We start from the raw sequence: 112552 nt of genomic DNA, 5'->3' as shown, positions 1-112552 counted from the left end.
GCCGGCATCGGTCTGGGTCGCGGCGGGACGCTCGACCGCCGTGGCGCTGGGATCCGCGCTGCTGTGCCTGGGCCTGGGCCTTGCCATCGCCGTCGCGGCCCAGCGCATGGGGGGGCGCAGGGCCCGGGGGGTCGAACTGGCCGGGATGCTGGGATTGGCCGCCTCGCCGCTGGTGCTGGGCACCGGCCTCTTCATCATGCTCTACCCTTTCGTGCGGCCCGACCGGCTGGCGCTGCCCGTTACCGCGCTGGTCAATGCGACCATGGCGCTGCCCTTCGCGCTCCGCGCCCTGGTCCCGGCCGTCGCCCGGATCGAAAGAGACTATGGCCGCCTTGCCGATTCCCTGGGCCTCCGCGGTCTTGCCCGTCTCCGGCGTCTGCTGCTGCCGCGCCTTGCCCGGCCGCTGGGATTCGCCGGTGGGTTGGCGGCTGCACTCTCCATGGGCGATCTGGGGGTCATCGCGCTCTTTGCCGATGCGCAGTCCGCGACCCTGCCGCTCCAACTCTACCGGCTCATGGGGGCATACCGGATGGACGAGGCGGCGGGGGCGGCGGTCCTGCTGCTGGGACTCAGCCTGCTGGCGTTCTGGATCTTCGACAGGGGAGGGCGCGTCGATGCTGACGCTTGAGCGCGTGGCGATCCTCCTTGAGGATTTCGCCCTGGCCGCAGACCTGTCGGTGGCGGAGGGCGCGCGTGTGGCGGTCATCGGTCCGTCCGGGGCGGGGAAATCCACGCTGCTTGCCGCGATCGGGGGGTTCGCGCCGATCTCGGACGGGCGGCTCCTCTGGCGGGGCGCGGCGATCGGCCACCTGCCCCCCGCGCGCCGTCCGGTGGCGACGATCTTTCAGGACAACAACCTCTTTCCCCATCTCACCGTTGCCGCGAACGTCGGCCTGGGGCTTGCGCCCAATGCCCGCCTGGGCGCGGAGGACCGCGCCCGGGTCGCGGAGACGCTTGCCTCCGTCGGGCTGGGAGGGCTCGGCGCGCGCAAGCCCGGCAGCCTGTCCGGGGGACAGCAGAGCCGGGTCGCCCTGGCCCGCGCCGCCCTTCAGGACCGGCCGGTGATGCTTTTGGACGAACCGTTCGCCGCGCTTGGCCCGGCGCTCAAGGTCGAGATGATCGACCTGGTGATCCGGCTGGCCGACGACCGCGGCGCCACGCTTCTGATGGTCACGCACGATCCCGGGGACGCCCGCCAACTAGGCGGCGAGACGATCCTGGTGGCCGAGGGCCGCGCCCGGCCGCCGGTGCCGACGACGCAGTTGTTGGAGAATCCGCCCGACGTACTTCGGAATTATCTGGGCTGAAACGCAGACGGCCCGGACATTGGGTCCGGGCCGCCGGGTCGCATGTCGCGACCGGGTCACTCCGCCGGGACGCGGTCCTTGGCCTTGCGCTTGTAGGGCGCCCAGATGCGCTTGTTCGTGAAGTAGAGCAGCACCGCCAGCACCGACAGCATCAGCACACCCGCAAAACCGGCCCGCTTGCGCGCGGCGAGCTTGGGCTCCGCCGTCCACATCAGGAACGCGGCGACATCAACCGATGCCTGTTCGATGGTCGCTTCGGTCCCGTCCTCATAGGTCACGTCATCGCCGTAGAGTGGCGGCGGCATGGCGATCCACCGGCTTGGAAAGGCGGTGTTCTCATAGAGGACCACGCCGGCCTCTTCCTTCTGCTCGCCGGTATAGTCGGTCAGCAGCGACGCGATGTATTCGGGACCGCCGCTCCCCTTCAGCAACTGGTTGATGCCGAGGCCGTAGGGGCCGTGAAACCCCGCCCGGGCCTTCGCCATCAGGCTGAGGTCGGGCGCGTTGGCAAGCGACGACTCGGGAAAGTTGTCGGTGGGCTTGGCAGGGCGAAAGTCGCCCTCACCGTCCAGAAGCTTTTCGTCGAAGACCTCGTAGAGTTCGGCGTAGGCGCGGACCTGCGGCTCCGGCAGACCCGGACCGCTCTCTGCGCCCAGGGTGCGGAGCGGCACGTAGCGCAGCCCGTGGCAGGCCGAGCAGACCTCGGTATAGACCTGCAACCCGCGCTGGAGCTGGAACTGGTCGTAGGTTCCAAACGGACCCTCGAACGGGAAGGCGTAGTCGGTGATCGTCGTCTCCTCTTCCACGGCCGCGTGGGCGGCGCCTCCAAGCCCGAGGGCAACGGCGGCGCCGAGCGCGAGATATCTGAGCATGGGCATGTGTCCTCTCACTCTGCCGGGTTGACGACGGTCTTGGTGCCGCCGGTCGCGGGGGCATAGTGCCTTGCGTAGTCTTCCTCGATGGTTCCCGGCTGTGGAAGCGGCTTCTCGATCACTCCGAGAAGCGGCAGCATCACCAGAAAATACACGAACCAGTAGCCCGTCGCGATGAGCGAGATCGTGGCATAGGGTTCGGCGGCGGGCCGCGCGCCGGCCCACATCAGGACGAAGAAATCCACGATGAACAGCGCGAACCACCATTTGAACATCGGCCGGTACCGGCCCGATCGCACCGAGGAGGTGTCGAGCCAGGGCGCCAGAGCCATCACCGCAATGGCGCCGAACATGGCCAGGACGCCGAAGAACTTGGCGTCGATCACACCGCCGGTCACGAAGCTGGCGATCTGGACGACCCAGACATCGGAGGTGAAGGCCCGCAGGATCGCGTAGAACGGCAGGAAGTACCATTCCGGCACGATTTCCGCAGGCGTCTTGAGGGGGTTCGCCTCAACGTAGTTGTCGGGATGGCCGAGGTAGTTCGGCATGAAGCCGACGATGGCGAAGAACACCGCCAGGATCACCGCCAGTGCGAAGAGGTCCTTGAGGACGAAGTAGGGCCAGAAGGGCAGGGTGTCCTTGGCCGCCTCTTCCTTGGAGGCGCGTCGCACCTCGACCCCGGTCGGGTTGTTGTTGCCGGTGGTGTGGAAGGCCCAGATATGCACCACCGTGAGGCCGGCAAGAATCATCGGAAACAGGTAATGGAGCGAGAAGAAGCGCGTCAGGGTGTATTCGCCCACCGCCGGTCCGCCCAGCAGCCAGGTTTGCAGGCTTTCGCCGATGAACGGGATCGCACCGAACAGGCCGGTGATGACCGTGGCGCCCCAGAACGACATCTGACCCCAGGGCAGGACGTACCCCATGAAGGCCGTGCCCATCATCAACAGGTACATCAGGATTCCGATGATCCAGGTCACCTCACGCGGCTCCTTGTAGGAGCCGTAGTAGAGCGACCGGAAGATGTGCAGGTAGACCGCCACGAAGAACAGCGACGCGCCGTTGGCGTGGAGATACCGCAGCATGAAGCCGCCGTTGACGTTCCGCATGATGTGCTCGACCGACGCGAAGGCCCGGTCGGTGGAGGGGATGTAGTGCATCACCAGAACCACGCCGGTGGCGATCTGCAGCACCAGCGTAAAGGTCAGCACGATCCCCCAGATCCACATCCAGTTGAGGTTCTTGGGGGTGGGGATCATGATCGTGTCGTACAGAAGGCCGACGATCGGCAGGCGCCTGTGGAGCCACCGTTCGCCCCCGGAAGTCGGTTCGTAATGGTCGTGCGGGATCCCGGCCATGTCAGTCTCTCCTTATCCCAGAACGATGGTGGATTCGTCGGCGAAGGACGCGACGGGAATGTAAAGGTTCTCGGGCGCCGGACCTTTGCGGATGCGGCCGGCCGTATCGTAGTGGCTGCCGTGGCAGGGGCAGAACCAGCCCCCGAAATCGCCGGCGCCGTCGCCGATGGGCACGCAGCCCAGGTGGGTGCAGACGCCGATCATCACGAGCCATTCCTCGGAGGTCTCGCCGTCGACGCCCTGCGACAGCGCGCGGTTCGGGTCGGTGGCCGGGGCGCCGTCCTCGATGTTGGGGTTGCGCGCGATGGGGTCCGGCAGGGAGGACGGATCGACGGCGTTCGCCTCGTCGATCTCTTCCTGGGTGCGGCGACGGATGAACACCGGCTTGCCCAGATACTCGACCGTGAGCTGCGTGCCGGGCTCGATCCCGGCGATGTCGACGCGGATCGAAGACAGCGCCTGGACGTTCGCGGCGGGATTCATCTGGTTGACCAGCGGCCAGACGGCGGCGCCGGCGGTGACAGCGGCGGCGCCGCCGGTGGCGTAGAACAGGAAGTCGCGGCGGGTGCCGCCTTGGTCGTCAGCATGTGACAAAGGGTTTCTCCTTCTTGCGAGCCGGTCGGGCGGTCGGCCAAGGGCCCCGCGCGGACGGCATCCGGCGCGTTTCTACAGGGTCTAGCGGGAGAGTCGCACAGCGTCCAGCGGACAAACTGGCGCAATCGCCAAAGGGCGGAGTGTATTCTTGAAGCCCCCGCGGGAATGCCGCGAAAGCACCTCTGCGCGGCCGCATCGCCGCCGGGTGCGAATCGCCTGGCCGTTCCGGCGCGCCTTGGGACGCACCCGGGCCGCGGATCAGGACGGGCGGCTTGCGATCATCGACGGACGTGCGGCGAACGTCGCTTCCCACGCGGCCAGGGCGCTCCGGCCCATGCGCCAGTCGCGGCCGGGATGACGAAAGTCCAGATAGGCCAGGGCGCAGGCCACGGCGATATTTCCCATGTCGAGCGGGCCGGACAGGTGACTGATCCAGCGATCTTCCAACGCGTCGAGCGCGGCGGCGACCTTGCCCCACTGCGCCTCCACGAAATCGGGAAACTGCTTGCCCTCGGGACGGATGCGGCCCTCGTAGACCATCAGCACGGCCGCATCCATGATCCCGTCCGCGGTCGCCTCCAGGGTCAGGGTCTCCCACAGGCGCCGCTCTGGGTAGAGCCCGGCGCCGGCCCGGTGGTCGAGATAGCGGCAGATCACCCGGCTGTCGTAGAGCGCGGGTCCGTCGGGACGGGTCAGGCAGGGGATCTTGGCAAGGGGGTTGAGGTTGGCGGGATTGGGCGTCAGCGGCGTCTGTACCGACTGGACAAGGGTCACATCGCCGGTCTGGTCGGTCTCGTGCAGGACGACCATGACCTTGCGGACGAAGGGCGAGGCGGCGGCGAAGAAAAGCTCCATCATGCGCCCGACATTAGCGACCCGGGCGGGAATGTCCCGCGCTTTCGTCACCCGGGCGGATCGCGCGTGAGCGTGGCGAGTGCCGTCACCTCCTGGCTCGGCAGATTTGTTAGATGCCGCTCTCCGCTGACGGCAGCGTGACAGTCGGCGACTGCTGGTCGTCGGGGCTGCGGCGGCGATCCGCCGGGCGTCACGGCGTGGCGCGCCAAAAGGGTCCTGGCTGGCGCGCCGGAGGGTAACCCGATCCCGGTCGCTGCGGTCGCCCTTGCGAACAAGATGGCGCGCGGAATCCGGGCGATGCCGACGCGCGGTGAAAGCTATCGCGGCCCGGTGCTGATCGGCGCCTGATCGGGCGCCGAACGGGCAATCGGGTCCCTTAGTTTTAAGGAAGGCACGATCAGCATGGACACATGATCGAACCGATCCGGTTCAGGCAAACCAGACACCGTCCCTGAGCCCCGATCCCGGTCCCGGAGATCCGACCCCGATCCGCGCATCACCACCCCGGCCAGCGGCGCCAGTCGAGCGGCCTCCACAGGCCTGACAAAAATACGCACGCGATCACGTCTCCGGACGATCGGAAATCCCTTGCAAAGCGAGCGGCATTCACGAACGCGGGTCGCGGGTCGCGGGTCGCGGGTCGCGGGTCGCAGGTCGCAGGTCGGCGCGATCCGCGCCGCGTCGGGTTTGTTCTACCCCAGGTTCACGGTGCTTTCGCCCGCCTCGATCCACAGCCTGAAGAGGGCGATGGCAGAGCATCCGGTCCCGCGCTTCCGCCGTCATCTTGTCGCTGCGCCAGGACGGCTTCGCCGCGAGCCGCGCTTCGAACGCGGCGGAGAGGCGGTCCGCCATCGTCCGGATCTCCACTTGCAGGCGGCGCTCCGGCCGTCCGGACAGGTGGATCGCCACATCGTTTCACGTCGGCACCTGGTCCGGCAGGCCGTACCGGTCCCGCAAAACATGGCCGTCCGGTCCCGACACCACGATCACGCCCGGCCCGTCCACCCTGCGCGCGATCGGGTTCGAGCGCACCAGATGCAGCTCTGCGTGGTCGCTTTCCATCGGGAAAGGCACATGCGCCAGCAGCGGCACAGGGTCGGCCCGGACCGACAGGACGCCGGACCCCCGCGCCGCCGCCATCCGCAGGGTCAGCGCCTGCGTGGTTGCGCGAACGACGGGGTTCGCGTGTATCTCAGGCCAGCAGCCGCGCGCCGGAGATGCCGGTCACCGTCAGCGGGACGATCTGTCCTTCGGGCTGCGGTGCGGTCACGGCGACCTCGGCGAACTGCTCGGTCCGGCCCAGATGCGGGCTCTCCATCAGCACCCTGTGGGTGCGGCCGACCTGTGCCGCCAGATGCGCGGCCACCGCCCGGTCTCCCGCTGCCCTGAGCCGCGCCGCGCGCGCCTTGACCACGCCGCCGTCAAGCTGCGGCATCCGCGCCGCGGGCGTGCCCTGCCGGGCCGAATAGGGGAACACGTGCAGCCAGGTCAGCCCGCAGTCATCGACCAGCGCCAGGGAGTCGGCGAACTGCGCCTCCGTCTCGGTCGGGAAGCCGGCGATGATGTCGGCGCCGAAGGTCATGTCGGGGCGCAGGCGCAGCGCCTCCCGGCAGAAGGCGATCGCGTCGGCGCGCAGGTGACGCCGCTTCATCCGCTTCAGGATCAGGTCCGCGCCGTGCTGGAGCGACAGGTGCAGATGCGGCATCAGCCGCTCTTCGTCAGCGATGGCGCGCATCAGCGCCGGGTCCACCTCGATCGAGTCGATCGAGCTGATCCGCAGGCGCGGCAGATCCGGCACCAGCCGCAGGATCCGCATCACCAGATCGCCCAGCCGCGGCACGCCCGGCAGATCCGCCCCCCAGGAGGTCAGATCCACCCCGGTCAACACGACCTCTTCGTAGCCGCGCGCCGACAGGCGCCGGATCTGCTCGACCACCACACCCGCGGGAACGGACCGCGAGTTGCCGCGACCGTAGGGGATGATGCAGAAGGTGCAGCGGTGGTCGCAGCCGTTCTGGACCTGGACATAGGCGCGGGAGCGGGTGCCGAACCCGTCGATCAGATGGCCGGCGGTCTCTTCGACCGACATGATGTCGTCCACCTGCACACGTTCGGTCGTACCGGTGAAATCGGGGGCGAGGGCCGCCCATGTCTCGGGGCGCATCTTTTCTGCGTTGCCGACGACGCGGGTGACCTCGGGCATCGCGGCGAAGGTCTGGGGCTCGGTCTGGGCGGCGCAGCCGGTGACGATCACCGCGGCGCCGGGGTTCTCGCGCGCCAGCCGGCGGATGTCCTTGCGGGCCTTGCGCACGGCCTCTGCCGTGACGGCGCAGGTGTTGACCACCACGGCGTCGCTGAGTCCTGCCTCGCGCGCCAGTTCGCGCATCGCCTCGGTCTCGTACATGTTGAGCCGGCAGCCGTGGTTGGAAAAGACCGGCGCGTTCATGCCATCGCCTCCAGCCAGGCGGGCGCGAGCATTCCATCGGCCACATGCGCCGTCGGCCCGGTCATCCACACGCCGTCCTCCGCCCAGTCGATCGACAGGGTGCCGCCGTCCAGATCCATCCTGACCGCACGCCCCGCCAGACCGCGCCGCGCCGCCGCCACCGCGACCGCGCAGGAGGAGGACCCCGAAGCCAGGGTGACCCCCACGCCCCGCTCCCACACCCGCATCCGCAAATGGTCCGGCCCGACCAGATGCGCGACCTGGACGTTGGTGCGCTGCGGAAATAGCGGATGATGCTCATGCGCCGCGCCGAAGGCGGGCAGGTCCACAGCGTCGGCGTCGTCCACGAAGAAGGTGCAATGCGGGTTGCCCATGCCGGTCGCCACCGGATCGCCCGGGATGGGCAGGCGCTCGGGGTCGACGGGACCGGCCAGGGGAATGGCCCGCCAGTCGAGGACCGGCGCCCCCATGTTGACAGCTGTCAACCCACCGCCGGCGTCCCGCGCGGCAAGCACGCCGCGTCCGGTGGACAGGGTGATGGCGGGCGCGCCGGTCTCATCCATCAGGTGCCGTGCGATGCAGCGGGTGGCGTTGCCGCAAGCGTCCGACTGTGTCCCGTCCGCGTTCCAGAACACCAGCCGCGCGTCGGCCCGGCCGTCCGGCAGGATCTCGGCCAGCTGGTCGAAGCCGATGCCGCGGTGCCGGTCCCCAATGGCCCTGACCAGCGCGGCAGAAAGCGGCAAACCGCCCGGCCGGCGGTCGATGACGACGAAATCGTTGCCCAATCCATGCATCTTCATGAACGGCAGGGGAGTGCGGGCGATAGCCATGGGACCGGCATATAGAGACCGGCGGGGTCCGAGAAAAGCGCCCGCTTTGCGCTTGACGCCTTCGGGCGGCGCGGCTACCTCCCCGGCCAGTGAGCCTGTAGCTCAGTTGGTAGAGCAACTGACTTTTAATCAGTAGGTCCAGGGTTCGAGCCCCTGCGGGCTCACCATGTAATCAATAAGTTATAGCGCGTTTGGATGATGTGCCGGTAGAGTGGGGGCCGGGGGTAACGATTGGGGTAACGCGGAGATTTTTCCCACTTCGGTTGGGCGAAGTGGCGCGCAGAGTAAGGCATATACTTCTGTCTGGTTGCGGATAACCGGCGAACCCCATATCGAAGAGGGGAACAGCCACCGTGCGCACGAGTTAAGAACACGATAAGGTGGATATGCCACAAGGGTTCACAAGATCGTCCCTCGGGTAGCGAATCATTCAGCCGATCCCTACGTGATAGGCATGTTGAAAACGGAGAGTTTAATGGCACAGAAGCTTCGGAAAGCCGGTGGCCGGCATCTGAACCGCTTCCCCCCAGAAGCTGACGGGGAGTTCGATGTCGTACCGCAAGAGCAGATCGTAGAGTGGCGTCAGAAGCTGAACGAAGAGTTTGGGCTCGGAAGAGGTCGCCTTACTGTGGTTGAGGAACCGGCCTGAAGTCTTGGCCAACTGGGAGACATCCGCCCCCGCGATTTACAGCGTTGTAACTGGCTTCTTTCCAGAAGCATCTCCGAAGAGCACGTGGGCGACTAATCCTCGCCCACTTCTGGTTTGTGGAGTAGCGAGGGACGAGGCCGGCACTATTTTTTGCCGTATCGCCTACGGTACAACTCAGAAGTTGCACTTAGCCAAGCCCGACGATTTAGTCGTGGGCAATCTATCAATCCTCGACAGCTTGAAGCTGAAGAATCCAACTCGGTTCGTTATCTATTCGGGCGAGCAGATGGCTATAATGCCTTGGACCGACAGGTTTTTTCGACCTTGGTCTCAGTTCAGTTCTCCTGTTCTGTCCATACTTCCTGAGGATGTGCAGAGGTACGTCGGACAAGTTCTGGTTACGCGGCCGGACCTTCCGCAGTTCTGATTGAACGTTACGGCGGCTTCGGCCTCGTCCCATACCTATGGCCTAGAGCGGGATGAAATCAGCCTGAATCGATAGAGGATTCACAGGCCTGCATTTTGGTGATTCACTGTTGCCGACCACAAGATGGAGGGCGAGTAGTGGGTAGAGCACTTTCAATGGACCTTCGAGAGAGGGCAATGGCGCGGCTGTTGGGGGGCGAGAGCGTGCGTCAGGTCGCAGCGGCCCTGGATGTGGCTCCGTCCAGTGTTGTGAAGTGGTCGCAGCGTTTGCGTGCGACCGGGAGTTGCGCTCCGGCAGGGACAGGCGGCCACCCGCCACGCAAGATTGCAGGCGGGCATGAGGCGTGGCTTCTGGAGCGGATAACGGAGCCGTTCACACTGCGCGGACTGGTGGTGGAACTGGCCGAGCGCGGGCTCAAGGTCGACTACCGCACCGTCTGGGCCTTCGTGCGCCGCACGGGCTACTCGTTCAAAAAAAGACCCAACTCGCCGAGGAGCAGAACCGCCCCGACGTGAGCCGCCGCCGTGTGCGCTGGAAGCGGCACCAGGGCCGGATCGACCCCCGTCGTCTCGTGTTCATTGATGAAACCTGGGCCAAGACCAACATGGCCCCGCTGCGCGGCTGGGCTCCCAGAGGTGAACGCCTGATCGGGCGGGCCCCGCATGGTCACTGGCGCACCATGACCTTTATCGCAGCGCTGCGTCATGATCGGATCGACGCGCCCTTTGTTTTGGACGGTCCCGTCAACGGCGAAGCGTTCCGGGCTTATGTCGCGCACGTGCTCGTCCCAACCCTGCGCCCGGGCGATGTGGTGGTTATGGACAATCTGGGCAGCCACAAAGGGCAAGCCGTGCGGCAGGCGATCCGTAACGCGAAAGCGCATCTACTTTTTCTGCCGCCCTACAGCCCCGACCTGAACCCGATTGAACAGGTCTTCTCGAAGCTCAAACACATGCTCCGCAACGCAGCCGAGCGCACAATGGAGGCAACGTGGCGCAGGATCGGGACACTGCTCGACCGCTTCAGCCCACAGGAGTGCGCGAACTACCTCGCCAATACTGGATACGCTTCAAGCTAATCTCATCATGCTCTAGAGCAGGCTTACTCAAAGCTGAAAGCCCACCTTCGAAAAATCGGGGCCAGAACCTTCACCGAGGTCTTTCAAGCCATCGGTGCAATCTGCGATCTCCACGACCCAGCAGAGTGCTGGAACTACTTCAAGGCTGCCGGATATGTTGCAGGTTAAAACCGAAATCTTTTAATAGAGCAATCGCCGTGACTGGCAGCTTTGTCCCGCATCTGCGCTGCTGAGACGGCGCGCAGCGAATGGTCGGTATGGCTTCGATCCCTCAGCGCGCATCTTAACGTCCAGTTCGGCGAGTTGCGCTGCGGCGCCGAATCTCGAACGCTGCGACCGCGAGCATCTTCCTTGTCATGCTGCAGTTGCATCACTTGATTGCCGAACGGCAGGAAAGTCCGCGAAGCTATCGGACGCAAGTTCGGCGCGCCTCCTGCCTTTTCTCGTGGATAATAGGGAAAACAATTCCCGCGGTGGGTCGGCGCTGCTCTGCCAGGGCCGAGAGAAGCGCCATGACGGCCAGACCGAAGCACAGCAAAGCCAGACCGATGACAAGATCCGGCTGAAGCCGGTCCGACAACGGACCCGGACGCGGTCTATTCGGAATCCTGCGGGAAGATCAGCCGCTCGTCGCAGGGTGCCACGCGCAGGATGTTGGTGGTGCCGGACTGGCCGAACGGAACGCCCGCGGTCACCACGATCTGGTCCGTCTCGACGGCGAAACCTTCGGTCCGCGCGGCGCGGGCGGCGTTGATGACCGCCTCCTTGAACCGGCTGACCTCACCGGTGCGGACGCAGTGCATTCCCCAGGTCAGGCTGAGCCTGCGCGCCGTGCCCATCATCGGCGTCAGCGCGATGATGGGCACCTGCGGACGTTCGCGCGCGACCAGCGCCGCCGTCGTGCCGGACTGGGAGAAGCAGCAGATCGCGGTGATGTCCGTGGTCTCCGCGATCTCGCGCGCCGCAGAGACGATGGCGTCCGCCACCGTCTGCTTGGACCCGCCGCGGCTGGCGTTGATGACCTCACGGTAGATGGGATCGCCTTCCACCTCTATGGCGACGTTGTTCATGGTGGCGACAGCCTCCACGGGATACTGCCCGGCGGCGGACTCGGCAGAGAGCATCACCGCGTCCGCCCCCTCATAGATGGCGTTGGCGACATCCGACACTTCGGCGCGGGTGGGCATCGGGCTCTCGATCATCGATTCCAGCATCTGGGTCGCGACGATCACCGGCTTGGCGGCGGCGCGGCACTGGCGGATCAGGCGTTTCTGGATCGGCGGCACGTTCTGGACCGGGAGTTCGACACCCAGATCGCCGCGCGCCACCATGATCCCGTCCGACGCCGCAAGGATCGCGTCGAAGTTGCGAACGGCCATGGGTTTCTCGATCTTCGACAGGATCGCCGCGCGGCCCCGGCAGAGGTCCCGCGCCTCTTCCACATCGCGCGGGCGCTGGACGAAACTCAGCGCAAGCCAGTCAACGCCCAGCTGGCAGACGAAATCCAGGTCCTTGCGGTCCTTGTCGCTGAGCGCCGCCAGGGGCAGTTCCACATCCGGGACGTTCACCCCCTTGCGGTTCGAGATCGTGCCGCCGACCAGGACCTGACACTCCGCGAAGTCGTCGCCGCACTCCTTGACCTTCAGGCGGATCTTGCCGTCATTGACCAACAGCGTCGCGTTCGCCTCCAGGGCTTCGAATATCTCCCGGTGGGGCAGTTGCACGCGGGTCGCGTCGCCTTCGGCCGGGTCCAGATCCAGCCGGAAGCTCTGGCCCTCCTCGATCTCTTCCTCGCCGTTCTGGAACACGCCCAGCCGCAGCTTGGGGCCCTGCAGGTCGGCCAGGATGGCGATGGGCCGACCGGTGTCCTCTTCGATCTGGCGGATGATGCGATGGCGCTCGGCGATCTCGTCGTGGCTGCCATGGCTCATGTTGAGGCGGAACACGTCCGCGCCGGCGTCGAACAGCGACCGGATGGTGTCGGTATCCGATGAGGCGGGGCCAAGGGTGGCCACGATCTTGATCTTGCGCAGGCGTCTCATGGAATGCTCCTGTTAGCGTCGGTCAGTTTATTGACCGAAAGCCGGTCCCTGACAACCGGGACCGCGGGGATGCGGCGTCAATGCTTGATCTTGTCCGGACGTCTGCCCACTTCTGCGGCACCGAACCGACGGGAGAGACGAACATGGACGACACCACGCGTACGGAACTCGAGGCCGCGGCATTCCGCAGGCTTGTGGCGCATCTGGCCGAGCGCACCGACGTGCAGAACATCGACCTGATGAACATGGCGGGGTTCTGCCGCAATTGCCTGAGCCGATGGTATCAGGAAGCCGCCGCGGAGGCGGGCGTGGAGATGTCCAAGGACGAGGCCCGAGAGGACATCTACGGAATGCCCTACGACGAATGGCGCGCCACACACCAGCGGGACGCGTCCGACGCGCAGCGGCAAGCCTTCGACGCGGCTAACAAGGGGCACTGATGTCGGCACGGCTGGAGCTGGTCCAGTTCGTCCGCGACGCCCTGGCCGCCGGACGCTCCCGGGCCGAGATCCGCGGGGCCCTGTCAACGGCGGGCTGGCGCGACCGCGACGTGGACCGCGCCCTGTCGGCCTATGCCGACGTGGGCTTCACGCCGCCGGTGCCGCGTCCGCGTCCCTTCGCCTCGGCCCGCGATGCGGTGATGTACGGGCTGGGCTTCTTTGCGCTGGCGGTCGTGCTGGTCAACGGCGTCGCCGCGCTTTTCGACCTGGTCGAGAGCGCCGCAGGCGAAGGTCGCCCCTGGTCGGCGAGCGCCCAGGCCTGGCGCATCGCTGCCATTGCGGTTTTCGCGCCGCTTTTCGCCTATATCGACCTGCGCGCCGATCTCGAAAACCCGGTGCGGAAGGTCCTGGCCTATGCCGCGCTCTTCTTCGCAGCGCTGGTGCTGCTTTTCACCCTGGTGGGTGTGATCGCACTCGGCCTGACCGGCGGGTTGGGAACAGAGGTGACGTTAAAGGCGCTGATCCTGGCCGTCGCGGCCTGCGCCGTACTCGTCTACTATCGCCGGGACCTGAGGGCCGATACGGAGCGTTAGGCCGCAGATAGGGAAACGCCGCTTGTTCCGTCTTGTCCTGGGTTCCGTCCTGGCCGCCGCGATCTTGGCCCCGGCGCTGGCGGATCCTTCGCCGCAACTCACCAATTCCGTCGCGCAGAAGCTGTCGGTCTATGGTATCCGCGTGAAGCCGGAGGATCTGACCACCGCGCAGGCCGCGGCGTTGCACCTGCTGCTGGTCTCAGAGAACGGCTATCTGAACATCCGGCGCAAGGCCCGCGCGATCTTGCGCGACCCGGACGACCGCGACTGAGCGCTCAGGCCGCCAGTCCCTTGGCGCCCATGGCAACGAATTTCTGCCGCCGCTCCGCGCGGATCGCCGCTGGGTCCATCCCGGCGAATCCGCCCAGAAGGTCGGTCAGCGCCTCACCCACCGCCGCGACTGCGGCGCGGCCATCGCGCTGGGCGCCGCCCACCGGTTCGGCGATGATCCGGTCGATCACTCCCAGCCGCTTGAGATCCTGCGCGGTGAGGCGCAGCGCCTCCGCCGCCTCGCGCATCTTCTCGGCGTCCTTCCACAGGATCGACGCGCAGCCCTCGGGAGAGATCACCGAATAGACGGAGTGTTCCAGCATGGCGACCCGGTTCGCGGTGGCAAAGGCCACGGCGCCGCCGGACCCGCCCTCCCCCACGATCACCGACACCATGGGCACGCCAAGCCGCAGGCACCGTTGGGTCGAACGGGCGATGGCCTCCGACTGGCCGCGTTCCTCGGCGCCCTTTCCCGGATAGGCACCGGGCGTATCGATGAGGGTAATCACCGGCAGGCCGAACCGATCGGCCAGATCCATCAGCCTGATCGCCTTGCGGTAGCCTTCGGGACGGGCCATGCCGAAGTTATGCTCAAGCCGGGACTTGGTATCGTTGCCCTTCTCATGGCCGATAATGACGACCGCGCGCCCGTCGAGCCGCGCGAGCCCGCCCATCACCGCATGGTCGTCGGCGAAATTCCGGTCGCCGGCCAAGGGCGTGTATTCGGTGAAAAGATCCCGGACATAGTCGCGGCAATGGGGCCGGTCGGGATGACGCGCCACCTGGCACTTCTGCCAGGGCGTGAGGTTCTTGTAGAGCGTCTGGAGCCGCTGCTTGGCCTTCTGGTCCAGCGCGCGGGCCTGCTCGTCCACGTCGTCGTCCCGCTCGGCCATGGCGCGAAGCTCTTCGGCCTTGCCTTCCAGATCGGCAAGCTGCTTTTCGAAATCGAGGTACTGGGTCATGGGGCTGTCCGTCTTCTGAATTCGGGCTTGGCACGTCGACGCCCTGTTCCTAACCTGTTTGCGGCGCCGACGTAAGGCACCGTCGCGGCAAGCGCGCTCCCCGGCCATGATCTTGACAACATATGATGACAGAGTTATATTCAGGCTATCGGAACAGGCCCGTCGTCCTGCCGGAGGGAAGCCCGCGTGAATCACGGATCGATACCGACCTTGCCCGCCTCGGCGAGGCGCTGGAGGTCGAGGTCTGGGCCGAACTCGACGCGCTGGCCCGGAACGACATGCCCGACAGGTACTGCGCCTTCGCGCTCTGTCGCCCGCGAACCGACCCGGTCGAAGTGTATCTGCGCCCAGTCGGCAAGGCGATGATGGTCGTGTCGGTGGATCGCGGCAGGCCGGATCATCGGGCGATGTTCCACGGCATGGGTCCCGGTCGCGATGCCATCGTGGCGGCCGAGGCTCTCGTCAGGCAGGATCTCGGGCTGGTGAACGAAACTCTGGAGGAACGACCATGGATGCGAAGAACCTGATCGAGCGTCGCAAGACGGCGCGTCCGGATGCCGCCGCGCGGTTCGCGTCCGCGGAGCAGGTGCGCGCCCGGCGCACGGTCGAGATGCTGCGCCGTGCCCGGCAGGTATCCGGACTGACCCAGAAGGCGCTGGGCGAGGCGACGGGGTGGGACCAGTCCTTCATCTCCCGGACAGAGCGTCTGGACGGCCACAAGCCCAGCGACGAGACCGTTGTGCGGTGGATCAAGGCCTGCGGCTTCGACCTCCAGTCCCGCGTGATCGACCCCGCCGCGGATGACGGCGACGGCGTCATCGCGGAGATGGTGGCCTGAACCTCGACGCGGTCTGGGACTGGGCGGCCTTTCTGGGGATCGTGATCCTTTCGGTCCCGGTGCTGTCGCTGGACCGGCGCAAGGCCCGCGCCGCCCGCATCAGCGGACGACCTGCGCCTTCGGGACCGCTTTCCGCCCTGCGCGCCCGGTCGGTGGCCCGGATAGAGCGCTGGGTGTCGCGGTGGCGCGCGCTCGACCGGGTGTGCCTGTGGACCGGATACCTGCTGCTTCTGGGATCGGGGCTCGGGCGCATCGCGACCTAGCGCCCGGCGATCATCTCCGACTGCTTCACGATCACCTCGGCCTGCCGGATCGAGGCCAGGTCGACCAGCCGCCCCTTGTAGACCGCCGCCCCCTGCCCCGTGCGCCTGGCCTCTTCCATGGCGTCCAGGATCTCGCGCGCCTCGGTCACGGCGGCGTCGGACGGGGTGAACACCTCATTGGCCAGCGCCACCTGCTTGGGGTGAATTGCCCATTTGCCGACCATGCCGAGGGTGGCCGAGCGCAGCGCCTGGGCGCGGAACCCCTCGTCGTCCGAGAAATCGCCGAACGGCCCGTCCACCGGCAGGATGCCATGGGTGCGGCAGGCGGCGACGATGGCGGTCTGCACCCAGTGCCACGGATCGCCCCAGTATTTCTGACCCTCGCGGGTCATGTAGTAGGTCTCCTGCGTCCCGCCGATGCCGGTGGTGGCCATGCCCATGGACGCGGCATAGTCCGCTGCCCCCAGGCTCATGGCTTGAAGGCGCGGGGTCGCGGCGGCGATCTCGTCGACATGGGTCAGGCCGGCGGCGGTCTCGATGATGACCTCGAAGGCGATGGGCTTGCTGCGGCCTTTCGCGGACTCCACCGCCGTCACCAGCGCATCGACGGCATAAAGATCGGCCGCGTTGCCGACCTTGGGAATCATGATCTGGTCGAGCCGGTCGCCCGCCTGTTCCAGCAGATCGACCACATCGCGGTACCAATATGGCGTATCCAGCCCGTTGATCCGCACGCTCAGGTGCTTGTCGCCCCAATCGATGTCGCCGATGGCCTGGACGATGTTCCTGCGCGCCTCCGGCTTGTCGTCGGGGCTGACCGAGTCCTCCAGGTCCAGATTGATGACGTCCGCATCGCTCGCCGCCATCTTCTCGAAGATGGCCGGACGGGAGCCGGGTCCGAAAAGCTGGCAGCGGTTTGGCCGGGCGACGGGCGTTGGCTGGATCTTGAACGACATGCGACCTCGCAACATTGTTTCTTCTGCGTCGCGGCGAGAGCTAGGATATTGCCGGCGGCTTCGCAAGCGGGTCGGTCTTTCCCGGCTCGACCGGCCTTGACCGAACCGCGGGCTTGGAGGACACCGGACGCCATCAGCGCAAGAGGAGTCCGTGACATGTCCCGCACCGTCTACGTGAACGGCGACTACCTGCCCGAGGAGGAGGCGAAGATCTCGGTCTTCGACCGCGGGTTCCTGTTCGCCGACGCGGTCTATGAGGTCACGAGCGTCCTGGGCGGCAAGCTCATCGACTTCGATGGCCATGCCAAGCGTCTGGAACGCTCCCTGGGTGAGCTGGGGATGCCCATGCCGATGTCACGCGACGCGCTTTTGCAGATCCACAGGCGCCTGGCCCAGGAAAACGATCTGGAGGACGGGTTGATCTATCTGCAAGTCACCCGCGGCGCGGCGGATCGTGACTTTGCCTATCCGGCGCCCGATACGCCGCAGAGCGTGGTGCTGTTCACCCAGTCCAAACCGGGCCTGGCGGACGCCCCCCAGTCGCGGACCGGCATCAAGGTGGTGACCGTCCCCGACGAACGCTGGGGACGGCGCGACATCAAGACGGTCCAGCTTCTCTATCCGTCCATGGGCAAGATGGCCGCCAAGGCGCGGGGCGCTGACGACGCCTGGATGGTCGAGGACGGCGCGGTGACCGAGGGGACGTCGAACAACGCCTATATCGTCAGGGACGGGGTGATCGTGACCCGCCACCTGGGGACGGAGATCCTGCACGGCATCACCCGCGCCGCGGTCCTGCGCTTTGCGCGTGAGGCGCAGATGCGCGTCGAAGAGCGCGCCTTCACCGTCGAAGAGGCGCTGTCGGCGGACGAGGCTTTCGTGACCTCGGCCTCCGCCTTCGTCATGCCGGTGGTCGAGATCGACGGCCAGCGGATCGGCACCGGCGCGCCCGGCAGGGTCGCCACCCGCCTGCGCGAGATCTACCTGGAGGAAAGCCGCAAGGTCGCGGTGTAGGGGCGGCGGTACCGGCCCCGTCACGGGCCAGTGCGGTCCGGTCACTCGCTCTCGATCCGTTCTTGCCAGTGGGCGGCGTCTTCGGGCGTCAGGCGGATCCGGACGCGTGGGGCGGTGACATCGTCGAAGCGGATGATGAGTCCGTCCGCGTCGCTTTCGGTTACCGCATGGTCGAGCCGGCCCGCGAAATCGCCACCGCGGCAGATCACTCCGGCGCCCCAGCCCGTCATCACCAGCGCGGATCGCCCGTCGAGGGACACGATGCTGTCTTGCACCTGATCGCCCGGATAGGCCTGGTGCCAGAACCGGGCCGGAGCGTCGCGATCCGAAAGATCGGACCGGACGAGGAACCGGCGGGCTAGGCCCAGCCCGCCCAGGGCGGCGGCGACGAACAACGGTACGGCTGGACCCATCGGGGCCTCCTGCGACAGTGACCGCCGCGATATGGGCGCGCGCCGGCCCACGTCAAGAGCCTGCCGGACCGTCGGCGCTCCCCCGGGACCGGCGGTGCGGCCGGCCCGGTCTCCTGTGCGTTTGCAGGCGTGGCCGCCGACAGATAAAGAGCGGCGGCGAGATACCCGATCGCGTTCTGCAGAAAGGCCATCATGTCCCAGTCCTCCGACAGTTCGAATGCCATGTGGGGCGGCCGGTTCGCCGGGGGCCCCGATGCCATCATGGAGGCGATCAACGCCTCGATCGGGTACGACCGGCGGTTGGCGCCCCAGGACATCGAAGGCTCCCGCGCCCATGCGGCGATGCTGGCCGCCCAGGGCATCCTCAGCGATGCGGATGCACAGGCGATCCGGGACGGGCTGCTGACCGTCCTGGCAGAGATCGAAGCCGGCAGTTTCGACTTTTCCACGGCGCTGGAGGACATCCACATGAACGTGGAGTCGCGTCTGATCGATCTGATCGGCGATGCCGGACGCCGTCTGCACACGGGACGGTCGCGCAACGACCAGGTGGCGACGGATTTCCGGCTGTGGGTGCGCGACCAGTGCGACGCCGCCATCGCCGGGCTGACCGCGCTGCAACAGGTGCTGCTGACCCAGGCCGAGGACGGGGTCGACCGGGTGATGCCGGGGTTCACCCATCTGCAAACCGCGCAGCCGGTGACCTGGGGCCATCACATGCTGGCCTATGTAGAGATGCTGGGCCGCGACGTGTCGCGCTTTTCCGACGCCCGCGCGCGGATGAACGAATGTCCGCTGGGGGCCGCCGCGCTGGCGGGCACGTCCTTTCCGATCGACCGGCACATGACGGCCACGGCGCTGGGATTCGACCGGCCTTCGGCCAATTCGCTCGATGCGGTGTCGGACCGGGATTTCGCGCTGGATTTCCTGTCGGCCGCGTCGATCTGCGCGATGCACCTGTCGCGCCTTTCCGAGGAGCTGGTGATCTGGTCGTCGGCCCAGTTCCGATTCGTCACCATGTCCGACAGGTTCTCCACCGGCTCGTCGATCATGCCGCAGAAGAAGAACCCCGACGCGGCCGAGCTGATCCGGGCCAAGATCGGGCGGATCTTCGGCGCACAATCGGCGCTGCTGATGGTGATGAAGGGGCTGCCGCTGGCCTATTCCAAGGACATGCAGGAGGACAAGGAACAGGTGTTCGACGCCGCCGACACGCTGATGTTGAGCCTCGCCGCCATGGCCGGGATGATCGACGGCATGACGGCGAATGCGCCGGCGATGCGCGCCGCCGCCGGGCAGGGGTTCTCGACCGCGACGGACCTGGCCGACTGGCTGGTGCGAGAGGCCGGCCTGCCGTTCCGCGACGCTCACCACGCGACCGGCACGCTGGTCGCAAGGGCCGAAGCGAAAGGCTGCGACCTGCCCGACCTGACCCTGGCGGAGATGCGACAGGTGCATCCCGCGATCACGGAAGCCGTGTTCGACGTCCTTGGCGTGGACAATTCGGTGGCGTCGCGCACATCCTATGGCGGGACCGCACCGGCGAACGTGCGCTCGGAGATCGCGAAATGGAGAGAACGGCTGGCATGAGGCGGATGATCCTGACCGCGGGGCTTCTGAGCCTTGCCGGATGCGGCGCGGTCGGCGCCGGGATCGGCGTCGGTCCGGGAGGTCCGCGCGCCGGTGTGGCGGTGTTCGGCGGTCCCGGAACGGCGCTGCGGGTCAACAGCGACGGGCGGGCCGAAGCCTCCGTCGTTCGCGGGCCGGTCCACGTCTCGACCGGGGTCCGGCGATGATGCGGTTCGCCCTTGTGGGCGGGCTCTTGCTGCTCGCCGCCTGCGGCGCTGCCGGGGCGCCCGAGCCAGTGCGGGAGGGCATCACGGCGGAACCCGTGCGTATCGACATCTCCGGCACCGCGACCATCGGCGTGACAGGCGGACGGTGATGCGCCATGTCTTCCTGGTCCTGGCCGTCTGGGGGGCGATCCACCCGATGTGGTGGTTCCTGACCTACATGGCAGAGGGCAACACCCTGGGTCAGCTGATCGACGCGTGGTACGTCAACGCCTCGACCACCGGCCTGGTGTGGGATCTGACCATCGCCGCGATCACGCTGACGGTCTGGATTCTCTGGGAAACGTTCCAGAGCCGCGACTGGCTGCGCCTTCTGGCCATTCCCGCCATATTCGGCGTCGGTGTGAGCTTCGGTCTGCCGCTCTATCTTTGGCTGCGCTTGCGCTGATGGCCCCCCGGTGATCCCTGGCTGCGGTTGGGCCAGGGGAACCCCCGGCGCCGATCGCGCCTTGGTGGGCGAAGCAAGGACCGCCCCATGATTGACCGCCCCACAACCCGCGATGAGCTTGAGCATCGCATCCGCAACTCATCCATCGAAGGTTCGCCGGAAGAGATGCGCGCCGCGTTCCGCAGCCTCTTTGCCCCCCGCCCGGAGATCCGGACGCACCTGCTGGGCGGTGTTCCCTGCGCACGGTTCGGTGAGGGGCCACCGCTGTTGTGGCTTCACGGCGGAGGCCTGGTGCTGGGCGGTCCGGACACCCATGCGCGCGCGGCCGGATACGTCGCCCGCACGACCGGGCACCAGATCGTGCTGCCCGACTACCCGCTTGCACCCGAGGCACCCTGGCCGGCCCAGCGCGATGCCTGTCAGGCGGTGCTCGACGCCCTGGACGGGCCGGTGCCGGTGGTGGGCGATTCGGTCGGCGGGCAACTTGCGCTGATCCTTGCCCTCCGGCGTCCCGGTGCCGTAACGTCGCTTGCGCTGATTTCCCCCAACTCCGACCGCAGCGGACAGTCCACGACCCGTGACCGCGACACCGATCTGATGAACGACGGTGCCGGAGATACCGCGTTCGCGCGCACGGCCATGGGGGACCTCGACCCGACCGACCCGGAGGTTTCGCCTCTGCTGGCCGATCTTTCGGGTCTTCCGCCGACCCTGATCCTGGCCGCGGGGGCGGAGATGCTTCTGGACGATTCGCTGCTGCTGGCCCGCGCCCTGGCGCTGCGGGACGTGGCCGTGACGCTCCGCATCTGGCCGGGTCTCTTTCATCTGTGGCCGCTCTGGCCCGACATCCTGCCCGAGGCGCGCAGCGCCCTGGACGCCGTTGCCGTTCACATCACAATGGGATCTCCGTCGTCTCGCGCACCCGTTTGAGCGCGAAGCTCGACTGCATTCCCTGCACCCCGGGCAGCCGCGCCAGATGCCGGCGGTGGAGCCGCGCGAAATCGTCGCTGTCCTCCACCGCCACCTTCAGCAGATAGTCGGCCGTTCCCGCCATCAGGTGACATTCCAGCACTTCCGGTATCCGCGCCACGCCGGCCTCGAACGCGTCGAGCACCTCATCGGACTGGGCGGTGAGCGTGATTTCGACGAAAACGGTGACGCTGCGCCGCAAGATGCGCCGGTTTACCAGCGCAACGTAGCCGGCGATCACGCCGGCGGCCTCCAGCTGCGCGACCCGCCGGTGACAGGCGGACGGGCTCAGGGCGACCCGCTCGGCAAGGTCCGCGTTCGACAGACGCGCCTCTCTTTGCAGGATCCGCAGGATTCGGAGATCCGTTTCGTCTAGGCGCGCCATAGAGACAATTCTTCGACTATCAAACGAAAAATCGCAAGATCCTTCTGATCAGACGTCGCGACGCGCGCAAAACGCACGCACCTTGCCCGGCAATACGCCTATAGAAAATTCACACCCATCCGCATCCCAGGAGCGCATCATGAAGATCGGCTGCCCTACCGAGATCAAAGCCCAGGAATATCGCGTCGGCCTGACCCCCACCGCCGCGGCGGAAGCCATCGCCCACGGTCATGAGGTCATCGTTCAGGCCGGCGCCGGCGACGGGGCGGGCTATACCGATACGGACTATACCGGTGCCGGCGCGCGGATCGCCGCGGATGCGGCAGAGGTCTTCGCTGATGCCGACATGATCGTGAAGGTCAAGGAACCCCAGACCGCAGAGCGCAAGATGCTGCGTGAGGGGCAGATCCTGTTCACGTATCTCCACCTTGCCCCCGACCGGCCGCAGACGGACGAGTTGCTGACCTCCGGCGCGACCTGCATCGCCTATGAGACTGTGACCGACGGCAAGGGCGGCCTGCCGCTGCTGGCCCCGATGTCCGAGGTCGCTGGGCGTCTGGCCCCGCAGATGGGCGCCTATACGCTGCAGAAGGCCAACGGCGGCCGCGGCGTGCTGCTGGGCGGCGTGCCGGGCGTTTTTCCGGCCCATGTGGTCGTCATCGGCGGCGGGGTCGTCGGCACCCATGCGGCACGGATCGCCGCCGGCATGGGCGCGGAGGTCACCGTACTGGACCGGTCGCTGCCCCGGCTGCGCTATCTCGACGACGTGTTCGGGCGGACCTTCAAGACCGGCTACGCGTCGAAGACCTACACAGCGCAACTGGTGGCAGAGGCCGACATGGTGATCGGTGCGGTCCTTGTCCCCGGTGCCGCCGCGCCGAAGCTGATCAGCCGCGCCCAGCTGTCGGACATGCAGACCGGCGCCGTGCTGGTGGATGTGGCCATCGACCAGGGCGGCTGTTTCGAGACATCCCGCGCCACCACGCATGAGGATCCCAGCTTCGAGATCGACGGCATCATGCATTACTGCGTGGCCAACATGCCCGGCGCGGTGCCGCGCACGTCGACCCAGGCGCTGTCCAATGCCACCATGCCGTTCATGCTGCGCATCGCCGACAGGGGCTGGGCCGATGCCTGCCGCGCCGACCCGAACCTGGCCGAAGGACTGAACATCCATGCCGGGCAACTCACCAACCGCGCCGTGGGCGAGGCCCAGGACCGCGAGGCGGTGGACCCGTCCGCGGTGCTCTAGCGATACCGTCGGGCATCGCAGGGGCCGCGGACGCATCCGGCCCCCGGACGGCGCATGGGTTGCGGCGGAGGCGATCCCGGACCCGGATGCCCTCGGCCGGTCGGTACGCGCAGCGGCGTTTCGGGCGGGATCACCGGCGGCAGAGGGTAAGGCGGGGCGTCCGGCCGCAGACGTCCGGGAGGTCGCAGCCGGCCGGGCAGCGCCGCCCCGAACGCAGAAAAGCCGCCCCGATGCCGGAGCGGCTCACACACCTCAGGGCGTTGTCCTTCAGCCCTGGCGGGCCTTGAACCGGCGCTGCGTCTTGTTGATGACGTAGACGCGGCCCTTGCGGCGCACCACGCGGCAATCGCGGTGGCGGCTCTTCAGCGAACGAAGCGAGTTGCGCACCTTCATGTCGCTCTCTCCCATCTGTCGCGGCGCGGGGCTCGCGCCTTGTTGCAGTTCGGCCCCGGAGCGATCCGGGGCGGTGAGTTCGGCGGCGGTGGTGGGCGATACTGGGATCGAACCAGTGACCCCTTCGATGTCAACGAAGTGCTCTACCGCTGAGCTAATCGCCCGTCCGCCAATGTCCCGATCCGGCGCGGACACCGCCACGACGGACGGCGCGCGAAGCCGGAGCCTCGCGTCGGTGGGCGGTCTATAAAAGGTCGCGCCCACCTGTTCAAGGGCTTTCCGAGCGCCAGTTCCGGGGCTAGGAGAGACCGATGACCGACCCCGACGATCCCATGCGCGCCTACGATCTGCTGTTGCCGGACGGCCCGCACACGACCCCGTTCGTCTTCGCATCGCCCCATTCCGGGCGGGTCTATCCCCAGGCCCTGCTGACCCAATCGATGCTCTCCGCACATGACCTGCGCTCGTCCGAGGACGCCTATGTGGACCGGCTCTTCGCGTCCGCCCCGTCCCACGGCGCACCGCTTCTGGCCGCGCGCCTGCCGCGCGCCTGGCTCGACGTGAACCGCGCGGCGGATGAGCTTGACCCCGCGCTGATCGACGGCCAGCGCCGCGGGGCGCATAATCCCCGGGTGAGTTCCGGGCTGGGGGTCGTGCCGCGGGTCGTGTCCGCCGGGCGCACGATCTACGCGGGCAAGATCACGCAGGCCGATGCGCGGGCGCGGATCCGCGACGTGTGGCACCCATACCATGCCCGCCTGCAACAGCTTCTGGTGGATAGCCGCGTCCGGTTCGGTCAGGCGATCCTGCTCGACTGCCACTCGATGCCGCATGAGGCGCTGGACCAGGTGCGCGTCGCCGGCCGGCGTCCCGACATCGTCCTGGGCGATCGCTTCGGCGCCTCGGCGGAAACCGGCATCGTCGATCTGATCGAACAGGAGTTCACCCTCGCGGGCTTTACCGTGTCGCGCAACACGCCCTTCGCCGGTGCCTTCATCGCCCAGCACTACGGACGTCCCCGGTCGCATCAGCATGTGGTGCAGGTCGAACTCGACCGCTCGCTCTACATGGATGAGGCGACCGTGACGCCGCATTCCGATTTCGCGAACCTGCAGGCGCGGCTGACGGGGCTTGTGTCGCGGCTCTGCGCCTTCGGGCGGCCCGAAGAGTCCCTGGCCGCCGAATAGGCTAGGGCCGCAGCCAGTGCCACAGGCGCGCCTGCAAGGCCGCGATGGCGTCGGGCCGCGACAGGAACTTGGCCACCGGCATGAGCACCAGCGCCTGCCCTTCGGCCCCCAGCCTCAGGTCCGCCTGCGCGAGACCCTCCCACCGTGCCCCGAAGAACGCGACGCGGCGGCCGGCCGGCCCGTAGTCGCGCCGGTGGATCAGCCGCGCGGGATCCAGGGTCAACCCGGTCTCTTCCCGCGTTTCCCGGAGCACGGCGGCCACCGCGTCCTCATCGCCCTCGCGCCCGCCGCCGGGCAGGTCCCACAGGCCGGGAAAGGCGATGCCGGGGTCGTCGTCGCGCAGCAGCGCCACGATACGCGCGCCCGACAGAATCGCGACCTTGGCGCCCGTGATCGTCATCGCCTTTCCCCTGTCGGAGCACGCCTCACCCGCCTATCATGGCCCCATGCCGTCGCTTTGCCGAGACTGTCTGACCACATTCCAGGACGCGCCCCGCTGCCCGTCCTGCCGCAGCCCGCGCGTCGCCGCCCACCCGGAACTTCTGGACCTCAGCATCGCCCATATGGATTGCGATGCCTTCTACGCCAGCGTCGAAAAGCGCGACAATCCCGCCCTGCGCGACAAGCCGGTGATCGTCGGCGGCGGCACCCGCGGCGTGGTGACCACGGCGTGCTACATCGCGCGCATCAAGGGCGTGCGCTCGGCCATGCCGATGTTCCAGGCGCTCAGGCTCTGCCCCGAGGCAACGGTGGTGAAGCCCCGGTTCGAGGTCTATTCGGCCGTCTCGCGGCAGATCAGGGCGATGATGGACGACCTGACACCGGTGGTCGAGCCGCTGTCGCTCGACGAGGCGTTCATGGATCTCACCGGCACGGCACGGCTCCACGGCGCGCCGCCGGCGGTGATGCTGGCCCGTCTCACGGCGCGGATGCAGGCTGAGCTGGGGATCACCGGGTCCATCGGCCTCAGCCACAACAAGTTCCTGGCAAAGATCGCGTCGGATCTGGAGAAGCCGCGCGGCTTTTCGGTGATCGGCGCGGCGGAGACGATGGATTTCCTGGGGCCGCGGCCCGTGTCGCTGATCTGGGGCGTCGGCGCGGTCACCCGCGCGGCGCTGGAGCGCGCCGGGATCCGCACCTTCAACGACCTGCGCCGCTGGGACAGGCGTGACCTGGAGGACCGCTTCGGCGGCATGGGCGTCCGGCTCTGGCACCTGGCGCGGGGCGAGGATATGCGCCGCGTCACCGCCAATGCCCCCGTGAAGGGCGTGTCGAACGAAACCACGTTCCGCGCGGATACGGCCGACGCGGATGTGCTGGACGGTCATATCTGGCGCCTGTCGGAAAAAGTGTCCGGCCGGCTCAAGGCCAAGGGGATCGCCGGGCGGATCGTGACGCTCAAGCTCAAGCGGTCGAACCACAGTATCCTAACGCGGCGCGTATCGCTCCATGAGCCGACGCAGATCGCCGACCGGATCTACCGCACCGCGCGCGGGCTGTTCGAGCAGGTGGCGCGCGAGGGGCCGTTCCGCCTGCTGGGCGTCGGCGTGTCGGAGTTGGTCGGGGATACGGCCGCCGATCAGTCGGGCGATCTGCTGGACCCCCAGGCCGCAAGCCGGGCGGCCGCCGAACGCGCCGCCGACAGGATCCGCCAGCGCTGGGGCGACGCCGCGATCCTCAAGGGCCGGTCGCTGCGTTGAGGCGACGGCCGGGCGGGACGCGGGACGTGAACCCCCGGCGGCGGGGGGCGATGACGCGGCCCGGGTTCCAGGGCGATACGCACACCGGGGCGTCAGCGCTCCAGCCGCATGGACGGGGGGATGCGATCGACCCCGTCCAGCACCAGATCGGCCACCATCCGGGCGGCGGCGAAGTGGGTGCCGAAGCCGATCTTGAATCCGCCGTTGGCCACGAAATGTCCCGCGCGCCCCGGCCAGGCCCCCAACAGCGGCTGGCGCGACCGCGCACGGGGCCGCACCCCCGCCCAGCGCCGCAACACCGCGGCCTCCCGCAAAGCCGGAACCGCCGCGCGGGCGGCCGCGATGACGGCCTCAAGGCCCGCGTCGGTGGTGTCGGGACTATCGAACTCACGCTCGGTCGTGGACCCGATGCCAACCGTCCCGTCGGCATGGGGCACCATATGCACGCCACCGGTGTAGATCTGCGGCATGTCCGGCGCATGGTGTGAGAGCACCGCGCCCTGGCCTTTGATGCCGCGCCCGACCTCACGCCCCAGCGCGCGGGAAAGTGCCTCCAGCCCTGCCGCACCCGTGGCCCAGACCGTCGGCCCGCGATCCGGGGCGTCGTCCAGGACCGCCACGCCCCGCGCCCGGACTGCCGCGGCCAGGGCCAGCGTGGCCCGCGCGGGATGCAGCCGGGCGGACAGCGTGTCGTGGACCACCAGTCCGGTGGGCGACTCCGGCCCCCAGCCGGACGGCGCCGCGACCACCTCCCAGCGGAACGCGTCGCCCCAGTGCCGGTGGGCATCCGCCGCCCGGGCGCGCGCCCGGACGACGGCAGCATCGTCGGGCAGGGACTGGAGCCGCCCGGTCCGCGCGTAGCCGGAATCGCCGCCGCCGGCCTCTGCCACCTCGGCCCAGTACTCCGGCGCGGCCAGCAGCGTGTCGAGTTGCAGCGCCTTGATGTCGGACCAGTCGCCCGGGGTGTGGGGGGCAAGCGCACCGACCACGCCGCCGGAGGCACCGCCGGCCGGTCCCGCAGGATCGACGAGCCTCACCCGCGCGCCACGCGCCAGGCATTCCCAGGCGACCGACAGTCCGTAGATGCCCGCGCCCCGGATCGTCACGTCGCTTGCCATCACCCTGCCCCGCGCCTATCGCCCGCACGTCAACGGAGGTAGACCCCATGCCCGGCGATGACCAGAGCCACGACATCGACTGGCGGCACGGCGCCCCCGTCTCGCGGCTCTATGACGATCCGTTCCACTCGCTCCAGGACGGGCTGGCCGAGACGCGGCACACCTTCCTGTCCGGCAACGACCTGCCGGGACGGTTCCGGGACGGGTTCCACATCGCCGAGACGGGCTTCGGGACCGGGCTGAACCTGCTGGCCGCCTGGCACGCTTTCCGCGCCTCCGGCACATCGGGGCGGCTGCGCTTCACCAGCTTCGAGGCGCATCCCCTGTCTTTCGCGGACCTGCGCCGCGCCCAGCGGCAGTTTCCGGAACTGGCCACCCTATCGGCGGATTTTCTGGCCGCCTTCGACGGCCATGGCGCGGAACTGGCGGACCTTACGCTGACCGTTATCCCGGGGGACGCCGGCCGCACCCTGCCGGACTGGACCGAGAGGGCGGACGCATGGTACCTCGACGGGTTCGCGCCGGCCCGCAATCCCGCGCTCTGGTCGCCCGCCCTCATGGAGGAGGTCGCGCGCCACACTCGTCCGCGTGGCAGCTTCGCGACCTATACCGCCGCGGGTCACGTCCGCCGCGCGCTGCAGGCGGCGGGCTTCGACGTGACCCGTGCCCCGGGATACGGGCGCAAGCGCCACATGAGCCGGGGCCGCCTCAGATGACCGAGCAGGACACCGGGAAAGGCATCCGGCTCATGGTGCTGACGACGATGGTGTTCGCGTCGATGGACGCAATCTCTCGGCTTCTGGCGACGGAATACAACACCGTCATGGTGGTGATGATCCGCTACTGGTTCTTTGCACTGTTCGTGGTCGCCATGGCGTCCCGCGCGCCAGGTGGGCTGTCCGCCGCTGTACGAACGGAGCGGTTGGGGCTGCAGATCTTCCGGGGCGTTTTGCTGGCGGCAGAGGTCTGCATCATGGTGCTGGGTTTCGTGCTGCTGGGGCTGGTAGAGGCCCATGCCGTTCTGGCCTCTTACCCGCTGCTGATCGCCGCCCTCTCCGGCCCGGTCCTGGGCGAAAAGGTGGGTTGGCGGCGCTGGGCCGCCATTGCGGTGGGCTTCGTCGGCATCCTGGTGATCCTGCGCCCGGGCATCGCCGTCTTCTCGCCGGCCGCACTGGTGCCCCTTGCCGCCGCCTTAGCCTTCGCGCTCTACGGGCTGCTGACGCGCTACGTGGGCCGGACCGACAGCGCGGCGACGTCGTTCTTCTGGACCGGCGTGGCGGGAGCGGCGGTGCTGACGCCGCCCGGCCTTTGGCTCTGGGAGCCGATGGCCGGCCAGGACTGGCTGTGGATGGCCGCGCTCTGCGTGCTGGCAGCCGCGGGGCACTTCTTTCTCATCAAGGTCTACGAGATCGCGGAAGCCAGCGCGGTCCAGCCCTTCGCCTACCTGCAGCTGGTCTTTGCCAGCATGATCGGCGTGTTCCTTCTGGGTGAGACGCTGGAGCCCCTGACCGCGCTCGGAGCCGCCATCACCGTGTCGGCGGGCGTTTTCACGCTGGCCCGGAACCGGACCCGGGCCGGCCCGCCCTAGCCACGCCTTTCCGGTCGGCTCGGGCTTTCAGAGCCGCGGACGATCAGGGCTTGTAGCGCCTGAGCGTATCGCCGAACTCGATCTTGGGCTCGATCTCGAGACGCCTGGGCTCGGTCAGGGAGCCGTCGGCTCGGGCGGCGATGATCTTGGCCGCTTCCCGGCCCGTTGCCAGGCGACCCGCATCCATGGTCGCAAGCTTGCGCGGCAGACCGTCCAGCAACTCGGTGCCGTTGAAGCCGGCAAGACCCAGCCGCTGGGGGATCTCGATCCCCTGTTCCAGGCACCACAGCAGACCGCCCGCACCGATCATGTCGTTGGAGTAATAGAGAAAGTCCAGATCGGGGCTGCGCTCAAGGATGGTTCTCGTCATCTCCCGGCCCTTCTTCAGGGCCGAACCGCCGGAATAGAACTCCTGGTCGACGACCTCCCGGCCCGCCTTGGCCAGCGTGTCGGTGAACCCCTCGAACCGCTTTCTCGCCCGGTGGTCGAGCGGCATCTGCGTGCCCAGGAACCCGATCTGCTCGAACCCCTGCTTCAGGATCGCCTCGGCCATCAGCCGACCTGCGCGGCGCTGAGATATCCCGACCACCGAATCCACCGGTTCGCCATCCACGTCCATGATCTCGACCACCGGGACATCGGCGGCGCGGAGCATCCGGCGGCAGGTGTCGTTGTGCTCGATCCCGGCGATGATGACACCCGAGGGGCGCCAGGACAGCATCTCGTAGATCACCTTTTCCTCGCGCTCCGGACGGTAGTTCGTCACGCCGACAACGGGTTGCAGGTGGGTCTGGTCCAGCACGTCCGTTATGCCCGACAGGACCTCCGGAAACACCATGTTGGACAGGCTGGGGATGATGACGGCGACCAGGTTCACGCGGCTGGAGGCCAAGGCCCCCGCGATCTTGTTGGGCACGTAGCCCAGCTCCTTGGCCGCGGTCAGGACGCGCTCCCGCGTGGCCGCGCTGACGTCGCCCCGGTTGCGCAACACACGGCTCACGGTCATCTCGCTGACCCCCGAGGCTTCGGATACATCCCTGAGCGTCATCGGACGGCGGGGGGGTATCGGGTGATCGTTCATCGCGCGCTCCTTGGGGGGTCAGATAGGGATTAGCGCAAACATCCCCTTGTGGAAAGTGACTGTCCGACGCGGATCACTGCAGCACGTCGCGCAGGCTGTCGGCCAGCAGGCGGACGGCGGTGATCTGATTCACGTAGCCGGTATCGGGAATCCCCGCCGATTGCTGATAGCGGCGCAGGGCGGCCCGGGTCGCCTGGTCGAACTCTCCGTCCACGGCACCGGGGTCCAGCCTGAGGGCGGCCAGACGCTGCTCGACCGCGCGCCGGACCGCCGGGCTGAGGCCCAGCGCGTTTTCCGCGGCCTCCGCCTCTCTGTTCTGCGGGCGGGCGCGGTCAAGCTCCGCGATGGCGGCGCGGGCTTCTTCCGCGAAACGGCCGTTCGGGTATTCCCGCAGATAGGCACGGTAGCCTTGGGCGGTATTCTCGCGGCGGGTCAATTGCCAGCGGCGGCGTTCGCCTTGCGCGGTGCCGCCCCGCGCGGCGCGGGCATCGTCAAGGGCGGACAGTTCGGCGCGGGCGGTCTGTGCATGGGCGCCGTCCGGAAAACGGTCGAGGTAGCGCCGCAACTGCGCCTCGCTCCGGCTGTCGCCGAGCGAGGACCACAGCCGTTCGTCCTCTGCGCGCGTCTCCTCCCGGCGACGGGTTTCCTCTGCCTCCAGTTCGGCGGCGCGGGCGGCGCCCTGCTGGTCGAGACGGGCCAGCTGGTCGGCGGTGAGGTAACCGGTGGCGTCCAGCCCCTCACGGGACTGCCAGCCGCGGATCGCCGACCGCGTGCCAGAGCCGAAGATCCCGTCGATCCCGCGGGTGTCGTAGCCCAGAACCGACAGATCGCGCTGGACGTCCTGCCGGCCGGCCGGGTTGAGTCCAAGGGCGCTTTCGGCCCGCGCGGCGCGGGTTTCCGGCGTTTCGGTCAGACGGTCGATCCGGGCCTGCGCTTCGGTCGCGAAGCGGCCGCCGGGGTAGCGGTCAAGGTAGTTGCGATAGGCGGCCACGTCGTCCCGGTTCCGGGTGAGTTGCCAGTAATCCTCTTCGATATCGACCGGCTGTGCGGTTGCCTGTACCGGTTGCGGGGCGGCGGGTGCGTCCGGCAGGAACGAAAGCCCGGCCGGGGCGAAACCCGCAATCCGCAGGTCGTCCCCGGCGGCAGAGGCCAGCGCGGCCCCGGGCCGGGCCAGCACCTCGCGGGCGGCGCGGACCGCACCCCCGGCATCGGTGAGCATCAGCGTGACGCCCTGGGGCAGGTCCACGTCCGGGAACGCGCCTTCTTCCGGCGCGCCCAGGATCAGGACGGCGCGGCCCGGTCTGCGCGCGAGAAGTTCGGCCACGGCCGAGACCGGGATCCCCGCTGCGATACCGTCCACGGGACCGGTGCCCGGGGCCTCGACGGGCAGAAAGAAGGACTCGTTGCCGAAGTTCGCGAACCGGCCGACCAGAACAACGGCCTGCGCCTCAGCCGTACCGTCCGACAGGCCGCGCAGGCTGTCCAGAAGCGCCGCGCGCCCCGCGTTCCGCGCCACAGTGACGTCCACCCCCGCATCCGACAGCGCGTCGGCGGCATCGCCGATGCCGCCCGCCGCCGCCACCGGGTCGAGCGTGTCGTAGCTGTCGTTGCCGACCAGCAGCGCCGCCTCCCGCCCCAGGGCAGGCGCGGCCGATGCGGCCAGAAGAAATGCGGTAAGCAAGTGTCGCATGGGATGTCCTTTGGATGGAAAACGGCGCGGCAACGCCCCGTCAGGTATCGTAGCTGCGCCGGTCGTCGATGACCGTGCCGTCGCGCGGCAGGGTGCCGGGTTCGACAAGCTCGACGGTGCCGCGCAGTTTCAGCAGGTCGCGTACGCTGGCCTCGTACGCGGCGGGTGCGCCCGGCGCATCGGTCTCCAGCGCCACATGCATCGCGTCGGCTTCCGCCTCCCGGGTGACGGTCACCCGGGCGCGGGCAACCTCAGGGTGGTGGGCCACAAGCTCCGCCACCTGTTCCGGCCGCACGAACATGCCCTTGATCTTCGCGGTCTGGTCGGCACGGCCCATCCATCCCTTGATCCGCATGTTGGTCCGCCCGCAGGGGCTGGTCCCCTCCAGCACCGCCGACAGATCGCCGGTGGCGAAACGGATCAGCGGGTAGTCGGGGTTCAGCGTGGTGACGACGACCTCTCCGACCTCGCCCGGCTCCACCGGATTGCCGGTGCCGGGGGTCACGATCTCCACGACAACGCCATCGTCCACGATCAGACCCTCCATGGCGTCGCTCTCATAGGCGATGTTGCCCAGATCGGCCGTGGCGTAGCACTGCAGACAGGCAATTCCGCGATCGGCATAGAAGCCGCGCAGCGACGGGAAGAGCGCGCCGCCGGAGACGGCCGCGCGGGTGATGGCGGTCGCCACGCCCATGTCATCGGCTTTTTCGAGAACGACCTTGAGGTAATCGGGCGTCCCGGCATAGGCGGTCACCCCCAGATGGGCGGCGGCGCGGACCTGAAGCTCTGTCTGCCCGGTGCCGGCGGGCACGATCACGGCCCCGACCGCGCGGGCACCGGATTCGAACATCATCCCCGCCGGCGTCAGGTGGTAGCCAAAGCAGTTCTGCACCACGTCGCCGGGACCGATGCCGACGGCGCGCAGAAACCGCCCGAGGCGAAAGAAGTCGTCCGCCACCCGTCCGGGCTCATAGATCGGGCCGGGAGACTGGAAGAGATGGGTAAACGCCCCGAGATCGGCGGCATAGCCCCCGAGCGGAGGGGACGCCGCCTGTGCCGCGGCCAGATCGGCCTTGCGCATGACCGGCAGGCGCGACAACGCCGCGGGGTCGGTGATGCGTTCGACATCGACATCCGACAGGCCGGTATTGCCGCCCAGCGCCTGCGCACGCCGCAACTGCGCTGGCAGCGCCGTCGCCAGGTCGGCGGCGCGATCGTCGGCGCTGCGGAATTCGAGATCGTCGGTCATGGTCATCCCCCTCATGTGCCGTAGGTCATCGGTCAGGCAATCTCGGGCGGGATGTTATCGGATAGCGCCGCGGAGGCCACCCGATATGCATCGGCGCGGAACGCGAACGGTTCCGCGCCGCGTCGCCGCATCAGTTGGAGGTGGTGCTTCCACCGCCGGTCGCGTCCGTACCGGACTGGTCCATCGCGCCGGGGTCCATGCTGGTGTTCTCGCAGATCGTGATCAGCGCGACCACGGTCTCGCTCGGCATCGAGCCGGACGTGTCGCCAGCCGAGCTGCCCCCGGAGGACGACATGGCCGAACTGCCGCTGGAGGCCGCCGAAGACGAGCCGTCCGCCGACATGCCGGAGGAGCCATCCGTCGCCGTCGTGGACGGCATCTCCGTATCGGTGGTCGACCCGCCGCCGGTCGCGGAGCCCGTGGCCTCCGCCGAGCCGCCCGACGTATCGCCGCCGGACGACATGCTGGCGCTACCGGACGACCCCGAGACGCCCGACGCCGTCTTCAGAGCGTTGGCCTGGGTTTCCTGATCGGCGGCCGGCAGGGCCAGAAACTGCTCGCAGGTCACAGTGGCCATGCCGCTGGAATGAGACGCGGCGAAGGCACTTCCGGCGCCAAGGGACACGGCAACGGCGCTGATGGTTCCAAGAAGGATAGGTTTCATGATTGTTACTCCACAAAAGGCACCGGCGCAACGAATGGCCGATGACGCACAGTAAACGCGCAACTTGCGGATTTTGATCCGCGGAGACCGGGAAAGATCCGCGAAAAAATCGCCTCAGGACAGCCACCGTTTGCGGCGGCGGTAGGAGCGCGTGTCGCGGAACGATTTGCGCCCTTCGTCCGACATCCCAAGGTAGAATTCCTTTACGTCGGGGTTCTCGCGCAATTCCGCGGCATTGCCCTCCATCACGACGCGACCCGACTCCAGGATATAGCCCTGATGCGCGAACCGGAGCGCGACGTTGGTGTTCTGCTCCGCCAGCAGAAAGCTCACGCCCTCCTTCTCGTTGAGGTCCTTGACGATGGCGAAGATCTCCTCGACCAGCTGCGGGGCGAGGCCCATCGAGGGCTCGTCGAGCAGCACCGTCTCCGGGCGGGACATGAGCGCGCGACCGATGGCGCACATCTGCTGCTCACCACCGGACGTATAGCCCGCCTGGCTCTTCCGCCGCTCCTTGAGACGCGGGAAATAGGTATAGACCAGATCCAGGTCGTCCTCGACCTTGGCGCGCCCGTCGCCGCGGGTGTAGGCGCCGGTCATCAGGTTTTCCTCGACGGTAAGATGTTCGAAACAGTGGCGCCCCTCCATGACCTGGATGACGCCGCGCTTGACCATCTCCGCGGGGTTCGAATCGTCCACCCGTTCGCCCCGATAGACGATCGTCCCTTTCGTCACCTCTCCCCGCTCCGACTTCAGCAGGTTCGACACCGCCTTGAGCGTGGTGGTCTTGCCCGCCCCGTTCCCGCCCAGAAGCGCCGTGATCCCGCCCTTCCGGACCGACAGGCTGACGCCCTTCAGCACCAGGATGACCGAGTTGTAGATCACCTCTATGTTGGTGACGTCGAGCAGCTTGTCTGCGGGTCCGGGGACGGCCCGGACAAGGGTTTCGGTCTCGGCGGTACTCATGTCGCTTTCTCCTCATTGATCGCCGGCGCCGTAGCGTCCGGCGCGACGGGCCAGGTCCCGCGATGTCATCCAGTCAATCCTCGGCGCGGTCGCCGCGCGCCGGCCTTCGGCATAGAGCGCGCCGGTGATACATGCGTCGAACTGGCCGCCCTCTCCTTCGCCGGCGTCGAGACAGGCGGACAAGTCCATGTCGGGCGCGACCATGGCGCGCAGGGTCCAGTTCGGGCGCTCTTCCACGAACTCCACCACGTCCAGCACGGATTCGCGAAGCACCTCGTCCGCCAGGGTCAGCACAGAGCGTGCACCGAAACCGAAAAGCGTCCGCTTTACGGCGCCTTTCGGCGGGTCCAGCGCGCCGTTGACGATCAGCGTCGCCTCGACCTCCACGGGACGGCCGGAGGACCGCCCGCCGGCCAGGCGCCCGTTCTCGACCGAGGTCAGGAACACCTGGTCGCGCAGGCCGCCGTCGGCATAGAGCGCGCCTTCGATCTGGCGGGGCGGCATGAGGATCGGGATCGCGGCAGAGGCCAGAACGGCCTCTCGCAGGCAGGCGCCCTTGGCCTCGGGGCTCAGCGACGATGCGGCAAGCGCGCCCAGATCGAAGATTTCGGCGCGGCTGGTATCGAGGTTGACCGCCGACACGAAGAGCCGGTCGCCGGCCCGTTCCCGGGCGGCAAGGGCCTCCAGAAGATCGGGGGTGATGGAACGCGTCAACAGCCGTTCGAGCGGGGCCACGGATGCGATTGAGGGCGCGCCGAAGAGCAGCGAAGGGATACGCAGGCGATAGACGTCACTTTGATCCAGCCCGTCCCAGACGTCCAGCGCGCCGCCGAAGCGCGGCCCGGCATGAACCGCCGGCGCAAGGATCGCGCCGGCGCTGACCCCGGTGATGAGGTCGAAGCCGGGCCTGCCGCCGGGTCGGTCCGCCCAGCCGCGCAGGAACCCCGCACCGAACGCACCGTACTGCCCGCCCGCCGACAGCATCAGTACCTTCAGGCGGACCGGCCCGGCCGCGCCGGTGGCGGCCTCTGCGGCGACGGCCTCCGCGACGCGCGACTCCATCTGCCGGGCTCCGACGATCACCGTGCGGACGTCCGGTGCCGCCGGGCCGGTCGCGGATGGCAAGGTTTCCGCGGGCGCGACCCTCAGCGTACCGCCGCAGGACGTATCCGGCAGCTGCGCAGTGCCGCAACCGCCGAGAGCGAGAAGCATCAGCGCCGGCAGCAGGAACCGCGCGGCACGCGGGCGGCTCATGCCGCCCGCCCGGATGCTACGGCCGGCGGACAAGGGTCACTGGCACCGAAGCTCGATGTCGTTCTCTTCGGCATAAGCGAGGCTGTCCTCCTCCACCAGCCGCTGGATCAGCTCCTGGTCGGACTGGATGTAGTCGGTGAGCACCTCCCAGGTTCCGGTCTCGGCGTTCCACTGGTTGATCGCGGCCTTGCCGGATCCGCCGTGGTTCTCGCAACTCGCCGCGAAGGTGGGGCCGAAGCCGTCGAGCCCGAGTTCGGTCATCTTCTCGTCGGTCATCTCAAGCTGCTCCAGACCGTCGCGCATCTGCGCCGGCGTGATCGCGGCGGTGCCGTGGATCTCCTGCGCCTTCTTCGCCGCTTCGACGGCGATCATCGCGGCATAGAGCCCGCGGTTGTAAAGCACCGTTCCCTGCTGATCGCCCGCGCCGGCGGCCTTGCCGGTCGAGAACACGTATTGTTCGAGATCGTCGTAGATTGCGAAGTCGGCGCCGGCGGCGTGGAAGTTCAGCGCCTTGTAGCCGTCGGCGCGCGGTCCCGCCGGCTTGACGTCGTTCTCGGAGCCGGACCACCAGATGCCGATGAAGTTCTCCATGGGAAAGCGGATGTTGACCGCTTCCTGAACGGCGACCTGGTTCATCACGCCCCAACCCCACATCAGGATGTAGTCGGGCTTTTGCTGACGCACCTGCACCCAGGTAGATCGCTGCTCCTGGCCCGGCGCATCCACCGGCAGCTCCAGCAGTTCGAATCCATGCTTGGCGCTCAGCTCGGTCAGGGTGCGGATCGGCTCCTTGCCATAGGCGGAATTGTGATAGACCAGCCCGATCTTCTTGCCCGAAAGATCGCCGCCGTTCTCATCCAGCAGATATTTGATGGCGACAGAGGCACCGTCCCAATAGGTGGCGGGATAGTTGAAGATCCACTTGAACACCTTGCCGTTCGACGCCGATGTGCGCCCATAGCCCAGCGTGTGCATCGGGATGCCGTCGGCCGAGACGCGGGGGATCAACTGGTAGGTGATGCCCGTGGACAGGGGCTGGTACAGAAGCGCGCCCTCTCCCTTGGTGGATTCGTAGCATTCCACGCCCTTTTCGGTGTTATATCCGGTCTCGCATTCGATCATGTTGATCGTCTCGCCGCCGATGCCGCCGTCGCGCTCGTTGACCAGGGTGAAATAGTCGGCATAGCCGTCCGCGAAGGGAATGCCGTTGGCGGCGTAGGGCCCGGTGCGGTAGCTGAGGCTGGGGAACGTCAGTTCGGCCAAGGCCGGCGTCGCCAGCCCCACGGTAACCGCAAGTGCGGCGATGATCTTTTTCATTGTTTCCTCCCTTTGCACCCTCTTGGGGCGTCTTGATGATGGACCGCGCCGGGTCCGCCCTGACCGGACCCTAGTGCGGGAACGGCCAGATCCGCAATTTCTCCTTGGTGATCCGCCAGAGCTGCGCCAGTCCGTGCGGCTCGACGATGAGAAAGAAGACGATCAGTCCGCCGACGATCATCAGTTCCAGATGCGCGGCCAGGTCCGTGGGCCATCCCAGACCGCCGACCAGCAGGTTCTTCAGCAGGACCGGCAGCAGAACCATAAAGGCCGCGCCCAGGAACGAACCCAGGATCGAGCCGAGTCCACCGATGATGACCATGAAGAGTACCAGGAACGACTTGTCGATGCCGAACGCCTCACCCACCTCGACCGCGCCGAGGTAGACCGCGAAGAAGAGCGCGCCGGACACGCCGATGAAGAAGGACGACACGCCGAAGGCCGACAGCTTGGCGCGGAGCGGGTCGACCCCGATGATCTCTGCCGCGATGTCCATGTCGCGGATCGCCATCCACCGGCGTCCGATGGCGCCGCGCGTCAGGTTGCGGCAGATCCACGCGGACGCGAAGACGAACGCCAGGGTGAAGAGATAGGTCGCCCAGGCCTGGGTCTCCGGTCCGGTGATGCGAAAGCCCATCAGCGTACGCTCGGGCGCGCTGATCTGGCCCGAAGCCGAATAGTTGTAGAACCACGGCACCCGGTTGAAGAGCCAGACCAGGAAGAACTGCGCCGCAAGCGTGGCCACGGCCAGGTAGAACCCCTTGATCCTGAGCGATGGCAGACCGAAGAGCATCCCCACCGCGGCGGTGATGAGCCCCGACAGAATCACCAGAACGGCGATGTTGATGTCCGGGAACGCGGTCATCAGCTTGTAGCAACCGTAGGCGCCGACCGCCATGAAACCGCCGGTGCCAAGGCTGACCTGACCGCAATAGCCGGTCAGGATGTTCAACCCCAGAGCCGCGATGGCATAGATCAGAAGCGGCAGCAGGACCGCGTTCACCCAGTAGTCGTTGACCACGAAGGGCACGACGACCAGCGCCACCGCAACCAGCGCAACGTACGCCCTGCGGTCCAGTCGGATCGGAAAGGTCTGGCTGTCCTCGGCATAGCTCGACTTGAAGTCGCCCGCCTCACGATAGAGCATCTGTCGTCCTCTCTCTCATCCGTCCGCGTCGCCGTCGTCGGCCCGCCGCACCCGGCCCGCGGCCCAGAAGCACAGGCCGGCCAGGGCGAGTACCGCGACGACCCTGAGCCAGGGCACGCCGCCCGCCCCGATGCCGCGCGCCACGACCGCGATCACCACCGCGATGGCGAGCATCCCGATAAGGCTCAAGGTCTGGCTGACGATCCTCACCTCCGCCGCCCCGCCGCCGCTGCCTTGCCAACCGTTCTGCCCTGCATCACCCTTGTCCATGCCCATCCGCCGAAGGCACGATCGTTCGCCGAATGATCGCTACACCCGTTCGATGATCTTCTCGCCGAACAGCCCCTGGGGGCGGAACACCAGAAAGATCAGCGCCAGCACATAGGCGAACCAGTTTTCCGTCGCGCCGCCCACCAGCGGCCCCACAAGAAACTCGAAGAGTTTCTCCCCCACGCCGATGATCAGGCCGCCGACGATCGCGCCCGGGATCGACGTGAACCCGCCCAGCATGAGCACCGGCAGAGCCTTGAGCGCAATCAGGCTCAACGAGAACTGCACCCCGGACTTCGCCCCCCACATGACGCCGGCGACCAGCGCCACGAAGCCGGCGATGGACCACGTCAAGACCCAGATGAAGTTGAGCGATATCCCCACCGACAGCGCCGCCTGATGGTCGTCCGCCACGGCCCGGAGCGCGCGCCCCTGCTTGGTGTATTGCGAGAACGCGACCAGCCCGGTCACCAGGATCGCGGCGATGATCGCGGCCGAGATGTCCAGGTTGTCGATGTAGAAGCCATAGCCGAAGATATTGAACGTCGCCTCGTCGATCCAGCTGTTCAGCCCCTGGGGCAGGCCGACATCGAGCGTCTTGATCTCGGAACCCCACATCATGTCGCCCAGACCTTCCAGGAAATAGGCAAGGCCGATGGTCGCCATGAACAAGATGATCGGGTCCTGGTTGACCAGATGCCGCAGCACCAGCCAGTTCACGACGATCGCGAAAATCACCATGACGACCATGGTGATTAGAATCGCCGCGAGTGCCGGGACCGTCCAGCCGAAACCGTGGATGTTCGTGCCGAAGACCGCGTTGATCAGAGGCGCGAACGGAACCTGACCGTCCATGATCCCCACCAGCGTCAGTGCCGCAAAGAGCGCCATGACCCCCTGTGCGTAGTTGAAGATCCCCGATGCCTTGAAGATCAGCACGAAGCCCAGCGCCACCAGCGCATAGAGCACCCCTGCCATGAAGCCGTTCAGGACGACCTCCGTCGCGAAGAGTAGTTGATCCGGCATCAGGCCGCTCCTTGATGATCGGCGTGGGACGCTCGGATCGGACTACGCCCGCAGCGCATGGAAGAAAGGCCGCAGCGGACGGAAACCGTGCCGCTCCCGGCGCGGACGGGGTCGCCGGCGGGGACGGCCGTTGCGCGACCGTGATCCGGTGGGGCAGAGAAGGACCGGACACCAGCGGTCTTCGGGCCTTGGATGGCCAGGAGGTCTGCCCTGCAACGGCCGTCTCGGTCGGAAAGTACGGGCTGTGTTTGGGCGACGGGGCCGTTTCGATCGACGCCCACGGCGACCCACACGACCGCGCCAATCGGCACCTCCGCCGCACGCGCTCCGACGATCCGGAGCCGTGACGCCGCGGGCCGCTCTGGTGGCCTAGTCATGGGCGACCCCCAGATAGGCGTCGATGACGGCCTGGTTGTTGCGCACCTCGTCCGGGGTGCCATCGCCAATCTTCTTGCCGTAATCCATCACCACGACACGGTCGCTCAGGTCCATGACCACGCCCATGTCATGCTCGATCAGGGCGATGGTGGTCCCCATCTCGTCGTTCACGTCGAGGATATAGCGGCTCATGTCCTCCTTCTCCTCGACATTCATGCCGGCCATGGGTTCGTCGAGCAGCAGAAGATCCGGTTCGGCCGCCAGCGCACGGGCCAGTTCCACGCGCTTCTTCAGGCCATAGGGCAGGCGGCCCACGGGCGTCTTGCGGATGTGCTGGATTTCGAGAAAGTCGATGATCTGCTCGACCTTCTCGCGGTTCGCGGTTTCCTCGCGCTCGGCGCGGCCCTTCCAGATCGCCTGGGCGAGCATCCCGGCAGTCATGTCGTTCAGCCGCCCGGTCATCACGTTGTCGAGCACCGTCATCCCCTCGAACAGGGCGATGTTCTGGAACGTCCGTGCAATGCCGTCACGCGCCACCTGGTAGGGCTTCATCTGCGGACGCTTCCGCCCCCGGAACCAGACCTCACCCTCCTGCGGGACGTAAAAGCCGGAAATGACGTTGAGCATCGAGGATTTGCCCGCCCCGTTCGGCCCGATGATGGCGCGGATCTCACCCTCGCGGATGTCGAAGGAGATGTCCTTGATCGCCTCCACCCCACCGAACCGCAGGGTGATGCCGCGCAGATCCAGGATCTGCCCCCCTATGGTGCGGCCGTCCTCGGTCACGTAGCTGTCGGCGGTGTCTTTCATGCCGATGCCCTCAACTCAAGATATCTCAAGAATGGGCGTTCGAAAGCTTCATCGACAACCCAAGGGTGGCCGTCATGCGTCTTATCCTCCAAGCTAAGAATGTGTTCTTCAATATCCGGCCCAAATAGGAAGCGAGACTTGCGTGCCGGTCCGCGGAGATCGTACCATTCCGCGCCAAGTGTCTTTGGACCGTCAGCCGCATTTCCAGTAGAAAGCCACCACGTTTCTAGCTCCGAATAGAACTCATACCGTTGCTGAAAAAGGTCATCTTTTCGCTTAGCCCTGGCCAAGCGGAACGATTGAATGGCAAGAATAAGCGCAAACATTGCAACGATGGGGCTTAGGAGGGCGGCACTTAGCTCGATCAGGCGATCAAGTTGGGACCCGGAGAGTTCAGAAGAGCCAATCATTCCGCCGCCTCCCGCTGCTCGGCGTCCCTGACCGGAAAGACCTTGGCGTCCTGGATCTTGAGCGTCGCCTTGATGGATCCCTTGCGGCCGTCCTCGTAGGTGACCTCGGTCTCGGTGTAGATCTCGTCCTTGCCGGCGTAGAGCGCCTTGACCAGGTCCTCGAACTTCTCGCCGATGACCTTGCGCCGGACCTTCTGGGTGCGGGTCAGCTCGCCGTCGTCGGCGTCGAGCTGCTTGTGCAGCACGCAGAACCGATGGACCTGGCAGCCCGACAGCATGTCGTCCTGCGCCACGCTCTCGTTCACCTCGGCCACGTGCTCGCGCAGCATCTCCAGCACGCGGGGATGCTGGCTGAGCTCCTGGTAGGAGGAATAGGACAGGTTGTTGCGCTCGGCCCAGTTTCCGACGGCGTTCAGGTCGATGTTGAGGAACGCCATGCAGCGCTCGCGGCCGGCGCCGAACACCACCGCCTCCAGGATGTTGGGGAAGAACTTGAGCTTGTTCTCGACGTATTTGGGCGCGAACATCCCGCCGCCCGCCAGCTTGCCCACGTCCTTGGCGCGGTCGATGATCCGAAGGTGGCCGGTCGAGTCCTCGATGAAGCCGGCGTCGCCTGTGGCGACCCAGCCATCGGCATCCTTGGTGTCGGCGGTCGACTCGGGGTTGCGGAAATACTCCACGAACACGCCCGGAGAGCGATAATAGACCTCTCCCGCCTCGGAAATCCGGATCTCCACCCCCGGCGACGGGACGCCCACGGTGTCCGACCGGACCTGGTTGTCGGGCTGCTGGGTGATGAACACCGTCGCCTCCGTCTGGCCGTAGAGCTGTTTGAGATTGATCCCGAGCCCGCGGTAGAAATCGAAGATCTCCGGGCCGATGGCCTCACCTGCGGTGTAGCCCACGCGGATCCGCGAAAAGCCCATGGTGTTCTTCAAGGGTCCGTAAACCAGCAGTTCTCCCAGTCGGTATTTCAGCCGGTCCGTCATGGCGACCGGCTCACCGTCCAGGATCCTGGGGCCGACCTTCTGGGCGTGGTCCATGAAGTGGTGAAAGATCCCCCGCTTCAGCCGGCCGGCATCCTCCATGCGGATCATCACCGTGGTCAGCTGAGTCTCGAACACGCGGGGCGGGGCGAAATAATAGGTCGGCCCGATCTCGCGCAGGTCGGCCTGCAACGTGTCGGGGCTTTCGGGACAGTTCACGCAGAACCCGGACCAGTAGGCCTGCCCGATGCTGAAGATGTAGTCGCCGACCCAGGCCATCGGCAGGTAGGCCAGGATCTCCTCCCGCTCGGTCAGGCGGTCGAAGTCGCAGGACGCCTTGGCTGTCTCTATGACGTTACGGTTCGACAGCACCACGCCTTTGGGACGCCCCGTGGTGCCGGAGGTATAGAGCATGATGCAGGTGTCGTCGTATGCCGCGGCTCCGCGCCGACGCTCCAGCTCGGGCCCCAACCGGTCCTTGGCATCACGCCCCGCCTGCTGAAGGTCGCGGTAGGCAACCAGCCGCGCATGATCGTATTTCCGAAGGCCCCGGGCATCGAGATAGACGGTCCGGCGCAGCCCCTCCGTGCCCGCCGACGCCTCCGTGAGCTTGTCCACCTGCTCCTGATCTCCGGCGATGGCGAACACCGCCTGCGAATGGTCCAGCTGATAGCCGATCTCTTCCACCGCGGCGTCCTGGTAGATCGGCACAGGGATGCCGCCGGCGGCCTGGACGGCGACCATGGACCAGTAGAGCGCCGGGCGGTTCCGCCCGGAGATGACCACATGCTCGCCCTGCGCCAGGCCCAGGTCCAGCAGCCCCAGCGCCAGCGCTTCGATCTCATCCGCGGTCTCGGCCCAGGTCCAGCTTTGCCAGATTCCGAATTCCTTCTCGCGATAGGCCGTCCGGGCGCCGAAATGCGCCACGTTCCGCGCCAGCAGCGCAGGAATTGAGACCGCTGTCTCGCTCACGTCCGATCCTCCCCAGACCGTTTGCCGGCCGATCCGCCCTGCGGCGGTTTGTCGGTCCACACTGACCGATTTTCACGACCGGTCAAGACGCGGAGCGTTTGCGCCCGCGCGCCCAAGGCACTACGGCAAAGCGGATCGGAAACGGGGAGAACCGCATGGGCGAGATCGTCCTGGTGCGTCACGGGCAGGCCAACAGCACCGCGACCAACGAAGAGGACTACGACCGGCTGAGCCAGCTGGGCCGGCGTCAGGCGGAATGGCTGGGCGACTGGGTCCGGTCGTCCGAGGCCCCGTTCGACGCCGTGCTCTGCGGCACCCTGCGCCGCCACCGGGAAACGGCCGAGGCGATGGGCGTCGCGGCCACGCCGGATCCGCGTCTGAACGAGATGGACTATTTCAATCTCGGCGCCGCGCTAGAGGACCGCCACAACGTGCCGATGCCCGGCCAGGACGGATTTCCGGACCATCTGCCCAAGGTCATGCGCGCCTGGTACGCCGCAGAGATCCAGGGGGACGAAAGCTTCGCCGCCTTCGAGACCCGCGTGACGGCCGTGCTGGAGGATGCCGCCGAAGAGGGACACCGCGTGCTCTGCGTAACCTCCGGCGGGGTCATCGGCATGGCCCTGCGCCACGTGCTGGGGCTGGACATGGAGCGGCTGAGCCAGGTGCTTCTGCCGATCCTGAACACATCCGTCCACCGGTTCCGCATCCGTCGCGGGGCGATGATCCTGTCCGGGTTCAACGCGGTGCCGCATCTCGACGGGACGGACCGGCGCGACGCGCGCACCCACTACTGAGGCCGGACCATGACCCATCTGTGGATCCGCGCCGAGAGCCGCCCGAACGAGGCCAGGGCCGGATTGACCCCCGACGGCGTGCGGGATCTATGCGCCGCGGGCTTCCGGGTGACGGTCGAGCGGAGCCGCCAGCGCGCCCTGCCCCATGCACCCTACCTTGAGGCCGGGGCAGAGGACGCGGCAGAGGGCGCCTGGCGCGACGCGCCGACCCCGGCCATCGTGTTCGGGCTGAAGGAACTGCCGGACGACGGCACGCCCCTGCGCCACCGGCACATCATGTTCGGCCATGCCTACAAAGGGCAGCAGGACGGCGCGCGGCTGTTGCGGCGCTTCGGCGCCGGCGGCGGCGCGCTCTACGACCTCGAATATCTGACGGGCACGGACGGGCGGCGGGTTGCGGCGTTCGGCTACTGGGCCGGCTTCGCCGGGGCCGCCGTGTCGGTCCTGGCCTGGGGGGCGCAGAAGGCGGGCGGGATCTGCCCGCCGGTCGGCGTCAGCGCCTCGGCGGACGCGCTGCTGGCCATGGTGCGGCACGCTCTGGACCGCGATGCCGTGACGCGGCCCGATGCGCTTGTGATCGGCGCCCTGGGACGCGTCGGGCACGGCGCGCGCGATCTCTGCGACCGGCTGGACGTTTCCGTGACCGGATGGGACGTGGCGGAGACGGCTCATGGCGGGCCGTTTCCCGGGATCCTGGAGCACGGGCTGTTCCTCAACTGCATCCTGGCCGGTCCGGGGACGCCGGTCTTCGTGGACGACGATGCCGCCGCCCGACCCCGCGCGCTGGGGGTGATCGGGGACATCGCCTGCGACCCGGGCTCCGATTTCAACCCGGTCCGGGTCTATGACCGGACCACCGGCTGGGACGCGCCGGTGCGGCGGGTCCGCGACGCGCCGCCTCTCGACGTCATGGCCATCGACAACCTGCCGGCCCTGCTGCCGGTCGAATCCTCCCGCGACTTCGCCGGACAACTGCTGCCGCATCTGTTGACCCTGGACCGGATGGACGAGGGGATCTGGGGCCGCGCCCGCGAAACCTTTGAGGCGCACCTGCCCCGCGATTGACCGAAGGCGGCGGGCTGTCGTAGGTCGATGCCGGAGCAAAACGGGGCGGGCGATGACCATCCACTGGTGCGGAACGGGCCTGTCGGCGATCCCCGGCCTTCGGCGGCTGATCGGGGCGGGTCACGATGTGCAGGTTTGGAACCGCTCTCCGGGCAAGGCGGAGGCGGCGGTGGGCGATCTGACCGACCGGATCCGCGTCTTCGACGCGGACGCGCTGGCCGCAATCCTGGCGCCCGGCGACGTGGTGGTGTCCATGCTGCCCGCGGATTGGCACGTTCCGCTGGCGCGCGCGGCCATCGCGGCGGGCGCGAACTTCGTGTCATCGAGCTACACCGCCCCGGAGATGCGCGCGCTGGCCGGGCCGGCCCGCGCCGAAGGGGTGGCCCTGGTGAACGAGATCGGCCTCGATCCCGGCATAGACCATCTGATGGCCCACGGCCTGCTGGCAGAGTATCGCGGCAGCGACGCGTTCGATCCGGCCAACCAGCTGCATTTCCTGAGCTATTGCGGCGGCATCCCCCGCATTTCCAACCCGTTCCGATACAAGTTCTCATGGTCGCCGCTGGGGGTTCTGAAGGCCCTGCGCACGCCTTCGCGCTCGCTCTCCGACGGCCGGATCCTGGAGGCGGCACGGCCCTGGGAGGCTCTTTCGACCTTTGAGGCCCCCCTCCCCCGTCGCGAGCGGTTCGAGGTCTATCCCAATCGCGACAGCCTGCCGTTCGTGGCGCAATACGGGATCGACCCGTCCTGGGACCTGCGCGACTTCGTGCGCGGCACACTGCGCCTGGACGGCTGGGCCAAGGCCTGGACGCATGTGTTCGGCAAGATCGAGGCCCTCGACGGCCCGGAGGGCGACGCCGGCCTCAGCGACATGTCGGACCGCCTCTGGGCCGAGAACGCCTATGGGCCCGATGAGGCCGACCGCGTGGTGCTGGTGGTCGATCTGCGCGCGGCTCGGGACGGAGCGGATGTCTGGCACCGGACCTTCGTGCTCGACGCCAGTGGGGACGCGCGGGGCAGTGCCATGGCGCGGCTGGTTTCCGTCCCGGTGGCGCTGGCGGTAGAGGCCGTGATCGGCGGCGACATTGCGCCGGGCCTCCATGCCGCCACGAACGATCCCCCGCTGGTCGCGCGGTTCCTGTCGGAGATCGCAGCGCTGGCGCAATACTTGCAGGTCGTGGACCGGCTGGCCTGATCCGTCAGGACACGATCCGGAAATAGAGCGCGTCGGGCAAGAGGTTCATCCCCCGCAACGCGGTCGCAAGGCCGGTTGGGAAGTTCCGCGCGAACCCGTCTCCGGAAATATGCTCGAACACCTCTCGCGCGGCGGCTTCCGGCTCCATGATCTGCGGCATCTTGAAGTCGTTCTTCTCGGTCAGGCGGGTGCGGACGAAACCCGGATTGACCAGCTGAACCTTGACGCCCGTGTTCTTGAGGTCGGCGTGCATCCCCTCGGCCAAGACCATGACCCCGGCCTTCGACGCCGCATAGCCGATGGACTTCGGCAGGCCCCGGAACCCGGAAAGGGATCCGGTCAGCACGATATGCCCCGCGTCGCGGGCGACCATCTTCGGCACGACATGGCCCAGCACGCGGCAGACCCCGGTGAAGTTGATGTCGGCCATGGCCGTGACCTCTTCGGGGGACCATTCGGTGGCGGGCTGGGGCCAGTAGACCCCGGCCAGATAGATGAGCCCGTCGATATCGCCCACCGCCTCGGCGGCGCGGGCAACGCTGTCGGCATCGGAGACATCGCAGGGCACCACCTCGGCCGGTCCGGTGAGCTCGTTCGCCAGTTCCGTCAGCCGGTCCTCGCTCCGGGCCGAAAGCAGCACCCGCGCGCCCGCCCGGCTCACCTTGGTCGCCACCGCGCGGCCCAGCCCCTCGGACGCTCCGACGATCCAGTACCGCTTGCCTTGCCAGTCTCTCATTGCGCCGCCTCATTGTTCCGGATCGTGGCCATCAGCTCGGCCACCAGCATGCCGCTCTTGCGAAATTGACTGCGGTTCAGAATGGTTCCCGCCTCGGTCAGATACATCCAGTCCGTCACCTGGAGCTTGTGGCCGCCCGCGTCCTCCGGCAGCACGATGGTATAGATCGACTGCGCGGTGGGGCCGACCACCTGGCCGCGTCCGGTGCCGATCACGTCGTCGGCCTCAAGCTCGAACAGGCCGGTTTCGCCGACCGAGAGCTGCCAGCACCGGGTCTGGGTGGCGCCCCCGTCGAATGTGAACCGCATCTCCACCACACCGGTATCGCCGGTCCAATTGCCGGTCATCGTCGCAAGAAACCGGGAAGCCATGCGGCCCGTCGGACCGAAAACGACCCCTTCGCACAGGTTCTGACCGTCGAGCGCCCGGCGCAGGTCCAGATCCGGCCCCAGCCCCTGGTATTCGGACGGGCGCTGGCCCCGGAACGACAGGAACCGCGACCGGATCGCGGCCAGACCGACAAGGATGCCGAGAATGACGGTCAGGTAGACGAATACTTCCATTCATCCTGTCCTTTCGGGTTCGGTCCCGGTCCGGCCCGTCGCGGGTGAACGACCGGTCCCCTGCCAGCGTCCGACGCCGCACGAGGTTCCTTGCAACGATGTCGCGCGGATCGAATCCGCGGGGGGGGCGTGGATCAAAACCGGCTGGTCTCTTGGGTGGGCGGTTCGGGTCGCGGGCGATACCGCGCGCCCTTCCACCAGAGACGGAACGCCTGCCAGTGGATCAGACCCAGCACCCGGCGCGCGCCGAACGGCCGTCGGATACAGGCGCGCAGAATTGAACCAGCGCTCAGTGGCTTGCGCGATCCGTCCAAAGTGGCGACCAATCCTCCGTCCCCTTCCGTGAAATCGATGCGGATCGAAACCCGGTCCGGCCGTATGCTATATGAAAAGACATAGTGCCCGGCGACGCGCTGGAAAGGCGAGACGTGGAGGCATTTGGCAGCCTTCAGCCGATCGGACTCCCTGATCGGCGCGAAATCGTCATGGTGGCAGAGATAGGAATGGCGGTCTCCGAACGTGTTCGTGACCTCTGCGATGACCATGCGGAGCCTGCCCGCGGCGTCGTGAACCAGCCAGAAGGCGACGGGGTTGAAGACATGCCCCAACACCCTCGGCTGTGCCAAAAGGTCGATACGATGGGCGATGTGGCCCGCGCCGTGCTCTGCCAGCACGTCCCGGACCCAGGCCGCCCCCCGTCCGGCACCGGGCGGTCCGCCGTGGTCCGAATCGTGAAGGGAAACCAGGTTCGCCCCGTTGCGCGAAAAGAGCGCAGGCGCCGCCACCTGCGCCTCCGCATCGACCAGCACATAGTCGATCCCGTAGGTAAAGCGGTTGCGGATCGCGTCCTTGCGTCCGTGAAAGGTGCGCCCGGCGATATGTTCGACGCGGGCCACAGGGGTCATTCCGCGGCGACCGGTGCGGCCCCGCGTTGGGCCAACCGCTGCGCCACATCGACGGCGCTGGCGAATCCGTCCTCATGGAAGCCGTCGCGCATCCACGCGCCGCAAAACCACGTCGCATGGGCGCCGTTCATCGCGGCGATCCGGGCACGGCCAAGCTGCGCCGCGGCGTCATAGACCGGATGGGCGAAATCGACCTGATCCTGAATCAGCGCCGGATCGATCGCCTGCGTCGGGTTCAGGGTCACGAAAAGCGGGTCGTCCTTCGGGATCGGCTGGAGAGAATTCATCCAGTAGGTCAGGGCGATGCGTTCCGGCGGCGGTCCGGCCGGAACACAATAGTTCCACGACGACCACGTTGGCCTGCGGCGCGGCATCACCGAGGCGTCGGCGTGGAGCACGGCGCGGTTCGGCTGATACCGGATCGCGCCGAGGGCCGCGCGCTCCTCTGGTCGGGCATCGGCCAACAGCGCCAGCGCCTGATCCGAATGGGTCGCAAGGATCACGTCGTCGAAGGCCTCCGGCTCGTCGGTCTCGGTCGTCACCACGGCGCCCGCCGCATCGCGCCGGATTCCGCGGACCGGGGTACCGGTGCGCACCGCGACCCCGGCGCGCTCCAGCGCAAGGGACAACCTGCGCACGTATTCGACGGATCCGCCCTCTACCGTCAGCCACTGGTGCTGGCCGCTGTGGTGCAGCAGCGCGTGGTTGTCGAAGAATCGCACCAGCGCCTGCGCCGGAAAATCCAGGATACCCTGTGCCGGGGTGGACCAGATCGCCCCGGAAAGCGGCAGCAAGTACCGGTCGCGGAACCACGCTCCGGTCCCGATCCGGTCGAGAAAATCGCGCAGGCTCAGATCCGGATCCTGCGCGGCCCCCAGCGCGCGGGCATTGAACCGCAGGATGTCGCGGATCATCCGCAGAAAGCGGGGGTCGAGGGCGTTTCGAGGCTGCGCGAACATGGCGCGGGCGTCCTTGAGGCCGTATTCGAACCGCCCCCCGTCAAGCGAGGCGCCGAAGCTCATGTCGCTGTTGACGACCGGCACGCGCAATTCGTGGAACATCGCGCACATATGCGGATAGTTGACGCGGTTGAAGACGATGAAGCCGGTGTCCACCGGCTGATCGCCGCGCTTTCCGGCGATTACCGTGCGGGCATGGCCACCCAGCCGCGGCGCGGCCTCGAACAGGGTCACGCGGTGGTCGGACTTCAGCAGCCAGGCCGCCGCAAGTCCGGATATGCCGCCGCCGATGATGGCGATGCGGCGGGGCGGGTGGGGGGTCTCGAACGGCATGTGGACTCGGCGTCTCCGCAGGGTGTCTGTTGTCGCGTACAGGCACGCAGATCCGCGCAGCCGGGTTTCATTCTGTGACAGCACATAGCAGACCCGGTCCGGAAGGGGACACTCCGCGCGTCACTAGGTCTCACTCCCCCGCGGACAGAAGCGCGGGCGTATCGCCGCCGCTGTCGTCGAAGTCGAAATCATGGAGCCGGCCAGAGCGCCGTCCCGCCTTCTCGGCAGAGGTTCTGATCTGCTCCACGTCGCGGCGCGCCAGCTCGAAATGCCGGTCGAGGTTGCCGACACGGTCGCCCAGCCGCTGAAGATCGCCATGCAGCAGGCCCAGTTCGCGCCGGATCGCGCCGGCCTGATCGCGCATCCGCGCGTCCTTGAGCACGGCGCGCATGGTGTTGAGCGTGGCCATGCAGGTGGTCGGCGAGACGATCCAGACCCGCGCGGCGAAGCCTTCGCGCACGACATGGGACAGCCGCGCGTGGAGTTCGGCATAGACCGCCTCTGACGGCAGGAACATCAGCGCGCCGTCCGCCGTCTCGCCATCCAGGATGTATTTCTGCGCGATGTCGCGGATGTGCTTCCGGACGGCCTGCCCCAGGCCCGACAGGGCGCGCTTCGCCTCCTCCGGCGTTTGGGCCGCGACGTAGGTCTCATAGGCCTCCAAGGGGAACTTGGCGTCCACGACGATGGGGCCCGGAGGGTCCGGCAGGTGGATCAGGCAATCGGCCCGCGCCCCGGTCGAGAGCGTCGCCTGCCAGGTATAGCTGTCCGCCGGCAGCGCCTTCGACACGATGTCGTGCAGCTGGATCTCGCCGAAGGCGCCGCGGCGCTGCTTGTTGGCCAGGATGTCCTGCAACGACAGCACGTCGCCGGACAGTTTCTGGATATTGTCCTGGGCGCGGTCGATGGTCGCCAGCCGCTCCTGCAGCTGGGTCAGGGACGTGGCCGTGCGCTGGGTCTGGCCGTTCAGCACCTCCTGCATCCGCTCCTGCATCTCGGAGATCGAGCGTTGCTGCCGCACGCCGCTGTCCGCCAGCCGCTCGCCCATCTGGCGCTGGACCTCCGCCAGGCGCGATTCTACCGTTTGCAGGACGCGCAGCTGCGTCTGGGCGGCCGTCTCGCTCACTGTCTGGAGAGAGCCCGCCAGACGGGTCTGGCCCTCTCCCAGCCGGTCCATGTCGCCGCCCATGCGCCGGATCTCACGCGCCAGAGCCTCCGTCACGCGGGCAGAGCGGCCAGCCCGGATGACCGACAGCAACAGCAAGACAAGTGCAACCGCGCCAAGGATCAGTCCCAGCGCGGCCGGATCTTCCAGAAGAGGTGCGAGAACCGTGTTCATGTGCGTCCAAAAAGCCGTTCTATGTCCGCCAGCTTCAGTTCCACATAGGTGGGGCGGCCATGGTTGCATTGGCCTGAATGGGGCGTGGCCTCCATCTGCCGCAGGAGCGCGTTCATCTCCTCGGCGCGCATCCGCCGTCCCGACCGGACAGAGCCATGACAGGCCATCCGGCTCAGCACCGCGTCGATACGGGCGCGAACCGATAGCGAGTCTCCGGCATCGTCGAGTTCATCGAGGATGTCGCGCAGCATCGCCTCGGCATTTACCTCACCCAGTATCGCGGGGGTCTCGCGCACGGCGACGGCGCCGCTGCCGAAGGGTTCCAGCGTCAGGCCCATGGTGTGGAGATCCTTGGCAATTTCCATCAGGCGGGCGGCGTCGCCTTCGCCAAGGGTGACGATCTCTGGGATCAGAAGGGCCTGCGCGGCGACGCCGCTTTCGGCCATCTGCCGCTTGAGGGTCTCATAGACCAGCCGTTCGTGGGCGGCGTGCTGGTCGACGATGACCATGCCCCGCGCGGTCTGCGCGATGATGTAGTTCTCATGGACCTGGCCCCGCGCGGCACCCAGGGGGAACTGCTCCGCCGGGCTATCCGCCGCGCACTCCTCCTCGACCCGCGCCGTGACCTGGGGCGCGTCCCAGTCGAACGGCGCGGGGGACTCGGCGAAGCCGGTCGCGGGGCGCGGCTGCGCGCGATCCATCTGATAGACGCGCGGCGCCTCCGGCCCGGGCCGGAACGCGCCCAGCGTCGCCGCAGCGACGGTGGTGGACGCCCGGTGCCCGGCCCCGGCCAGCGCGTGCTTCAGGCCGGAAACGATCAGCCCGCGCACGACGCCGGGTTCGCGGAACCGCACTTCTGTCTTGGCGGGGTGGACGTTCTGATCGACCCGCGCGGGGTCGAGTTCCACGAAGAGCGCGGCGACGGGATGACGATCGCGGCTGAGGAAATCCTGATAGGCGCCGCGCAAAGCGCCGTACAACAGCTTGTCCCGGACCGGGCGGCCGTTGACGAAAAGGTACTGATGGCTCGCCCCGCCGCGCGAAAACGTCGGCAACGCGGCAAAACCCGAGAGCGACACGCCCTCGCGCTCGGCGTCGATCCGCAGCGCGTTCTCCGCGAACGCGGCGCCCAGGACGCAAGCCAGCCGGGCGTGGAGCGCATCGAAGAGATCGCCCTGGCCGGCCTCGGCCCGGAACAGATCGCGCCCCTCTCCGCCGCCAGAGACATCGCGCAGGTCGAAGCCGATGAGGGGTTCGGCCATGGCCAGCCGCCGGACCACATCGCCGATGGCCTGCGCCTCGGCCCGGTCGGTGCGCAGGAACTTCAGCCGCGCGGGCGTGGCGTAGAAGAGGTCGCGCAGCTCGACCACGGTGCCGGCCCGGATCGCGGCGGGCCTGACCGGGGCCACCCGCCCGCCGGCGACGGACAGGCACGCGCCGTCGCCGCCCGCGGCGCGGGAGGTCAGCGTCAGGCGGCCCACGGCGCCCAGGGACGGCAGCGCCTCGCCGCGGAACCCGAACGAGCGGATGTTGAGCAGGTCGTCGCCGTCGATCTTGGACGTGGCGTGGCGGGACAGCGCCAGGGGCAGGTCCTCCGCCGACATGCCGCAGCCGTCGTCGGTGACGCGGATCAGCGTCTTGCCGCCATCCGCGTAATCGATGGCGATGCGGGTCGCACCGGCGTCGATGGCGTTCTCCACCAGTTCCTTTACCGCCGACGCGGGACGCTCGACCACCTCTCCGGCGGCGATCCGGTTGATGGCCGAATCGTCCAGCTGACGTATGGCGGGCCGTGAGATATTGCGGTCATGGGCGGTCATGCCCCTAGGGGTAGCACGATCCCCCGCGATTCTGAAACGTCGAAAACAGTGGTGGCGCTAGTTCGTGCCCTCTGGCCGGCCGACGATCACGAAGGACAGGTCCTCCGGGCGGTAGATCCGCCGGGCCACCCGGCGGATGTCGTCCAGCGTCACGGCCTCCACCTCATCGTTGCGCGTCGCCACATAGTCCGTCGGCAGCCCGTCCATCTGCATCCCCACCAGGATCTGCGCGATATTGGCGTTGCCGTCGAAGCGCAGGGGATAGGCCCCGGTGAGGTAGGTCTTGACCTCGGCCAGTTCCTCTTCCGTGACCCCCTCGGCCACCCGGCCCCATTCCTCTCGCACCACATCCACAAGGGCGCCCGCGGTCGCGTTGGCAGAGGCCGCCTGACCGCCGATCATCGCCGCGTAGTCCATGGGCGCCAGATAGGTGCCGATCCCGTAGGTCAGGCCGCGCTTGACGCGCACCTCCTCCATCAGACGGGAGTTGAAGCCGGATCCGCCGAAGATCTCGTTCAGGATATAGGCGGTCATGAAATCCGGGTCGTCGCGCGCGATCCCCTCATGGCCGAAAAGGATCACCGACTGCGGCGTGTCGTAGTCCACGACGCTCACGCCGGGCGCCAGGTTCCAGCCCGCGTCGCCCGGCGGGGTCGCATCCGACGTTTCCGGCAGCGCGCCCAGCAGGTCGTCCAAGAGCTTGCCCAGCGCCTCCGGCGTGATGTCGCCCACGGCGGAGACATAGAGATTGTCCCGCACCAGCGTGTCGCGATGGGCCTGGACGATATCCTCTCGGGTGAGTGCGGTCACGCTCTCGACCGTGCCTTCGACCGGCTGGCCATAGGGATGGTCCGGAAACGCCCGGGCGTCCCAGATCCGACGCGCGATGGCGCCGGGGTCCGTCGAGTCGCGCGCGATCACCGACAGCACCTGGTCGCGGACCCGGTCGACAGCGTCCTGCGCAAAGGCCGGCTCGACCAGCGACCGGCGCAGCAGGTCCACCGCCGCATCGCGGTTTTCCGTCAGGAAGCGCGCCGATACGCTCACCGCATCGTCATAGGCGTCGTAGTCGAACGACGCGGCCAGGGCGTCGCGGGCGGCGGCGAACCCCTGGGCGTCCAGATCGCCGGTGCCTTCCTCCAGCAGCCCGGCCATCAGGTTCACCGCGCCGCGCTTGCCCGTCCGGTCGAGCGCGGCGCCCGGCCCAAAGCGGATTTCCAGCGCGGTGAACGGTATCGAGCTCTCTTCGACCAGCCAGGCGTCGATGCCGCCCGGAGAGGTCACTTGCTGGATCTCGACGGCGGCGCGAACCGGCAGCGCGGCCAGGGCGAGCAGCATGGCAAGGGTGAGGCGGATCATTGCACGGTCTCCCTGGTCTCGGGGTTCGGCGCGGGGGCCGCGTCGCGCGCGGTGGCCGAGGCGGGCGCCGGGGCCACGGCGTCGTCCGGCGCGGTGTCCGGCGCGGTCAGGTAGCCGGTCACCGAACGATCGCGGTCCAGCACCTCCCGCGCGGCGGCGAGGATGTCGTCGGCGGTCACCGCGTCCAGCACATCGGGCCATGCCTCGATATCGTCGAGCGTCAGACCGGAAGTCAGTGCCCGCCCATAGCGGTTCGCCAGCGATTGCGGGCTGTCGGATTCGTAGATCTCGCTGGCGCGGATCTGGGTCTTGATCCGGTCGAGCTGCCCGGCGTCCACGCCATCCTCCAGGAACGCCGCCAGGGCCCGGTCAAGGGCCGCTTCGGCATCTTCCAGCGACACGCCCGGTGCGGGCACCACCACAAGGCCGAAGGTCGTGTCGTCATAGGACGTGCCGTTGTAGAAGGCAGAGGAATAAAGCGCCTCGCCGGTTCCGAATTGCAGCCGGGTCGCCAGTTCCGACGTCTGACCCGATCCCAGGATCTCGGCCAGAAGGGTCAGCGCGGCTGCCGTCTCCTGCGCGCCGGGATCGCGCTCGGGCGCCAGGTAGGTGCGGATGACATAGGGTTGCGCGACGCGGGGATCCTCGAACACGATGCGCCGTTCGGCAAGCTGCGGCGGCTCCTGCGGGCGCATGCGCCGGGGCAGGTCCTCGGTCGGTTCAACGGGGCCGTAGTACCTCTCCGCCAGGGTTCGGACCTCGTCCGGCGTCACGTCGCCCGCCACGACCAGGATCGCGTTGTTCGGCGCGTAGTAGCGGCGGTAGAAGGACAGCGCGTCCTCAAGGTCAAGCGCCTCCACCTCCTGCATCCAGCCGATCACCGGGCGGCCGTAGGGATGGTTGAGGTACTGGGCGGCGTCGCGCTGCTCGGCGAAAAGCGCGCCGGGGTCGTTCTCGATCCGCTGGTTGCGCTCTTCCTGAACGACGCGGAGTTCGGTGGCGATGTCGCGGTCGTCGAGTTGAAGGTCGCGCATCCGGTCGGCCTCCATCTCCATCATCAGACCCAGCCGGTCGGCCGCCACGCGCTGGAAATAGGCGGTGTAATCGGGCCCGGTAAAGGCGTTGTCGCTGCCGCCCTGGGCCGCGACAACGCGAGAGAACTCGCCCGGCTCCAGATCGTCCGTGCCCTTGAACATCAGGTGCTCCAGGTAATGCGCGACGCCGGAGACGCCCGGTTCTTCATCCGCCGCGCCCACCCGGTACCATACCATCTGGACGACCACCGGCGCGCGGTGGTCCTCCAGGACGACGACCTCCATCCCGTTGTCGAGCGTGAAGGTGTCGACCTCCGCCGCGCGGGCGGGAAGCGCCGCGCTCAGCACAACGGCGGCAGCGGGGATCAGGCGATGCATGGGAAAAGACCTCTGCGGGACAAATCACGCGTCAACCTAGCCGCGCGGCGGACGGGCGCAATCGGGGTCCACGGCGACGTGAAGTCGCGTGCGCGTCAGTCGGCGCCGGGGGGCGGGGCGGCGGGCGTGCGAATGCCCCGCCGGCGCAGACGTTCGAGTTCGGCGTACTGGTCCAGAGACAGCCTTTCGTAGGCACCGAAATAGACGTTGGTGCCGAAGAGCCTCTCCAGCGGGCGCCGGTCGTTGCGCTGGCGAAACGCCAGATCTTCCTGGGCCAGGGTCGTGCGGATGCCGCGATCCACCCCGAAACGCGACGCGCGGGCGATCAGCTGCGGTCCCTGCACGCCGGCGGTGGCGCCGCCGGGACGCCCGCCCAGCGCGGCAACCGCGTCCGACAGGGGAGTCTGGTCGCCGCGGTTGGCCCCTCCGGGCGTCGGCGCCGGCAGTTCTGCAAGGTTGGTCGGCTGCGCCAGCGGCTTGTTGGGCAGGATACCGAATTCATCCGGGCCTGGACCGTCCTTGCTGAGACGGACGAGATCGGGCGTTCCGCCGCAACCGGCCAGTCCGGCCAGGGCGACAACCGCCACGATGCGCAAAATCGGTCTCATCCCGAGCCTCCTGGGTCCACGATGCCGAGGTTTAGCCGATCCGCCCGCCCCCGTCACGCCGTCTTGTTGCGACCGGTAAAGACGATGAGGCCGAGCGCCCCGGCGAAGATCGAGATATCGGCCACGTTGAAGCTGTAGGGATTCTCCAATCCGCAGCACGACATGTTCAGGAAATCGGCCACCGCCCCGTAGATCAGCCGGTCCACCACATTGCCCAGCGCGCCGCCGATCAGCAGGCCGGCGGAGACCATCGCCCAGCGGTTCGGACGCTCGCGCCGCATCCAGAGCAGCACCCAGCCGGAGATCGCCAAGGCCACGCCGATCAGGATCCATTTGGTCAAGGCGCCGTCACCGGCCATGAGGCCGAAGTTGACGCCGCGGTTCCAGACCATGCGGAACACCACGTACGGCGCGAACACATCGATGGTCCCGCGCGAGATCAGGCCCGCGACCTGGACCACCAGCAGCTTGGTGATCTGATCGAGCGCGAAGGTCGCGGCGGCGATGATCCAGAGGCGGCGCATCAGTGCCGAAAGTGCCGCTGACCGGTGAACACCATGGCAAGCCCCGCCGCGTCGGCGGCGGCGATCACCTCCCCGTCGCGCATGGAGCCGCCGGGCTGGATCACCGCACGCGCACCCGCCTCCGCAGCCGCAAGCAGGCCGTCGGGAAAGGGAAAGAACGCATCCGACGCGACGACGGAGCCGACCGCGGGGCTGTCCGGCAGGCCCAACGTCTCTGCCATGTCGCAGGCCTTGCGGGCGGCGATGCGGGTGCTGTCAACCCGGCTCATCTGCCCTGCCCCCACGCCCACCGTCGCGCCGTCCCTGGCGTAGACGATGGCGTTGGATTTCACATGCTTGGCGACGGTCCACGCAAACAGCAGATCGTCGATCTGTTGGTCCGTCGGCTTGCGCTGCGTGACAACGTCCAGCGTATCGCGGGCCACGTGACCGGCGTCGCGATCCTGCACCAGATACCCGCCGGAGACCTGTTTCCAGACCTGCCCCGCGGCCCGCGCATCGGCCAGCCCGCCGGTGGTCAGCAGGCGCAGGTTCTTCCTGGCGGCGAACACCTCCCGCGCCGCATCCGTTGCGCCGGGCGCGACCACGACTTCGGTGAAGATGCCGACGATCGCGCGCGCCGTCTCCGCGTCGAGGGGCCGGTTCAGCGCCACGATCCCGCCGAAGGCGGACGTCCGGTCGCAGTCGAATGCGCGGGCGTAGGCCTCGGCCAGCGTTTCGCCCCGGGCGACGCCGCAGGGGTTGGCGTGCTTGACGATGACGCAGGTCGGCGGGGCGTCGGCGAATTCGCTCACCAGTTCGAACGCGGCGTCGGTGTCGCTGATATTGTTGTAGCTCAGCGCCTTGCCCTGGTGCTGAACCGCTGTCGCCACGCCCGCCCGGTCAGAGCCGTCGGTGTAGAACGCGGCCCGCTGGTGCGGATTCTCGCCGTAGCGCATGGCCTGGCGCAGGGTCCCCGCCACGGCCCTGCGGCGGGGGACCATTTCACCCATCGCGTCGGCCATCCAGTTGGACACCGCCGCGTCATAGGCCGCCGTGCGCGCAAAGGCCTGCTGCGCCAGGGTCCGGCGAAAGGCCAGCCGCGTCCCGCCGCCATGGGCGTCGAGCTCTTCGAGCAACGCGCCGTAATCCCCTACATCCACCACTGTCGCCACGAAGCGGTGGTTCTTGGCCGCCGCGCGGATCATCGCCGGGCCGCCGATGTCGATGTTCTCGACCGCCTCCGCCGCATCCGCGCCGCGCGCGACGGTCGCCTCGAACGGGTAGAGGTTCACCACCAGCAGATCGATGGCGCCGATCCCGTGCGCCGCCATGGCCTCGATGTGGTCGGGGTCGTCGCGCAGCGCCAGCAGGCCGCCGTGGACCGCCGGATGCAGGGTCTTGACCCGCCCGTCCATCATTTCCGGAAAACCCGTCGCATCGGCCACGTCGCGCACCGTCAGGCCGACGTCGCGCAAGGCCTTGGCCGAACCGCCGGTGGACAGGATCTCGATCCCGCGGGCGGCCAGGGCACGACCCAGATCGGCAAGCCCGGTCTTGTCTGAGACCGAGATCAGCGCGCGCTTGACGGCAACCAGGTCGGGCATCGGACAGGTTCCTCCCGGCTCAGACCAGCACGGGCCGGTCCTCGTGAACGGTATCGCGCACCGCATCGGGGGTTTGCCGGGCTTTTGCAAGGGTCCAGCTGACCCGCGTCGCGTATTTTGCCGCCGTCGCGCTCAGGACGATCTGCCCGGTCGGCCGCGGCTCCGCCAGACCGGCGTCGAGGTAGATCGATGGCTGCAGGGACATCGACGCGCCATCCTGGACGCGGAAGACCCACAGCTCGCCCGATTTCAGCATGAGTTCGACCGAGGATCCATCATCGGCCGTCCGTGCCACCACATCGGGGTGCAGGTGAAACCGCACGCGGAACGGGATCGGCCCCCTGGCAGCCACCAGGGCACGGTCGAAGATGCGCTCGTCTTCGCCTTCGACCGTGGCGAGCACGTCCTCTCCCCGCACGCCGCGCCCGTCGCGCGAGAGGTGGATCTGCCGCACGTGGGTCAGCCCGTGGGTCGCCACGTAGCCGTCATGGCCCGCGACCAGGCCAGAGGACCGGCCGTCGCGCCGCCGCTCGATCCGCACGTCGCGGGGCGTGTCGCACAATGGGCCGTGGCCGTCCGCCCGGTCCAGGCGCGCGGACGAAAACCCGTCGATGGCCAGGGTGGACTGCGACGGCGTGGCGCGGGACGCCCGCCGCCAGCGGTCGCCGAAGCCGTCGCCCGCGCCGCAGTTCACCACCAGAGGGCGCCGCCCGGAGGTAAGCTCGAACGCCAGGGTGGCGGCGTGGCCATGGCGCGAGGCATCCCCTTCGGGCGGCGACGCGGCGTCCAGCAGCAGCGTCGTGCGCCCATGGGAAAGGCGCGCATAGCCCATGGCGGTCGCAAGCCGCGGCTCGACCGGCGTTCCCGACGCGGCAAGGGCCTGGTCCAGCACGCCGGGCACGCCCGGTCCACCGCCATGGAACCGCGCAAGACCGCCATCGGCATGGCGCAGGCTGCGCAGAACCGGAGCCATGGCGGCAAGGGCGTCGGCAAGGTCTTTCGGCAGGGACATATCCGCCGAGGAGAGATCGGCGCGCAGACGGGCCAGCCGGACGAACAGCGCGGCGAGCGCTTCGGGATTGCGGGAGGCGACGGTGCCATCGGCGGCGACCACGGCGGACACCTCCCGGCCAAGGGCGGTGAGGGCGGCCCCGCGCGTTCTGCCGATCGCCGGCAGGACATGCGTGGCGAGAAGCAGCGCGCAGAGCGCCTCGATCCGGGGCGATCCCGGCGGCGCGGCCGTCCACCGGCGCGACAGCAGCCGCGCCTGGGCCGCCAGCGACCGGCGCAGGGCCGCATCGCGGGGGGCGTCCCCGCCCATCAGAAGCTCCGCGTGGTCGATCCAGCGGGCGATCCGCCGTCCCAGCACGTCCGCCCGCCAGCCCGGCCCGGCCCCGGCCCCGAAACGGGTGAGCCAGTCGTCGGTCCAGCCCTGCGCGCAGGCCAGGGCGGCAGCATCGCCCGCCGCCGCCAGATCGTCGAGCCAGGCGAACCCGTGGATCTCTTCCAGCGCACGGGGGGCGGCTATGGGCAGGTCCCAGATGGCGGTGTCCGGCGCGTCGGCCGCGTGGCCGGCGAAGAGGAACGCGCCGGCGGTCATCCGCTGCCCGCGGCCAACATGGCCCATGCCGCGCGGGCCGGGTGCTTGTGCGATACCGGCCTCCGGCCCGCGCCGCGTCGCGCGCCGCAGCCGGGCCCGGTCAAGGAAGGAAAGTCGATGCTCGGCCATGCCTGTCAGCGGTATCCCGCACGTCTTGTTCGCGTCAGCCTAGACCGGCGCGGCCCCGGTGTCATCGGGATGGTCATGCCGAACGGCGCAGAACCGCCACGAAAAACCCGTCCATGCCGCCGCGCCCGGCCCAGAAGTCGGGCCTGAGGCGCAGGCCCTCCGGGCCGATCCAGCCGGGCTCGATCCCCGGCAGGTGCAGCGGGGCGGTGTCCACGCCGGTGCCGGGATTGCGCAGCACGGCGTCGCGGATCTGTTCCTCTCCCTCGTCGATGAGCAGCGAGCAGGTACAGAACACCACCCGTCCGCCGGGCCGCACCAGGGTCAGCGCCCGGTCGATCAGTCGCTCCTGCAACGCGAAGAGAGCGGGAAAGCTGTCTCCGGTCTTGGCGACGGGCAGATCCGGATGCCGGCGGATGGTACCCGTCGCGGTGCAGGGCGCATCCAGAAGAACGGCATCGAACGGGACGTCCGGCATCCAGTCCAACGCATCGGCGATGACCGTGTTCGCCTTGAGCCCGCAGCGCGACAGGTTCTCGGTCACCCGGGCCATGCGGGGGCCGGACAGGTCCAGCGCGGTGACCTCTGCGCCACGGGCGGCCAGTTGCAGCGTCTTGCCCCCCGGCGCGGCACAGAGGTCCAGCACCCGTTCCCCAGGTCGCGGCGCCAGAACCTGCACCGGGATCGCGGCGGCGGCATCCTGGACCCACCACGCGCCCTCCGCATACCCAGGCAGAAGGCTGACCTGCCCCGCGTCCCGCAGGCGCAGGCTGCCCGTGGGCAGCACCTCTGCCCCCAGCTTCGCGGCCCAGCCCCCGGCATCGTCGCGCACCGTGAGGTCAAGGGGCGGAGACGCGGCGAACACCGCCTCCATCGCCGCGACGGTCGCCTTGCCGTAGTCGGCCACAAGCGGCTTGCGCAGCCATTTCGGCAGGCGCGGCAGCGGCAGGGCGTCCCAGCTTTCGGGCGGCTGGCGCAGCACGTTGCGCAGCACCGCGTTGACCAGCCCCGCCTGTCCCGCCGTGCGCTCGCCCGCTTTCACGATCTCGACCATCGCGCCGACCACGCCATGGGCGGCACCGCGCTCCACCCGGATCTCGACCAGCGCCAGGCGCAGGGCATTCAGCACCTCGGGATACGGCTTGACCCGCAGGAACGGGCCCAGCGCGCGATCCGCCCGGTCGCGCCAGCGCAGCGTCGCCACCGCCAGACGCCGTGCCCGGGCGCGCTCCGGCCCCGGCAAGGGGCCGAGCACGTCGCCCTCCACCTCCGCCAGCAGGCGGCCCTCATCGGTCGCGCTGGTCAGGAGTCTGAGCGCGGCGGCACGGGTGCGGTCCATGGTCCGGGGGTCCTTGAGCGACGGCAGACCGCGCGTATATGGAAGGCCAGCAAGGAAAAGACCAGCGAGCACAGCCATGACCGACACGCCCCGCCTGCCCCCGGAAGCCCTCCGCGCCCTCGAAGAGGCCGAAGCCCGGCGCCGCGCCGCGGCCGCACCGTCGCTGCCGCCGGAACTGGGCGGCCGCGACGGGCCGGAACCGGTGCGCTACGGCGACTGGGAGAAGAAGGGCATCGCCATCGACTTCTGACCGCTCAGGGCAGGTTCAGATAGACCTGGCTTCCGCGCCCCTTGTCGGCGATGAAATAGACCCGCCCGCCGTCGATCTGCACCGCCTGGCAAGAGCGGCCCCAGGACCGGCTGCCCCATTCCATCGTCCGGCAGAAGAACGCGCCCGACCAGTCCCACGATCCGGTCACGGGGGTTCCGAAGGCAGATCCACGGATCCGGCCGTCGCCCGTCACAGACACGCCGATCCCCAGCCGCGTCAATTCGCGGTCGGCCACGCGCGAGACGAACTGCTCACGGGACGACAGACGTTCCTGCGCGGTGACGGGCAGGGCGAGGGCGATCAGAACCAGGGTCAGGCGCAGCATCGGGATCCTTTCGGTCGCGGATATCGTGCCAGCACGGGTGGCGATCAGTCGAGTCCGAGCACGTTCACCATGTCGTAATGTCCGGGCGCGCGCCCCGCCGTCCAGAGCGCCGCGCGCACGGCGCCCCTTGCGAACAGAGCCCGATCCGTCGCGCGATGGCTCAGGGTGATCACTTCTCCCGATCCGGCGAAGATCACGTCATGGGTGCCGATGATGTCGCCGCCCCGGATGGCGTGGAACCCGATCGCGCCGGTGTCCCGCGCACCGGTGATGCCGTCCCGCCCGCGGTCGGCCACCGTGTCGAGCGCGACCCCCCGCCCCTCCGCGGCCGCCTCGCCCAGCATCAGCGCCGTGCCGGAGGGGGCGTCCACCTTCATGCGGTGATGCGCCTCTACCACCTCTATGTCGTAGTCCGCCCCGAGGCTGGCCGCGACACGGCGTACCAGGCTGGTCAGCAGGTTCACGCCCAGACTCATGTTGCCCGCACGCACGATCACCGCCGTTTCGGCGGCGGCGTCGATCGCGGCGATCTGCGCATTCGTAAAGCCGGTCGTGCCGATCACATGGGCGACGCCGGCCTCTGCCGCGGTCCGCGCCAGGGCCACCGTAGCCAGTGGCGCGGTGAAGTCGATCACCGTGTCGGCATCCGCCAGCGCCGCCGCCGGATCGTCCGTGACCTTGATCCCGCGGTCCGTTCCGCCCATGGCCTGCCCCAGATCGCGCCCCAGCCAGTCGTGGCCGGGCCGCTCCAGGGCGGCGGCCAAAGTCGCCGCGTCGGCCTCATCCACGGCGCGGACCAGCATCTGCCCCATCCGCCCCGACACGCCCGTGATCGCGATCCGCATCCCGTCCCTCCGCCTCGTCGTTTCCTTCCGCTAGCCTGCGCGGCCGGCTCCCGCAACGCCCTGTTGCGCGGACCGGCGCCAGGCCATAGATCCCCACCATGGCCAGCAGACGACACAACCAGGGCTCCGGCCCGACGCAACGCCAGCTCCGCGTGGGAGAGCTGATCCGGCGCACCCTGTCGGATGTGCTGAACCAGGGCGACATCCACGACCCCGACCTGAACCGGATGTCGATCACCGTGGCGGAGGTGCGTGCGTCCCCCGACCTTCGGATCGCGACCGCCTATGTCATGCCGCTGGGCGGCGACCGGCGCGAGGACGCGATCCAGGCGCTCAAGCGCAACAAGGCGGAATTGCGCCGCGCCCTGTCGCGCGAGACGGCTCTGAAGTTCACCCCCGACCTGAGGTTCGTCATAGACGAGACCTTCGACCGCATGGATGAGACCCGCGCCCTCTTCGCCCGCGACGAGGTGCGCCGCGATCTGGACGATGGGGCCGACGGTGGCGGCGGCGCGGCGGGGGACGATACCGGGACCGGCGCGGAATGATCGTGCGTCTCGCGCTTGCGGCGGCGCTGTCGTGGCTGGGCGGGACGGCTGTCGGCGCGCCCTGCCAGGACACGGATTTCGACGGCGCCTCCTTCACCGTATGCCGGATCGACCCTGCGCAAGAGGACGTGCGCCTGTTTCTCTACGACGATGCCGGCGCCCCCCTGGCCAGCTTCCGGGCCGTGAACCAGGCTCTGGCGCGGGAGGGGCGCGCCCTGGGGGTCGCCATGAACGCTGGCATGTATCACGCGGATCGCTCTCCCGTCGGTCTCTACGTCGAGAACGGAGAGGAGACGAAGCGGATCGTCACCTCCGACGGGCCCGGGAACTTCGGGCTGCTGCCCAACGGCGTTCTCTGCCTGGGCGACGGGACCGCCCGCGTGGTCGAGAGCCGCAGCTTCGCCGCCGACCCGCCCGATTGCCGCTTCGCCACGCAGTCCGGGCCGCTCCTGGTGATCGACGGCGCGCTGCATCCGAGGTTCCTGCCCGACTCCGACAGCCTCAACATCCGTAACGGTGCGGGCGTGGCGCGGGACGGACGGTTGGTCCTGGCGATTTCCAACGAGCCGGTGAACTTCGACCGGTTCGCGCGGCTCTTCAGGGACGGTCTGGACGTGCCGGACGCGCTTTATTTCGACGGCAGCATCTCCCGGCTCTACGATGCCGGGACCGGCCGCCACGATGCCGGCTGGCCGATGGGTCCGATCATCGGAACGGTCAGGGAGGCGGGCTGATGGGACGCCGCCGAAAGGGCCGCGACATCTCCGGCTGGCTGGTCGTGGACAAGCCCGCCGGGATCGGGTCCACCGACGTGGTGAACAAGGTCCGCTGGGCGTTCGAGGCGCGCAAGGCCGGCCATGCCGGGACGCTCGACCCGGACGCGACGGGCGTTCTGGCCGTGGCGCTGGGCGAGGCGACGAAGCTCGTCTCATCCGTCGCCGATGCGCTCAAGGCCTATGAATTCACCGTCACCTGGGGGGCGGAGACCGCCACCGACGACGCCTCGGGCCGGGTCCTTCTGCGCTCCGACATGCGTCCCGACGCCGAGGCCATCCGCGCCGCCCTGCCGCGCTTCACCGGCGACATAGAACAGGTCCCGCCCCAGGTCTCTGCGGTGAAGGTGGACGGCCGCCGCGCCTACGATCTGGCGCGAGAGGGGGCGGCGCCGGTGCTGACCCCCCGCCCGCTCCATGTGGATGAACTGTCGCTGATCGACTGTCCGGACCCCGATACCGCGCGGCTGAGGATGGTCTGCGGCAAGGGCGGCTATGTCCGCGCCATCGCCCGCGACCTGGGACGCACGCTGGGCTGCCGCGGCCATGTGGCGGTGCTCCGGCGCGTCTGGTCCGGGCCGTTCGATCTGGACGGCGCCGTGACCATGGACCGGATCGAGGCGCTGGCCCGCAGCCCGGAGATCGACGCGCTGTTGCAGCCGGTGGAGGCGGGCCTGGGCGATCTGCCGCTGTGCCGCGTGTCGCAGGTCGCCGCGCAGGCGATCCGCAACGGCAATCCCGCCGACGTTCTGTCCTCCGAGGCCGATTTCGGCGACCTCGCCTGGGCCTCCCATGGGGAGCGGGTCGTCGCGCTGGGCCACTACCGCGCCGGACGGTTCCATCCCAGCCGGGTCCTCAACCTTGGCTGAGCCCACGGCAAATGACCCGGCCCTGGACGGATTCGTGAACATGCTCCGGGACACGCCCGCCCCGCCCGGCTGCGCCAATCCCTATGCGATCCATGAAGAGGGCGTCGACGCCGCCCCCGATGCCGCAGAGATACGGGCGCGGCAGCTTGCCTCCTACCTCGGCCGGCGCCGTGACACCGCCCGGCTGCTGCTCATCGCGGAGGCGCCGGGCTATCAGGGGGCGCGGTTCAGCGGCATCGCCATGACCTGCGAGCGGACGCTTCTGGGGCAGAAAGACGGTGTGCCGCCGCATCTTGTCCTGCGCGATGGCGACAGCGGCCGGCGCACGAGCAGCGCCGCCGCGGCGCGGAACGGCCCGGAAACGCGGGGCGGCTTCTCCGAGCCCACGGCCACCGTCGTCTGGAAGGAACTGCTGCGCTACGGTCTCACCGACGCCGCGGTGCTCTGGAACGTGTTTCCGTTTCATCCGCGACGTCAGGGGCAGCCGCTGACCAATCGCACGCCCTCCGGAAAAGAGGTGGCGGCCACCCTCCATATCATCGAATCGCTGCTGGCCACGTTCCAGGGCTGCCGGCTCGTCTGCATCGGAAACACCGCCCGCGACCACCTTGGGCCGCTCCGCCCGGGGGTAGAGGTGATTCGCCACCCGGCGAATGGTGGCGCCACCCTGTTCCGCGACGGGTTGCGCAAGATCACGGCACAGCTCTGACGGGTACGGCATCCGGTGGACGCGCTGCCCCGAACGGCCGATCGGCGCGACCGACGGGCTGAAACGGGGCGTGGCGCGACCCGGGCGGCCCGGTCTACAAGGCGGCACCCCCCTGCGCGCTCTTCGCCACCGCCCCGACCCAAGGAGACCCCATGAATTTCGACTCCCCCGCCCCGGTCCTGGTGATCGCACCGCATCCCGATGACGAGGTTCTGGGAGTCGGCGGCACCATCGCCCGTCTGGCGGCTGCGGGACGCCCCGTCCATGTGGCCATTGTCACCCGCGGGATGCCGCCGCAATTCACCGACGAGCAAACCGCCAAGGTCCGGGCCGAAGCCTCCGCCGCCCATGCGCGGCTGGGGGTGACGCAAACGCACTGGCTCGACCTGCCGGCCGCCAGGCTCGACCAAGTGCCCCATTCGGAAACCAACGCCGCCGTCGGCAGGGTCGTGGCGGAGGTCGCGCCCGAACTTCTGTTCGTGCCGCATCCCGGCGACATGCATCTCGACCATTTCTACACCTTCGTGTCGTCGCTGGTCGCGTCACGCCCCCACCAGCAGGACTACCCGGCCACGCTTCTGGCCTATGAAACCGTGTCAGAGACCAACTGGAACGCCGCCTATCTGACGCCCGCGTTCGTTCCCAACGTCTTTGTGGACATCACCGACCATATCGAGTCCAAGCTCGCGGCGTTTGGCTGCTTTGCCAGCCAGGTCAAGGCGGCTCCGCACGAACGGTCGATGGAAACGCTGCGCGCGCTTGCCACCCTGCGGGGGGCGACGGTGCATCGCGGTGCCGCCGAAGCCTTCGTGCTGGTGCGCAGTTCCGTCTGACCGGTCGGCCGCTGGCCTGCGCGACCGTACGGACGGGAAACGGAACCGAAAGCGCGGCGTTTCCCTTCCGATCCCGAAGGGAGCCTGTCCATGGACACCAGCAGCTGTCTCGTGAGCCGCCTCACAGCCTACCTGGACCTGACCGAGGAAGAGCGCGACTTCATCGCGGATCTGGAAAAGGATCGGCGCCATCTGGCACGGGGAGACGCGCTTCCCCAAGTGAACGGGGACATCTGCATCGGGGTTCTGGATCAAGGACTCGCCGTCGCCATGTCGCAATGTGGCGGCAAGACCCGGATCACCCGCGTGTTCGTGCCGGGCGATGTGGTGGGCCTGGCCGAGCTTGGCGGCAACTTCGTGGGCCAGGACGTCCGGATGCAGACCGACGGCGACTTCTGCCCCTTCCCGCGCGCCCGGATCGGGCTTCTGCTGCGAAAGATGCCGCGGCTGGCGGCGCTGCTGCTGGCGATCGGCGGGATCGAGCAGCTGGAACTGCGCGAACGGCTGGCCGCGGCCAGCACCATGACCGCGGAGCACCGGCTGATCCACTTCCTGCTGAGCATTGCCTCCCGCCTGGCGATGCCAGGCATCGGCAGCGGGTCGCGTGTCCGCCTGCCGATGACCCAGGGTGAGATCGGACAGGTGATCGGCGCTACCGACATCACCGTGAACCGCACCATGCAACAGCTGGTCCGCCGCGGCTGGATCGAGGTCGACCGCCCCTATATCCGTCTCCTCGCGCGTTCGGACATGGAGGACGAAGTCCAGTTCGTGAACCGGTACGGCGATCTGGACCTGTCTTGGTTCGCCGCGCCCTGACCGGGCAGACCGTGCCGGTCCGAGACGGCGCCATACCGCTTAATCCTTGCTAAGTTCGCGCCAGATCCCTCCGGTTTTCCGGAACCGGGCCGCCGTTCTGCGACTGATATAGAGTGTATGCCAATGTATATTCGAGCGTATGGGAGGCTTCGACCATGCATGACTCCGTGACCTACTATGACCTGATCGGTTTCGTTCCCGGCAACCCGAAGACCGCGACATCCCTGCCGGCGACGCCCGACCTGAGCCGCACCGCCCTGTTTCTCGATTTCGACGGTACGCTGGTGGAGATCGCCGGGCGGCCCGACGCCGTGGATGTGCCGTCCGGGGTCCAGGATCTGCTGAGCGCGCTCGACGAACGGACCGGCGGCGCGATCGCGATCGTCTCCGGGCGGCGGATGGCCGATCTGGAGCAGTATCTGCCCGATTTCACCGGCACGCTCGTCGGATCCCACGGGGCGGAATGGCGCACCGGCGGCGATCGCCACGTCGCGGAAGAGGCGAGATCCGAGACCTTCGCCCATCTCCGCGAGGTGCTCCGCGCCTGGGTCGCCGCCCATGACGGCGTGCTGCTTGAGGAAAAGCCCGCCGCGCTGGTGCTCCACTATCGTGGCGCACCGCAGCATCAGGTCGCCTGCGGACGGATCATGGCGGCACTGGCCGAAGATACGTCCGGATTCACGGTTCGCCATTCCAAGATGGCGCTCGAACTCATGCCCGAGCGGATCTGCAAGAGGGACGCGGTGGAAATGCTGCTGGACCGCTGGACCGGCGACAGGACCCCGGTAGCGATCGGCGACGACCGGCCGGACGAGGGAATGTTCGCCGCGGTACAGGAGCGCGGCGGCTTTGCGATCCGCGTCGGCGACGAAGAGACCTGCGCCAGCTACCGCATCCGGTCGGTGGCGGATGTCCACGCCCTGCTCGACTGCTGGCTACAGGAACCTGAGGGGGCGTCATGTCGGGTCGGCTGATCGTCCTGTCCAACCGGATCCCCAACGACGGGCCGCCCGCCGGCGGGCTGGTGGTGGCGCTGGATGAGCTTCTGACCGGCCGCGGCGGCCTCTGGATCGGCGCCAACGACACGCCGACGGACACGCCGTCGCACAGCCTGACCCCGATTCCGGGCGGCAGCGGCTATGACAAGGCAGTGTTCGACATCACACCGGCGGAATACGACGATTACTACCTGGGCTATGCCAATGCCGTGCTCTGGCCGCTGTGCCACCGGCGCACGGACCTTCTGTCGCTGGAACGGCGGTTCGCGGCGGCCTATGCCGCGGTCAATGCCCGCGTCGCCCGGATGATCGCCGCGGTCGTCCAGCCCGATGACCTGATCTGGGTCCACGACTACCACTTCCTGCCCGTCGCGGCGGAATTGCGCGGGCTGGGCGTCAAGGCGCGCATCGGGTTGTTCCTGCACATCCCGTTTCCGACGCTGCCCGATCTGGCCGCGCTGCCGGAGCGGTCCGACTTCTACACCTGGCTGTCCAGCTTCGACGTTGTCGGCCTGCAGACAGAGGCCGATGTCGCCCGCTGTTTCGAGGCGTTCCGCAGCCATCCGGCCGGAGAGCTGTGGTTCGACGGCCGGGTGAAGTTCGCATCCCGTGTGTTCGCGGTACGCTCTTTTCCCATCGGCATCGACGGACCGGGCTTCGCGGCGCTGGCCAGCCGGCCGCTGGACACCGACCCGCTGCCTCTGGCGACCGGCACGCGGCTGGTCCTTGGCGTCGACCGGCTGGACTACTCCAAGGGCATCCCGCACCGGATGCGCGGCTTCGGCACCTGGCTCGGCAACCGCGCGGAGACATCTCCGCGGGCCACGCTGTTGCAGATCACGCCGCCGTCGCGATCCGCGGTCGCAGCGTACCAGACGATCACCGGCGAGCTTGAGGCGCTCACCGGTCACCTCAACGGCAAGCACGGTGAAATCGACTGGACGCCGATCCGCCTGATAGAGCGCAACATCGCGCGGGAAACACTTGCCCCGCTCTACCGCCGGGCGGACCTGGCGCTGGTCACGCCGCTGGCGGACGGCATGAACCTGGTCGCCAAGGAATTCGTGGCCGCGCAGGAAGAGGCCGACCCCGGCGTGCTGATCCTGTCGCGCTCGGCCGGTGCTGCCGAGCAGATGACCGACGCGCTGATCGTGAACCCCTACGACGCCGACGAGGTGGCGGAGACCATCGAGCGCGGCCTGACCATGCCGCTCGCCGAACGGCAGGAACGCCATCGCGGGCTGATGCGCGTGGTCCGGGACACCGACGTGTTCGACTGGGGCGCGCGATATATCGACGTCCTGTCGCGGACCGAACGTCAGATGGGCCTGCGGTCGGAGACGCGCTCGGCCTGAGGCGGTGCCTTGCCGTTGACTTCTGGCCCGCATCGCGGGTTATGGGTCCGTCGCCCTTCGCACAGGATCACTGTGAAACGTCTGGCCCGTCTCTTCACGCGCCCGCACCCCGATGCGCGGATGCCGTCCCGGAGCGCCGCGCCACGGGATGCCGCGGATCCCGCCGCCCGCTACGCGCCCCTGCCCTTCGTGTTCGCCGGACGCGACCTCGCCGTGCAGTGGTCCGCCAAATCCGCCTGTTCCCAGGTCGCCATTTGGGCCTTTCACCAGGAACGGCTGCTGGACGCCATGTCCGACTACAGCGGCTGGCCGCATCGGTTCCGGACAGAGGTATATCAGCCGTCGGACACGGTCCGGCGCCGCCTGGACGACCTTCTGCGCGCGCGGGGCGCGGGCTTTGCCCTGATCCGCATCACCCGGAACCCGGCAGAGCGGATGCTGTCGATCTTTCGCCACGTCTGCCGTCACGATTTCATGGACCCCGCCATCGCCAAGCATCTGGGTCTCGACAAGGCGCGCGACGGGCTGTCGGTCCGCGATTTCGACGCGCTGCTGACCGCGCTCGGGGTTGCGGACGGCCGCAAGGTCAACATCCACCTCCGCCCGCAAGCCTCGCGGCTCTCTGAGCTGGCGTTCGATCGCGTGGTGACGCTGAACATGGACACGCACGCGCTCGACCCGGGCCTGAACGCGGTCGAGGCCGCCTTCGCGCTGCGCCCGACCTCGTTCGATGCCCTTCCGGCACTCCAGCGCCTGCGGGCGTCGCACTACGCGCAGGACGCCGCCCGTCCCGGCACGGACAAGCTGGCGGACCATCGTTTCCGGCCCGGCGACACCCGGTCCTTCCCAAAGCGGGACCTGCTGGCGACGGGCCTGTTCCACGATCTCGCCCGCCGGCATCACGCCGTCGATACCGACAGCGTCGCGTCAGGCGATACCGACGGCGAGATCAGCTTTGCCCCGCGGCAGGGCTGACCGCTGCGCCATCCGGCGTCCCGGTCCGACGCAACGACCGCCACAAAGGCACCTCCCGCCCTTTTTATGCGTCGCGGAACTTGGTATCGGCTGGGCCGCGTCCCCCTGTCCGGCGGAAGGGCGCGAACCGACAGGGGTCATACCATGAAGGACGCCACCCAGCTTCACGACGCGGTGCTGGCCGCCGCACGCCGTGTCCTGCGGACGGAGGCCGACGCGATCCACCTGCTGTCCGACCGGCTGCCCGCCGATTTCGCGCCCGTGGTGGAATTGATGCTGCGCGCGCGCGGCCGGGTGGTGGTGTCCGGCATCGGCAAGTCGGGCCATATCGGGCGCAAGATCTCGGCCACGCTGTCGTCGACCGGAACGCCGTCGCATTTCGTCCACGCGGCCGAGGCCAGCCACGGCGATCTGGGCATGATCACGCGGGACGACATCTGCATCCTGATCTCGAACTCCGGAGAGACGACCGAGCTTCGCGATATCCTTGCCCATACCCGCCGCTTCTCGATCCCCATGGTGGCGATCTCGTCCAAGCCGCAGAGCACGCTGATGCGCGCGGCGGATTTCCGGCTCTGCCTGCCGCCGGCGCCCGAAGCCTGTTCCATCGGCATGGCGCCGACCACCTCGACCACGCTGACGCTGGCGCTGGGCGACGCCCTGGCGGTGGCGCTGATGGACCAGCGCAACTTCGTGGCCGAGGATTTCCGCGTGTTTCATCCGGGCGGCAAGCTGGGCGCGCAGGTGGCCACGGTGGGTCAGCTCATGCATTCCGGCGCCGAGCTTCCGGCCGTAGAGGGCGACACCCCCATGGGCGAGACGCTGATCGAGATGACGTCGAAGGGCCTTGGCATCACCGCCGTCACCCGCGGCGGTCGGCTGGTCGGCGTGATTTCGGACGGCGATCTGCGCCGCAACATGGAGACCCTGATGGATAGCACCGCCCAAGAGGTCGCCAACCCCGACCCGATCACCGTTCCGACGGAGATGCTGGCCGTGCAGGCGCTGGCGCTGATGAACGCGCGCAAGATCAACGCGCTTCTGGTGACCGACGACGCGGGCCGGGCCACCGGCGTGCTGCACCTCCACGACCTTCTGCGCGCCGGTGTCGCATGAAAACGGTGATCGTGATCCCGGCGCGCCATGCCTCGACCCGCTATCCGGGCAAACCCCTGGCGGAGCTGACCCTGCCCGACGGCACCCGCAAGAGCCTGATCCGGATGAGCTGGGAGGTTGCCATGGGCGTGCGGGGCGTGGCGGCGGTGCATGTCGCCACCGACGACGACCGCATCCGGGCGGCGGCGGAGGCGTTCGGCGCCAGCGTGGTGATGACATCCGCGGCGTGCGAGAACGGCACCGCCCGCTGCGCCGACGCGCTGGCGCGGGCGAAGATCGAGGCCGACCTGGTCGTCAACCTGCAGGGCGACGCGCCGCTGACGCCGGCCTGGTTCGTCGAGGACCTGATCGCCGCCATGCGGGACGACCCGGCCGCCCAGGTCGCCACCCCGGTCCTCAGGGTCGATCCGCTGACCTACGGCCATTTCCGCGACGACCGGGCCGCGGGCCGGGTCGGCGGCACCACGGCGGTGTTCGACGTGAATCAGCACGCGCTCTACTTTTCCAAGGAAGTGCTGCCTTATATCGACCCCGCCCAGGTGCCGGACCGGGACATCCCGGTGTTCCACCACGTCGGCGTCTATGCCTACCGTCCCGCCGCGCTGGCCCGGTATGTCGCGTGGCCGCAGGGCGAGCTGGAGCGGCGCGAGGGCCTGGAACAACTCCGGTTCCTCGAAAACGGCCACACCGTGCGCTGCGTGATCGTGGACGGCCGCGGCCGGGTGTTCTGGGAACTCAACAACCCCGAGGACATTCCCCGCATCGAAGCCGCCCTGAAGGAGCTGTGACATGGACGCCATCGAGACACGCACGGTCACGGTCGGAGACATCGAGATCGGGGGCATGCGCCCCTTCGCGCTCATCACCGGTCCTTGCCAGCTGGAAAGCCTCGACCACGCCCGGATGATGGCCGAGCGGATCGCGGCGGCCTGCGCCCCGACCGGCACGCGCTTCATCTTCAAGGCCAGCTACGACAAGGCCAACCGCTCGTCCCTGGGCACGTCGCGGGGTCTGGGGATCGGCAAGGGGCTGGAGATCCTGGCCAAGATCCGCGACGAATTCGGCTGCCCGATCCTGACCGACGTGCATGAGCGCGGCCATTGCGCCCCGGCGGCAGAGGTCTGCGACGTGCTCCAGATCCCCGCGTTCCTGTGCCGCCAGACCGACCTGCTGCTGGCCGCCGGAGAGACCGGGGCCGCGATCAACGTCAAGAAGGGCCAGTTCCTGGCGCCCTGGGACATGGGCCGCGTGGCGGAGAAGATCGCCTCGACCGGGAACGACCGGATCCTGCTCTGCGACCGCGGCACGTCCTTTGGCTACAACACGCTGGTGTCGGACTTCCGCGGCCTGCCGACCATGGAGCGCACCGGCTATCCGGTGGTGTTCGACGCGACGCACTCTGTCCAGCAGCCCGGCGGCCAGGGGGCGACCAGCGGCGGACAGCGGGAGTTCGCGCCCGTTCTGGCCCGCGCGGCCTGTGCGGTGGGCGTGTCGGCGCTGTTCATCGAGACCCACGAGGATCCCGAAAACGCCCCCTCCGACGGGCCGAACATGATACCCGTGGACCGGATGGAGGCGCTCATCGGAGAGCTTCGCGCCTTCGACGCCCTGCGCAAGGGTCCGGGCTGAGCGCGACCGGTTGATGCGCCGCGTGGACCCGGGCGTGCGCCGGTCTAGCTGTCGGCAGGCCATGCCGCACAGGACCGCCCATGCCCGAACTGCCGGAAGCCGAATCGAACCGCGTCCGGGTCGAGAGCCACTGCCTCAACCGCACGATCTCCGCGATCACCCTGGGTGAGACCTCCCACGTCGACCTGCCCGGCCCGGCGGCGCGGGACAGGCTCATCGGCCGCCAGTTCACCCGGACCGGGCGCCACGGCAAGCTGATCTTCGCGGGCAGCGACAGCGGTCCGTGGATCGCCGTGCACCTTGGCATGACGGGCGCTCTCATCCCCTTCGACGCGCCCGCCGACCCGCCCGACCACACCCGCATCGTCATCGCGTTCGAGGGCGACCGGAGGCTGGCGTTCCGCGTGCCGCGCAAGCTCGGCTGGATGGCCGTGATCGACGATCCGGCCGGGTATGTGGTGCAGGCGGGGCTTGGGCCCGATGCGCTGGCGATCGACCGCGACGCCTTCGCTGACACCATCGGCGGCACGCGGGGCGCGATCAAACCCGCGCTGATGAACCAGAAGAAGCTGGCCGGCATCGGCAATCTCTGGAGCGACGAGGCGCTGTTCCAGACCGGCATCGATCCGGACGCCTGCGCCGACGGGCTGTCCGGCGCCGCGCTCGGCGCGCTTCACGACACCGTGCGCTCGGTGCTGCGGACCGTCTGCGATGCAGGCGCCGACTACGGTCGCCTGCCCGGCGACTGGCTGATCCCCCGTTACCGCAAGGAAGACGCCTCCTGCCCGCGCTGCGGCGGGCCGATCGGGCGGCGCAAGGTCGGCGGGCGCACCGCCTATTTCTGTACCTCCCACCAGGGCTGAGAGCGGCGCCAGCGCCCGCACGCGACAAGCGACCGGCACCGCTCCGGCAGCGCCGCGCCCTGTCACCGGTGCCCCGATGTTGTCGCTCAGTCCCCGCGCGTCGCGCTCATCAGACAGAAGGCCGCTCTCGCCTCGCGCGACGATTTCGGAGGATGCCGGAATGGCGCGCGGTGCAGACCGGCGTGCCAAGAGCCATCGCCTTCGTCACCGCCACCGACCGCCCTCCCGGTCGCCATCGCCGGCGGTCGGGCCAGGCAGAGATCGGCCCAGGCGATACTGGCCACGATGTCGTCGCGGGAATGCGGGAACCCTGCGGCATGCCCGTACGCCACAGGACGTTGCGCCCGTACTGGCGCGGAATTCGCCGGAATTCCGGCGGGTACATGCGCCATCCCCCCATGCCACTCCGCGATGGCGAAAAGCGGCTGCGTGGCCACGACGGTATGCGATCGGGATGGAAAGCCCGACACGCGGACGCGGACCTCCCCGGCGCGGTTCCGGCTGTCGTCCGTGCGACCGTGCCCGATCACCGGCAGTGACGGTCCGGAAATCGTCCTTGAACCCCAGCTCGGACCCCTTGGCATGACCCGTCGCGTTCCGAGAGCGCATCTTTGGCGCCTTGATCGGTCCAGAGCTTGCGCACGTCCTTGGCCCGGTCCTGCGTCGGGCATCCGCCTTCCCCGCCATCTGGTGCCCGTCGGACTATCGCCTTCGGCACCGGATCCGTCACCGAAGCGTCGCATGCCTGACGTTGGAATGCGACATCGCCGCCATGCCTCACCGGTCTCCGGCGACGTGCCGATGGGCGTTCCCGCGACGCGCCCGGTGCGGATTGCGATCCGGCCGAACGCCATCCACCGGTTCAGCCGCACGCGCGCCACCGGCACAGGAAGGTCACCGCCTGGCTCGGCCGGTATGAAAGCTGGCGTAGATCTTTACGTTGCCGAAGCTGCCGCTGCCGGTGGTCTGCGCGATGTCGGGGGGATCGCAGCGATTCGCTGTGGCTCCCGGGCTGGTTCGGTCCGGCGCATCCGAGCATTGACCGGCGGATGTGTCTTGGGCGGATGACATCTGCGGCCCGGTCCAGCATGGGCGGTTTCACGCGGACATCCGCCACCTTCCGCATGATGGCATCAGTCTTTCGTGCCGTGACCTGTCCGGACGACCCCATTGTCCGGCGCCGTCGCCTGGACCATTGACCAGGGCAGGCCGGTCCCCCATGTAATCCGACAAGGATGCCGCGCTGCAGAAACAACGCCGGGACGAGATATCGTGAAAACTCGCAACGGGCCGGAACGCCCGCGAATCCTGAGCGTTCGCTGACATGGCCCGAATCCTGTACCTCGTGCACGATCTCGACGACGCTGCCGTCTGGCGTCGCGTACGCATGTTGCGGCTTGGCGGTGCAGAGGTGTCGCTGGCCGGTTTCCGGCGCGGCACCGATCCCCTGCCCGAAGAGGCGCTGGTCCTTGGCCGGACGGAAAACGCCCGCATGGTCAAGCGCGCCCTGGCAGTGCTCGGCCAGCGCCTGCGGCCGCATCCCGCACTCAGCGACATACCGCGGCCCGATATCGTCATGGCCCGCAACCTTGAGATGCTGGCCCTCGCCGTGCCGCTACGCGCGTCCTTCGGCGACCGGGACGCCATCCCACTGGTCTACGAGGTGCTCGACATCCATCGCCTGCTGGTCGGCGACAGCGCCAAGGCCAAGCTGATGCGGCGCGCCGAGCGGCGGCTCTGCCGCGCGGTCGACCACCTGATCGTCTCCTCGCCGGCATTTCTGCACCGGCATTTCCGCCGCTACGGACAATGCGCGGCCCCAGCGACCCTGGTAGAAAACAAGGTGCTGGTCGCCGAGGATACCGTGCCCGCCCGGCCCGGCCCGGGCGAGCCGCGCGCGCCCGGGCCCATTCGCGTCGGCTGGTTCGGGATCCTGCGCTGCCGGTTCTCGCTTGCCTGTCTCGACGCCGCGACACGCGCGCGACCGGGTCATGTCCGGGTCGTGCTGCGCGGCCGTCCCGCCCTGGACGAGCTACCGGACTTCCATGAGGTCGTGGCCGCCAACCCGGATCTGGAATTCGGCGGTGCCTACCGGTATCCGGACGATCTGGCGGAAATCTACGCCGGGGTGGACCTCGCCTGGCTCGTGGATCGCTATGACGAGGGGCAGAATTCCGACTGGCTGCTGCCCAACCGGCTCTATGAAAGCGGGCTGAACGGCGTCCCGCCGATCGGCCTCGGCGGCACCCAGGTGGCCGCACGGATGCGCGAACTGGGCATCGGTCTGGTCCTGGATGCGCCGAGCGTGGCGGCGACGCGCGCCCTCTTCGACGCGGTGACGCTTGAGGATCTCGACCGTCTCCGCGTCGCGCAAGCTGCGGTACCGGCCGAAACCTGGGCGGCCGATGCGTCCGATGGGCGGGATCTGCTGGCCAGACTGACAGGAGTGGACGACATGCCCGGACGAAATCCCGCGGATCCCGCCGCCGGCGACGCGCGCGCCGACAGCGGCGTGCTCATCGTCATCCCGACGCTGCAGGAGGCCGACCATATCGGCGGCGTGCTCGACGGGCTGCGCTCCTTCATGGCCCGCCGCAAAAAGGCCGGCGCCGCCGCGCGCATCGTCGTGGCCGACGGCGGGTCCGGCGACGGGACACGCGACATCGTGCGGGACCATATCTCCCGGCATCCCGAATTCGACATCCGCCTGATGGACAACCCGGCCCGGCTCCAGAGCGCGGGCATCAACCTGGCCTGCGCGTCCCACGCGGATGGGATGGACACGCTGGTGCGGCTCGACGCCCATTCCGACTATCCCGAAGATTTCGTGGATGTCGTGCTGGAAGAGGCGCGGCGCACCGGTGCCGACAGCGTCGTCGTGGCGATGACGGCGGTGGGTTCCACGCCGCTCCACAAGGCGATCGCCTGGACGCAGAACTCCCGCCTCGGCAACGGCGGCGCCTCGCACCGGACAGGCGACGGCGGCCGCTTCGTCGATCACGGGCACCACGCGCTCATCAGGCTCGACGCGTTCCGGGACGTGGGCGGCTACGACGACAGCTTCTCTCACAACGAGGACGCAGAGCTCGACCTGCGGCTGGCGCGCGCCGGGCGGCGGATCTGGCTCACGACCCGCACCGGGCTGAACTATGTGCCGCGGCGGACCCTCAAGGCCCTGTGGCGCCAGTATTTCCGCTTCGGCAGCGGCCGTGCTCGGACGGTTCTGAAACACCGCATCACCCCGCGGATCCGCCAGATGATCCCCATCGCCGTGGCACCGGCCATCGCGCTTCTGGCGCTGGCGCCGCTGCACCCGGCCTTCGCCCTGCCCGCGATGCTCTGGGTTCTGGCCTGCCTTGCCGGCGGAGCCGCCCTGGCCATCGCCAACCGGGAGGCGCTGGCCGTGGCCATGGGTCCGGTCGCCGGCACCATGCACGCGGCGTGGTCGGCGGGCTTCTGGTACCGGCTATTGACGGCGCCCTTCGCCCGGCGGGACGCGGTTCCGCCGGCCTTGTCCGCCGGCGCGCCGATCCCGCGGGAGCGCGTCGCCGTGGGCGTCTGCACGTTCCGCCGGCCTGCGCTCAGCGACACGCTGACCACGCTCGACGCGCAATCCCTGCCCGCCGGCGTGCCCCTGACCATCGTGGTGGCCGACAACGACGTGACCCCCAGCGCGCGGTCGCTGGTTGAGGCCTTCGCGGCGCGCTCGAAACACCGGGTCGTCTATCTTCACGCGCCTGCCGGCAACATCTCCCTGGCGCGGAACGCCATCCTGGACGAGGTCGGCCGCAGGGGCCTGCGCCGGCTCGCCTTCATCGACGACGATGAGCTTGCGCCACGCCACTGGCTGCGGGAGCTTCTGGCGCGCATGGCGTCGGGCGACGCCGATGTGGTGGTGGGACCGATCCGCGCGATCTATCCCGAGCACGCGCCCAGCTGGATGCGCCGCCTGGGCGTCCACGACACGCGCCCGGAACTCGGCCCCGACGGCAGGCCCATCGCCGGGCACAGCTGCAACGTGCTGATGGACCTTGCGTCGCCCGCCCTGGAAGGCCTCCGGTTCGATCTGGCGCGCGGCGCCTCCGGTGGAGAGGATACCGCGTTTTTCGATGCCGCATCCCGCGCCGGGGCCCGGCTTGCCCTGGCCCCCGCCGCGCGCCTGGATGAGCCTGTCGCCCCCTCGCGGGTCCGGCTCGGCTGGCTGCTGAAGCGCCGGTTCCGCATGGGCCAGACCCATGGCAGCCTGCGGCGGCAGAACCGCGGTACCGGCGGCCGCGCGGCAGAGATCGCGAAAGCGGCTGCCAAGGTCGCCTATTGCGGTGCCTTCGCACTGCTGACGGTACCTTTTCCAGAGCGGCGCAACGCGAACCTTCTGCGCGGGGCGCTCCATCTCGGCACGATCTCGTCCCTGATCGGGATACGCGACCTCACCATCTACGGAGAGGGCACGGGTGTCGGAACAGGCGCTTGACCCTTGCGGGCAGGACGGGGCTGCCCCGTTCCCCACGTCGAATTGTCTCGGGCGTGAAAAGTCATCGGTTCAGCAATTTTGGGTAGAGAATGTTAATCATTCCGGTCTAGGCTCGAATGACGCCGGGGAAGATCGGTCTTCATCGGCGCTGCCTGAACCAAACCGGATCGAATATGCGCCTTCATGTTTTTGTGATCGCCCTCGTTACGATGATACTCCTCGCGGCCGGTCTCGGCTTTGCCGCAGGGTTCGGTCCCGGCCGGCTGACCGTGTTCGTGGTCGCGGTGATCGTGGTCCTGCAGATCGCCTATGTGGCCTTCGTGGCACTTGCCGCGGTCGTAGGGCAGTCGGGACGCTCCGCTCTGCCTTATCCGCGACACGACCCGCACCCCCACGGAATAGCGCAAAACACGGACGCCTGATCGCGGCGCCGCGTCGCTTGTCCCGCACCCCGGCGTTCGGTTCGACCACGGCGCGCTGCACTTCCTTATCGACAGTGCCCCGTCCGCATCCGGATCCGTCGCGACCGCCCCGGCGCCAAGGGGCACTGCTGTCATGACCGCGCTGGCATCTCCCCGGGTCAGCGTCATCGTCGCCTGCCACAACGCTGAGCGCACGCTCGGCCGTGCCATCCGGTCGGCCCTGGCGGAGCCGGAGACGGCCGAGGTCATCGTCATCGACGACGCCTCCACGGACGGCACGGTCAGGGTCGCGCGCGCCGAGGCAGCCGGCGCGCCGCGGGTCCGGCTCATCGCGCTGGACACGAACGCCGGCCCCGCCGCGGCGCGCAATCGCGGTCTGGACGCGGCAACGGCGCCCTTCGTCGCCGTTCTGGATTCGGACGACATCTTCCTGCCCGGGCGCCTGCGCACCCTGCTCAATGGCCCGCCGAGGGAACTCGCCGCCGACAACATCCTTTTCATGGACGACAGGCCGGACGGGGGTCCCGCGCCGGATTGGCCCGATATCGCGGCCGATTTCTCCGACCTGACCCTGACCCAATTCGTCGAGGGCAATCTGCGCCGCAAGGGCACCGCGAGGGGAGAGTTGGGCTTTCTCAAGCCGGTGATGTCCCGGGAATTCCTGACCGGCAAAGGGCTTCGCTATGCGCCGTCCATGCGGCTGGGAGAGGATTACGATCTCTACGTCCGCATGTTCCTGGCCGGTGCCCGGATGACACTGACGCGGCGGCCGGGATATGCCGCCACGGTCCGCGCGACCTCTCTCAGCGCGCGCCATGCGACCGCCGACCTGGCCGTTCTCCACGCCCGGATAGAGGAGCATCTGAAGGCGCCGGACCTTCCCGAGGACGTCGCCGCGCGGATGCGCGCCCTCTCGCGGGAGGTTCGCCACAAGCACGACCACCGCAGGTTCCTAGACCTGCGCCGGTCGGGCGGTGCCGCAGCGGCGATCCGGTTCGCCCTGGGCGGCCGCAACCGTCTAGGCCCGATTGCGACCCAGATCGCCCGGGACAAGCTGCATCTCAACGCCACCGCCGCCGACGTACTGCCGAAGGGTGGCACTCGGCTGCTTCTCGACCCCCGGCAGACATAGGCGCCGCGGCGCCCGCCCTATCCGGCCGGCGGCAGCACCGCCAGATCGGCTCCCGGCGGGAGCACCGCCCGCTCGGCCTCGGCCGGGGCAAGCGTCACCACCGCCGCATCCCATTCCGGCAGATAGCCCAGAGCGCACAGCCCCTCGGCCCCGAAGGCGAGCACGCGCACGGCCCGTCCTTCGGCCAGGGCGGTCAGCCGACAGGCGAGCGCCACGTGATCGTCCTCGTCCGCGGATCCCGGGGACCGCAGGGGCGGCACCGCCATGCGAACCGCTTCGGCGGGGGCGGGCGCATCGGCGGCACGAGCGGCGGACCCAAGGACCAGGGTCAGCGGCGCCCGGTCCTGCGGCACCGGATCGATCCGCCCCTTGGCACGCCGATCCGCAAGGCTGGCGCGCAGGTCGCTCAGCAGCGCCGGATGGCGCAGGATCTGCCCGGCCGCCGACAGGGGTTGCCGCGACTTGATCGCCCGGACCAGTCTTTCGTAATCAAGGCCCCGCTCCAGCCGCCCGGCCCGGTCGTCGAGCGCCCGATGGAGTGCCGCATCTGCGGGGCGGCTCCGCGCGGCGGCCCGGACCGCGTCAGCATGCGCGGCCAACAGGCTTTCCAGGGCGGCCTCCGTCAATCGGTGAGAGATCGAGCCCGCATGCCGCCTGTAGAGATAGGTCGGATCCGGTACCACCGCGTAGCGCGCGCCGTCGATCAACAACCGCAGGCACAGATCGAAATCCTCTCCGATCCGCAGCCGCGCGTTGTAGCGACGGGATCCCAGAAACGCACGCCTGATCATCGGCTTGAGATACCCGAAGGAGGCCACGCCCGCGCTGACCCCGTCGCTGTCCACGAATGCGGCGGGGCTGACGGTAAGAGAGGCGCCGATGTCCCGACCGCCCAGAACGGTGGTGCCGGCAACCTCCCGGTCTCCGAACTGCACCATGTCGTCGGCGATCATGTCCGCCTCCAACCTCTTCGCAGCGGCCAGAAGCCGCTCGATGCGTCGGGGGTGGAGGATATCGTCGGAATCCACGATCGCGATCCAATCCCCGCGAGCCCGCTCCAAAGCGGCGTTCCGCGCGGCGCCGGGACCGCCGTTGACGGTCAGCGCAACCGGAATTAGCCGGGAATCCTCACGCGCGATATCGTTCACAATCGCCACGCTGTCGTCATCCGACGCGTCGTCGGCGACGATAAGCTCGATCCTGTTGTGGGTCTGCCCCAGGACGGACCGGACCGCGGCCGCCAGATAGGCCGCACCGCGGTAGTTCGACATGATCACGGACACGGTATCGGCCGAACCATCGTCGGTCCGGCGGGAGTTCGAGCCGTTCATGCGAAGCGCTGCCTGCTTTTTCGTCGCGCAATCGCCGCATTCCCGGACCCCGTCGGACCCGGGAGCTGTGCGCCTACGCGGTTTCGCTGGACCGAACGGTTGCCGGCAGGGTCTGGGCCAGAATAACCAGGTCTCTTCCAGGGCTGTGCTTGGAGACATACACCCGGTCATAGGCGATGCGGCGCAAATAGGTCGTGTTGCTTCGCCCGCTGACCTGCCAGAGCCCGGTGATGCCGGGACGGGCGCTCAGGTAGAACCGCGCGGACCGGCCGTAGCGGGTCAGTTCGTCCAGCGGCACCGGACGTGGCCCGACCAGGCTCATATCGCCCCTGAGCACGTTCCAGAACTGCGGCAACTCATCCAGGCTCAGCTTGCGCAGGACCCGGCCCAATGGCGTCACGCGGGGGTCGTCACGCAGCTTCTGGGTTTCTTCCCATTCCGCGCGCGCCTCCGGAAAGGCCTGGAAGTGCCGCGCAAGAACCTCGTCTCCATTGGCGACCATCGTCCGCAGCTTGAAGCAGCGGAACGGGACGTTGCGATGCCCGACCCGCCAATGTCCGTAGAACACGCCACCGGGCGAACTGAGATGGATCAGCAGCGCAAGACCGGCGATCAGCGGTGCCAGCAGCACCAGGATGAGCGCGGAGGCGACCACATCCGTCGTCCGTTTCAACATCCCGCCCACGGGCCGGTCCACGACCTTCGCGGGAAACCAGGCGGAATGACGGGCGCGGGGACCGACCCTGAACGGAACAGTTTGAATACTCTTCATCGTTTACATCCTAGATCCTGAAGGCCGCAGTCAAACCGACTCCAACCTCGAATTGCTCTCTTCGCGGTTGCCCTTACGGTTTTCAACCATGTTGCGCAGAGGCATGACGGACATGCTCTCCGGCCGGCTCTCCGTGCGGCACCTTTTCATCCGTTATCTACATCAAATGCTGCTGATGCAAAGCCCGTAGGCTAAATGCCCCGCCCACCCCAAAGGTGGGTCGTCGTTTACGCAAGAATTGCGCATCACGCCCAACATCTGGGCGACATGCAGTGGCGCGCGGAAATTCGCTCATCCGTTTCATGGCAGTCTCACCCCTCATCTTCGCCCCCTGTCCGTCCCGACAGCTGATTCTTCGACCGCCTCTGGATGCCGCGTTTCACTCCCCTAGATTGTGTCCAAATACCGGGCTGCAACCCGACCGGGGTGAAATTACGGCCGCACAAGTTTACCAGGTCGAAATGTTCCTTCGCCGTCGTTAACCAGCAAACGTCGCAGGGCGGATCCTGTTCCCGACCCGGAACAACGACGACCGCCAGGGCTGCCCGATCCACCGCGCCTGGTTCGCCTGAAAGGTCGCCGGTTGCGTGGTGCGGCACGTCTGCGCCGATGTCGTCTTGTGCCAGTCCCGCCTTTTGGTTCCGTCCGCGCCGCTTGCCGGAAGCGGTCGGTCCTGGCGGCGTGCTGCCAAAGCGGGCTGCGCCCGCAAGGGACCGGGCCGCCGCACCCTGTGGCATGACCCGGAAGCTTATGACCGCGCGTCCCGCGCCGCCCCGGCCCATGCGGCCCGGCCGAACATGGGACCGCAGGGACAGATCGACGGGCTCGTCGAAACCCTGGCCCGGACGCCCGGCTAAGCCGGACGCCGTAACCGCGACCTCGGCGCGCGTCCTAGTCGGCGGTCCGCCCTGCCGCCGCGCCGTCCGTCGCGGACGCCGGGCGGTCCGGCCGGGGGGGTGCGCCAGACCCGGCCGCCTCCGGCATCGGAACGGGCGGGTCCGCGGTCCCGGCGCCAACGCGGGGCGGGTCCGCGGTCCCGGTGTCGGAGCCGGGCACGTCTGCGCCGGCCCGGTCGGACTCCGGCAGGCTCTCGCCCGCGGCACCGGGCTGCGGCGGGTTTTCGTCCGCGGCGCCAGGGCCGGGTCCGGGGAGGTCCATGCGCGGACCGCCGGTCCCGCTCGGCTCCGTGCCCTCCGGGCCCGTGCCGCCCGCGTCCGGGATTCGCGGCGGGGCGGTCCCGCCGAACGTGGTCGCCGGCGCCGGCAGGATCACCTCGAGCACATCACCGCCGCGGATCCTGTCGGACCGCGCGACCGGCATCGTCGTGCTCTTACCGTCCGCGACGCGCGTGACCTCCATCCGGGCCTCGGCGCCGTCCAGCAGGTTCACGATCCGCGTCCCGGTCCGCGACGATTCGGCGAACAGCGCCGCCTCCGTCTCCATCTTGATCCGAAGCTCTCGGATCGCCGCCTCCTGGTCCTTCGCGCCCTCCACCAGTTCCCGGCGCCGCTCGTTGGTCAGGTCAAGCCGGTCGCGCCCGGCTTCGTTCAGCCGCTGCTCGGCGTTGAGCCGCGCGGTTTCCAGTTCCAGCAGCCGGATCCGCTGATCGGCCACCTGGCGCTGCAGGCTGTCGCCGCGGTCGGCGGTCGTCAGCCCCCGTTCCAGCAGGTTCTGTACGTTGGCCAGGTTGTCCTCCAGCAGGGCAAGCTGCTCCTCGCGCAGAGTCACCTGGGTGTCGAGCTGGGCGATCTGCCGTTCCAGCAGTGTCTCCAGGTCGTCGATCTGCGACAGGTTCGAGCGCAGGGCCGTTTGGCGCGCCTGCAGGATCTCCCGTTCCTGGGCGATCAGCTCCGTGCCCATGGTCGCGCCCGACAGCTCCTGCGGCGGGTCGATCTCGGTGTCGTTCAGCTCGGCCCGAAGGCGGGCCAGCGTCGCCAGGCGGCGCAAAAGGTCGAATTGAAGCACCTGATACGTGCCGATGGAGGTCAGCGCGTTGCGCCCGCCCTGCAACAGCTGCGCGCCGGGCGTGTCGAGCCCGCCGGCCAGCGTCAGCGCCTGCAGCACGGTCATCCCCGGCGTGTGGGTATAGGCACCGGGCGCGCGGACGTCGCCCAGCACGTAGATCGGCGCGAAGGCGGCGATGGTGACGATCGCCTGCACATCCCCCCGCGTCCCCAGGCGGCCCTGCAACTGGGCGGAGATCTTGTCGGCGAGCGCGGCGGGCGACAGGTCCGTCACCTCGAATGCGCCGGCCACGGGCAGGGTCAGCACCCCCTCCGGCCCGATGAGGAACCGCCCGCCCAGGCCGTCCCAGGAGACGAACGCCTCCTCCACCGGGTCCCAGCGGCCGATCCGGATCTCGACGGTCTGTCCCGGCTCCAGCGTCCCCTCCGCCGACAGCACGGGCGCAGCCTCTCCCGCCCCCCCGGCCTGCGCCAGGACGGCGGGCGCGGTCGCCGCCCAGAGCAGTGCGGCGCAGAGCAGCGGCGCGCGCAGGATCCGGGCCGGACGCGGCCGAACGGTACGCGGCGAAACGAAGCGGTCACGCATGGGTCGCCAGCTCCTCGTAGCTGCCGCGGCGCATGTACTTGCGGGCCCGGGACAGTTCGGCATCTTCCAGGACGGTCGTCTCCAGCCGCTCCGTGAACCGCGGGTGGTCGCGCAGCGCATCCGTGACGAAACCGGGCTGGACCTGCCCCCATGGCACCCTGAGCAGCGTCAGGTCGTAGGCCCAGGCATTGGGATCGCTTGCCGCGGTACGGGCCAGGGGTTGCATCTGCAACAGCACGACATCGTATTCCTGGCGCAGATCCTCGACCATCCGCGCGACATCGGCGCCGGCGTGATCGGTGTCCGGCGCATAGCTCGCCAGCATTTGCGACAGGCCGATCGCCTCATGCGTCCCGTCGGCGGACTGGCCCAGCTTGTCGCCGTCGGCACCGTCGCGGATCAGCAGCACCTTGCGGGCGCCCTGGCGCGACAGCCGCGCGGCCAGCGCAGCGGGCAGTTCGTCGGGCCTGTCCAGATCCGCCGTCAGCGGCGCCAGCCCGATCAGCGTGCCCCGGTCGGGCTGCAGGCGCGCCTCGCAGACCTGGGCCAGCCGCTCCACCGTCCGGCGGCGCACCCGGTCCGACCCGGAGGCGCCGCGCCCGGTCGGCAGCAGTCCCACGCAGGGCAGGCCGGTGTCCCGGCTCAGGGTGCTGCCCGTGCGCACGGGCTTGGGGAGAAGCTCCCAGATCGCGCCGATCATCAGGCCGATGAAGCCGCCCAGCAGCATCCCCGACAGCAACATCGCCTTTTTCTGCGGGCTGGAGGCGCCGTCGGGCACCTCCGCCTGTGAGATCACCTTGACCGACGCGATGGGAAAACCCTGCTGCTGCAGCGTGACCTCCAGCCGGGAGAGATAGTCGCGATACACCTGGCTGTAGGTCTCGGAGATCGCCTCGAGCTGCTGGAGCCGGCCGCGCAGGGCATCGCCCGCGTTGGTGGTGTCGGTGGCCGTGTCCAGGTTCGTGCGCAGAGATTCCTCACGGCTCCTGGCGACGTTGTAGGCGACCCGCGCCGCCTCGGTCGCCTGCTCCAGTTCCAGCTGGATCGCCTGGCGCAGATCCTCGATGCTGCCCTTCAGGCCCTGGGCCTGGGGGTGATCCTCGCCGTATTGCTCGATCAGCCGGCGGTAGCGCAGGCGCGCGTCGAAATATTCGCGCCGCAACTCCTCGACGTTCGAGCGCAGGCTGCCCTCGGCCAGGGGCACGGTCACGATATCCTCGCCGTTCGCGGCCCGTTCCAGCAGCGATTCCATGCTTTCCAGCTGCGCGGAGGCCTCGGCCGCATCCGCCGCAGCGGCGACCAGTTCGCTTGCCAGTTCGGACTGCTGCTGTTCGGTCAACAGGTTGCCGCGCGCCTGCATCAGGTTGTTCTTGGAGCGGAATTCCTGCACGGCCGCCGCGGCGTCGATGCTCTGCTGCTCCAGCCGCTTGAGCCGTTCGCGCAGCCATGTTTCGGCAGAGCTTGCGACCTCGGTCGTGTTTTCCAGCTGGAACCGCTCATAGGCGGCGCCGTAGCCCCGCGCGATCAGCGCCGCGCGCATCGGATCGTAGCCGCGATAGCTGATCTCGATCACCAGGCTGCGCCCGGCGCGCGAGGCACCCAGCCGCGCGCGCAAGATCTCCGCGGCGCGGTCGCGGTCTGTCGCCTCGATCCCCAGGGCCTCTTGCTCGGCGCTCGTTCCGGTACTGCCGGCGTCCGCGCCGGCATCGGCCGGCCGTTCCGGCGGCGCCGGAGAGATCAGCCGCGCGAGGGGATCGGTCAGCGCCCCGATAGAGCCGATGACCTTTTGCGTGGCACCGACCGGCGGGGACAGGAAATCCGCGTCCTCGTCCAGGTTCAGCCGGTCCACCACCTGATAGGCCAGGGCGCGCGACTGGATGATCTGGATCTCGGACTGCACCGCGGTGTCGGAGCGGACCACGTTCGGCAGCGGCGACACCTCGTTCAGCAGATCGGCCCGGTCCTCGTCCAGCAGCACCGTCTCTACGGCGGTGTAGCGGGGGACGGAGCCCAGGATCATCAGCACCGCGATCGCGATCCCGGCCAGGGCGCATACCGTGACCAGTACCACCTGCCGCCGCATCGCGCGAACGACGGCGCCCAGGTCGATCCGCGCCTCGTCGTCGTAACCGGCCAGCGGATCGGGGTTCGCCCTTGTCCAGGCGATGGGACGGTCCTGTACGGGTGAGGTCATGTCGAAGTCTCCGAGCGGTCTTGCACGGCCGGGATCGCGCGGATGCGCGCCGTCCGGCAGGGAAGGGACGCGACGCGGGGCGGCGCGAAAAGGCGGCGGCGGGCGGTCATCGGGCGAACTCCGGCAGACGGCCGGCGGTCCGCACCGCCCGGGCCCGCCGCACCGCCCGTCCGAGCACTGCGGATCGGTCGGTCAGATAGAGGATGATGAACGGCACCAGAAAGGTGCCCGCCGTGTAGGGCGTCACGAAATCCACCTCTGCCACGGAGCGCACCAGAAAGAGCACCGACAGGCCGGTGCAGAGCATGACCGACCCGTCCGGTGCCGGCCCCAGCGTGGCCGAGATCGGCAGCACGAACAGCAGCACGCACAGCGCGGCCACCAGCGCCAGGCCCAGAAGCCCGGTGCCGACATAGGTCTCGATCAGCAGGTTGTGAAAGTGGAACCCGGTGCGGCCGGTGATATAGAATGTCTCCCAAAGGGTCTCCGCCTCCGGTCGGCCCCGCACCCAGAAGGCGCTGTAGCCGATCCCCAGGAACGGCTGCTCCGCCCCGAAGGTCAGCGCCTGGTTCCACAGATAGGTGCGGCCTGTCAGGGTGGAATCCTTGCCGAAGGCGCCAAGCACCGCGTCGAAGGCCCCCAGCCGGTAGGCGGCCAGCCCCATGGCCACCCCGCCGCTCAGGACCAGCGTCACCGCGGCGCGGCGCGGTCCGGGGGCCAGCCTCGGCAGCGTGCCGGCCAGCGCGATCGCCCCGAAGGCCGCGAAGGCCGACAGCAGCGACGTCGCCGAATTCGACATCAGGAGCATGACGATCCCCAGGACCGTGACGGCCGCGGCCAGCGGGTAGAGCAGCGCGCGGCTGCGGAACCCCCACACCAGCGAGGAGGCGAAGAGGATGGACAGCGTGGCGTAATAGCCCAGCTGGTTCTTGGAAGAGAACGCGCCGTTGAACGCGTAGCTTCCGTCGATGTAGTCGAAGGAATAGCCCCCGTTCGCCGCGGAATAGAGCAGCACGAGCAGTCCGCCGATCGTGCCGCCCAGGGCCAGGTTCGGCACCGACACGATGCGGGCGGCGATCAGCGCGCAGACCACGGTTGTCCCGTACTGGATGCCGGCGCGCAGGGTGGTGGCCGACGCGTCGCTCCACAGGGTAGAGGCCGCGAACACCCCCGGCACGATCAGCAGCAGCGCGACGGCCCAGGGCCGGACCAGCAGGATGCGCGGCGCGACGACCAGCGGCAGGAACCACACGGCGTAAAAGGCCAGAATAGAGATCTGACCGAACCGGATCGAATAGGCGAAGACGAACAGCGACAGCGCGACCGCGGGCACCACATAGGCCGTGTTCCGCGCGGGGTCCACGATGATGTCCTTGGGAATCTTCAACGTCGGTCTTCCTCGTTCCGTATCCTGGCCGTGGCGCCGTGTCGTCGCCGCCGCGGCCCGGGGGGTGCCTTCCGGGCTGCGGCCGGAGGCCCGGTCCACCGCGCTCGTGGCCGCAATCGGGCCGCGCCGCAAGTCCCGCGGCCCGATCCTGGCCATATCACACCGGGATTATCCGAAAGCGTCAGCCTTCCGGACGCGCCCCGCCCGGGTCGCCCGCGTCGGCGCCGTCCCGCCGGTCCGCCGCGGCGTCGCCGCACAGCACCGACCCCTCGAACCGGCAGTCCGACCCCGGCGGGCTGTAGGCCACCCAGTCGACCTCCAGCACCTGCGGCGCATTCCGGGCCTCGAAATCGCCCATCCAGCCGGTCAGCCGGTCGCTGGACCACAGGCTCAGATAGAGCTTCTGCGCCTCGTCCGGGATGCTGCCGCCGCGCGCTTCGCGGATCTGGACCCCGTCGATGAACCAGCGGATCCGCTCCGGCTCCCAGATCATCGAATAGGTGCGGAACGCGCCGTCTTCTTCCATCTCCAGAAGCTCCGGACGCGGATCCTGCCCGTCGAAATGCACGTTGGTCTGCAGCGACGGCCCGTCGGGCGCGATGAACTCGAAGTCGATCTCCTGGTGCGGCTTGTTCTGGGGCGGACCGATGTAGGTGAACATATTGGCGTTCAGGCCGACCGCATAGGGCACCTTCATCCGCGCCTCGAACGTGCCGTAGGCGAAGCGCGCGTTGGACTGGATCTCGGCGCAGGCCAGCGGCGGATCGCCTCCGGGCAAGGACTCCAGCGACAGCCGCAGCCGGCCGTCCGCGACGCGGACGCGGTCCTGCTGCCACAGACAACTCTGATGGTCGCCGTTCGTCCAGCCGTCGGAGACATACCACCTGTCGCGGTCGAGCCCGTCGAACCCGTCGAAGAAGGCGCCGTCCGCCCGGACGCCGTCGGTTGCGTCCGCGTCGCCCGCGGCCTGCTGGGCCCGGGCGGGTGCGGACAGGGCGGCGCAGAACGCCAGGACAAGGCCGACAGGGGCGCGCATGACAGGATCGCCTATGTAGCAACGGGTTCCGGACGCCCGCGGCCGACAATCTAGGCAAGCCTGCCGAATGCAACAAGACCGTCCGCGCCGACATGGTTACCGCAGGTTATGGCCCGTGAAGCCCGCCCGGACCCGTCCCGGGATCCGGCGGTGCAGGTCCGACAGGCCCGCGCCGCGGTCCGGAAGGTGACGGCGCAGAGACGTTCGCGTGGCGCTCCGCATCTCCACGTGCGGCGTATCCTCGGGCGCAATCCGCGCCGACGCGGACCGGCACCAGCGCCGACAGGCCCGGTCGTCCAGCCGCAATCGCAGCGGTCCATGGGCCGCGCAAGGACGCGCGTTGCGGGCGCGGACCGGGACCGCCCGATCCGGTTCAGTCGCAACATCGTGTTCCAACGGCGCGGAGTCCACGTGCGGTTGTGCCATGTCTCGGCACCGTCCAGCGCCATCGGCGGCGGGTCCGGACAGCCGGCAGGCCCGCCGTATGGTCCCGGCGGTCGGCGAGGAACCGCGCGCACACGGTCACCGGCAGGCGGTCCGCGCCCAGCGCGTCGCGGACCCCCCGCAGCCGGGCGCGAGGGCCCGAACGGCGGACGATCGGCCGTTCGACCCACGCGCCGCCTCAAGGCTCAGGTGCGTCCGTCCGCTGCGCAGCAGGAAACCGGTATTCAAGAGCGCCCGGTTGGCCGGTTCGCGCAGGCTGAACAGCATCCTGACATGCGGACCAACGGCGGCGAACACCTTATGAGGTATCCGGACTCCCCGGTGCGGCCGGAGCCGCCGAGCGTGCCAAGGGGGCGGGGCCGTGCGGCGTCAGACCGCCGTCAGCCCTCCGTCCAGCGCCAGCGCCTGTCCGGTGAAGAACGTGTTGTCCGGCGCGCAGGCCCAGAGCATCGCCTGCACGATCTCCCCGGGGGCCGCGATCCGGCCCATGGGAACCCGCGACAGCGTCCGGGCCGTCGCGTCGCCGCGCGACACCCCGTGCCGCTCCGCGATCCCGTCGGCCATCGCCTCGAACAGCGGTGTTGCGGTGAACGACGGGCAGAGCGCATTGACCCGGATCCCGTGCCGCGCGACCTCATCCGCCGCCGAGCGGGTCAGCCCGACCACCGCGTGTTTCGACGCCGCATAGGCCGCCAGCCGTCCCGCGCCCACCAGCCCCGCGGCGGAAGCCACGTTCAGGATCGCGCCCTTGCCCGCCGCGATCATCGGCGGCAGCTGGTGTTTCATGCCCAGGAACACGCCGCGCGCGTTGACCGCCATGATCCGATCGAATTCCTCGACCGGGATCGCCGTGAGCGGCGCCATCGCACCGCCGATCCCGGCATTGTTCACGGCGACGTCGATCCGCCCGTGCGCGTCCAGCACGGCAGCCACCATGTCCCGCGCCGCCGCCTCGTCGCTGACGTCCGCCACGACCGCGCGGGCGCCCAGGGGGGCCGCCACCGACTCTACACCGGGGTCCAGATCGACCAGCGTCAGCCGCGCGCCCTGCCCGGCGAAGGCCCGCGCCGCCGCCGCCCCCAGCCCGGAGGCGGCGCCGGTCAGCAGCACCGACAGGCCCGCGAATCCCTCAGCCACGGGCGGCCTCCAGCCCGCCGGCGGCGAAGAGCGGCACGTTCTCGCCCAGTTTCAGACCGCGCTCGGGGTCGCTGGCATTGCCGTCCAGCGCGCGTTTCTTGACCCCCTGCAGGATCGCGCCCATGCGGAAGAACGCGAAGGCCAGATAGAAATTCATCGCCGGCATCTCCGCTATTCCCATCCGTGCGGCGTAGGTCTCAACGAAGGCCGCGTCGGCGGGGATGCCAAGCGCGTCGCGGTCCACGCCGGCCAGCCCGCGCCCCTCCGGCCCCGCCGGCATCCGCCATTGCATCAGCAGCGCGGCCAGATCCGCGAAGGGATGGCCCAGGGTGGACAGCTCCCAGTCCAGCACCGCCACCGCCCGGGCCGCGTCCGGCGCGAACAGCAGGTTGTCGATCCGGTAGTCGCCGTGGACCAGGGTCCGCCGGCCGTCGTCGGGCGGGCGATTCGCGTCGAGCCAGTCGATCAGCCGGTCCATGTCCGGCACCGTTCCCGTCTCGGACGCGCGGTACTGCTTGGTCCAGCGGCCGATCTGCCGGGCGAAATAGTCGCCTTCGGGTCCGTAGTCCTCCAGTCCCGCCGCCGCGACATCGACGCCGTGGATCGCCGCCAGCACCCGCGCCAGCTCATCGTAGATCGCCGCGCGCGCCGCGCGGTCCACCCCGGGCACCCTAGGGTCGTCGAAGCTGCGCCCCTCCACGTGATCCATGACGTAGAACATCTTGCCGATGACGCTCTCATCCTCGCAGAGCGCCAGCATCCGCGGCACCGGCACCGCGCTGTCGGCGAGCGCCCGCATCACGCGGAACTCCCGGTCCACCGCATGGGCCGACTTCAGCAGATCCCCCGGCGGCTTGCGGCGCAGCACCATGCGGCGGTCCCCGGCGCAGAGCAGGAAGGTCGGGTTCGACTGCCCGCCGGTCAGCCGCTGCGCGGTCAGCGCGCCGTTGAGGGCGATCCCTTGCCCGTCCAGCCAGCGCGCCACGGCGCCCTCGTCGATCAGATCGCTCATGTGCGGTACGTCCTCAGCTCGTGACGCGCCACCTGCCGGCGGTGCACCGCGTCGGGACCGTCGGCAAAGCGCAGGGTGCGCAGATGCGTCCACATCCGCGCCAGGGGCGTGTCCTGGCTGATGCCCTGACCGCCGTGCATCTGGATCGCCTCGTCCACGACCTTCAGCGCCATCAGCGGGGCGACCACCTTGATCTGGCTGATCCAGGGCTGCGCCGCGCGCGTGCCTTCGGTGTCCATCATCCAGGCCGCCTTGAGGCACAGAAGCCGCGCCTGCTCGATCTCCATGCGGGCGTTGGCGATGATGTCGTAATTCGCGCCCAGTTCCGCCAGCGGCTTGCCGAACGCCTCGCGCGACAGCGCCCGGCGGCACATCAGGGCCAGCGCCGCCTCGGCCTGGCCGATCGCGCGCATGCAGTGGTGGATGCGTCCCGGACCCAGCCGGCCCTGCGCCACCTCGAAGCCGCGGCCCGCGCCCAGGATCAGATCGTCGGCGGCGACGCGCACGCCGGTGAAGCGGATGTGCATGTGGCCGTGCGGCGCGTCCGGGTCGCCGAAGACGCGCATCGGGCGCAGGATCTCTATGCCGGGGGTGTCGGCGGCGACGACGAACATGGAATGGCGCGCGTGGCGCGGGCCGTCGGGATCGGTGCGGGCCATCACGATATAGACCGCGCAGCGCGGATCCCCCGCCCCGCTGGCCCACCATTTCTCACCGTCCAGGACGTAGTCCCCGCCCTCCCGCACCGCCGCCATGGCGATCTGCGTGGCGTCAGAGGACGCCACGTCCGGCTCGGTCATCAGATAGGCAGAGCGGATCCGCCCCTCCAGCAGCGGCGCCAGCCAGCGCGTCTTGTGCGCCTGCGTTCCGTAGCGCTCGAACACCTCCATGTTGCCGGTATCGGGGGCCGAGCAGTTGAACACCTCCGCGGCGATGGGAACCTTGCCCATCTCCTCGGCCAGATGGGCGTATTCCACCGTGCTCAGCCCGTAGCCGGCATCGCTGCCGGTCAGCCAGAAGTTCCACAGGCCCCGCTCCCTCGCGCGGGATTTCAGCCCGTCGAGGATCTCGACCTGCCGTTCGGTCAGCGCGAACGGATCGCCCGACGGATGCCGCCCCACTTCGGCGTGGTACTCCGCATCCAGCGGGGCGATCTCATCCGCGATCATCGCGGCCACCCGGTCGATCAACGGCCGGACCCTGTCGGTCGCTCCCAGAAACATGCGTGCCCTCCCTGACCTCCTGGACAGAGGTAGCCGCAAACACCGCCACGGGCCAGCCCGCCCCCTGTGCGCCGCCGCCCGGCGCGACTATGGTCGGGGCCGGACAGGATCGGAGGAGTCCCATGCGCGCAGTTCTGCAACGGGTGAGCGAGGCGTCGGTCACGGTGGACGGCACCCGCATCGCGGCCATCGGACCCGGCGCGCTGATCCTCGTCTGCGCCATGCGGGGCGACGACGGGGTGGCGGCGGACGCGCTCGCCGGCCGGATCGCGCGGCTGCGCATGTTCCGTGACGACGCCGGCCGGATGAACCGGTCCCTGGCCGACACCGGCGGGGCGGCGCTGGTGGTCAGCCAGTTCACCCTGGCCGCCGACACCGCGCGCGGGAACCGGCCCGGCTTTTCGGCCGCCGCCGCGCCGGATCTGGCCCGCGCGCTCTGCGACCGGGTGGCCGCCGCGCTGGCGGCGCTGGGGATCCCCACCGCCAAGGGCCGCTTCGGCGCCGACATGCGGGTGGCGCTGGTCAACGACGGACCGGTGACGATCTGGCTGGAAAGCTGACCGCGCCCCGGCTTGCGCACCGCCCGGCAAGCGGCTAATCGTGACGGCGCAACGCGGGCGTTGTGTAATGGTAAGACCTCAGCCTTCCAAGCTGATGATGCGGGTTCGATTCCCGCCGCCCGCTCCAGCCTTCTCCGCTGCGACGGTCGGACGGCTTGCATTGCCCCGGCGGGGGTGGAACACCGCTGGGGCCACGAAAGCCCGGAGCGCCGTCTTGCCCAAACCCAGCCCCACCCAGGACCGTCCGGGATCCAAGCAGATCGGCGCCCTGGCCGCGCTCTGGCCGTTCCTGGCGCGCTACCGGCTGATGCTGACCGCGGCACTCTCCGCGCTGGTCTTCACCGCCGCCGTGTCGCTGGTGCTGCCCATCGCCGTGCGCCGCGTCGTGGACGGGTTCGAAACCACCGCAGAGGCGCTCCTCGACCAGTATTTCCTGGCCTTCCTGGCCATCGCCACGGTCATGGCCCTGGGCACCGGCCTGCGCTACTACCTGGTGACCCGGCTGGGAGAGCGCGTCGTCGCCGACATCCGCAAGGCCGTGTTCGACCGCGTCATCGGCCTGTCCCCCGCCTTCTACGAGCGGATCATGACCGGAGAGGTGCTGAGCCGCATCACCACCGACACCACGCTGATCCTGTCGGTCATCGGCTCCTCGGTCTCGGTCGCGCTGCGCAACGCGCTGATCCTGGTCGGCGGGCTGGCCCTGCTGGTCTTCACCTCTCCCAAGCTGGCGCTGCTGGTCATGGCGCTGGTCCCGCTGGTGGTCGTGCCGATCATCGTGCTGGGCCGCCGCCTGCGCGTCCTCAGCCGCCAGAACCAGGACTGGATCGCGGAATCCTCGGGCAACGCGTCCGAATCCCTGTCCTCGGTCCAGACCGTGCAGGCCTTCACCCATGAGGCGCTGTCCCGGGACACCTTCGCCCGCGTCACCGAAAAGAGCTTCGACGCCGCCCGCCGCCGGATCGCCGTCCGCGCGCTGATGACCGTGCTGGTCATCCTGCTGGTGTTCGTCGGCATCGTCGGCGTGCTGTGGATCGGCGCCCGCGACGTCCGCGCCGGGACGATGAGCGTGGGCGAGCTGGTGCAGTTCGTCATCTATGCCGTGCTGGTGGCCGGCGCGGTCGGCGCCCTGTCGGAGATCTGGGGAGAGCTGCAGCGCGCCGCCGGCGCGACCGAACGGCTGGTCGAGCTTCTGACCGCCACCGACAGCGTGACCGACCCCGCGACGCCGCTGCACGCCGACGCCGCCCAGGGCCGGATCGACTTCGACAACGTGACCTTCGCCTATCCCGCCCGAAGCGAGACCGCGGCGCTGGACGACGTGTCGCTGACCGTGACCCCCGGCGAGACCGTCGCACTGGTCGGCCCCTCCGGCGCCGGCAAGACCACGATCATCCAGCTTCTGCTGCGCTTTTACGATCCGCAGTCCGGCGCCATCCGGCTCGACGGCCGGGACCTGCGCGACATGGCGCGCCCGGACTTCCGCCGGCACATCGCGCTGGTCCCGCAGGATCCGGTGATCTTCGCCGCCTCGGCGCGCGACAACATCCGCTTCGGCCGGCCCGGCGCCACCGACCGGGAGGTGGAAGAGGCCGCCCGCGCCGCCGCCGCGCACGATTTCCTCATGGCCCTGCCGCAGGGCTACGACACCTATGTGGGCGAACGCGGCGTGATGCTGTCGGGGGGGCAGAAACAGCGCGTCGCCATCGCCCGCGCCATCCTGCGCGACGCCGCCGTGCTGTTGCTGGATGAGGCGACCAGCGCCCTCGACGCCGAATCCGAGGTGCTGGTCCAGCGCGCCGTGGACCGCCTGGCCCGCGGCCGCACCACGCTGGTGGTCGCGCACCGCTTGGCCACGGTGAAAAAGGCCGACCGCATCCTGGTGTTCGATGCCGGACGGATCGTCGCCCAGGGCACCCATGACGAGCTGGTGGCAGAGGGCGGCCTCTACGCCCGCCTCGCCCGGCTCCAGTTCACCGCCGGCCTCGCCGCGGAATAGCCCGCGCCGCCGCCGCCCGGGTTAGCGCTTGCCCTCACGCGCCGCTGCGTCAGACTTGGCGCCATGGCCCGACTGCGCCAGACAGTCGGCCAACGGCCATTTGGGAGGATGCCATGGGATACGCGACAGCACAGGACCGCCACAGGATCGAGGGCGTCGCCCCCTGGGCGGAGCGCGACGTCCCGCGCACCGTCTGGGAGCAGATCACCCGCACCGCCGACCGCTTCGCCGACCGGCCGGCGGTCACCTTCCAGCTCTTCTCCGACCCCCGCGACAAGGCCGAGACCCTGACCTGGTCCGACCTGCGCGCCCAGGTCGCCCAGGCCGCCAACCTCTTTCGCGACCTCGGGGTGGGGCCGCAGGACAAGATCGCCTACCTGCTGCCCAACTGCAACGAGACGGTGGTGACCTATCTCGGCGGCATGGTCGCGGGCGTTGTCGCGCCGATCAACCCGTTGCTCGACTCCGGCCAGATCGCCGCCATCCTGCGCGAGACCGGCGCCAAGGTGTTGGTCACGCTGCGCGCCTTTCCCAAGACCGACGTCGCCCAGAAGGCCGCCGCCGCCGTGGCCGAGGCGCCGAACGTGCGCCACGTGCTGGAGGTCGATCTCCACCGCTACCTGACCGGGATCAAGAAGCTGGCCGTCCCGCTGATGCGCCCCAAGGTCGAAGTCGCCCATGACGCCCGGGTGCAGTCCTTCGCCAAGGCCCTCGCCGGGCAGCCCAGGACGCTGCAGTTCGACGATCCTGCGACGGACCGGATCTGCACCAACTTCCACACCGGCGGTACCACCGGGATGCCGAAGGTCGCGCAGCACCGCCAGTCGGGCATCATCTACAACGGCTGGCTGGGCCAGGAGCTGCTGTTCAGCGAGACCGACGCGCTGATCTGCCCGCTGCCCATGTTCCACGTCTTCGCCGCCGTGGTGGTCATGGGCGCCTCCATCGCCTCGGGCGCTCATGTGGTGTTCCCCACGCCGCAGGGCTATCGCGGCGATGGCGTGTTCGACAACTTCTGGAAGCTCTGCGAACGCTACGGGATCACCTTCATGATCACCGTGCCCACCGCCATGTCGGCGCTGATGCAGCGCAAGGTCGATGCCGACATCTCGCGGCTGAACATCGCCTTCTGCGGCTCTTCGCCCCTTCCGGTGGAGCTCTACCGCCGGTTCGAGGAAGCCGCCGGCGTCACCATCTGCGAAGGCTACGGCCTGACCGAGGCGACCTGCCTCGTCTCCATCAACCCGCCCGACGGCGAGAAGAAGATCGGCTCGGTCGGTCTGCCGTTCCCCTACACGAAGGTAAAGATCTTCCACGACACGGCGGACGGCGCCAGGGAATGTCCCACCGACGTGGTGGGAGAGATCTGCGTGTCGAATCCCGGCGTCATCGTCGGCGATACCTATTCCGACCAGTCCAAGAACCGCGACCTCTACCATGGCGACTTCCTGCGCACCGGCGATCTGGGCCGCGTCGACGCCGACGGCTATCTCTGGATCACGGGGCGCGCCAAGGATCTGATCATCCGCGGCGGCCACAACATCGACCCCGCCGAGATCGAGGAGGCGCTGGCCGGCCATGACGCCGTGGCCATGGCCGGCGCCATCGGCCAGCCCGACGCCCATGCCGGCGAACTCCCCTGCGCCTATGTGGAACTCTGTGCCGGCGCCACCGTGACCGAGGACGAGCTGCGCGATTTCGCCAAGGGCCGGATCTCCGAACGCGCCGCCTGGCCCAAGCGGATAGAGATCCTGGACGAACTGCCCAAGACCGCCGTGGGCAAGGTGTTCAAGCCCGACCTGCGCCGCCGCGCCATCATCCGCGTCTACAACGACGCCCTGGCGGAGGCGGGCCTGGCCGCCGAGATCACCCGCGTCACGGAGGACAAGCGCCGCGGCCTCGTCGCCTGCGTGGGCCGCACCGGTGACGTGGACGACGCCGCCGTGGCCCGTGTCCTTGGCGATTTTACCCGGCCCTGGGAATGGGATGCCGGGACCGGCACCGGGGCGGAGTGACGCAGGCCGCGCCCCGGAACTCCGGCCCCCCGCCGCCGGTTTCGCCACAAAGGCACGGAGGGACCGATGGCGAAATCCCGCGACGAGATTTGGGACGACTGGCGCGCGCTGATGAACATGGCGCCCAGGGAACTGGAAGAGTGGCTGGAGACCGAGGAGTCCCGCGCGGTCGGCGACGACGCGGACGGTGAGAGCACAGGGCACGCCTCGGGCCGCCGCATCGTGTCGATCAAGCGCACCGACAAGGACGATCTGACCGACGACCAGTGGGACCATATGGGCAAGGTCGTGGGCTATGTCCGCCGCCACTGTGCGCAGGTTCCGGATGGCGACATCGAAAGCTCCACCTGGCGCTATTCGCTGATGAACTGGGGCCACGATCCGCTCGCCGACGGCGGTTGCGCCGAGTAACCGGAACGGACCGGGGTCCTACGGGACTCTTACACGATTCATACGTCGATCTTGCAGGGATCTCCGAAAAGCCCGGCAGGCACCGGGGGTCCCGAATCTCCGGGTTCGAAGACCGATACCCCCAGCGTCTCAGGACCCGTCGATGGGACGCTAACCCTCTGATTCACTGCTCGAAAAAGCGAGCGATGTCATGAGCGGCCCGTTCTGGCCGGGCGACGGACAGATGGTGCGTCCCGCGCGCTCCTTCCCGAAGCCACACGGCAAGCCCCGCACCGACGACAGGCGTGTGTTCTCTGGCATAATCTTCATCAATCGCAATGGATTGCGTTGATGCGATGCCGGGGGGGACGGGCCGCGCCAGGACCCCCTCCCGCCGTCGGAAGCGGTCGAACAGACGGGGGTGTTCGCACGGATCCTTGCGGGACCTGCCGCGGAGGAACCCGGTGGTGATCGACGCGACCTCCCTCAAGACACACCGGACAGAGACCAGCCCGCGCTTGAAAACCGGGGTGCGTGGAGACCTGATCGGCCGCACCACGGGCGGGACGAACACGACGCGGCACGCCGTCACCGACAGCGTCAAACGCCCCATCCGGTTCTTCGTCAGGGCTGGCCAGGTCAGCGAAGATTTCGGCGTGCGGGCGCTGTGTGGCCCCCTTCCTGCGGTCGACCGCGGGACCGCCTGCCGGGGCCACGACGCCGACTGGTTCCGCGGAGCCTTGGAAGACAACGGGATAGGCCCTTGCGTCCCCGGCCGGAAGTCTCACGACACGCGGCGATACATGCGACGCAACCGCAACGAAATCGTGTTCGGCGGCCCAACGGACTGGCGCCGGGTCGCAGGCCGCTACGACCGTTGCCCCAGGGTCTTCCTGTCGGCCGTAGCACTCGCCGTCATCTTCTGGCCCTGGTCACAATCCCTAGAGGTCGCCCGCCAGTTCGGCGAGCCACGTTTCGGCATAGCTTAGCCCGGTTTCGGGATCCTGCGTCCACGGATCGTCGGCGCGCGCGGGGTCGAGCCCGGGTCGGCCGCTTTCGAACATGTCCGGTAAACCGTCGCCATCGGTGTCGGCCGGCGGAGGGCTGGCGGCGATCTCCGGCCAGCCGCCGACCTCGGCCGCCGTATCGATGACTTTGCCCGTGCAATCCCGAATATCCGCGACGGCCCGCGTGTCGAGCGCGTCCCTATGTCCGCCATCCGGCAGGCGGTCGCCGACGATGGGCAGGAGCGTCTTGAGCAGATCGCCGACCTCCAGAAGCGGACGGTTGGCCGACAGGATCGGCGCGGGGGAGCGGTTGGCCCGGGCCACCGGGCCGAGCACCGTACCGTTGCGGTCCGATTTGCAGCGCCGCAACGCCAGGTTGTCGCGCGCCTCAAGTTCGATCTCGCCATTGCCGAGAAGATAGAGCTCGACCGCGACGGGCGTCTTCCAGTTCGTGCTGGGGCCCGGCACTGTCAGATTGCCGATATGAGCGATCCGGGTCAGCCCGTAGAGGTTGTAGTACTCGCCGAACTGGCTGATCGGATCGTAGAATACGTTGTTCAAGACCTCGACAGGACCCGTGTCGGTGGCCTTCACGTCCGGGTTGCGGTCGCGGTGATGGGCAAAGACGTTGCGCATGAGGGTGACGCGTCCACAGCCGTCCGCACCTCGATCCATCGAGCAGATCAGGGCGCCCTTGGAATGCCGGCCCTTGGGGTGCGTGGAGCGGTCAAGAGAGAAGGCCAGAAGGCTGTTCGCTACGGTAATGTCAGCGGTCAACCCCTGACTGGCATGGATGTTCAAGGTCTCGTCCGTGGCGAAGCCTAGGGATAGATGATCCAGATACACACGGGTCGCGTTTTCCAGCGTGATGGCGTCGACACCCGCGTTCTCGACCTCGGGCGCGCCGGGGCGGATCTTGAGAAAGCGGATCACGACGTCATTGGAGTTCTTGACCACGACCGGCGTGCTGGTGCCGTCGCCCAGACGGATCTGCACTCCGTCGCCCGGAGCGGTTTGTCCGGCGATGTAGACGTTCGGGCGGACGCGGATATCGCTGTTCAGGCTGATCGTGCCGGACACGTCGAAGACGCAGACGCGGGGGACGTCCGCCTCAGCGCAGTCGCGGAGCGACCCCGGCCCATCGTCCTTGAGCGTTGTCACGCGGGTGATCGCGCCGCCTTTCCAGCCCACGGCCTCTGCCCCGAAGCCCATTGCGCCTGGAAAGGCAATGCCCTCTGCCGCCGCCCACAAGGGGGCCAGCGCCAGAAGCGACCCGAGCGCGAGGGCCTTAGGCACGTTTGACATAGTCATAGGCGGCGTAATCCACATAGCCGTAGACCTCTGCACGGCGCGGCTCGACGCCGTTCACGACGATACCGGCGACGTTGAGACCGTTGCGCTGCATCCGCTGAGCCGTCTGGGTCAGGGTATTCCGGTCCGTCCGGCCCCATCGGCTGACCAGGATGGCGGTATCGGAAAGGCGCCCGAGGCGGTTCGACTCCTCGGAGATGAGGTAGGGAGGCGTGTCGAAGATGATCATGTCGTAGCGCTCCCGAAGGGCATCCAGCGATTTCGACAGACCCTGCTGGTTCACCACCTTGCGCGAAAACCGCGATCCGTGCCGGAAGTTGAGGAAATCGACACCGGGATAGGGGGTGCTCTGGATCGTCTTTTCCAGCAGGTCGACGTCCCCCAGGACGCTGCCGACGGTGGTCTTGCCGGGTGGTGCCTTGAAGGCCGCGGTGGCGCCGCCACGATGCACGTCGAAGTCGATGAGCAGGACCTTGAGATCGTCCATCGCGGCGGCAACGGCCATGGATGTGGCGATCGAGGATTTCCCCTCTGCCGCGAGGGGCGAGCCGACGAAGACGAAGCGACCGCCCCCTTCGCCCCGTGCGTCAACCGCGGTGACGAGCGACCGGATGGCCTGGGAGAAGGCCGGATAGGCGTTCGCTGCGATGATCGCATGGGGCCCCTTGTGCTGGCGGAGGGCGGACCAGGGCAGCTTGGGCAGGGAGGCGATGACATTCAGGCCGGTCTCCGCCTCTGTCTGGCCGGGACTGCGGACGCGCCTGTCGAGGCCTTCGCGGAAAAGCGCCAGGATCGCGGCGAGCAGCGTGCCCGCGACAAGGGCAACGGCCAGCGAGGCCGGCGCGTTGGGTCCGATCGGCGTGCGCGGAACCTCCGCGACGGAGATCTGGCGCGCGTTCGACTGGGCGGCGTCTCTCTGGGCCTCAAGCTCACTCAGGCGCTGGTTGACGGTGTCGAAACGTTTCATGTCCGTCTGCAGGGCAAGCTCTTGCTTGGCCAGTTCGATCTCCGCGCTCACGCGGTTGTTGAGCACCTTCTCGATCTCGTCGATGCGGGTCTGCACGGTCTGGCGGGCCTCCGACCCCTCGCTCAGACCGTTCAGGCGTCGCTGGAGAGGGGTCAGTTCCGCCAGCAACAGGCGGGTCGCGTCGTCGTCGCGCAGCTTGTTGTCCTGGATCAGGCTGGTCATGGCGACCTGCTGGGCGCTCAGATCGCCGGACAGCTCATCGCTGCGTGCGGCCAGAAACTTGATACGCCGGTCGAGGTTCGCGACCTGCTTGGACAGGGTGTTGTTCATGTACAGCCCTGCCACACCGTTCGCGATCCGTGCCGCAAGCACCGGGTCGCGATGGGTCGAGGTGATCTCGATCACGTTGTGGCGCGGATTGCCGCTGACCGCGTAAAGGCCCTGCAGGTTGGTGATCGCGCGTTCGCGACGGGCATCGGCAGACATCTCTTCGACGGCGCCCTCGGCCGACAGGCCGAGGGTCCGAAGCGTTCTGGCGATCAGCCCGGGTTCCGTCGGGGCGATGGGCTGGGGGTTGATACGCGGGTCCGCGAAGAGATCGAGCCGCTCTGCCAGGTTGGCGGCGAAGTCGCGGGAGCGCATGACCTCGATCTCCGTAAAGACCGTGGTCGGGGTGACGTTGCCCTGGTTCTGGCCGGTGTCCAGTTCCGACGGGGTATCCGACGCTTCCAGCACCAGCGCAGCACCGGCCTGAAAGATGGGAGGCTGCCGGCTGACCCACCAGCCGGTCGCGATGACGATGAGCGCCACGATCACGACGATGAAGCGCAGGTTGCGGCGCAGGATTGCGAGGATGTCGAGGTCCGGGAGGCGGCGGTTGAAGCCGCCGTCCGCCAGGTTGGCCCAGGCGGTTCCGATCCGGTTCGGCGCCGCCAAATCTTCGGTACTATATGTCACCAATTATCTCCCACGTCGGTGGCGCTCCCCGCCCCGGTCTTGTTCAACTACACACCGGCAGCCTGCTGGACCATTATCACGTCCGGGGCGTGCATTGGTGCAGAAGTATCGCGCTAAGCCTTTCGAGTAGGGCGATCGGTGCGATTCCGCTTGTGCGGCGCGTCGGCGGACAGCCCTACGGCAAGGGTCAGCGCCAGCGGCACCATCCAGAAGCGGGCATAGACATGGGCGAAGGCGTTGAGCAGCACCGCATAGGTGATGCCCATGGCGATCACCAGCGCCGCCCTGTCGCGGGTTTCGCGGTCCGCGTAGAGGATGGCGCCAGTAATCAGGAAAAGACCCAGCATCGCCACGAGGCCGCCGAGGGAAAGCACCCCGCCTTCTACCAGAAGCAGGATATAGGTGTTGTGGACCGGCTGCCCGTAGCTGTTGATTTCACGGAACTCATCGGCGCCCAAGCCGATGAACGCATATTCGCGCGCCAGATCCCAGCCCTCTTGCATCAGGATGACCCGGTCGGAAAACGTGCCGGCCTGTTCGATATCGCCGGACGAGACGGCACCGAGCACGCGGTCCGAAAATTTCTCTGGCAGGATTTCCGGACCCATGATGACGAAGGCCAGCATACCGGCACCGACGCAGAACAGCAGAGCGAGATAGCCGCGATAGCCGCGCATCAGGACGGACAGGGTCGCCACACCGGCCACCAGCGCCATGATGCCGGTGTTCGACGCGGTCAGGACGATACCGTAGATCAGTGTCAGGATGATCACCGCGCCCAGAAGCGGATGCAGCCAGCGGGTGGCGCACAGATAGAGTGCGACGATCGCCGCCGTCGCGATCATCGCCGCGGCACCGTTCTCACGCCCGAGGACCGTTCGCAGGCGACCGGAGGCCGAAACGATATTGCGCGGCGGGTTCTCGACGTAGTTGAAAACATAGGCGCCGTGGATCACCGCGATCAGGATCGTGGCAACGAAGATCAGCAGCAGCAGGGAACAATCGCGGTAGCTGCGCCGGCAGATCACCAGAGGCAGCAGCAAAAACGCGAAACTGTACTGGCTGAGCACCACGACGGCGCCCAGGGGACGGTTCGCCACCAGCGATCCGACCAGCATGCCGGTTGCCAGAAGCGCGAAGGCCGCCAGCCAGATGGTCGTCAGCCGCCCGAACGGGTCAAGCGACAGGCGTCCGGTCACGGCGAGGATGACGACGGACGCCAGGGCAAGAATATCGGCACCGGTGATGTAGATGTTCGGCAGCACGATATTATTGTATGGGCTGAGGAACACCACTGCGGCGGCCAGCCAGAAGCCCAGCCGGTCATCGGCCCTTGCCGGCGTCGCGGGGGCGTAGCTCTGGCCCGCGGGACCGGGCCGGGAGACCTGCGCGTGTTGGGAAAGGTCGCTCATGGTATCACGTGGCTCGCCCCGAAGGTCAGGATCGGAGGGCGGCTGCGCATCTCCGGTCGGCCCCGATATACCTGACAGCATCTTGGAAGAAATACCCCGACCGGGTGAGTGACCGACTACTATGCGCGCTTGCTCCCGGCGCCAAGGCGCCGGAAACTCCGCCTGCACAGACCTTTTAGCGGAACCTACCGGACGTGTCAGCGACCATTCTCTTTCCGTTCGTCGGCGGCGACACCGTCGGCGGCAGCCATGTGTCGGCCCTCGCGGTGGCGCGCCGCCTCGACGCGGCGCGGTTCCGCCCCCTGGTCCTGCTGCACCGCGGCGGCGGAACCCTGGAAGACTACGTGCGCGATGCCGGTATCGAGACGCGGATCATCGACGCGCCCATCATGGCCCCGAAAGCGGTGCGCGGCGCGCTGGATGTTTCTCCCGCGGCGTACATGGCCCGTTCACTTCCCCGGATGATCCGTCTCATCCGTGAGACCGCAGCCGACATCGTGCACACCAACGACGGGCGGATGCATGTGAACTGGGCGCTTCCGGCCAAGCTGGGCGGGGCGAAGCTGCTCTGGCACCACCGCGAGGACCCCTCCAAACGGTTCGCCAACTGGTTCGCCCCGCACCTGGCCGACCGGATGCTTACCGTGTCGCATTTCGCGACGCCGCCGCGGGCCAGGCGCGTGATGGGCGACCGGGTCGAGGTGGCGCGGAGCCCGTTCGATTTCTCTCCGACGCCCCGCGATGTGACGGCGGAACGGGCCCGCTTGCGCCAGGAAATCGGTGCCGGCGCGGACGCGCTCGTCCTGGGCTATGTGGGCTTTCTCAATCTGCGCAAGCGTCCGGACGTTTTCGTCAAGGTGATCGCGCGGGCGGCCGGGCGGATGCCGGATCGAGAGGTCCACGGCTGCATCTTCGGGCAGGAAGAGACGCCCGGCATGATGGACACGGTCCGGGCGGAGATCGCGCGCCTGGGGCTATGCGACCGGGTCCATCTGATGGGTCACAGACCCGGTATCGCGGGCCCGATGAGCGCGCTCGACATGCTGATCGTCACCGCGCTGAACGAGCCCTTCGGACGCACGCTGATCGAGGCCATGGATCTGGGCGTTCCGGTCGTGGCCACGGATCACGGCGGAAACCCGGAGGCCATCGACCACGGCAAAACCGGGCTCCTGGTCGCCCATGACGATCTGGACGGCTTCGCGGCCGCGGTGCAGGACCTGGCCGACAGCCCGGCCTATCGTCGTTCGATCGCCGATCGCGCAAGAGAAAGCGTGCATGCCCGCTTTGGCCTGCGCCCCAGCGTGCAATCGGTCGAACGTGCCTACGAGGCGCTTCTGGGATCGGCCTACGGTGCCTGCCCGGGCAAGGGCGCGCCGGACGCCGATGCCACCCGGGGCGCGGCAGTGAGATGATCGAGGAGAGAGGTTCGATGACGGTTGTCCGCCTGCTCATGGACGCACGGTTCGCACGGTTCCTGGGCACGGGCGTGGTGAATACGGGCTTCGGCTACGGCGTCTTCCTGCTGGGACTAACGTTGGGACTGGCACCGGGCCTTGCCCTGGCGCTCCAGTTCGCCCTGGGGATCCCGTTCAACTACATGCTCCACGGCCGCTACGTTTTCGGCACCCGTGGCGTCGGTCGGCTGCCGTCCTACGCGCTGGCCTATCTGGTGCTCTATGGCGTCAACCTTCTGTTTCTATGGGCGCTGTCCGAGGTGATGCCCGCTGCCATCGCCCAAGGCCTGATGCTGTTGCCCATGGCGGCCTTGTCGTTCCTGGTCCTGTCACGGCTCATGCGGAGGCGGGAAGGATGACGGCGCTGCGTGAACCCGCGGGCCGGACGCGCGTCTCCGCGGGGCGGCTTACCGCGCTCCTTCCCGGTGCGCTCATGGCGATCCTGTTTCTGGGCATCGCCCTCCGGGTGCTGGGGTACGAACTCAGGGCGGATGAGCAGCTCTACATCCCGCCGGCCGCCCTGCTGGGGCAATACGCGCTCTACGAAGACATCTTCTACAACCACACTCCCTATTCGGCATGGTACTTTCGCGCCCTCTACCTGATCCTTCCCGGCGATCATCTGGTCCTGGCCGCGCGGCTCGGTATCGTGCTGGCCTGGGCGATCACGCTATGGGGCATCTGGGCGGCCGTGCGGGCGCTGTCGGGTGACCGGATGGTGGCGCTGACCTCCGTGGTCGCGGTCGCGGCGAACATCCATCTGCTGACCGTGCCCGGCATGACAGCCACCAACAACTTCCTGCAGATCGGACCGGCCTTCGGCGGGCTGGCGCTTTTCGTGCTGGCGATTTCGGGGGTGCGGCGCCGGGCGCTGGCGGCCTTCGGAGCCGGGGTGTGCCTGTCGATCGCCGTGGGGGTCAAGATCAGCAGCTTCGTGCTGGTCCCGCCCCTCGCCATCGCGGCGTTTCTGCTGCCCTGGCACCTGCCGTTCCGCGAAAGGCTGGTCACCGTCACGTTGCCAATGGCCGTCGGCGGGTTGCTTGCTGCGGCGCCGCTCTTCGCAATGCTCATGGCGGATCCGGACCTCTTGATCGCCCATGTCGCCGGCTACCATACCGGTCCGCATCTCGCCTATTGGGACGCCATGAGGTACAGCGAGCCGGGCGTCGTCATGGGTCTGTCCGGAAAGCTGCGTCTGGCCGTCGAGATCTGGCTTGCCGACACCAATCTTCTGATCCTGTCCGTGGCGGCCATCGTACTCGCCCTGCTGACCGCCGGGCGGGAGCGTCTGTCGATCGCGGCGCTGGTCGTCACCCTGACGGTGACGGTGATCGTCATGGCGGCCAGCTTCCTGCCCACCCCGTCCTTTCCGCAATATTTCGTCCTGCCGATCATCGGTTTCGTGCTCATCCCCGCAATCCTGTGGCGCGGCGTTCCACCAGGCGCCAAGCCAACGCTCCGGCTGGTGCTGGCGGGATTGGTCGGCACGATGTTCGTCCTGGCGCTGCCACGGATCGGGGAGGCCCTTGCCAAGGGTGCCTTGGGCGCACCGATGACCCACCAGAGGGTCGAGGCCGCGGGACAGAGCATCCGCGATGCCCTGGGCGGAGAGGCAGGGCGGATCGCGACGCTTTCGCCGGTCTATCCGCTGGAGGCCGGACTTGCCGTCTATCCGGAATTCGCAACGGGGCCGTTCGGCTACCGCGTCATGCCCATGGGAGCCCCGGACGACACCGCGCTCTTTGCCGTTGTCGGACCGGATGGCGTCGCCGCGCTTCTGGACGCGGAGCCGCCGGCGGCCGTGCTCACCGGCTTCGCGCCCGATCTCGAAGCGCCCTTCGTCGCCTGGGCAAAAGCCAATGGCTACAGACCCGATCCCGCGGTAAATTTCAGCGACCGCTACGGCGACGCCGTGCTGTGGGTGCCGGAGGCGGCGCTCAGCCGATAAGGTCCAGAGCGGCGTCCAGGGCATCGAGCGTCTCGATCCGGCGATGCGCCTCATGCGCAGCATTCGGCGCGGGCGCGGTGTGCACGCGCTCGGCCCGGGCGATCATAACGGTGCGCCATCCGCGGGCCCGGGGCGTGACGAAATCCTTGGCCGGGTTGTCCGCGACATAGGCAAGGGTGTCGCCCGCCCGCCCTGTCAGCCGCTCCACCTCCGCGTAGGCGACCGGCGACGGCTTGCCGGCCCCCGCGCCCATGGCGCCGGTCAGCAGGATGGGATCCAGCCACCTGGAAAGCCCCAGGGCCGCCGCCTTCGAACCCTGGGTCGCGGCAGGACCGTCGGTGATCAATCCACCCGGCCCCTCCATCCGCTCCAGGTACCTCCGTGCGTCGGGAGCGAGTGCAATGCGGGGCATGTGGCTCCGGTAGATCGAAACGAAATGGTCTACCATGCCCCGATCCGGTGCGTGGCCCAGCGCCGTCAGAGCGCGATCGAAGATCCGCGACCGCTCTCCGCCCAGAAACAGCTTGCCTGCCGCGGCCTCCAGCCCGTCGATGCCGAACTCGGACCGGGCCGCGTCGCCGACGGCGCGGTAGCCGGAAAGGCAGAAATCGCGCTCCAGGTAGAGCGTGTCGTCCATGTCGAAGACGATGAACGGGCGGCTCACAGCCGGTTGCCTTCTGCATCGCGGAAGATCGCTGCGTCGTAGCGGATCATCTCCACCCCCGCCGCCCAGTCGTCATGGGCGCTGCCGGGCTGTCCGGTGATTTCTTCCAGAAGCCAGCGCGCGAAAACCGCGCCGGATGCGTGTGCCAACGGGTAGCCTCCGCCGAACCGCGCATTGATCTCGAACACGCAGGGGCCACGGTCCGGATCGTCGATGAGCTGAAAGCACAGCGCGCCAGACGCGCCAGGGATGGCCGCAACAAGCTGGCGGGCGATCCGCGTGAAACGCGGATCCCGGACGGTGCGCCCCTTTTCGACCTCACCGGCACGGACGGAAATCCGCAGGTGCGGAACGGCGGTACGAAATTGGCCGCCGCGGTCCACGAACACGTTGATCGTGTATTCCGGCCCCCGAAGGAACTCCTGAAAGATCATCGGCTCCGGATAGTCCCGCTCCACGTCCCCGGGCCCCTCGAGCACGGCCAGCCCACGGCTGGCGCTGCCCCCCGCGGGTTTGGCGAAAAGTGGCCACGGCAGGTCGGCCCCGGGCGCGCGCAGATCGTCGAGCGTGAAGGTGCGCGGCACGGCCAGCCCTGCCCGGGCCAGGCGGGCACAGGTCTCGCCCTTGTCGCGGATCACGTCGATATAGTCTTCGGATCCCACGTGGACGCGGGTTCCATGCGCCGCAAACCGGTCTGCAGACCGTGCCAACACGGCCAGTTCGGTGTCGATGGTGGGCACCAGGAGGCCAATCGCCTGCGCATCGCAATACTGAAGGAGGGCGTCGATATAGCCGGCATCGGTGCAGCGCGGCACCTGAAAGGCATGCTCCGCCGCCAGACACGCGGCGCTGAGCCCGGGCGAGAGATCGCAGGCGTGAACTTCGATCCGGTGGCCGAGCGCCTCCGCACTTTGGCGAAAACACGCGACCAGACCGGCACGACGTCCGGCCGATGTGAAGAGAACGCGGACGGGTGCGCTCATCGGCCCATCACCGTGTGGCGGGCAGGAAGCTCACCCCGCCATCCAATCACCTCTATCGCCGAGAAGCCCGCGCAGTTGACGATGAGCGTGTCGCCAACTTCCTGAAGTTGACCGGGCATCCCGATATATCCCGGCGGACCGTCGTGGACCCTGGCCGAGTCGATCCAGAGCCGCCCCTTGGCATGATCGGTGAAGGCTCCGGGATAGGGCTCTCCCACCGCACGAATCAGCCGGTCGACGTCAGCCGCGGTCAGCGTCCAGTCGATCCTGCCGTCCTCTGCCGTGCGGCGGGCGCAGTAGCTTGCCTGCGCGCCGTCCTGGCGCGTGCGGATGTCGTCGCCCGCGGCGATGCGGTCGAGCGCCTCCGGCAGGATGCGGCACAGCGTCTCTATCTGCTTGTCGTAGAGGCTGCGTGCGGTTTCCCGCGCCTCCACCGGAAAGGCGCCCTGGATCAGAATATCGCCGCTGTCGCAACCCTCGTCGATCCAGAAGAGCGTCGCGGCGGTCTCCTGAAGGCCAGCCAGGATGGTCCAGGGAATGGCCGCGCGGCCGCGCAGGCGCGGCAGCGGCGCCGGGTGAAAGCCGACGGTGCCGAGCCGCGGGACGGCGCGAAAGTCCGCCTTGGCGATCTGCGACCAGCCGATGACCAGGATCAAATCCGGTGCAAGATCGCGCAGTTCCGCCAGGGTCGCTGTGTCGTTGATGTCCTTGGTCTCGAACACCGGCACATCATGCTTGCGCGCCACCTCTGCCAGATCGGCGTAGTCGGAATGACGCGCCGCGGCCTCTGCCGGTATGGTCAGGACCAGATCCGGAACATGACCGGCATCGCACAGAGCCTCCAACGCCCGGCGAGACCCCTCAACCGCACCGAGAAATGCCGTCTTCGGCCGATCAGCCCTGTCAATCATCCTGCGCACCTGCGTTGTCGTTCCCGGACCGATCGGCCCGCACCATGGATGAGCCGCCCTGCGGCCGCTCTTCAACTGAACATTTGCTCTCCGAATACACCTTTTGAGGGACGAATACGGCCCTCATAGGGCATTCATTCCCGACGCGTCTCCGCTACACCTGATTGCAGCCCCGGGTGCCGGGTGGGCCGGTCCAGAAACGGAGGACGTCTGCATGAAGGTCGTATTGCTCGCCGGGGGACTCGGATCCCGCCTTGCCGAGGAGACGGTTCGGATTCCCAAGCCGATGGTCGATGTCGGCGGCAAGCCGATCATCGTCCACGTGATGGATATCTACAACCAGTTCGGATATTCGGATTTCATCGTCGCGGCCGGCTACAAGTCGATTCTGCTCAAGCAGTACTTCTCGAATTTCCACCTGGTGACGAATGACATCACGGTTTCTCCCGCGCTGGGCACCTGCGATCTGACGCCCGTGGCAGAGCGGGACTGGAAGATCTCGGTCGTGGACACGGGCGCCAAGACCATGACCGGCGGACGTCTCAAGCGCCTTCGCGACTGGATCGGCGACGACACGTTCATGGTGACCTATTCGGACGGGGTCGGGAATATCGACATCGACGCGCTTCTGGCGTTCCACCGCAGCCACGGCAAGCTGGCGACGGTCACGGCCGTTCAGCCGCCGGCGCGATTCGGCAACCTGGAGCTCGCCGATGACGATTCGGGCCGCGTGAACGAATTCACGGAGAAGGTGCGCAAGCATGAGACCTGGATCAACGGCGGCTTCTTCGTGTTCGAGCCCGGCGTGCTTGACTACATCCCCGGCGACGACGATCCGCTGGAACAGGTGCCGCTGACCAATATCGCCAAGGACGGTCAGTTGATGGCGTTCAAGCACTACGGCTTCTGGCATCCGATGGACACGATCCGTGACCGGACTTTTCTCGACACCCTCTGCGAAGAGGGCACGCCGCCCTGGGCGACCGTACCGCCCTCCAGGATGGAAATGGTCAAGTGACGACCTTGTCGGCCCTCAGCGGACGGCATGTGCTGCTGACCGGGCATACCGGTTTCAAGGGCGCTTGGCTGGCTCTCTGGCTGGCACGTCTCGGTGCGCGCGTCACGGGCGTGGCGCTGCCGCCGGACCAGCCGAACGGCATCTGGACCGCGGCGCGGCTGGACGACCTGGTGGACAGCCGGTTCGCCGACATCCGCGATCCTGCCGCCCTCACCGCCGCGATCGGGGACGTGGACGCGGATGTGGTGATCCACATGGCCGCCCAGCCGCTGGTGCGCGCATCCTACGCCGATCCCGTCGGCACCTTCGCGACCAACGTCATGGGGACCGCCCACGTGCTGGAGGCCGCGCGGCGGATGCCGTCGCTTCGCGCGGCGATCGTGGTCACCAGCGACAAGTGCTACGACAACCGCGAGTGGGTCTGGGGATACCGCGAATGCGACCCCATGGGCGGCAAGGATCCCTACTCCGCCTCCAAGGGCTGCACGGAGCTTCTGACGGCGTCCTGGCGCGCGTCGTTCTTTCAGGCGCCGGATGGTCCGCGGATCGCATCGGTACGTGCCGGCAACGTCATCGGCGGCGGCGACTGGTCAGAGGACCGTCTGATCCCGGATTTCATGCGCGCGGCATTCGGCGATACCGAACTGGCGATCCGCAACCCGCGCAGCATCCGTCCATGGCAGCATGTACTGGAGCCCTTGGGCGGGTATCTGACCCTCGCGGCCGGAATGTTGGGACCGGAGGCGGACCAGCTTGCCGATGGCTGGAACTTCGGTCCCGATCCTGGCGGCGTGGCCGACGTGGGCCATGTCTGCCAGATGCTCTGCGACCGCTGGCCTGGGCAGGGCTCCCCGCGCCTCTCGCTGGCGCAGTCCAACGACGCGCCGCATGAGGCCGGCGTCCTGCGACTCGACAGCACCAAGGCGGCGAGCCGGCTGGGTTGGCGGCCCAGGCTGGCGCTGGAGCGCACGCTCGACATCACCGCGGCGTGGTACGTCGCGCAGGCACGCGGTGAGGACATGCGCGATGTCAGCGACCACCAGATATCCACATACGAAGGAGCGGCGGCATGACCCGTATCGATCAACGGACCGGCGTAGAGGGCACGACGGCTGGGGCCGCGCCACTGCGCGTGAACTACGGACAGACTGTGCATGGCGAGGAAGAGATCGCCGCGGTGGTCGAGACCCTTCGGACCTCTACCCAGATGGGCCGCAACGTGCGCAAGATGGAAGCCGGCGTGTCGAAGCTCTTCGACAAGGCCCACGGGATCATGGTCAACTCAGGCTCATCGGCCAACTACATTGCGATGGAGATCCTGGGTCTCCAGCCGGGCGACGAGGTGCTGACGCCCGCGCTGACCTTCGCGACCACCGTCGCGCCCA

The 112552-nt window shown here is 68.4% G+C and carries 109 protein-coding genes, 3 tRNA genes and 1 pseudogene (2 of these 113 only partly in view); 54 read left to right on the top strand and 59 right to left on the bottom strand.

Annotated elements, in window-relative coordinates; all coding sequences use genetic code 11:
• Positions 1 to 628 carry the 3' end of an ABC transporter permease family protein gene (locus KW83_RS10410; protein WP_036178166.1) on the top strand. Its footprint begins 932 nt before the window's first position, so 628 of the gene's 1560 nt are visible here — the last part of the coding sequence; its start codon lies beyond the left edge, outside the window; it ends in the stop codon at positions 626 to 628.
• The gene (locus KW83_RS10405) at positions 615 to 1307 is read left to right on the top strand and encodes a thiamine ABC transporter ATP-binding protein (RefSeq protein ID WP_036178165.1); all 693 of its coding nucleotides are present in this window, start codon (positions 615 to 617) and stop codon (positions 1305 to 1307) included. Before KW83_RS10410 ends, KW83_RS10405 begins: the two co-directional genes overlap by 14 nt.
• Before the next feature lie 56 nt (positions 1308 to 1363).
• On the opposite strand, the gene KW83_RS10400 is transcribed toward KW83_RS10405, so the two are convergent.
• The 7 genes from KW83_RS10400 to dapF all read right to left on the bottom strand — a co-directional run bounded on the left by KW83_RS10400 (position 1364) and on the right by dapF (position 8262).
• A complete protein-coding gene (locus KW83_RS10400) occupies positions 1364 to 2179 on the bottom strand; it encodes a cytochrome c1 (RefSeq protein WP_036178164.1) in 816 nt (271 codons plus the stop codon).
• 14 nt (positions 2180 to 2193) lie between these two features.
• On the bottom strand, positions 2194 to 3537 hold the full coding sequence (locus KW83_RS10395) for a cytochrome b (RefSeq protein ID WP_036178162.1): 1344 nt from the start codon (positions 3535 to 3537) through the stop codon (positions 2194 to 2196).
• Between the two features lie 12 nt (positions 3538 to 3549).
• Positions 3550 to 4131 carry a ubiquinol-cytochrome c reductase iron-sulfur subunit gene (petA, locus tag KW83_RS10390; protein ID WP_036178160.1) on the bottom strand — a complete coding sequence of 194 codons (582 nt, stop codon included), beginning with the start codon at positions 4129 to 4131 and terminating at the stop codon, positions 3550 to 3552.
• Positions 4132 to 4389: 258 nt separating this feature from the next.
• The gene (locus KW83_RS10385) at positions 4390 to 4986 is read right to left on the bottom strand and encodes a glutathione S-transferase (protein ID WP_051928433.1); all 597 of its coding nucleotides are present in this window, start codon (positions 4984 to 4986) and stop codon (positions 4390 to 4392) included.
• A gap of 915 nt (positions 4987 to 5901) precedes the next feature.
• The gene (locus tag KW83_RS19180) at positions 5902 to 6177 is read right to left on the bottom strand and encodes an FMN-binding negative transcriptional regulator (RefSeq protein ID WP_268745542.1); all 276 of its coding nucleotides are present in this window, start codon (positions 6175 to 6177) and stop codon (positions 5902 to 5904) included.
• 1 nt (position 6178) lies between these two features.
• Positions 6179 to 7432: a tRNA (N(6)-L-threonylcarbamoyladenosine(37)-C(2))-methylthiotransferase MtaB gene (gene mtaB, locus KW83_RS10375; protein WP_036178158.1), complete on the bottom strand. Its 1254-nt coding sequence runs from the start codon at positions 7430 to 7432 to the stop codon at positions 6179 to 6181.
• Positions 7429 to 8262, bottom strand: a complete 834-nt coding sequence (dapF, locus tag KW83_RS10370) for a diaminopimelate epimerase (RefSeq protein WP_036178149.1) — start codon at positions 8260 to 8262, stop codon at positions 7429 to 7431. Before dapF ends, mtaB begins: the two co-directional genes overlap by 4 nt.
• A gap of 91 nt (positions 8263 to 8353) precedes the next feature.
• Here dapF and KW83_RS10365 point away from each other — a divergent pair.
• Positions 8354 to 8429: transfer RNA gene (locus tag KW83_RS10365), tRNA-Lys, on the top strand.
• A gap of 305 nt (positions 8430 to 8734) precedes the next feature.
• On the opposite strand, the gene KW83_RS10360 is transcribed toward KW83_RS10365, so the two are convergent.
• On the bottom strand, positions 8735 to 8923 hold the full coding sequence (locus tag KW83_RS10360; protein ID WP_036178147.1) for a hypothetical protein: 189 nt from the start codon (positions 8921 to 8923) through the stop codon (positions 8735 to 8737).
• Between the two features lie 552 nt (positions 8924 to 9475).
• On the opposite strand from KW83_RS10360, the gene KW83_RS19900 reads away from it, so the two are divergent.
• A protein-coding gene (locus KW83_RS19900; RefSeq protein ID WP_161785428.1) for an IS630 family transposase occupies positions 9476 to 10416 on the top strand; the annotation gives its coding sequence in 2 pieces (ribosomal slippage) (positions 9476 to 9808 and positions 9811 to 10416; 939 coding nt in all).
• Between the two features lie 596 nt (positions 10417 to 11012).
• Here KW83_RS19900 and pyk read toward each other — a convergent pair.
• The gene (gene pyk, locus KW83_RS10345) at positions 11013 to 12458 is read right to left on the bottom strand and encodes a pyruvate kinase (protein ID WP_036178145.1); all 1446 of its coding nucleotides are present in this window, start codon (positions 12456 to 12458) and stop codon (positions 11013 to 11015) included.
• A 143-nt stretch (positions 12459 to 12601) separates the two neighbouring features.
• Here pyk and KW83_RS10340 point away from each other — a divergent pair, with 143 nt between their 5' ends.
• The 3 genes from KW83_RS10340 to KW83_RS10330 are packed head-to-tail and all read left to right on the top strand — an operon-like array spanning position 12602 to position 13762.
• Positions 12602 to 12898 carry a DUF1244 domain-containing protein gene (locus KW83_RS10340; RefSeq protein WP_036178246.1) on the top strand — a complete coding sequence of 99 codons (297 nt, stop codon included), beginning with the start codon at positions 12602 to 12604 and terminating at the stop codon, positions 12896 to 12898.
• Positions 12898 to 13491, top strand: coding sequence for a DUF5671 domain-containing protein (locus tag KW83_RS19175; RefSeq protein WP_051928427.1), 594 nt, complete (start codon positions 12898 to 12900; stop codon positions 13489 to 13491). The genes KW83_RS10340 and KW83_RS19175 overlap by 1 nt, the downstream gene beginning before the upstream one ends.
• A 22-nt stretch (positions 13492 to 13513) precedes the next feature.
• On the top strand, positions 13514 to 13762 hold the full coding sequence (locus tag KW83_RS10330; protein ID WP_036178143.1) for a hypothetical protein: 249 nt from the start codon (positions 13514 to 13516) through the stop codon (positions 13760 to 13762).
• 4 nt (positions 13763 to 13766) lie between these two features.
• On the opposite strand, the gene KW83_RS10325 is transcribed toward KW83_RS10330, so the two are convergent.
• Entirely contained in the window at positions 13767 to 14723 is a 957-nt protein-coding gene (locus tag KW83_RS10325) for an acetyl-CoA carboxylase carboxyltransferase subunit alpha (RefSeq protein WP_036178141.1), read from the bottom strand.
• A gap of 122 nt (positions 14724 to 14845) precedes the next feature.
• Between KW83_RS10325 and KW83_RS10320 the strand changes: the two genes are divergently transcribed.
• The 3 genes from KW83_RS10320 to KW83_RS10310 are packed head-to-tail and all read left to right on the top strand — an operon-like array spanning position 14846 to position 15824.
• Positions 14846 to 15250, top strand: coding sequence for a hypothetical protein (locus KW83_RS10320; RefSeq protein WP_036178139.1), 405 nt, complete (start codon positions 14846 to 14848; stop codon positions 15248 to 15250).
• Positions 15232 to 15561 (top strand): helix-turn-helix domain-containing protein, encoded by a 330-nt coding sequence (locus KW83_RS10315; protein WP_036178137.1) that lies wholly within the window; start codon positions 15232 to 15234, stop codon positions 15559 to 15561. Before KW83_RS10320 ends, KW83_RS10315 begins: the two co-directional genes overlap by 19 nt.
• A gap of 41 nt (positions 15562 to 15602) precedes the next feature.
• Positions 15603 to 15824: a hypothetical protein gene (locus tag KW83_RS10310; protein WP_036178136.1), complete on the top strand. Its 222-nt coding sequence runs from the start codon at positions 15603 to 15605 to the stop codon at positions 15822 to 15824.
• Here the strand turns inward: KW83_RS10310 and KW83_RS10305 are convergent.
• Positions 15821 to 16780: an L-malyl-CoA/beta-methylmalyl-CoA lyase gene (locus KW83_RS10305; protein ID WP_036178134.1), complete on the bottom strand. Its 960-nt coding sequence runs from the start codon at positions 16778 to 16780 to the stop codon at positions 15821 to 15823. The two genes, KW83_RS10310 and KW83_RS10305, sit on opposite strands and share 4 nt — an antisense overlap.
• Before the next feature lie 156 nt (positions 16781 to 16936).
• Between KW83_RS10305 and KW83_RS10300 the strand changes: the two genes are divergently transcribed.
• Positions 16937 to 17794 (top strand): D-amino-acid transaminase, encoded by an 858-nt coding sequence (locus KW83_RS10300; RefSeq protein WP_036178132.1) that lies wholly within the window; start codon positions 16937 to 16939, stop codon positions 17792 to 17794.
• A 41-nt stretch (positions 17795 to 17835) separates the two neighbouring features.
• Here KW83_RS10300 and KW83_RS10295 read toward each other — a convergent pair whose 3' ends face one another.
• Entirely contained in the window at positions 17836 to 18207 is a 372-nt protein-coding gene (locus KW83_RS10295; protein WP_036178130.1) for a hypothetical protein, read from the bottom strand.
• Between the two features lie 192 nt (positions 18208 to 18399).
• On the opposite strand from KW83_RS10295, the gene argH reads away from it, so the two are divergent.
• The 5 genes from argH (at position 18400) to KW83_RS10275 (ending at position 21378) form a co-directional block, all read left to right on the top strand.
• Complete coding sequence (argH, locus tag KW83_RS10290; RefSeq protein WP_081904557.1) at positions 18400 to 19797, top strand: argininosuccinate lyase; 1398 nt, start codon at positions 18400 to 18402, stop codon at positions 19795 to 19797.
• Positions 19794 to 20003 (top strand): hypothetical protein, encoded by a 210-nt coding sequence (locus KW83_RS10285; RefSeq protein WP_152563560.1) that lies wholly within the window; start codon positions 19794 to 19796, stop codon positions 20001 to 20003. Before argH ends, KW83_RS10285 begins: the two co-directional genes overlap by 4 nt.
• Positions 20000 to 20152 (top strand): hypothetical protein, encoded by a 153-nt coding sequence (locus KW83_RS21155; protein ID WP_200879675.1) that lies wholly within the window; start codon positions 20000 to 20002, stop codon positions 20150 to 20152. Before KW83_RS10285 ends, KW83_RS21155 begins: the two co-directional genes overlap by 4 nt.
• Positions 20152 to 20448: a DUF2834 domain-containing protein gene (locus KW83_RS10280; RefSeq protein ID WP_036178123.1), complete on the top strand. Its 297-nt coding sequence runs from the start codon at positions 20152 to 20154 to the stop codon at positions 20446 to 20448. The genes KW83_RS21155 and KW83_RS10280 overlap by 1 nt, the downstream gene beginning before the upstream one ends.
• A gap of 87 nt (positions 20449 to 20535) precedes the next feature.
• A complete protein-coding gene (locus KW83_RS10275; RefSeq protein ID WP_036178122.1) occupies positions 20536 to 21378 on the top strand; it encodes an alpha/beta hydrolase fold domain-containing protein in 843 nt (280 codons plus the stop codon).
• Here KW83_RS10275 and KW83_RS10270 read toward each other — a convergent pair.
• Complete coding sequence (locus tag KW83_RS10270; protein ID WP_036178120.1) at positions 21341 to 21802, bottom strand: Lrp/AsnC family transcriptional regulator; 462 nt, start codon at positions 21800 to 21802, stop codon at positions 21341 to 21343. The genes KW83_RS10275 and KW83_RS10270 overlap by 38 nt on opposite strands.
• A gap of 139 nt (positions 21803 to 21941) precedes the next feature.
• Here KW83_RS10270 and ald point away from each other — a divergent pair, with 139 nt between their 5' ends.
• Complete coding sequence (gene ald, locus KW83_RS10265) at positions 21942 to 23054, top strand: alanine dehydrogenase (protein ID WP_036178117.1); 1113 nt, start codon at positions 21942 to 21944, stop codon at positions 23052 to 23054.
• A 267-nt stretch (positions 23055 to 23321) separates the two neighbouring features.
• Here the strand turns inward: ald and ykgO are convergent, their stop codons facing one another.
• Positions 23322 to 23447, bottom strand: coding sequence for a type B 50S ribosomal protein L36 (gene ykgO / locus KW83_RS10260; protein ID WP_028287243.1), 126 nt, complete (start codon positions 23445 to 23447; stop codon positions 23322 to 23324).
• An 89-nt stretch (positions 23448 to 23536) separates the two neighbouring features.
• Positions 23537 to 23611: transfer RNA gene (locus KW83_RS10255), tRNA-Val, on the bottom strand.
• A 147-nt stretch (positions 23612 to 23758) separates the two neighbouring features.
• Between KW83_RS10255 and KW83_RS10250 the strand changes: the two genes are divergently transcribed.
• Positions 23759 to 24634 carry an N-formylglutamate amidohydrolase gene (locus KW83_RS10250; protein ID WP_235191404.1) on the top strand — a complete coding sequence of 292 codons (876 nt, stop codon included), beginning with the start codon at positions 23759 to 23761 and terminating at the stop codon, positions 24632 to 24634.
• A gap of 1 nt (position 24635) precedes the next feature.
• Here the strand turns inward: KW83_RS10250 and KW83_RS10245 are convergent, their stop codons facing one another.
• Positions 24636 to 25034, bottom strand: a complete 399-nt coding sequence (locus KW83_RS10245; protein WP_036178115.1) for an NUDIX domain-containing protein — start codon at positions 25032 to 25034, stop codon at positions 24636 to 24638.
• 46 nt (positions 25035 to 25080) lie between these two features.
• Here KW83_RS10245 and KW83_RS10240 point away from each other — a divergent pair, with 46 nt between their 5' ends.
• Positions 25081 to 26334, top strand: coding sequence for a DNA polymerase IV (locus KW83_RS10240; RefSeq protein ID WP_036178113.1), 1254 nt, complete (start codon positions 25081 to 25083; stop codon positions 26332 to 26334).
• Positions 26335 to 26426: 92 nt separating this feature from the next.
• Here the strand turns inward: KW83_RS10240 and KW83_RS10235 are convergent, their stop codons facing one another.
• Positions 26427 to 27452 carry an NAD(P)/FAD-dependent oxidoreductase gene (locus KW83_RS10235; RefSeq protein WP_036178111.1) on the bottom strand — a complete coding sequence of 342 codons (1026 nt, stop codon included), beginning with the start codon at positions 27450 to 27452 and terminating at the stop codon, positions 26427 to 26429.
• Between the two features lie 47 nt (positions 27453 to 27499).
• On the opposite strand from KW83_RS10235, the gene mnmD reads away from it, so the two are divergent.
• Positions 27500 to 28168 (top strand): tRNA (5-methylaminomethyl-2-thiouridine)(34)-methyltransferase MnmD, encoded by a 669-nt coding sequence (gene mnmD, locus KW83_RS10230; protein WP_036178109.1) that lies wholly within the window; start codon positions 27500 to 27502, stop codon positions 28166 to 28168.
• On the top strand, positions 28165 to 29040 hold the full coding sequence (locus tag KW83_RS10225; protein ID WP_036178107.1) for a DMT family transporter: 876 nt from the start codon (positions 28165 to 28167) through the stop codon (positions 29038 to 29040). The genes mnmD and KW83_RS10225 overlap by 4 nt, the downstream gene beginning before the upstream one ends.
• A 43-nt stretch (positions 29041 to 29083) precedes the next feature.
• Here the strand turns inward: KW83_RS10225 and KW83_RS10220 are convergent, their stop codons facing one another.
• The 3 genes from KW83_RS10220 to KW83_RS10210 form a co-directional block, all read right to left on the bottom strand.
• Positions 29084 to 30121 (bottom strand): LacI family DNA-binding transcriptional regulator, encoded by a 1038-nt coding sequence (locus tag KW83_RS10220; RefSeq protein WP_036178105.1) that lies wholly within the window; start codon positions 30119 to 30121, stop codon positions 29084 to 29086.
• A 73-nt stretch (positions 30122 to 30194) separates the two neighbouring features.
• On the bottom strand, positions 30195 to 31811 hold the full coding sequence (locus KW83_RS19170) for a peptidoglycan-binding domain-containing protein (protein ID WP_051928426.1): 1617 nt from the start codon (positions 31809 to 31811) through the stop codon (positions 30195 to 30197).
• A gap of 40 nt (positions 31812 to 31851) precedes the next feature.
• Entirely contained in the window at positions 31852 to 33069 is a 1218-nt protein-coding gene (locus KW83_RS10210; protein WP_152563563.1) for a phenylacetate--CoA ligase family protein, read from the bottom strand.
• Positions 33070 to 33260: 191 nt separating this feature from the next.
• Between KW83_RS10210 and KW83_RS10205 the strand changes: the two genes are divergently transcribed.
• Positions 33261 to 33593 (top strand): hypothetical protein, encoded by a 333-nt coding sequence (locus KW83_RS10205; protein WP_152563559.1) that lies wholly within the window; start codon positions 33261 to 33263, stop codon positions 33591 to 33593.
• A gap of 248 nt (positions 33594 to 33841) precedes the next feature.
• Here KW83_RS10205 and KW83_RS10200 read toward each other — a convergent pair whose 3' ends face one another.
• From KW83_RS10200 to KW83_RS10165, 9 genes are all read right to left on the bottom strand, one after another.
• Complete coding sequence (locus KW83_RS10200) at positions 33842 to 34693, bottom strand: ABC transporter ATP-binding protein (protein WP_051928425.1); 852 nt, start codon at positions 34691 to 34693, stop codon at positions 33842 to 33844.
• A 12-nt stretch (positions 34694 to 34705) separates the two neighbouring features.
• A complete protein-coding gene (locus KW83_RS19165; RefSeq protein ID WP_051928424.1) occupies positions 34706 to 35947 on the bottom strand; it encodes a patatin-like phospholipase family protein in 1242 nt (413 codons plus the stop codon).
• A 36-nt stretch (positions 35948 to 35983) separates the two neighbouring features.
• Positions 35984 to 37264, bottom strand: a complete 1281-nt coding sequence (locus KW83_RS10190) for an ABC transporter substrate-binding protein (RefSeq protein ID WP_036178099.1) — start codon at positions 37262 to 37264, stop codon at positions 35984 to 35986.
• 70 nt (positions 37265 to 37334) lie between these two features.
• Positions 37335 to 38411, bottom strand: coding sequence for a branched-chain amino acid ABC transporter permease (locus KW83_RS10185; RefSeq protein WP_036178098.1), 1077 nt, complete (start codon positions 38409 to 38411; stop codon positions 37335 to 37337).
• A 15-nt stretch (positions 38412 to 38426) separates the two neighbouring features.
• On the bottom strand, positions 38427 to 38681 hold the full coding sequence (locus KW83_RS10180) for a hypothetical protein (protein WP_036178097.1): 255 nt from the start codon (positions 38679 to 38681) through the stop codon (positions 38427 to 38429).
• A 39-nt stretch (positions 38682 to 38720) separates the two neighbouring features.
• Positions 38721 to 39707, bottom strand: coding sequence for a branched-chain amino acid ABC transporter permease (locus KW83_RS10175; RefSeq protein WP_036178096.1), 987 nt, complete (start codon positions 39705 to 39707; stop codon positions 38721 to 38723).
• A 369-nt stretch (positions 39708 to 40076) separates the two neighbouring features.
• Positions 40077 to 40895: an ABC transporter ATP-binding protein gene (locus tag KW83_RS10170; protein ID WP_036178094.1), complete on the bottom strand. Its 819-nt coding sequence runs from the start codon at positions 40893 to 40895 to the stop codon at positions 40077 to 40079.
• A complete protein-coding gene (locus KW83_RS20585) occupies positions 40892 to 41305 on the bottom strand; it encodes a hypothetical protein (protein WP_152563558.1) in 414 nt (137 codons plus the stop codon). The genes KW83_RS10170 and KW83_RS20585 overlap by 4 nt, the downstream gene beginning before the upstream one ends.
• Positions 41302 to 43263, bottom strand: a complete 1962-nt coding sequence (locus tag KW83_RS10165) for an AMP-binding protein (RefSeq protein ID WP_036178092.1) — start codon at positions 43261 to 43263, stop codon at positions 41302 to 41304. Before KW83_RS10165 ends, KW83_RS20585 begins: the two co-directional genes overlap by 4 nt.
• A 155-nt stretch (positions 43264 to 43418) precedes the next feature.
• On the opposite strand from KW83_RS10165, the gene KW83_RS10160 reads away from it, so the two are divergent.
• The 3 genes from KW83_RS10160 to KW83_RS10150 are packed head-to-tail and all read left to right on the top strand — an operon-like array spanning position 43419 to position 46320.
• Complete coding sequence (locus KW83_RS10160; RefSeq protein ID WP_036178090.1) at positions 43419 to 44060, top strand: histidine phosphatase family protein; 642 nt, start codon at positions 43419 to 43421, stop codon at positions 44058 to 44060.
• A 9-nt stretch (positions 44061 to 44069) separates the two neighbouring features.
• On the top strand, positions 44070 to 45125 hold the full coding sequence (locus KW83_RS10155) for a saccharopine dehydrogenase (RefSeq protein WP_036178088.1): 1056 nt from the start codon (positions 44070 to 44072) through the stop codon (positions 45123 to 45125).
• A gap of 52 nt (positions 45126 to 45177) precedes the next feature.
• A complete protein-coding gene (locus KW83_RS10150; RefSeq protein WP_036178086.1) occupies positions 45178 to 46320 on the top strand; it encodes a saccharopine dehydrogenase C-terminal domain-containing protein in 1143 nt (380 codons plus the stop codon).
• A 4-nt stretch (positions 46321 to 46324) separates the two neighbouring features.
• Here KW83_RS10150 and KW83_RS10145 read toward each other — a convergent pair whose 3' ends face one another.
• The 13 genes from KW83_RS10145 to KW83_RS10085 all read right to left on the bottom strand — a co-directional run bounded on the left by KW83_RS10145 (position 46325) and on the right by KW83_RS10085 (position 61529).
• Complete coding sequence (locus tag KW83_RS10145; RefSeq protein ID WP_036178084.1) at positions 46325 to 47056, bottom strand: SDR family NAD(P)-dependent oxidoreductase; 732 nt, start codon at positions 47054 to 47056, stop codon at positions 46325 to 46327.
• Entirely contained in the window at positions 47053 to 47619 is a 567-nt protein-coding gene (locus KW83_RS10140; protein ID WP_036178082.1) for a DUF3833 family protein, read from the bottom strand. The genes KW83_RS10145 and KW83_RS10140 overlap by 4 nt, the downstream gene beginning before the upstream one ends.
• Before the next feature lie 134 nt (positions 47620 to 47753).
• On the bottom strand, positions 47754 to 48524 hold the full coding sequence (locus KW83_RS10135; protein WP_036178080.1) for a DUF1365 domain-containing protein: 771 nt from the start codon (positions 48522 to 48524) through the stop codon (positions 47754 to 47756).
• Positions 48521 to 49816: an NAD(P)/FAD-dependent oxidoreductase gene (locus KW83_RS10130; protein ID WP_036178078.1), complete on the bottom strand. Its 1296-nt coding sequence runs from the start codon at positions 49814 to 49816 to the stop codon at positions 48521 to 48523. The genes KW83_RS10135 and KW83_RS10130 overlap by 4 nt, the downstream gene beginning before the upstream one ends.
• Before the next feature lie 130 nt (positions 49817 to 49946).
• Positions 49947 to 51155, bottom strand: coding sequence for a DNA recombination protein RmuC (locus KW83_RS10125; RefSeq protein ID WP_036178076.1), 1209 nt, complete (start codon positions 51153 to 51155; stop codon positions 49947 to 49949).
• Positions 51152 to 52975, bottom strand: coding sequence for a DNA mismatch repair endonuclease MutL (gene mutL / locus KW83_RS10120; RefSeq protein ID WP_036178075.1), 1824 nt, complete (start codon positions 52973 to 52975; stop codon positions 51152 to 51154). Before mutL ends, KW83_RS10125 begins: the two co-directional genes overlap by 4 nt.
• A gap of 57 nt (positions 52976 to 53032) precedes the next feature.
• Positions 53033 to 54331, bottom strand: coding sequence for a M16 family metallopeptidase (locus tag KW83_RS10115; RefSeq protein WP_036178233.1), 1299 nt, complete (start codon positions 54329 to 54331; stop codon positions 53033 to 53035).
• Positions 54331 to 55746: a M16 family metallopeptidase gene (locus tag KW83_RS10110; protein ID WP_051928423.1), complete on the bottom strand. Its 1416-nt coding sequence runs from the start codon at positions 55744 to 55746 to the stop codon at positions 54331 to 54333. Before KW83_RS10110 ends, KW83_RS10115 begins: the two co-directional genes overlap by 1 nt.
• A 95-nt stretch (positions 55747 to 55841) precedes the next feature.
• On the bottom strand, positions 55842 to 56354 hold the full coding sequence (locus KW83_RS10105) for a DUF3035 domain-containing protein (RefSeq protein WP_036178073.1): 513 nt from the start codon (positions 56352 to 56354) through the stop codon (positions 55842 to 55844).
• A gap of 53 nt (positions 56355 to 56407) precedes the next feature.
• Positions 56408 to 56878, bottom strand: coding sequence for a signal peptidase II (gene lspA, locus KW83_RS10100; protein WP_036178071.1), 471 nt, complete (start codon positions 56876 to 56878; stop codon positions 56408 to 56410).
• Complete coding sequence (gene purH, locus KW83_RS10095; protein ID WP_036178069.1) at positions 56878 to 58464, bottom strand: bifunctional phosphoribosylaminoimidazolecarboxamide formyltransferase/IMP cyclohydrolase; 1587 nt, start codon at positions 58462 to 58464, stop codon at positions 56878 to 56880. Before purH ends, lspA begins: the two co-directional genes overlap by 1 nt.
• Positions 58465 to 58483: 19 nt before the next feature.
• Positions 58484 to 60091, bottom strand: a complete 1608-nt coding sequence (locus tag KW83_RS10090; protein WP_235191403.1) for a heparinase II/III family protein — start codon at positions 60089 to 60091, stop codon at positions 58484 to 58486.
• Positions 60092 to 60266: 175 nt separating this feature from the next.
• Complete coding sequence (locus KW83_RS10085) at positions 60267 to 61529, bottom strand: RsmB/NOP family class I SAM-dependent RNA methyltransferase (protein ID WP_036178065.1); 1263 nt, start codon at positions 61527 to 61529, stop codon at positions 60267 to 60269.
• Between the two features lie 76 nt (positions 61530 to 61605).
• Here KW83_RS10085 and KW83_RS10080 point away from each other — a divergent pair, with 76 nt between their 5' ends.
• Positions 61606 to 61779 carry a DUF1674 domain-containing protein gene (locus KW83_RS10080; protein ID WP_036178063.1) on the top strand — a complete coding sequence of 58 codons (174 nt, stop codon included), beginning with the start codon at positions 61606 to 61608 and terminating at the stop codon, positions 61777 to 61779.
• A gap of 4 nt (positions 61780 to 61783) precedes the next feature.
• Here KW83_RS10080 and KW83_RS10075 read toward each other — a convergent pair whose 3' ends face one another.
• Together KW83_RS10075 and dapB are read right to left on the bottom strand one after the other, a co-directional pair.
• Positions 61784 to 62125, bottom strand: coding sequence for a hypothetical protein (locus KW83_RS10075; RefSeq protein WP_036178061.1), 342 nt, complete (start codon positions 62123 to 62125; stop codon positions 61784 to 61786).
• Between the two features lie 44 nt (positions 62126 to 62169).
• Complete coding sequence (gene dapB, locus KW83_RS10070; protein ID WP_036178059.1) at positions 62170 to 62970, bottom strand: 4-hydroxy-tetrahydrodipicolinate reductase; 801 nt, start codon at positions 62968 to 62970, stop codon at positions 62170 to 62172.
• 98 nt (positions 62971 to 63068) lie between these two features.
• Here dapB and rbfA point away from each other — a divergent pair, with 98 nt between their 5' ends.
• The 16 genes from rbfA to KW83_RS09985 all read left to right on the top strand — a co-directional run bounded on the left by rbfA (position 63069) and on the right by KW83_RS09985 (position 80482).
• Positions 63069 to 63518 (top strand): 30S ribosome-binding factor RbfA, encoded by a 450-nt coding sequence (rbfA, locus tag KW83_RS10065; protein ID WP_051928422.1) that lies wholly within the window; start codon positions 63069 to 63071, stop codon positions 63516 to 63518.
• Positions 63515 to 64252 (top strand): phosphodiester glycosidase family protein, encoded by a 738-nt coding sequence (locus tag KW83_RS10060; RefSeq protein ID WP_051928421.1) that lies wholly within the window; start codon positions 63515 to 63517, stop codon positions 64250 to 64252. Before rbfA ends, KW83_RS10060 begins: the two co-directional genes overlap by 4 nt.
• Positions 64252 to 65160, top strand: coding sequence for a tRNA pseudouridine(55) synthase TruB (gene truB / locus KW83_RS10055; protein ID WP_036178057.1), 909 nt, complete (start codon positions 64252 to 64254; stop codon positions 65158 to 65160). The genes KW83_RS10060 and truB overlap by 1 nt, the downstream gene beginning before the upstream one ends.
• On the top strand, positions 65153 to 65869 hold the full coding sequence (locus KW83_RS10050; protein WP_152563556.1) for a uracil-DNA glycosylase: 717 nt from the start codon (positions 65153 to 65155) through the stop codon (positions 65867 to 65869). Before truB ends, KW83_RS10050 begins: the two co-directional genes overlap by 8 nt.
• A 152-nt stretch (positions 65870 to 66021) precedes the next feature.
• A complete protein-coding gene (locus KW83_RS10045) occupies positions 66022 to 66702 on the top strand; it encodes a PIG-L deacetylase family protein (RefSeq protein WP_036178045.1) in 681 nt (226 codons plus the stop codon).
• Positions 66703 to 66792: 90 nt separating this feature from the next.
• Positions 66793 to 67521, top strand: coding sequence for a Crp/Fnr family transcriptional regulator (locus KW83_RS10040; protein ID WP_036178226.1), 729 nt, complete (start codon positions 66793 to 66795; stop codon positions 67519 to 67521).
• A gap of 155 nt (positions 67522 to 67676) precedes the next feature.
• The gene (gene otsB, locus KW83_RS10035) at positions 67677 to 68495 is read left to right on the top strand and encodes a trehalose-phosphatase (RefSeq protein ID WP_051928420.1); all 819 of its coding nucleotides are present in this window, start codon (positions 67677 to 67679) and stop codon (positions 68493 to 68495) included.
• Positions 68480 to 69874 carry an alpha,alpha-trehalose-phosphate synthase (UDP-forming) gene (locus tag KW83_RS10030; protein ID WP_036178043.1) on the top strand — a complete coding sequence of 465 codons (1395 nt, stop codon included), beginning with the start codon at positions 68480 to 68482 and terminating at the stop codon, positions 69872 to 69874. Before otsB ends, KW83_RS10030 begins: the two co-directional genes overlap by 16 nt.
• Positions 69875 to 69946: 72 nt before the next feature.
• Positions 69947 to 70849 (top strand): sulfotransferase family 2 domain-containing protein, encoded by a 903-nt coding sequence (locus KW83_RS10025; RefSeq protein ID WP_036178041.1) that lies wholly within the window; start codon positions 69947 to 69949, stop codon positions 70847 to 70849.
• A gap of 144 nt (positions 70850 to 70993) precedes the next feature.
• Positions 70994 to 71965 carry a KpsF/GutQ family sugar-phosphate isomerase gene (locus tag KW83_RS10020; protein ID WP_036178039.1) on the top strand — a complete coding sequence of 324 codons (972 nt, stop codon included), beginning with the start codon at positions 70994 to 70996 and terminating at the stop codon, positions 71963 to 71965.
• Positions 71962 to 72753 carry a 3-deoxy-manno-octulosonate cytidylyltransferase gene (locus KW83_RS10015; RefSeq protein ID WP_036178037.1) on the top strand — a complete coding sequence of 264 codons (792 nt, stop codon included), beginning with the start codon at positions 71962 to 71964 and terminating at the stop codon, positions 72751 to 72753. The genes KW83_RS10020 and KW83_RS10015 overlap by 4 nt, the downstream gene beginning before the upstream one ends.
• 1 nt (position 72754) lies before the next feature.
• A complete protein-coding gene (gene kdsA, locus KW83_RS10010; protein WP_036178035.1) occupies positions 72755 to 73594 on the top strand; it encodes a 3-deoxy-8-phosphooctulonate synthase in 840 nt (279 codons plus the stop codon).
• An 80-nt stretch (positions 73595 to 73674) separates the two neighbouring features.
• Entirely contained in the window at positions 73675 to 74457 is a 783-nt protein-coding gene (locus KW83_RS10005; RefSeq protein ID WP_036178034.1) for an Fpg/Nei family DNA glycosylase, read from the top strand.
• A gap of 1324 nt (positions 74458 to 75781) precedes the next feature.
• The gene (locus KW83_RS21150) at positions 75782 to 78928 is read left to right on the top strand and encodes a glycosyltransferase (RefSeq protein ID WP_152563555.1); all 3147 of its coding nucleotides are present in this window, start codon (positions 75782 to 75784) and stop codon (positions 78926 to 78928) included.
• A 173-nt stretch (positions 78929 to 79101) separates the two neighbouring features.
• The gene (locus KW83_RS09990; protein WP_161785483.1) at positions 79102 to 79350 is read left to right on the top strand and encodes a hypothetical protein; all 249 of its coding nucleotides are present in this window, start codon (positions 79102 to 79104) and stop codon (positions 79348 to 79350) included.
• Positions 79351 to 79483: 133 nt separating this feature from the next.
• Positions 79484 to 80482, top strand: coding sequence for a glycosyltransferase family 2 protein (locus KW83_RS09985; protein WP_036178030.1), 999 nt, complete (start codon positions 79484 to 79486; stop codon positions 80480 to 80482).
• Positions 80483 to 80499: 17 nt separating this feature from the next.
• On the opposite strand, the gene KW83_RS09980 is transcribed toward KW83_RS09985, so the two are convergent.
• The 9 genes from KW83_RS09980 to KW83_RS09925 all read right to left on the bottom strand — a co-directional run bounded on the left by KW83_RS09980 (position 80500) and on the right by KW83_RS09925 (position 93568).
• Complete coding sequence (locus KW83_RS09980; protein ID WP_051928419.1) at positions 80500 to 81813, bottom strand: glycosyltransferase family 2 protein; 1314 nt, start codon at positions 81811 to 81813, stop codon at positions 80500 to 80502.
• 73 nt (positions 81814 to 81886) lie between these two features.
• Positions 81887 to 82585, bottom strand: a complete 699-nt coding sequence (locus KW83_RS09975) for a sugar transferase (protein ID WP_051928418.1) — start codon at positions 82583 to 82585, stop codon at positions 81887 to 81889.
• Between the two features lie 891 nt (positions 82586 to 83476).
• A complete protein-coding gene (locus KW83_RS09965) occupies positions 83477 to 85135 on the bottom strand; it encodes an SLBB domain-containing protein (protein WP_036178025.1) in 1659 nt (552 codons plus the stop codon).
• Positions 85128 to 87329: a GumC family protein gene (locus KW83_RS09960; protein WP_036178023.1), complete on the bottom strand. Its 2202-nt coding sequence runs from the start codon at positions 87327 to 87329 to the stop codon at positions 85128 to 85130. The genes KW83_RS09965 and KW83_RS09960 overlap by 8 nt, the downstream gene beginning before the upstream one ends.
• Before the next feature lie 106 nt (positions 87330 to 87435).
• Positions 87436 to 88716, bottom strand: a complete 1281-nt coding sequence (locus tag KW83_RS09955) for an O-antigen ligase family protein (RefSeq protein WP_036178021.1) — start codon at positions 88714 to 88716, stop codon at positions 87436 to 87438.
• 181 nt (positions 88717 to 88897) lie between these two features.
• On the bottom strand, positions 88898 to 89752 hold the full coding sequence (locus KW83_RS09950) for a family 16 glycosylhydrolase (protein ID WP_051928417.1): 855 nt from the start codon (positions 89750 to 89752) through the stop codon (positions 88898 to 88900).
• Between the two features lie 813 nt (positions 89753 to 90565).
• Positions 90566 to 91333 (bottom strand): SDR family NAD(P)-dependent oxidoreductase, encoded by a 768-nt coding sequence (locus tag KW83_RS09935; protein ID WP_036178015.1) that lies wholly within the window; start codon positions 91331 to 91333, stop codon positions 90566 to 90568.
• The gene (locus KW83_RS09930; protein WP_036178013.1) at positions 91326 to 92345 is read right to left on the bottom strand and encodes a phosphotransferase family protein; all 1020 of its coding nucleotides are present in this window, start codon (positions 92343 to 92345) and stop codon (positions 91326 to 91328) included. The genes KW83_RS09935 and KW83_RS09930 overlap by 8 nt, the downstream gene beginning before the upstream one ends.
• The gene (locus KW83_RS09925) at positions 92342 to 93568 is read right to left on the bottom strand and encodes an acyl-CoA dehydrogenase family protein (protein ID WP_036178011.1); all 1227 of its coding nucleotides are present in this window, start codon (positions 93566 to 93568) and stop codon (positions 92342 to 92344) included. The genes KW83_RS09930 and KW83_RS09925 overlap by 4 nt, the downstream gene beginning before the upstream one ends.
• 122 nt (positions 93569 to 93690) lie before the next feature.
• Between KW83_RS09925 and dtd the strand changes: the two genes are divergently transcribed.
• From dtd to KW83_RS19890, 6 genes and pseudogenes are all read left to right on the top strand, one after another.
• Entirely contained in the window at positions 93691 to 94128 is a 438-nt protein-coding gene (dtd, locus tag KW83_RS09920; RefSeq protein ID WP_036178010.1) for a D-aminoacyl-tRNA deacylase, read from the top strand.
• 53 nt (positions 94129 to 94181) lie between these two features.
• A tRNA-Gly gene (locus tag KW83_RS09915) sits at positions 94182 to 94255 on the top strand.
• An 87-nt stretch (positions 94256 to 94342) separates the two neighbouring features.
• On the top strand, positions 94343 to 96127 hold the full coding sequence (locus KW83_RS09910; protein ID WP_036178008.1) for an ABC transporter transmembrane domain-containing protein: 1785 nt from the start codon (positions 94343 to 94345) through the stop codon (positions 96125 to 96127).
• Positions 96128 to 96240: 113 nt separating this feature from the next.
• Positions 96241 to 98142, top strand: a complete 1902-nt coding sequence (locus tag KW83_RS09905; protein ID WP_036178006.1) for an acyl-CoA synthetase — start codon at positions 96241 to 96243, stop codon at positions 98140 to 98142.
• A gap of 66 nt (positions 98143 to 98208) precedes the next feature.
• Complete coding sequence (locus KW83_RS09900; protein WP_036178004.1) at positions 98209 to 98553, top strand: DUF3140 domain-containing protein; 345 nt, start codon at positions 98209 to 98211, stop codon at positions 98551 to 98553.
• A gap of 190 nt (positions 98554 to 98743) precedes the next feature.
• Positions 98744 to 99458 (top strand): annotated as a pseudogene (locus tag KW83_RS19890) (IS5/IS1182 family transposase); the annotation flags it as partial.
• A 15-nt stretch (positions 99459 to 99473) separates the two neighbouring features.
• On the opposite strand, the gene KW83_RS09890 reads toward KW83_RS19890, so the two are convergent.
• The 3 genes from KW83_RS09890 to KW83_RS09880 all read right to left on the bottom strand — a co-directional run bounded on the left by KW83_RS09890 (position 99474) and on the right by KW83_RS09880 (position 104186).
• Positions 99474 to 100835, bottom strand: coding sequence for a pectate lyase family protein (locus KW83_RS09890; RefSeq protein WP_161785482.1), 1362 nt, complete (start codon positions 100833 to 100835; stop codon positions 99474 to 99476).
• A complete protein-coding gene (locus KW83_RS09885) occupies positions 100828 to 102774 on the bottom strand; it encodes a polysaccharide biosynthesis tyrosine autokinase (RefSeq protein WP_161785481.1) in 1947 nt (648 codons plus the stop codon). Before KW83_RS09885 ends, KW83_RS09890 begins: the two co-directional genes overlap by 8 nt.
• A gap of 113 nt (positions 102775 to 102887) precedes the next feature.
• A complete protein-coding gene (locus tag KW83_RS09880) occupies positions 102888 to 104186 on the bottom strand; it encodes an O-antigen ligase family protein (RefSeq protein ID WP_036177995.1) in 1299 nt (432 codons plus the stop codon).
• Between the two features lie 194 nt (positions 104187 to 104380).
• Here KW83_RS09880 and KW83_RS09875 point away from each other — a divergent pair, with 194 nt between their 5' ends.
• Genes KW83_RS09875 through KW83_RS09865 form a run of 3 tightly spaced genes read left to right on the top strand, consistent with a single transcriptional unit; the run spans position 104381 to position 107591 of the window.
• Positions 104381 to 105601 (top strand): glycosyltransferase family 4 protein, encoded by a 1221-nt coding sequence (locus tag KW83_RS09875; protein ID WP_051928416.1) that lies wholly within the window; start codon positions 104381 to 104383, stop codon positions 105599 to 105601.
• Between the two features lie 17 nt (positions 105602 to 105618).
• Positions 105619 to 106002, top strand: coding sequence for a GtrA family protein (locus tag KW83_RS09870; protein ID WP_036177993.1), 384 nt, complete (start codon positions 105619 to 105621; stop codon positions 106000 to 106002).
• Positions 105999 to 107591, top strand: coding sequence for a glycosyltransferase family protein (locus tag KW83_RS09865; protein ID WP_036177990.1), 1593 nt, complete (start codon positions 105999 to 106001; stop codon positions 107589 to 107591). The genes KW83_RS09870 and KW83_RS09865 overlap by 4 nt, the downstream gene beginning before the upstream one ends.
• Here KW83_RS09865 and KW83_RS09860 read toward each other — a convergent pair.
• Genes KW83_RS09860 through KW83_RS09850 form a run of 3 tightly spaced genes read right to left on the bottom strand, consistent with a single transcriptional unit; the run spans position 107581 to position 110149 of the window.
• A complete protein-coding gene (locus tag KW83_RS09860; RefSeq protein WP_036177988.1) occupies positions 107581 to 108255 on the bottom strand; it encodes an HAD family hydrolase in 675 nt (224 codons plus the stop codon). The genes KW83_RS09865 and KW83_RS09860 overlap by 11 nt on opposite strands.
• A complete protein-coding gene (locus tag KW83_RS09855; RefSeq protein ID WP_036177986.1) occupies positions 108252 to 109238 on the bottom strand; it encodes an ATP-grasp domain-containing protein in 987 nt (328 codons plus the stop codon). The genes KW83_RS09860 and KW83_RS09855 overlap by 4 nt, the downstream gene beginning before the upstream one ends.
• A complete protein-coding gene (locus KW83_RS09850; RefSeq protein WP_036177984.1) occupies positions 109235 to 110149 on the bottom strand; it encodes a methionyl-tRNA formyltransferase in 915 nt (304 codons plus the stop codon). The genes KW83_RS09855 and KW83_RS09850 overlap by 4 nt, the downstream gene beginning before the upstream one ends.
• A gap of 214 nt (positions 110150 to 110363) precedes the next feature.
• On the opposite strand from KW83_RS09850, the gene rfbF reads away from it, so the two are divergent.
• The 3 genes in view from rfbF to KW83_RS09835 are tightly spaced (each overlapping or abutting the next) and all read left to right on the top strand, a layout consistent with a single transcriptional unit that may run on beyond the window.
• Positions 110364 to 111167 (top strand): glucose-1-phosphate cytidylyltransferase, encoded by an 804-nt coding sequence (rfbF, locus tag KW83_RS09845; protein ID WP_036177982.1) that lies wholly within the window; start codon positions 110364 to 110366, stop codon positions 111165 to 111167.
• Positions 111164 to 112240 carry a CDP-glucose 4,6-dehydratase gene (gene rfbG / locus KW83_RS09840; RefSeq protein ID WP_036177980.1) on the top strand — a complete coding sequence of 359 codons (1077 nt, stop codon included), beginning with the start codon at positions 111164 to 111166 and terminating at the stop codon, positions 112238 to 112240. The genes rfbF and rfbG overlap by 4 nt, the downstream gene beginning before the upstream one ends.
• Positions 112237 to 112552, top strand: the 5' end (the start) of a protein-coding gene (locus KW83_RS09835; RefSeq protein ID WP_235191402.1) for a DegT/DnrJ/EryC1/StrS family aminotransferase. It continues 929 nt past the right edge of the window; only the first 316 of its 1245 coding nucleotides appear in the window; its start codon is at positions 112237 to 112239; the stop codon falls past the right edge of the window. Before rfbG ends, KW83_RS09835 begins: the two co-directional genes overlap by 4 nt.

It is taken from the genome of Palleronia rufa (assembly GCF_000743715.1).
Lineage (GTDB): Bacteria > Pseudomonadota > Alphaproteobacteria > Rhodobacterales > Rhodobacteraceae > Palleronia > Palleronia rufa.
This window is presented reverse-complemented; position numbering and strand designations above follow the sequence as displayed.

Bases quoted from the DNA above. Each gene is read 5' to 3' on its own strand.
- KW83_RS10405 (WP_036178165.1), top strand. From the start codon at position 615: ATGCTGACGCTTGAGCGCGTGGCGATCCTCCTTGAGGATTTCGCCCTG.
- KW83_RS10400 (WP_036178164.1), bottom strand. From the start codon at position 2,179: ATGCTCAGATATCTCGCGCTCGGCGCCGCCGTTGCCCTCGGGCTTGGA.
- KW83_RS10395 (WP_036178162.1), bottom strand. From the start codon at position 3,537: ATGGCCGGGATCCCGCACGACCATTACGAACCGACTTCCGGGGGCGAA.
- KW83_RS10385 (WP_051928433.1), bottom strand. From the start codon at position 4,986: ATGGAGCTTTTCTTCGCCGCCGCCTCGCCCTTCGTCCGCAAGGTCATG.
- mtaB (WP_036178158.1), bottom strand. From the start codon at position 7,432: ATGAACGCGCCGGTCTTTTCCAACCACGGCTGCCGGCTCAACATGTAC.
- dapF (WP_036178149.1), bottom strand. From the start codon at position 8,262: ATGGCTATCGCCCGCACTCCCCTGCCGTTCATGAAGATGCATGGATTG.
- pyk (WP_036178145.1), bottom strand. From the start codon at position 12,458: ATGAGACGCCTGCGCAAGATCAAGATCGTGGCCACCCTTGGCCCCGCC.
- KW83_RS10340 (WP_036178246.1), top strand. From the start codon at position 12,602: ATGGACGACACCACGCGTACGGAACTCGAGGCCGCGGCATTCCGCAGG.
- KW83_RS19175 (WP_051928427.1), top strand. From the start codon at position 12,898: ATGTCGGCACGGCTGGAGCTGGTCCAGTTCGTCCGCGACGCCCTGGCC.
- KW83_RS10325 (WP_036178141.1), bottom strand. From the start codon at position 14,723: ATGACCCAGTACCTCGATTTCGAAAAGCAGCTTGCCGATCTGGAAGGC.
- KW83_RS10320 (WP_036178139.1), top strand. From the start codon at position 14,846: ATGATGACAGAGTTATATTCAGGCTATCGGAACAGGCCCGTCGTCCTG.
- KW83_RS10315 (WP_036178137.1), top strand. From the start codon at position 15,232: ATGGATGCGAAGAACCTGATCGAGCGTCGCAAGACGGCGCGTCCGGAT.
- KW83_RS10305 (WP_036178134.1), bottom strand. From the start codon at position 16,780: ATGTCGTTCAAGATCCAGCCAACGCCCGTCGCCCGGCCAAACCGCTGC.
- KW83_RS10300 (WP_036178132.1), top strand. From the start codon at position 16,937: ATGTCCCGCACCGTCTACGTGAACGGCGACTACCTGCCCGAGGAGGAG.
- KW83_RS10295 (WP_036178130.1), bottom strand. From the start codon at position 18,207: ATGGGTCCAGCCGTACCGTTGTTCGTCGCCGCCGCCCTGGGCGGGCTG.
- argH (WP_081904557.1), top strand. From the start codon at position 18,400: ATGTCCCAGTCCTCCGACAGTTCGAATGCCATGTGGGGCGGCCGGTTC.
- KW83_RS10285 (WP_152563560.1), top strand. From the start codon at position 19,794: ATGAGGCGGATGATCCTGACCGCGGGGCTTCTGAGCCTTGCCGGATGC.
- KW83_RS21155 (WP_200879675.1), top strand. From the start codon at position 20,000: ATGATGCGGTTCGCCCTTGTGGGCGGGCTCTTGCTGCTCGCCGCCTGC.
- KW83_RS10280 (WP_036178123.1), top strand. From the start codon at position 20,152: ATGCGCCATGTCTTCCTGGTCCTGGCCGTCTGGGGGGCGATCCACCCG.
- KW83_RS10275 (WP_036178122.1), top strand. From the start codon at position 20,536: ATGATTGACCGCCCCACAACCCGCGATGAGCTTGAGCATCGCATCCGC.
- KW83_RS10270 (WP_036178120.1), bottom strand. From the start codon at position 21,802: ATGGCGCGCCTAGACGAAACGGATCTCCGAATCCTGCGGATCCTGCAA.
- ald (WP_036178117.1), top strand. From the start codon at position 21,942: ATGAAGATCGGCTGCCCTACCGAGATCAAAGCCCAGGAATATCGCGTC.
- ykgO (WP_028287243.1), bottom strand. From the start codon at position 23,447: ATGAAGGTGCGCAACTCGCTTCGTTCGCTGAAGAGCCGCCACCGCGAT.
- KW83_RS10250 (WP_235191404.1), top strand. From the start codon at position 23,759: ATGACCGACCCCGACGATCCCATGCGCGCCTACGATCTGCTGTTGCCG.
- KW83_RS10245 (WP_036178115.1), bottom strand. From the start codon at position 25,034: ATGACGATCACGGGCGCCAAGGTCGCGATTCTGTCGGGCGCGCGTATC.
- KW83_RS10240 (WP_036178113.1), top strand. From the start codon at position 25,081: ATGCCGTCGCTTTGCCGAGACTGTCTGACCACATTCCAGGACGCGCCC.
- KW83_RS10235 (WP_036178111.1), bottom strand. From the start codon at position 27,452: ATGGCAAGCGACGTGACGATCCGGGGCGCGGGCATCTACGGACTGTCG.
- mnmD (WP_036178109.1), top strand. From the start codon at position 27,500: ATGCCCGGCGATGACCAGAGCCACGACATCGACTGGCGGCACGGCGCC.
- KW83_RS10225 (WP_036178107.1), top strand. From the start codon at position 28,165: ATGACCGAGCAGGACACCGGGAAAGGCATCCGGCTCATGGTGCTGACG.
- KW83_RS10220 (WP_036178105.1), bottom strand. From the start codon at position 30,121: ATGAACGATCACCCGATACCCCCCCGCCGTCCGATGACGCTCAGGGAT.
- KW83_RS19170 (WP_051928426.1), bottom strand. From the start codon at position 31,811: ATGCGACACTTGCTTACCGCATTTCTTCTGGCCGCATCGGCCGCGCCT.
- KW83_RS10210 (WP_152563563.1), bottom strand. From the start codon at position 33,069: ATGACCATGACCGACGATCTCGAATTCCGCAGCGCCGACGATCGCGCC.
- KW83_RS10205 (WP_152563559.1), top strand. From the start codon at position 33,261: ATGCTGGTGTTCTCGCAGATCGTGATCAGCGCGACCACGGTCTCGCTC.
- KW83_RS10200 (WP_051928425.1), bottom strand. From the start codon at position 34,693: ATGAGTACCGCCGAGACCGAAACCCTTGTCCGGGCCGTCCCCGGACCC.
- KW83_RS19165 (WP_051928424.1), bottom strand. From the start codon at position 35,947: ATGAGCCGCCCGCGTGCCGCGCGGTTCCTGCTGCCGGCGCTGATGCTT.
- KW83_RS10190 (WP_036178099.1), bottom strand. From the start codon at position 37,264: ATGAAAAAGATCATCGCCGCACTTGCGGTTACCGTGGGGCTGGCGACG.
- KW83_RS10185 (WP_036178098.1), bottom strand. From the start codon at position 38,411: ATGCTCTATCGTGAGGCGGGCGACTTCAAGTCGAGCTATGCCGAGGAC.
- KW83_RS10180 (WP_036178097.1), bottom strand. From the start codon at position 38,681: ATGGACAAGGGTGATGCAGGGCAGAACGGTTGGCAAGGCAGCGGCGGC.
- KW83_RS10175 (WP_036178096.1), bottom strand. From the start codon at position 39,707: ATGCCGGATCAACTACTCTTCGCGACGGAGGTCGTCCTGAACGGCTTC.
- KW83_RS10170 (WP_036178094.1), bottom strand. From the start codon at position 40,895: ATGAAAGACACCGCCGACAGCTACGTGACCGAGGACGGCCGCACCATA.
- KW83_RS20585 (WP_152563558.1), bottom strand. From the start codon at position 41,305: ATGATTGGCTCTTCTGAACTCTCCGGGTCCCAACTTGATCGCCTGATC.
- KW83_RS10160 (WP_036178090.1), top strand. From the start codon at position 43,419: ATGGGCGAGATCGTCCTGGTGCGTCACGGGCAGGCCAACAGCACCGCG.
- KW83_RS10155 (WP_036178088.1), top strand. From the start codon at position 44,070: ATGACCCATCTGTGGATCCGCGCCGAGAGCCGCCCGAACGAGGCCAGG.
- KW83_RS10150 (WP_036178086.1), top strand. From the start codon at position 45,178: ATGACCATCCACTGGTGCGGAACGGGCCTGTCGGCGATCCCCGGCCTT.
- KW83_RS10145 (WP_036178084.1), bottom strand. From the start codon at position 47,056: ATGAGAGACTGGCAAGGCAAGCGGTACTGGATCGTCGGAGCGTCCGAG.
- KW83_RS10140 (WP_036178082.1), bottom strand. From the start codon at position 47,619: ATGGAAGTATTCGTCTACCTGACCGTCATTCTCGGCATCCTTGTCGGT.
- KW83_RS10135 (WP_036178080.1), bottom strand. From the start codon at position 48,524: ATGACCCCTGTGGCCCGCGTCGAACATATCGCCGGGCGCACCTTTCAC.
- KW83_RS10130 (WP_036178078.1), bottom strand. From the start codon at position 49,816: ATGCCGTTCGAGACCCCCCACCCGCCCCGCCGCATCGCCATCATCGGC.
- KW83_RS10125 (WP_036178076.1), bottom strand. From the start codon at position 51,155: ATGAACACGGTTCTCGCACCTCTTCTGGAAGATCCGGCCGCGCTGGGA.
- mutL (WP_036178075.1), bottom strand. From the start codon at position 52,975: ATGACCGCCCATGACCGCAATATCTCACGGCCCGCCATACGTCAGCTG.
- KW83_RS10110 (WP_051928423.1), bottom strand. From the start codon at position 55,746: ATGCATCGCCTGATCCCCGCTGCCGCCGTTGTGCTGAGCGCGGCGCTT.
- KW83_RS10105 (WP_036178073.1), bottom strand. From the start codon at position 56,354: ATGAGACCGATTTTGCGCATCGTGGCGGTTGTCGCCCTGGCCGGACTG.
- lspA (WP_036178071.1), bottom strand. From the start codon at position 56,878: ATGCGCCGCCTCTGGATCATCGCCGCCGCGACCTTCGCGCTCGATCAG.
- purH (WP_036178069.1), bottom strand. From the start codon at position 58,464: ATGCCCGACCTGGTTGCCGTCAAGCGCGCGCTGATCTCGGTCTCAGAC.
- KW83_RS10090 (WP_235191403.1), bottom strand. From the start codon at position 60,091: ATGGGCCATGTTGGCCGCGGGCAGCGGATGACCGCCGGCGCGTTCCTC.
- KW83_RS10085 (WP_036178065.1), bottom strand. From the start codon at position 61,529: ATGGACCGCACCCGTGCCGCCGCGCTCAGACTCCTGACCAGCGCGACC.
- KW83_RS10080 (WP_036178063.1), top strand. From the start codon at position 61,606: ATGACCGACACGCCCCGCCTGCCCCCGGAAGCCCTCCGCGCCCTCGAA.
- KW83_RS10075 (WP_036178061.1), bottom strand. From the start codon at position 62,125: ATGCTGCGCCTGACCCTGGTTCTGATCGCCCTCGCCCTGCCCGTCACC.
- dapB (WP_036178059.1), bottom strand. From the start codon at position 62,970: ATGCGGATCGCGATCACGGGCGTGTCGGGGCGGATGGGGCAGATGCTG.
- rbfA (WP_051928422.1), top strand. From the start codon at position 63,069: ATGGCCAGCAGACGACACAACCAGGGCTCCGGCCCGACGCAACGCCAG.
- KW83_RS10060 (WP_051928421.1), top strand. From the start codon at position 63,515: ATGATCGTGCGTCTCGCGCTTGCGGCGGCGCTGTCGTGGCTGGGCGGG.
- truB (WP_036178057.1), top strand. From the start codon at position 64,252: ATGGGACGCCGCCGAAAGGGCCGCGACATCTCCGGCTGGCTGGTCGTG.
- KW83_RS10045 (WP_036178045.1), top strand. From the start codon at position 66,022: ATGAATTTCGACTCCCCCGCCCCGGTCCTGGTGATCGCACCGCATCCC.
- KW83_RS10040 (WP_036178226.1), top strand. From the start codon at position 66,793: ATGGACACCAGCAGCTGTCTCGTGAGCCGCCTCACAGCCTACCTGGAC.
- otsB (WP_051928420.1), top strand. From the start codon at position 67,677: ATGCATGACTCCGTGACCTACTATGACCTGATCGGTTTCGTTCCCGGC.
- KW83_RS10030 (WP_036178043.1), top strand. From the start codon at position 68,480: ATGTCGGGTCGGCTGATCGTCCTGTCCAACCGGATCCCCAACGACGGG.
- KW83_RS10020 (WP_036178039.1), top strand. From the start codon at position 70,994: ATGAAGGACGCCACCCAGCTTCACGACGCGGTGCTGGCCGCCGCACGC.
- KW83_RS10015 (WP_036178037.1), top strand. From the start codon at position 71,962: ATGAAAACGGTGATCGTGATCCCGGCGCGCCATGCCTCGACCCGCTAT.
- kdsA (WP_036178035.1), top strand. From the start codon at position 72,755: ATGGACGCCATCGAGACACGCACGGTCACGGTCGGAGACATCGAGATC.
- KW83_RS10005 (WP_036178034.1), top strand. From the start codon at position 73,675: ATGCCCGAACTGCCGGAAGCCGAATCGAACCGCGTCCGGGTCGAGAGC.
- KW83_RS21150 (WP_152563555.1), top strand. From the start codon at position 75,782: ATGGCCCGAATCCTGTACCTCGTGCACGATCTCGACGACGCTGCCGTC.
- KW83_RS09990 (WP_161785483.1), top strand. From the start codon at position 79,102: ATGCGCCTTCATGTTTTTGTGATCGCCCTCGTTACGATGATACTCCTC.
- KW83_RS09985 (WP_036178030.1), top strand. From the start codon at position 79,484: ATGACCGCGCTGGCATCTCCCCGGGTCAGCGTCATCGTCGCCTGCCAC.
- KW83_RS09980 (WP_051928419.1), bottom strand. From the start codon at position 81,813: ATGAACGGCTCGAACTCCCGCCGGACCGACGATGGTTCGGCCGATACC.
- KW83_RS09975 (WP_051928418.1), bottom strand. From the start codon at position 82,585: ATGAAGAGTATTCAAACTGTTCCGTTCAGGGTCGGTCCCCGCGCCCGT.
- KW83_RS09965 (WP_036178025.1), bottom strand. From the start codon at position 85,135: ATGCGTGACCGCTTCGTTTCGCCGCGTACCGTTCGGCCGCGTCCGGCC.
- KW83_RS09960 (WP_036178023.1), bottom strand. From the start codon at position 87,329: ATGACCTCACCCGTACAGGACCGTCCCATCGCCTGGACAAGGGCGAAC.
- KW83_RS09950 (WP_051928417.1), bottom strand. From the start codon at position 89,752: ATGCGCGCCCCTGTCGGCCTTGTCCTGGCGTTCTGCGCCGCCCTGTCC.
- KW83_RS09930 (WP_036178013.1), bottom strand. From the start codon at position 92,345: ATGAGCGATCTGATCGACGAGGGCGCCGTGGCGCGCTGGCTGGACGGG.
- KW83_RS09925 (WP_036178011.1), bottom strand. From the start codon at position 93,568: ATGTTTCTGGGAGCGACCGACAGGGTCCGGCCGTTGATCGACCGGGTG.
- dtd (WP_036178010.1), top strand. From the start codon at position 93,691: ATGCGCGCAGTTCTGCAACGGGTGAGCGAGGCGTCGGTCACGGTGGAC.
- KW83_RS09905 (WP_036178006.1), top strand. From the start codon at position 96,241: ATGGGATACGCGACAGCACAGGACCGCCACAGGATCGAGGGCGTCGCC.
- KW83_RS09900 (WP_036178004.1), top strand. From the start codon at position 98,209: ATGGCGAAATCCCGCGACGAGATTTGGGACGACTGGCGCGCGCTGATG.
- KW83_RS09880 (WP_036177995.1), bottom strand. From the start codon at position 104,186: ATGAGCGACCTTTCCCAACACGCGCAGGTCTCCCGGCCCGGTCCCGCG.
- KW83_RS09870 (WP_036177993.1), top strand. From the start codon at position 105,619: ATGACGGTTGTCCGCCTGCTCATGGACGCACGGTTCGCACGGTTCCTG.
- KW83_RS09865 (WP_036177990.1), top strand. From the start codon at position 105,999: ATGACGGCGCTGCGTGAACCCGCGGGCCGGACGCGCGTCTCCGCGGGG.
- KW83_RS09855 (WP_036177986.1), bottom strand. From the start codon at position 109,238: ATGAGCGCACCCGTCCGCGTTCTCTTCACATCGGCCGGACGTCGTGCC.
- KW83_RS09850 (WP_036177984.1), bottom strand. From the start codon at position 110,149: ATGATTGACAGGGCTGATCGGCCGAAGACGGCATTTCTCGGTGCGGTT.
- rfbF (WP_036177982.1), top strand. From the start codon at position 110,364: ATGAAGGTCGTATTGCTCGCCGGGGGACTCGGATCCCGCCTTGCCGAG.